General features: G+C 52.7%; 92 protein-coding genes, 1 tRNA gene, 3 pseudogenes and 1 other annotated feature (2 of these 97 cut by a window edge). Of the genes and pseudogenes, 57 read left to right on the top strand and 39 right to left on the bottom strand.

All coding sequences use genetic code 11. From position 1 onward, the window contains the following. The 3 genes and pseudogenes from RHJ02_RS01040 to RHJ02_RS13120 all read left to right on the top strand — a co-directional run. Positions 1-1865, top strand: partial view of a DUF559 domain-containing protein gene (locus tag RHJ02_RS01040; RefSeq protein WP_310822136.1) — the 3' portion only. The gene continues 676 nt to the left of window position 1, outside the view; only the last 1865 of its 2541 coding nucleotides appear in the window; its start codon lies off the left edge, out of view; its stop codon occupies positions 1863-1865. Next, positions 1862-3799: an AAA family ATPase gene (locus RHJ02_RS01035; RefSeq protein WP_310453136.1), complete on the top strand. Its 1938-nt coding sequence runs from the start codon at positions 1862-1864 to the stop codon at positions 3797-3799. The genes RHJ02_RS01040 and RHJ02_RS01035 overlap by 4 nt, the downstream gene beginning before the upstream one ends. After that, positions 3799-6639, top strand: a pseudogene (locus tag RHJ02_RS13120) (BPTD_3080 family restriction endonuclease). The gene RHJ02_RS01035 and the pseudogene RHJ02_RS13120 overlap by 1 nt, the downstream one beginning before the upstream one ends. Here RHJ02_RS13120 and RHJ02_RS13115 read toward each other — a convergent pair. Then, positions 6550-7169, bottom strand: a pseudogene (locus tag RHJ02_RS13115) (IS630 transposase-related protein); the annotation flags it as partial. The pseudogenes RHJ02_RS13120 and RHJ02_RS13115 overlap by 90 nt on opposite strands. A gap of 559 nt (positions 7170-7728) precedes the next feature. Here RHJ02_RS13115 and purD point away from each other — a divergent pair. After that, positions 7729-9033, top strand: coding sequence for a phosphoribosylamine--glycine ligase (gene purD, locus RHJ02_RS01000; RefSeq protein ID WP_310800360.1), 1305 nt, complete (start codon positions 7729-7731; stop codon positions 9031-9033). Next, positions 9030-9323, top strand: a complete 294-nt coding sequence (locus RHJ02_RS00995) for a DUF3082 domain-containing protein (RefSeq protein WP_206200680.1) — start codon at positions 9030-9032, stop codon at positions 9321-9323. The genes purD and RHJ02_RS00995 overlap by 4 nt, the downstream gene beginning before the upstream one ends. Here RHJ02_RS00995 and RHJ02_RS00990 read toward each other — a convergent pair. Next, the gene (locus tag RHJ02_RS00990; protein ID WP_315863705.1) at positions 9320-10021 is read right to left on the bottom strand and encodes an ABC transporter ATP-binding protein; all 702 of its coding nucleotides are present in this window, start codon (positions 10019-10021) and stop codon (positions 9320-9322) included. The two genes, RHJ02_RS00995 and RHJ02_RS00990, sit on opposite strands and share 4 nt — an antisense overlap. 19 nt (positions 10022-10040) lie before the next feature. Next, positions 10041-11228, bottom strand: coding sequence for a TRC40/GET3/ArsA family transport-energizing ATPase (locus tag RHJ02_RS00985; RefSeq protein ID WP_206200678.1), 1188 nt, complete (start codon positions 11226-11228; stop codon positions 10041-10043). A 264-nt stretch (positions 11229-11492) separates the two neighbouring features. On the opposite strand from RHJ02_RS00985, the gene psbA (RHJ02_RS00980) reads away from it, so the two are divergent. Beyond that, on the top strand, positions 11493-12575 hold the full coding sequence (psbA, locus tag RHJ02_RS00980; RefSeq protein ID WP_206200677.1) for a photosystem II q(b) protein: 1083 nt from the start codon (positions 11493-11495) through the stop codon (positions 12573-12575). A 312-nt stretch (positions 12576-12887) separates the two neighbouring features. Then, entirely contained in the window at positions 12888-13970 is a 1083-nt protein-coding gene (psbA, locus tag RHJ02_RS00975) for a photosystem II q(b) protein (RefSeq protein ID WP_206200676.1), read from the top strand. Positions 13971-14044: 74 nt separating this feature from the next. On the opposite strand, the gene RHJ02_RS00970 is transcribed toward psbA (RHJ02_RS00975), so the two are convergent. Further along, positions 14045-15235, bottom strand: a complete 1191-nt coding sequence (locus tag RHJ02_RS00970) for a Coenzyme F420 hydrogenase/dehydrogenase, beta subunit C-terminal domain (protein WP_206200675.1) — start codon at positions 15233-15235, stop codon at positions 14045-14047. 6 nt (positions 15236-15241) lie between these two features. Next, positions 15242-17440: a phosphoketolase gene (locus RHJ02_RS00965; protein ID WP_206200674.1), complete on the bottom strand. Its 2199-nt coding sequence runs from the start codon at positions 17438-17440 to the stop codon at positions 15242-15244. Positions 17441-17596: 156 nt separating this feature from the next. Here RHJ02_RS00965 and RHJ02_RS00960 point away from each other — a divergent pair, with 156 nt between their 5' ends. Together RHJ02_RS00960 and RHJ02_RS00955 are read left to right on the top strand one after the other, a co-directional pair. Beyond that, complete coding sequence (locus RHJ02_RS00960) at positions 17597-18922, top strand: cobyrinate a,c-diamide synthase (RefSeq protein ID WP_310800358.1); 1326 nt, start codon at positions 17597-17599, stop codon at positions 18920-18922. Positions 18923-18967: 45 nt separating this feature from the next. Beyond that, entirely contained in the window at positions 18968-20122 is a 1155-nt protein-coding gene (locus tag RHJ02_RS00955; RefSeq protein WP_206200672.1) for a M23 family metallopeptidase, read from the top strand. Here RHJ02_RS00955 and RHJ02_RS00950 read toward each other — a convergent pair. The 4 genes from RHJ02_RS00950 to RHJ02_RS00935 all read right to left on the bottom strand — a co-directional run bounded on the left by RHJ02_RS00950 (position 20119) and on the right by RHJ02_RS00935 (position 25034). After that, positions 20119-21852 carry a phosphodiester glycosidase family protein gene (locus RHJ02_RS00950; protein ID WP_310800357.1) on the bottom strand — a complete coding sequence of 578 codons (1734 nt, stop codon included), beginning with the start codon at positions 21850-21852 and terminating at the stop codon, positions 20119-20121. The genes RHJ02_RS00955 and RHJ02_RS00950 overlap by 4 nt on opposite strands. A gap of 102 nt (positions 21853-21954) precedes the next feature. After that, a complete protein-coding gene (secA, locus tag RHJ02_RS00945; protein ID WP_310743238.1) occupies positions 21955-24744 on the bottom strand; it encodes a preprotein translocase subunit SecA in 2790 nt (929 codons plus the stop codon). A 66-nt stretch (positions 24745-24810) separates the two neighbouring features. Then, positions 24811-24915 carry a Mo-dependent nitrogenase C-terminal domain-containing protein gene (locus RHJ02_RS00940; RefSeq protein WP_255521522.1) on the bottom strand — a complete coding sequence of 35 codons (105 nt, stop codon included), beginning with the start codon at positions 24913-24915 and terminating at the stop codon, positions 24811-24813. Beyond that, complete coding sequence (locus RHJ02_RS00935; protein WP_255521475.1) at positions 24879-25034, bottom strand: Mo-dependent nitrogenase C-terminal domain-containing protein; 156 nt, start codon at positions 25032-25034, stop codon at positions 24879-24881. The genes RHJ02_RS00940 and RHJ02_RS00935 overlap by 37 nt, the downstream gene beginning before the upstream one ends. Positions 25035-25378: 344 nt before the next feature. Here RHJ02_RS00935 and RHJ02_RS00930 point away from each other — a divergent pair, with 344 nt between their 5' ends. The 4 genes from RHJ02_RS00930 (at position 25379) to RHJ02_RS00915 (ending at position 30298) form a co-directional block, all read left to right on the top strand. Then, positions 25379-26386: a radical SAM protein gene (locus RHJ02_RS00930; RefSeq protein ID WP_206200669.1), complete on the top strand. Its 1008-nt coding sequence runs from the start codon at positions 25379-25381 to the stop codon at positions 26384-26386. Next, on the top strand, positions 26307-27671 hold the full coding sequence (locus RHJ02_RS00925; protein WP_310744702.1) for a glycosyltransferase family 2 protein: 1365 nt from the start codon (positions 26307-26309) through the stop codon (positions 27669-27671). Before RHJ02_RS00930 ends, RHJ02_RS00925 begins: the two co-directional genes overlap by 80 nt. Before the next feature lie 80 nt (positions 27672-27751). After that, positions 27752-28798, top strand: a complete 1047-nt coding sequence (locus tag RHJ02_RS00920; RefSeq protein ID WP_206200667.1) for a PstS family phosphate ABC transporter substrate-binding protein — start codon at positions 27752-27754, stop codon at positions 28796-28798. A 9-nt stretch (positions 28799-28807) separates the two neighbouring features. Then, a complete protein-coding gene (locus RHJ02_RS00915) occupies positions 28808-30298 on the top strand; it encodes a hypothetical protein (RefSeq protein WP_310744701.1) in 1491 nt (496 codons plus the stop codon). A gap of 1 nt (position 30299) precedes the next feature. On the opposite strand, the gene RHJ02_RS00910 is transcribed toward RHJ02_RS00915, so the two are convergent. The 5 genes from RHJ02_RS00910 to RHJ02_RS00890 form a co-directional block, all read right to left on the bottom strand. Next, entirely contained in the window at positions 30300-31130 is an 831-nt protein-coding gene (locus RHJ02_RS00910; protein WP_310800356.1) for a Tab2/Atab2 family RNA-binding protein, read from the bottom strand. A 176-nt stretch (positions 31131-31306) separates the two neighbouring features. After that, complete coding sequence (gene cydB, locus RHJ02_RS00905; RefSeq protein WP_206200665.1) at positions 31307-32320, bottom strand: cytochrome d ubiquinol oxidase subunit II; 1014 nt, start codon at positions 32318-32320, stop codon at positions 31307-31309. Between the two features lie 11 nt (positions 32321-32331). Then, on the bottom strand, positions 32332-33783 hold the full coding sequence (locus RHJ02_RS00900; RefSeq protein ID WP_310800355.1) for a cytochrome ubiquinol oxidase subunit I: 1452 nt from the start codon (positions 33781-33783) through the stop codon (positions 32332-32334). A gap of 96 nt (positions 33784-33879) precedes the next feature. Then, positions 33880-36750, bottom strand: a complete 2871-nt coding sequence (gene gcvP / locus RHJ02_RS00895; RefSeq protein WP_310800354.1) for an aminomethyl-transferring glycine dehydrogenase — start codon at positions 36748-36750, stop codon at positions 33880-33882. 36 nt (positions 36751-36786) lie between these two features. Then, positions 36787-37425 carry a class I SAM-dependent methyltransferase gene (locus RHJ02_RS00890; RefSeq protein ID WP_206200662.1) on the bottom strand — a complete coding sequence of 213 codons (639 nt, stop codon included), beginning with the start codon at positions 37423-37425 and terminating at the stop codon, positions 36787-36789. 147 nt (positions 37426-37572) lie between these two features. Between RHJ02_RS00890 and RHJ02_RS00885 the strand changes: the two genes are divergently transcribed. From RHJ02_RS00885 to ctpA, 3 genes are all read left to right on the top strand, one after another. Next, positions 37573-39012, top strand: a complete 1440-nt coding sequence (locus RHJ02_RS00885) for a TolC family protein (RefSeq protein WP_310743234.1) — start codon at positions 37573-37575, stop codon at positions 39010-39012. After that, positions 39012-39875, top strand: a complete 864-nt coding sequence (gene truB / locus RHJ02_RS00880; protein WP_302677018.1) for a tRNA pseudouridine(55) synthase TruB — start codon at positions 39012-39014, stop codon at positions 39873-39875. Before RHJ02_RS00885 ends, truB begins: the two co-directional genes overlap by 1 nt. 65 nt (positions 39876-39940) lie before the next feature. After that, entirely contained in the window at positions 39941-41179 is a 1239-nt protein-coding gene (ctpA, locus tag RHJ02_RS00875; protein WP_310800353.1) for a carboxyl-terminal processing protease CtpA, read from the top strand. On the opposite strand, the gene gor is transcribed toward ctpA, so the two are convergent. Both gor and pipX read right to left on the bottom strand, forming a co-directional pair. Further along, positions 41166-42551: a glutathione-disulfide reductase gene (gene gor / locus RHJ02_RS00870; protein WP_310743232.1), complete on the bottom strand. Its 1386-nt coding sequence runs from the start codon at positions 42549-42551 to the stop codon at positions 41166-41168. The two genes, ctpA and gor, sit on opposite strands and share 14 nt — an antisense overlap. Positions 42552-42598: 47 nt before the next feature. Continuing rightward, complete coding sequence (pipX, locus tag RHJ02_RS00865) at positions 42599-42880, bottom strand: transcriptional coactivator PipX (protein WP_225901608.1); 282 nt, start codon at positions 42878-42880, stop codon at positions 42599-42601. Between the two features lie 159 nt (positions 42881-43039). Between pipX and RHJ02_RS00860 the strand changes: the two genes are divergently transcribed. From RHJ02_RS00860 to RHJ02_RS00845, 4 genes are all read left to right on the top strand, one after another. Continuing rightward, entirely contained in the window at positions 43040-44149 is a 1110-nt protein-coding gene (locus tag RHJ02_RS00860) for a S49 family peptidase (protein ID WP_206200657.1), read from the top strand. Next, the gene (gene trmD, locus RHJ02_RS00855) at positions 44149-44871 is read left to right on the top strand and encodes a tRNA (guanosine(37)-N1)-methyltransferase TrmD (protein WP_206200656.1); all 723 of its coding nucleotides are present in this window, start codon (positions 44149-44151) and stop codon (positions 44869-44871) included. The genes RHJ02_RS00860 and trmD overlap by 1 nt, the downstream gene beginning before the upstream one ends. Positions 44872-45122: 251 nt before the next feature. Further along, on the top strand, positions 45123-48920 hold the full coding sequence (locus tag RHJ02_RS00850; protein ID WP_310800352.1) for an EAL domain-containing protein: 3798 nt from the start codon (positions 45123-45125) through the stop codon (positions 48918-48920). 9 nt (positions 48921-48929) lie between these two features. Next, positions 48930-51929 (top strand): DEAD/DEAH box helicase, encoded by a 3000-nt coding sequence (locus RHJ02_RS00845; protein WP_310800351.1) that lies wholly within the window; start codon positions 48930-48932, stop codon positions 51927-51929. Here RHJ02_RS00845 and RHJ02_RS00840 read toward each other — a convergent pair. Next, positions 51926-52708 carry a YaaW family protein gene (locus RHJ02_RS00840; protein WP_190278036.1) on the bottom strand — a complete coding sequence of 261 codons (783 nt, stop codon included), beginning with the start codon at positions 52706-52708 and terminating at the stop codon, positions 51926-51928. The two genes, RHJ02_RS00845 and RHJ02_RS00840, sit on opposite strands and share 4 nt — an antisense overlap. A 183-nt stretch (positions 52709-52891) precedes the next feature. On the opposite strand from RHJ02_RS00840, the gene ccsB reads away from it, so the two are divergent. Further along, positions 52892-53851, top strand: coding sequence for a c-type cytochrome biogenesis protein CcsB (gene ccsB, locus RHJ02_RS00835; protein WP_206200653.1), 960 nt, complete (start codon positions 52892-52894; stop codon positions 53849-53851). Positions 53852-53864: 13 nt separating this feature from the next. Beyond that, entirely contained in the window at positions 53865-54899 is a 1035-nt protein-coding gene (gene tilS, locus RHJ02_RS00830) for a tRNA lysidine(34) synthetase TilS (protein ID WP_206200652.1), read from the top strand. Here the strand turns inward: tilS and RHJ02_RS00825 are convergent. From RHJ02_RS00825 to RHJ02_RS00815, 3 genes are all read right to left on the bottom strand, one after another. Beyond that, complete coding sequence (locus RHJ02_RS00825; protein ID WP_310800350.1) at positions 54820-57255, bottom strand: DNA topoisomerase (ATP-hydrolyzing); 2436 nt, start codon at positions 57253-57255, stop codon at positions 54820-54822. The two genes, tilS and RHJ02_RS00825, sit on opposite strands and share 80 nt — an antisense overlap. A 63-nt stretch (positions 57256-57318) precedes the next feature. Beyond that, a complete protein-coding gene (locus tag RHJ02_RS00820) occupies positions 57319-60453 on the bottom strand; it encodes an efflux RND transporter permease subunit (protein ID WP_310744694.1) in 3135 nt (1044 codons plus the stop codon). Positions 60454-60459: 6 nt separating this feature from the next. After that, entirely contained in the window at positions 60460-61668 is a 1209-nt protein-coding gene (locus RHJ02_RS00815) for an efflux RND transporter periplasmic adaptor subunit (RefSeq protein ID WP_206200649.1), read from the bottom strand. A 277-nt stretch (positions 61669-61945) separates the two neighbouring features. Between RHJ02_RS00815 and infC the strand changes: the two genes are divergently transcribed. Beyond that, positions 61946-62440 carry a translation initiation factor IF-3 gene (gene infC, locus RHJ02_RS00810; RefSeq protein ID WP_225901679.1) on the top strand — a complete coding sequence of 165 codons (495 nt, stop codon included), beginning with the start codon at positions 61946-61948 and terminating at the stop codon, positions 62438-62440. Between the two features lie 17 nt (positions 62441-62457). Continuing rightward, positions 62458-63201, top strand: coding sequence for a M50 family metallopeptidase (locus RHJ02_RS00805; protein ID WP_206200648.1), 744 nt, complete (start codon positions 62458-62460; stop codon positions 63199-63201). Here RHJ02_RS00805 and RHJ02_RS00800 read toward each other — a convergent pair. From RHJ02_RS00800 to RHJ02_RS00780, 5 genes are all read right to left on the bottom strand, one after another. Then, a complete protein-coding gene (locus RHJ02_RS00800) occupies positions 63194-64096 on the bottom strand; it encodes a tRNA (5-methylaminomethyl-2-thiouridine)(34)-methyltransferase MnmD (RefSeq protein ID WP_206200647.1) in 903 nt (300 codons plus the stop codon). The two genes, RHJ02_RS00805 and RHJ02_RS00800, sit on opposite strands and share 8 nt — an antisense overlap. Next, positions 64096-64749: an FHA domain-containing protein gene (locus tag RHJ02_RS00795; protein WP_206200646.1), complete on the bottom strand. Its 654-nt coding sequence runs from the start codon at positions 64747-64749 to the stop codon at positions 64096-64098. Before RHJ02_RS00795 ends, RHJ02_RS00800 begins: the two co-directional genes overlap by 1 nt. A gap of 276 nt (positions 64750-65025) precedes the next feature. Next, positions 65026-67362, bottom strand: coding sequence for an NAD-binding protein (locus RHJ02_RS00790; protein ID WP_310800349.1), 2337 nt, complete (start codon positions 67360-67362; stop codon positions 65026-65028). Between the two features lie 6 nt (positions 67363-67368). Then, positions 67369-68385: a cobalamin biosynthesis protein CobW gene (cobW, locus tag RHJ02_RS00785; RefSeq protein ID WP_206200644.1), complete on the bottom strand. Its 1017-nt coding sequence runs from the start codon at positions 68383-68385 to the stop codon at positions 67369-67371. 4 nt (positions 68386-68389) lie between these two features. Continuing rightward, a complete protein-coding gene (locus RHJ02_RS00780; RefSeq protein WP_206200643.1) occupies positions 68390-69853 on the bottom strand; it encodes an FAD-linked oxidase C-terminal domain-containing protein in 1464 nt (487 codons plus the stop codon). A 187-nt stretch (positions 69854-70040) separates the two neighbouring features. On the opposite strand from RHJ02_RS00780, the gene RHJ02_RS00775 reads away from it, so the two are divergent. The 3 genes from RHJ02_RS00775 to RHJ02_RS00765 all read left to right on the top strand — a co-directional run bounded on the left by RHJ02_RS00775 (position 70041) and on the right by RHJ02_RS00765 (position 72336). Next, the gene (locus tag RHJ02_RS00775; RefSeq protein WP_024124642.1) at positions 70041-70739 is read left to right on the top strand and encodes an MBL fold metallo-hydrolase; all 699 of its coding nucleotides are present in this window, start codon (positions 70041-70043) and stop codon (positions 70737-70739) included. A gap of 63 nt (positions 70740-70802) precedes the next feature. After that, positions 70803-71345, top strand: coding sequence for a rhodanese-like domain-containing protein (locus tag RHJ02_RS00770; RefSeq protein WP_310800348.1), 543 nt, complete (start codon positions 70803-70805; stop codon positions 71343-71345). A gap of 103 nt (positions 71346-71448) precedes the next feature. Beyond that, complete coding sequence (locus RHJ02_RS00765; RefSeq protein ID WP_302678593.1) at positions 71449-72336, top strand: sulfite exporter TauE/SafE family protein; 888 nt, start codon at positions 71449-71451, stop codon at positions 72334-72336. Here RHJ02_RS00765 and rbfA read toward each other — a convergent pair. Further along, positions 72333-72719: a 30S ribosome-binding factor RbfA gene (gene rbfA / locus RHJ02_RS00760; RefSeq protein WP_149820016.1), complete on the bottom strand. Its 387-nt coding sequence runs from the start codon at positions 72717-72719 to the stop codon at positions 72333-72335. The two genes, RHJ02_RS00765 and rbfA, sit on opposite strands and share 4 nt — an antisense overlap. Here rbfA and RHJ02_RS00755 point away from each other — a divergent pair. The 3 genes from RHJ02_RS00755 to psbC all read left to right on the top strand — a co-directional run bounded on the left by RHJ02_RS00755 (position 72718) and on the right by psbC (position 75680). Beyond that, the gene (locus RHJ02_RS00755) at positions 72718-72867 is read left to right on the top strand and encodes a hypothetical protein (protein ID WP_310800347.1); all 150 of its coding nucleotides are present in this window, start codon (positions 72718-72720) and stop codon (positions 72865-72867) included. The two genes, rbfA and RHJ02_RS00755, sit on opposite strands and share 2 nt — an antisense overlap. 385 nt (positions 72868-73252) lie before the next feature. Then, positions 73253-74311, top strand: coding sequence for a photosystem II D2 protein (photosystem q(a) protein) (gene psbD / locus RHJ02_RS00750; protein ID WP_206199695.1), 1059 nt, complete (start codon positions 73253-73255; stop codon positions 74309-74311). After that, positions 74295-75680 (top strand): photosystem II reaction center protein CP43, encoded by a 1386-nt coding sequence (gene psbC / locus RHJ02_RS00745; protein WP_190278038.1) that lies wholly within the window; start codon positions 74295-74297, stop codon positions 75678-75680. The genes psbD and psbC overlap by 17 nt, the downstream gene beginning before the upstream one ends. Positions 75681-75747: 67 nt before the next feature. Here the strand turns inward: psbC and RHJ02_RS00740 are convergent, their stop codons facing one another. From RHJ02_RS00740 to pseB, 5 genes are all read right to left on the bottom strand, one after another. Beyond that, the gene (locus RHJ02_RS00740; RefSeq protein WP_310800346.1) at positions 75748-76950 is read right to left on the bottom strand and encodes a lipid-A-disaccharide synthase-related protein; all 1203 of its coding nucleotides are present in this window, start codon (positions 76948-76950) and stop codon (positions 75748-75750) included. Then, entirely contained in the window at positions 76947-78374 is a 1428-nt protein-coding gene (locus RHJ02_RS00735; protein ID WP_310800345.1) for a protein adenylyltransferase SelO family protein, read from the bottom strand. The genes RHJ02_RS00740 and RHJ02_RS00735 overlap by 4 nt, the downstream gene beginning before the upstream one ends. Before the next feature lie 24 nt (positions 78375-78398). Beyond that, complete coding sequence (locus tag RHJ02_RS00730; protein WP_310453104.1) at positions 78399-80141, bottom strand: M48 family metalloprotease; 1743 nt, start codon at positions 80139-80141, stop codon at positions 78399-78401. Positions 80142-80511: 370 nt separating this feature from the next. Next, positions 80512-81675, bottom strand: a complete 1164-nt coding sequence (gene pseC, locus RHJ02_RS00720; RefSeq protein ID WP_206200636.1) for a UDP-4-amino-4,6-dideoxy-N-acetyl-beta-L-altrosamine transaminase — start codon at positions 81673-81675, stop codon at positions 80512-80514. After that, positions 81676-82668 (bottom strand): UDP-N-acetylglucosamine 4,6-dehydratase (inverting), encoded by a 993-nt coding sequence (gene pseB, locus RHJ02_RS00715; protein WP_310822134.1) that lies wholly within the window; start codon positions 82666-82668, stop codon positions 81676-81678. 279 nt (positions 82669-82947) lie between these two features. Between pseB and RHJ02_RS00710 the strand changes: the two genes are divergently transcribed. Genes RHJ02_RS00710 through RHJ02_RS00690 form a run of 5 tightly spaced genes read left to right on the top strand, consistent with a single transcriptional unit; the run spans position 82948 to position 87951 of the window. Next, complete coding sequence (locus RHJ02_RS00710) at positions 82948-84438, top strand: hypothetical protein (RefSeq protein ID WP_310800343.1); 1491 nt, start codon at positions 82948-82950, stop codon at positions 84436-84438. Between the two features lies 1 nt (position 84439). After that, a complete protein-coding gene (locus RHJ02_RS00705) occupies positions 84440-85219 on the top strand; it encodes a class I SAM-dependent methyltransferase (protein WP_310800342.1) in 780 nt (259 codons plus the stop codon). A 4-nt stretch (positions 85220-85223) separates the two neighbouring features. Beyond that, positions 85224-86237 (top strand): hypothetical protein, encoded by a 1014-nt coding sequence (locus tag RHJ02_RS00700; protein WP_310800341.1) that lies wholly within the window; start codon positions 85224-85226, stop codon positions 86235-86237. Positions 86238-86245: 8 nt separating this feature from the next. After that, a complete protein-coding gene (locus RHJ02_RS00695; protein ID WP_310800340.1) occupies positions 86246-87229 on the top strand; it encodes a glycosyltransferase family 2 protein in 984 nt (327 codons plus the stop codon). After that, positions 87217-87951, top strand: a complete 735-nt coding sequence (locus RHJ02_RS00690) for an FkbM family methyltransferase (RefSeq protein WP_310800339.1) — start codon at positions 87217-87219, stop codon at positions 87949-87951. Before RHJ02_RS00695 ends, RHJ02_RS00690 begins: the two co-directional genes overlap by 13 nt. On the opposite strand, the gene RHJ02_RS00685 is transcribed toward RHJ02_RS00690, so the two are convergent. After that, positions 87929-88861, bottom strand: a complete 933-nt coding sequence (locus tag RHJ02_RS00685; protein WP_310800338.1) for a histone deacetylase — start codon at positions 88859-88861, stop codon at positions 87929-87931. The genes RHJ02_RS00690 and RHJ02_RS00685 overlap by 23 nt on opposite strands. Before the next feature lie 48 nt (positions 88862-88909). On the opposite strand from RHJ02_RS00685, the gene RHJ02_RS00680 reads away from it, so the two are divergent. The 10 genes and pseudogenes from RHJ02_RS00680 to RHJ02_RS00635 form a co-directional block, all read left to right on the top strand. Then, positions 88910-89599 carry a class I SAM-dependent methyltransferase gene (locus RHJ02_RS00680; protein WP_310800337.1) on the top strand — a complete coding sequence of 230 codons (690 nt, stop codon included), beginning with the start codon at positions 88910-88912 and terminating at the stop codon, positions 89597-89599. Continuing rightward, a complete protein-coding gene (locus tag RHJ02_RS00675) occupies positions 89539-90471 on the top strand; it encodes an aldo/keto reductase (protein ID WP_310800336.1) in 933 nt (310 codons plus the stop codon). The genes RHJ02_RS00680 and RHJ02_RS00675 overlap by 61 nt, the downstream gene beginning before the upstream one ends. Continuing rightward, positions 90468-92489: an aminotransferase class III-fold pyridoxal phosphate-dependent enzyme gene (locus RHJ02_RS00670; RefSeq protein WP_310800335.1), complete on the top strand. Its 2022-nt coding sequence runs from the start codon at positions 90468-90470 to the stop codon at positions 92487-92489. Before RHJ02_RS00675 ends, RHJ02_RS00670 begins: the two co-directional genes overlap by 4 nt. 16 nt (positions 92490-92505) lie before the next feature. Further along, on the top strand, positions 92506-93594 hold the full coding sequence (gene pseG / locus RHJ02_RS00665) for a UDP-2,4-diacetamido-2,4,6-trideoxy-beta-L-altropyranose hydrolase (protein WP_310800334.1): 1089 nt from the start codon (positions 92506-92508) through the stop codon (positions 93592-93594). Positions 93595-93603: 9 nt separating this feature from the next. Then, entirely contained in the window at positions 93604-94164 is a 561-nt protein-coding gene (locus RHJ02_RS00660) for a GNAT family N-acetyltransferase (protein WP_310800333.1), read from the top strand. 11 nt (positions 94165-94175) lie between these two features. Then, the gene (locus RHJ02_RS00655) at positions 94176-94856 is read left to right on the top strand and encodes a WbqC family protein (RefSeq protein ID WP_310453862.1); all 681 of its coding nucleotides are present in this window, start codon (positions 94176-94178) and stop codon (positions 94854-94856) included. Next, a complete protein-coding gene (locus tag RHJ02_RS00650; RefSeq protein ID WP_310800332.1) occupies positions 94853-95734 on the top strand; it encodes a class I SAM-dependent methyltransferase in 882 nt (293 codons plus the stop codon). The genes RHJ02_RS00655 and RHJ02_RS00650 overlap by 4 nt, the downstream gene beginning before the upstream one ends. 15 nt (positions 95735-95749) lie before the next feature. Continuing rightward, complete coding sequence (locus RHJ02_RS00645) at positions 95750-97045, top strand: MBL fold metallo-hydrolase (RefSeq protein WP_310800331.1); 1296 nt, start codon at positions 95750-95752, stop codon at positions 97043-97045. 6 nt (positions 97046-97051) lie between these two features. Next, complete coding sequence (gene pseI / locus RHJ02_RS00640; protein WP_315863704.1) at positions 97052-98104, top strand: pseudaminic acid synthase; 1053 nt, start codon at positions 97052-97054, stop codon at positions 98102-98104. Positions 98105-98172: 68 nt separating this feature from the next. After that, positions 98173-98511 (top strand): annotated as a pseudogene (locus RHJ02_RS00635) (transposase); the annotation flags it as partial. A 157-nt stretch (positions 98512-98668) separates the two neighbouring features. Here RHJ02_RS00635 and RHJ02_RS00630 read toward each other — a convergent pair. After that, positions 98669-101725: a glycoside hydrolase family 38 C-terminal domain-containing protein gene (locus tag RHJ02_RS00630; RefSeq protein WP_310800329.1), complete on the bottom strand. Its 3057-nt coding sequence runs from the start codon at positions 101723-101725 to the stop codon at positions 98669-98671. A gap of 128 nt (positions 101726-101853) precedes the next feature. Here RHJ02_RS00630 and RHJ02_RS00625 point away from each other — a divergent pair, with 128 nt between their 5' ends. Beyond that, positions 101854-102648, top strand: coding sequence for a hypothetical protein (locus tag RHJ02_RS00625; protein ID WP_310800328.1), 795 nt, complete (start codon positions 101854-101856; stop codon positions 102646-102648). Positions 102649-102654: 6 nt separating this feature from the next. On the opposite strand, the gene RHJ02_RS00620 is transcribed toward RHJ02_RS00625, so the two are convergent. Next, on the bottom strand, positions 102655-103536 hold the full coding sequence (locus RHJ02_RS00620) for an alpha/beta fold hydrolase (protein WP_206200620.1): 882 nt from the start codon (positions 103534-103536) through the stop codon (positions 102655-102657). A 95-nt stretch (positions 103537-103631) separates the two neighbouring features. Between RHJ02_RS00620 and secE the strand changes: the two genes are divergently transcribed. The 7 genes from secE (at position 103632) to rnhA (ending at position 107541) form a co-directional block, all read left to right on the top strand. After that, positions 103632-103847: a preprotein translocase subunit SecE gene (secE, locus tag RHJ02_RS00615; RefSeq protein ID WP_149817217.1), complete on the top strand. Its 216-nt coding sequence runs from the start codon at positions 103632-103634 to the stop codon at positions 103845-103847. Between the two features lie 30 nt (positions 103848-103877). Beyond that, the gene (nusG, locus tag RHJ02_RS00610) at positions 103878-104561 is read left to right on the top strand and encodes a transcription termination/antitermination protein NusG (RefSeq protein ID WP_149817215.1); all 684 of its coding nucleotides are present in this window, start codon (positions 103878-103880) and stop codon (positions 104559-104561) included. A gap of 14 nt (positions 104562-104575) precedes the next feature. Further along, a complete protein-coding gene (gene rplK, locus RHJ02_RS00605; protein ID WP_206200619.1) occupies positions 104576-105001 on the top strand; it encodes a 50S ribosomal protein L11 in 426 nt (141 codons plus the stop codon). Between the two features lie 84 nt (positions 105002-105085). Next, positions 105086-105802 carry a 50S ribosomal protein L1 gene (gene rplA / locus RHJ02_RS00600; RefSeq protein ID WP_190278287.1) on the top strand — a complete coding sequence of 239 codons (717 nt, stop codon included), beginning with the start codon at positions 105086-105088 and terminating at the stop codon, positions 105800-105802. 27 nt (positions 105803-105829) lie between these two features. Then, positions 105830-105962, top strand: a sequence feature (ribosomal protein L10 leader region). An 18-nt stretch (positions 105963-105980) separates the two neighbouring features. Beyond that, positions 105981-106508, top strand: coding sequence for a 50S ribosomal protein L10 (gene rplJ / locus RHJ02_RS00595; protein ID WP_149817208.1), 528 nt, complete (start codon positions 105981-105983; stop codon positions 106506-106508). Between the two features lie 75 nt (positions 106509-106583). Continuing rightward, positions 106584-106982, top strand: a complete 399-nt coding sequence (rplL, locus tag RHJ02_RS00590; RefSeq protein ID WP_149817205.1) for a 50S ribosomal protein L7/L12 — start codon at positions 106584-106586, stop codon at positions 106980-106982. 79 nt (positions 106983-107061) lie between these two features. Next, complete coding sequence (gene rnhA, locus RHJ02_RS00585) at positions 107062-107541, top strand: ribonuclease HI (RefSeq protein WP_206200617.1); 480 nt, start codon at positions 107062-107064, stop codon at positions 107539-107541. On the opposite strand, the gene RHJ02_RS00580 is transcribed toward rnhA, so the two are convergent. After that, positions 107474-108271, bottom strand: a complete 798-nt coding sequence (locus RHJ02_RS00580) for a TIGR01548 family HAD-type hydrolase (protein WP_310743199.1) — start codon at positions 108269-108271, stop codon at positions 107474-107476. The genes rnhA and RHJ02_RS00580 overlap by 68 nt on opposite strands. A 91-nt stretch (positions 108272-108362) precedes the next feature. Between RHJ02_RS00580 and RHJ02_RS00575 the strand changes: the two genes are divergently transcribed. Both RHJ02_RS00575 and RHJ02_RS00570 read left to right on the top strand, forming a co-directional pair. Then, positions 108363-108662 (top strand): 30S ribosomal protein PSRP-3, encoded by a 300-nt coding sequence (locus tag RHJ02_RS00575; protein WP_149817201.1) that lies wholly within the window; start codon positions 108363-108365, stop codon positions 108660-108662. A 199-nt stretch (positions 108663-108861) separates the two neighbouring features. Then, complete coding sequence (locus RHJ02_RS00570; RefSeq protein ID WP_149817199.1) at positions 108862-109938, top strand: isocitrate/isopropylmalate dehydrogenase family protein; 1077 nt, start codon at positions 108862-108864, stop codon at positions 109936-109938. On the opposite strand, the gene RHJ02_RS00565 is transcribed toward RHJ02_RS00570, so the two are convergent. Next, on the bottom strand, positions 109935-111296 hold the full coding sequence (locus RHJ02_RS00565; protein ID WP_315863709.1) for a TrkH family potassium uptake protein: 1362 nt from the start codon (positions 111294-111296) through the stop codon (positions 109935-109937). The two genes, RHJ02_RS00570 and RHJ02_RS00565, sit on opposite strands and share 4 nt — an antisense overlap. An 87-nt stretch (positions 111297-111383) precedes the next feature. Beyond that, positions 111384-111457: transfer RNA gene (locus tag RHJ02_RS00560), tRNA-Pro, on the bottom strand. Between the two features lie 103 nt (positions 111458-111560). On the opposite strand from RHJ02_RS00560, the gene lepA reads away from it, so the two are divergent. Both lepA and RHJ02_RS00550 read left to right on the top strand, forming a co-directional pair. Next, positions 111561-113372, top strand: coding sequence for a translation elongation factor 4 (gene lepA / locus RHJ02_RS00555; RefSeq protein WP_206200614.1), 1812 nt, complete (start codon positions 111561-111563; stop codon positions 113370-113372). A gap of 10 nt (positions 113373-113382) precedes the next feature. After that, positions 113383-113538, top strand: a complete 156-nt coding sequence (locus RHJ02_RS00550) for a hypothetical protein (RefSeq protein WP_206201713.1) — start codon at positions 113383-113385, stop codon at positions 113536-113538. Between the two features lie 6 nt (positions 113539-113544). Here the strand turns inward: RHJ02_RS00550 and RHJ02_RS00545 are convergent, their stop codons facing one another. Both RHJ02_RS00545 and RHJ02_RS00540 read right to left on the bottom strand, forming a co-directional pair. Beyond that, on the bottom strand, positions 113545-115266 hold the full coding sequence (locus RHJ02_RS00545; protein WP_310800326.1) for a transglutaminase domain-containing protein: 1722 nt from the start codon (positions 115264-115266) through the stop codon (positions 113545-113547). Between the two features lie 14 nt (positions 115267-115280). Next, positions 115281-115343, bottom strand: the 3' end of a protein-coding gene (locus tag RHJ02_RS00540) for an ATP-dependent Clp protease ATP-binding subunit (RefSeq protein ID WP_149817189.1). Its footprint extends 2412 nt past the window's final position; only the last 63 of its 2475 coding nucleotides appear in the window; its start codon lies off the right edge, out of view; its stop codon occupies positions 115281-115283.

The raw sequence follows: 115343 nt of genomic DNA, 5'->3' as shown, positions 1-115343 counted from the left end.
TAAAAGTGCTGCGTGTTCCCGCCGCAGAAGTAGAGCATAATCTCGAAGGGGTTTGCACTGCTATTGGACAGGCGTGTAAAGAGCAACTTTCGCCAGAGTATGCCCAGTGGATGGAGGCAGAGCAGATACAAGAGGGAGACATCCTGTTCCACGGTTCCGACCGCGTTCCCGTGCGCCTTGTGGAGGTGGTTAGAGACTTGTCCGAGGAAGAGGTTTACGATTTAGAAGTAGAGGACGCTCACTCGTTTATAACGGAAGTCTGCGCCGTACACAACTGCGGCAGCGGCACGACGGCCTATGTGGCCGAGCAGTGGGGCCGGCGCTGGATCACCTGCGACACCTCGCGCGTGGCGCTCACCCTCGCCCGCCAGCGCCTGATGACCGCGGTCTTCGACTACTACGAGCTGGCGCATCCCGAAGAGGGGGTGGGCAGCGGCTTCAAGTACAAGACCGTGCCGCATGTGACACTCAAGTCCATCGCCAACAACCCAGAGATCGACGGCATCTACGCCCGCATGCACCCGGCCATCGAACAGGCGCTGGCAGACCTCAACGCCGCGCTCCGTCTCCCCTCTCCCGCTGGGAGACCCCCTGACGGGGGCAGGTGGGCCGGGGGTGAGGGCTATCCCCGTTTCAAGGTCACGCAAGGCGGCCGCGCCGGGCAATTCGTGGATTTTGCCGCGCCGGACAGCGCCACCTTCACTATGCCCGCCGGCCAGGCGGTCAAGGTCAATGAGCTGGTGGAGTGGGAGGTGCCCTTTGAGTTCCCTGCCGACTGGCCCGAAGCGGCCCGCAAGCCTTTTGACGCCTTCTATGCCGCCCGCCGCGCGATGCAAAAGGCCATGAATGAGGCGATCGCCCGCCATGCGCCGCAGGAAACCCTTTACGACCAGCCCTTGGTGGACCGCAAGAAGGTGCGCGTCACTGGCCCGTTCACCGTGGAGGCGGTGCCCGCGCCGGCAGTCAAATCGGTAGATGAAATCCTAGAACCCAAGCCGGAACCCGCCGACACATCCATCGCCCGCTCGGGCGAGACGCTGCGCCAGGCCGAATGGCGCGACGAACTGCTGCGCGCCGGCATCCGCGGCAAGGCGGGGCAGTACATCCGCTTCGCGCGCCTAGAGCCGCTGCCCGGCTGCCGCTTTTTGCACGCCGACGGCGAGACGCGCCCCAGCGACGAAGGTGCCGATTCGGTGCGCGAGACCGGCCCGGCCGACAGCCCGATGCGCGTGGTGGTCTCCTTTGGTTCCGAGCACGCACCGCTGGAGCAGCGGCAGGTGGCCCAGGCCATCGAAGAAGCGCATACGCTGGTGCCCAGGCCGAAGCTCATCGTCTTCGCCGCCTTCCAGTTCGACCCCGAGGCGGCCAAAGACATTGACGAGACCCACTGGCCAGGGGTGACGCTGCTCAAGGTGCAGATGAACGCCGATCTGCTCACCGACGATCTCAAGAAGAAGCGCGCCAGCAACGACTCCTTCTGGCTCATCGGCCAGCCGGATGTGGAGGTGCGCAAGGAGAAAGACGGCAAGTACGTCGTAGCCGTGCATGGCTTCGACTACTACAACACGAAAACGGGCGGGGTCGAATGGGGCGGGGCGGACAAGATTGCCGTCTGGATGCTGGATACCGACTATGATGGGCGCAGCCTCTACCCGCGTCAAGTCTTCTTCCCGATGGCGGGCGAGGGCGAAGGCTGGGCGAAACTGGCGCGCAATCTCAAGGCCGAGATTGATGAGGAACTGATCGAAGCCTACCGCGGCACGGTTTCTCTGCCATTTGAGCCGGGCGAGCACAAGCGCATCGCGGTCAAGATCGTGGACGACCGGGGGATCGAGAGTTTGAAGATTATGGAGATTGACACATGAAGATCAAATCCGTCCGCATTCGAAACTTCCGCTCGATAAAGGAACAGACTATCGAACTTGATGACTACACGTGCTTCGTCGGAGCCAACGGCTCAGGGAAGTCAAGTGTCCTGCATGCCCTCAACGTCTTCTTTGGTGAATCAGGGATACCCGGTCTCAACACGCGTTCGCTCAGTGAGGAGGATTTCCATGCCAAAAACACAACGGATCCTATCGAGATAACGATCACTTTTACAGACTTCTCAGAGGAAGCTAAGAATGAACTCCAGCATTATGTGCGCCATGATCAATTGGTTGTCTCAGTTGAGGCACAATTTGATCCTGTTGCAAACACAGCCGAAGTAAAGCAGTACGGTCGCCGGATGGTTATCAAGGATTTCGCGCTGTTTTTTGAAGCCGAAAAAGCTGGGAAAAAGGTTGCTGAGCTGAAGGATATATACACCAGGGTGCGAGAGAAGTACCCTGATCTTCCGCATCCTGGCACAAAGGATGCAATGGTCCAAGCACTTCGTGAGTATGAAGAAAAGCACCCGGAATTGTGCGAAGAACTCCCTAGTGCGGACGAGTTCTATGGTGTATCAAAGGGTAAAAACCTTCTCGAGAAATACATCCAGTGGGTGTACGTGCCCGCAGTGAAGGAAGCGGCTAGCGAGCAGAAAGAGTCTAAGGACACAGCCCTAGGGAAGCTTTTGAGCCGCACGGTTCGGTCCAAAGTCAACCTCAGGGAGTCATTTGATCCCATCCGCAAGGAAATGCAGGAGAAGTACAGACAACTCCTTGCCGATAGTCAGGCACAGCTAACCGAAATATCTACAGCTCTGCGAAATCGGCTTGTGCAGTGGGCGCATCAAGACGCAACGCTTCGAGTGCAATGGTACCAAGACCCCGAAAAGGCGGTACGTGTTGATGAGCCTTTTGCTCAGGCCATTCTCGGTGAGGCAGGGTTTGAAGGGGAGCTTACACGTTTCGGGCACGGGCTTCAACGTTCGTTTATTCTCGCACTGCTCCAAGAACTCTCTGACAGAGACGACGCAGATCCACGGCTGATTCTCGCCTGTGAGGAGCCGGAGCTCTATCAGCATCCCCCACAAGCAAGGCATCTTTATAACGTGCTCGTGAAGCTGAGCGAACAGAACTCTCAAATCTTGGTTACAACCCACAGTCCATACTTCATATCAGGTGAGAGATTCGAGAGTGTCCGGATGGTCCGCAAGGTCAATGGTGCTTCGTCTATTACTAGGACCACCCATCAAGAGGTGGCAAATCAAATTGCGGCTGTGAAAGGCCAGCAACCTGTCGAACCGAGCGAGCAGTTGGCAAAGATCCATCAAGCACTCCAGCCTGAGCTCAGCGAAATATTCTTCGCGTCTAGGATCGTATTCGTCGAGGGGCTAGAGGATACTGCATATTTGACCACCTACCTTCACTTGCTCAACCGGTGGGATGAGTTCAGACGACTCGGCTGTCACATTGTCCCCACCGGTGGAAAAAGTCGGATGCTTCAACCTCTCGCGGTAGCCAGGTGCCTGCAGATCCCGACTCTCGCGGTACTGGATTCGGACGGCGACAAGCCGGACAAAAACGGAAGCAGGGAGCAACACCGCAGAGACAACAGCGCAATCCTCAAGTTATGCGGTGTATCTGATCCTGAGCCGTTCCCGACCAGTACGTTCTGGGGGGCCGCTGTAGTCATGTGGTCCTCAGACATCGGGCAGGTGGTTGAGCAAGAGATTGGAAAAGAGAACTGGGATGAGTTTCGATCTGAGGCAGATGCTAAATACGGGTCTGCCGGGAATCTACAGAAGAACGCGTTGCACATTGCATCGAGACTCCAGATAGCTTGGGATGCTGGCAAGAAATCGGATTCTCTCGAGAAGCTTTGCAATAAGATCATGGAGTTTGCTAATAAGAATGAAAATAGAGAGGAAAATTGATGCCCAGCACCACCATTGACCGCCTGATCATCAACTCGCCCTACGAGGAGCCGCAGCGGCACTGGCGTTACGACCGCGAGACGCGTATTTTCGAATTGGTGGAGGGCCGCCGCCCGGCGGGGTACGTGGTGGCGACGCCCGGCTCAAAAGCCTTCGATGACCCGGGCATCTTCGTCGAGATTCCGCTGGTCAACCAGATCCGCCCGCGCGTCAAGGCCTGGCGCGAGGCGGGCTATCCGGGCGTCACCAGCATCACCAAGCGGCTGCTGGAACATTGGACCGACCCCGAAAACTTTGACCGGCGGCGCTTCTTCTTCTGCCAGCTGGAGGCGGTGGAGACGCTCATCTAGCTGACCGAGGCCGCCCCCGCTGAGCGCACCGGCATCGAAATCCCCGGCGATGGCGGCGAGTACATCCGCCAATGCTGCAAGATGGCCACCGGTTCGGGCAAGACCATCGTCATGGCCTTGGTCATCGCTTGGCAGGTCCTGAACAAGGTGGCCAACCCGCAGGATGCCCGTTTCTCCAAAAACGTGCTGGTCATCGCCCCGGGGCTGACGGTCAAAAAGCGTCTGGAAGTGCTTTACCCCGCCGCGGACGGCAATTACTACGAAGCCCTCGTCCTTGCTCGAGAAATTGCGCCAAGGCAAAGTGCTGGTGCGCAACTGGCACGCCCTCGCCTGGGAGAGCGAAGAACAGATCAAGAAACGCAAGTCTGTGGACAAACGCGGGGTCAAAAGCGACGAGGCCTATACCCGCGAGGTGCTGGGCGAGATGGCCAATGCGCGCAACCTTCTGGTCATCAACGACGAGGCTCACCACGCCTGGCGTGTGAACTGGGAGGCGGAAGGAAAGTATTTGCGGCAGCGGGATCTCAAGGATAGCGCCGCGGAGGCCACGGTGTGGATCGGTGGGCTGGATCGCCTGCACCGCTCGCGGGGCATCCTCAGGTGCTATGATTTTTCCGCTACTCCCTTCACGCCTTCGGGCAAAAAGAGCAGCGAAGAGGCGCTCTTCGACTGGATCGTTAGCGACTTCGGCTTGAATGACGCCATCGAGTCTGGCCTAGTCAAGACCCCGCGCGTGGTGGTGCGCGACGATGCTGTCCCCGATGCCAAAACTTACAAGTCGCGCCTCTATCACATTTACAACGACCCGGACGTGAAAGACGACCTGAACCGCCGCGCCGAACCACACGAACCGCTGCCCGACCTAGTGCTGAACGCCTACTACCTTTTAGGCTACGATTGGTGCGAGACGTGGAAGGCATGGAAGACAGCCGGAGTGCCCGTTCCGCCGGTGATGATCACCGTCTGCAACCGCACCGAGACCGCGGCGCGCGTGAAGCACGCCTTCGATTCGCGGCGCATCCACATCGATGAACTGTGCGACCCAGAGCGCATCCTGCATATCGACTCGAAGGTGCTCGATGAGGCGGAAGCGAAAGAAGAGTTTTTCGTTTCGAGTGGTCAGTTTGTCGAAGATGAAGAAGGGGTCGAGGCAACGGCAGAAAACGCAAAACCAGCAACTCAAAACGCAAAACTCACCAAGGCCCAGCAGGCCAGCGCTTGCGCCAGATGGTGGACACGGTGGGCAAGGTGGGACAGCCGGGCGAGAGAATCCAAAACGTCATCTCCGTCGGCATGCTCTCCGAGGGCTGGGATGCCAAGACGGTGACGCACATCATGGGACTGCGGGCGTTCACGTCGCAGCTGCTGTGCGAGCAGGTGGTCGGTCGCGGCTTGCGGCGCACTTCGTACGAAGTCAACCCGGAAACGGGGCTGTTCGAGCCGGAATACGTCAACATCTTCGGCGTGCCCTTCACCTTCTTGCCCCACGAAGGCGGCGAGAACGACCCGCCACCGCCGCCCACGCCCAAGACCGCCGTTGAGCCAGACCCGGCCAAGGCACAGCTCGAGATCCGCTGGCCGAATGTGGTGCGCATCGAGCGCGTCTTTCAACCGACGCTGACCTTGGACTGGTCGAAGGTGCGACCATTGGAACTGGACGCGGCGCAGACAGCGAAGGTCGCCGAGCTGGCGCCGATCCTCGAAGGCAAGCCAGACATCACCCGGATCAACCGCATCAAGTTGGAGCGGCTGGCGGGGAAATTCCGCACCCAACGCATCATTTTCGAGACGGTGCGCGATGTCTTTGACCAAATGCAGACCGCTTGGAAAGGCAGCCGCGAAGTATTATTGGCGCAATTGATTCGCATCGTCGAGCAATTCATCCGCTCCGACCGTATTCATATTACGCCACCGCTTTTTTATCAGGACGAATTGCGCCGACGGCTGATCATCACGCTGAACCTGTCGCGGGTGGTGCAGCATATATGGGAGGCGGTTCGGCAGGAGAACACCGATCGCATCGAGCCGGTCTTCGACCGCGATCATCCTATCCGCTCCACAGGCGAGATGCGCACTTGGTACACGGGCAAGCCCTGCGAGCGCACGGAGAAATCCCATATCAACGTCTGCGTCTACGACAGCACATGGGAAGCGTCCGACGCCTTCGCGCTCGACAGCAGTGACGCGGTGGCTGCCTGGGTCAAGAATGACCACCTAGGCTTCGAAGTGCTCTACGTTTATCGTGGTGTGGTGCGCAAGTATCGGCCTGATTTCCTGGTGCGGCTGAAGAACGGTGATCATCTGATTCTAGAAACAAAGGGTCAGGATACGGAGCAGGACAAGGTGAAGCGTCAGTATCTTGCAGAGTGGTGCGAAGCTGTGAACGCGCACGGCGGCTTCGGGCGATGGCGCGCGGAAGTAGCGAAGACGCCCGGTGAGATTACTGAAGTCGTGCTCAATCACATTCAAATCAGGAGAGTATTTCGGTAAAAATAACACCGCGTGACCCGCCGCTTTCACCACTGCCTGCATCCCCCCTTGGGGATGAATCGGTGCATTATCCATCATCAACAACGACGGTCTCTTTAACGCCGGCAAACAGTACTGACTCAACCAACTCACATAACGCATTCAAATATCCTGAAAACAGCATTGGGGCGATGAAGTCTTTCTGGTGTCTATACCGTCCTGCGACTAAACTCTCTCTTTTCTGACGCTTCCCCGCTCGCTCTCCATAAATTCGTTGGCCTCGCGCTGACCACCCATACTCAGACTCCACTCGATCGCTGGGCACGGTCGATTAAACGGTCATCGGGATGGGTAGCAACATCCGCTGCTAAGGCCGCCCAATCCAGTTTCCAAGGACGACGGGGGACAACCGTGGGCGCTAAGTCCTCTCGCTTCAGCCAGCGATGGATGGTGGCGCGACTGACCTGAAAAATTTGAGTCGCTTCACTGATTTTGCCACCTTGCTTGATATAGGAGACAACCCGCTCTCGTAAGTCCAAGCTATAGCTCATATTCTTGAGTAACATTCATGACGCTTTGAGTATAGCCTATCCCTCTTGAAAATATCTCACTCCCTTTCGAAATAGCTATATCTACCTGAACAGCCGTTTCCTATTCGGGTCAATATCTTGATAGGACGTAACTTTACGCCATAGCCAGACTACTGTTTCTCGTCATCCTTGTGAAAACGGCTGTTATTCCTGACTGATTGAGCCGATAAAACAAGGCTCTCATACTGTTTAAGCTGGCGTCCAAAATGTACGTCAGCCAGATTTTGAAGAGCAGTTGTGAGTTCAGGACGGGATAGTCGCAAGGGCTGAGGCGCCTGAGAATAGACTTGACAATAGCTCCAAAAGATGCCATAGTAAATTGACTGTTTTTTAATCTTTTAAGGGAAGAATACAATATTTCTTCTCTTTTTCCTACCTCTTCAAACTGTTGTTCAATACTTCTGCAAAGGAATAAGCCAATCATTTTACCTTTGGAGAGAACGTTGCCTATTGACTGATAAACTTGATAGTCTCCTGAAGATTGATTTCAAAATATGGCTTATCTTTTTGGAGTGCATCTGTGAAGGTCGTTGTCGTTGGCAGTGGTGGTCGAGAGCACGCGATCACTTGGAAATTACTCGATTCTCCTCGCGTGACACAGGTCTATTGTCTGCCGGGGAATGGGGGCACAGCCTGCTTGGAGCGGTGTGAGAATGTGGCCATTGCAGCCACCGACCTCACGGGTATTGGTGAATTTGCCAAAGAGAATAACGTTGATTTAGTGGTTGTCGGGCCAGAGGTTCCCTTGGCAGTGGGTTTGGCCGATCACCTACAGGCGTTGAACATCCCTGTGTTTGGGCCGGTCAAGGCCGGCGCACAAATTGAAGCCAGTAAAGCTTGGGCAAAGGCGCTCATGCAGGCGGCTCAGATTCCTACGGCCAAAGCAGCAGTGTTTGACAATTATGAGGCGGCCTCTCGTTATGTTCAAGCCCAAGGGGCACCCATTGTCATTAAGGCCGATGGTTTAGCGGCAGGTAAAGGAGTGACGGTAGCGGCCACCGAAGGGGAGGCGATCGCTGCCCTCGAGCGGATTTTTGGGGGTGAATTTGGTGCCGCTGGTCAACAGGTGGTCATTGAATCAGTACTAGAAGGGCAAGAGGTCTCCGTACTCGCCGTTACGGATGGCAAAACCATTCTGCCGCTGCTGCCCGCCCAAGACCACAAGCGCATTGGCGAAGGGGACACAGGTTCAAATACTGGAGGAATGGGGGTCTATGCCCCTGTCCCTTGGGTGACACCAGAGTTAATGCAACGAATTCAACAGACGATTCTTGAACCTGCCCTTGGGGCGTTGCAGGATCGGGGAATCCACTACTGTGGGGTGCTCTATGCCGGTCTGATGGTGACGTCCGCAGGGGATCCCTACGTGGTGGAATTTAACTGTCGCTTTGGTGATCCTGAAACCCAAGTCGTCCTCCCCCTCTTGGAAACCCCTCTGATTGAGGTGCTCTTGGCCTGTGTCGAGAGACGCTTAGCCAGTTTGGGAGCGTTGCAATGGCGCAATGAGGTAGCTCTATCCGTCGTGATGGCGGCGGGGGGCTATCCGGGGAGTTACCGCAAGGGGGATGTGATTCAGGGTATTCCCGCAGCGATCGCCCAAGGGGTTCTCGTTTTCCATGCTGGAACGCGCTGGCAAGAGGGGCAATGGTACACCAATGGCGGTCGGGTATTGAACATTACCGCTTTGGCTCCTGATTTTGCCACGGCTCAAGCCAAGGCCTATGCGGGCGTCAGCGCCATTGAATTTGCCGACTGCTACTATCGTCGTGACATTGGCTACCGTATTCTGGAATCATCGGCTCACAAAGGTGAATACCATCCATGACCCTCCTCCCCCCAAAAACTAACCCATTACGCTGTTTAACTGGTGCGCTGATTGCTGGCACGCTTGGGATTCTCCTTTATCGGCTAACAGGGGCGATCGCCTACGTCTTTGCCACTCACGCAGTGAGCTACCACAATCAACTGGTTTATAGCTTGGCCGTGGCCGTACGCACCCTTGTGGTGGGCTTGTGTACCCTCGCAACGGGGGTCTTTAGCATTATTGCCGTGGGTCTGGTGGCGCTGACGCTGCAACTGCTTTGGGAACGCTGGGTACAACGGGAGCAGGCTTAACCGTCGCTAATTTTGCCATCTTCGATTTTGGTGATGCGATCGGCAATGGCTGTAATCCGTGGATCATGGGTAACAATCAACACTGTGCAGCCTTTTTGCTTTGCTAGCTTGTAGAGAATTTTGATCACCTGTTGGCCATTTTGGGAATCCAGGGAAGCCGTCGGTTCATCAGCAAAAATAATCTGCGGCTCACCCGCTAGGGCACGGGCAATGGCCACTCGCTGTTTCTGACCCCCAGAAAGATTTGCGGGCACAAAGTCGAGGCGATCGCCCAAGCCAACGGCCTTGAGAAGCGCTGCTGCCTGTTCCTTCGCTTTTTTACCTTTAATGCCCTTAAGATTGAGGGCAATTTCAACATTTTCCAGTGCGGTCAAGGCGGGGAAAAGATTAAAACTCTGAAAGACAAAGCCAATATTTTGCAGCCGAAATTTTGCCAGTGCAGCCTTGGACAGTTGCGTAATCTCTTGGCCTAAGACAGCCACTTGGCCACTGGTGGGGGCAAGAATGCCAGCCAAAATCGAGAGCAGGGTGGTTTTCCCTGACCCCGAAGGTCCCATTAGCAGATGGATATGACCGCGCTGGATTTGCAGGTTAATGCCCTGAAGAACAGGGGTCTCGTGATGGCCAGAACGATAAACTTTAGTCAGATTGGTGGTGGCGATCGCCAGCCCAGTTGTTGTCACAGTGGCAAGTCTCATCAGTCATTGATTAGCCGAATTAGCTACTGGTGGCACTAGCAAAGCGGATTTTCAGGTAGTCCGCCTCCATTTTCGCGCCCACCGGTTGCAGTGCTGCTAATCCTTGGGGGAGCACCATATTACGACGATGGTTACCAATGCGGATATTCAACTCATCTGCCGTCTTGTTCAGTTCAATTTTTTCCTTGGGTACCCCCGGTAGATAGAGTTCAAGGCTGTACTGGCCATCACTGGGCACCACCCGAATCGTTTGCTCTTGGTAATAAACCTGAGCTGGATCTTCATCAGCGTAGAGGGTCTCCTTCAGGCGGTGCAGTGCCGCTAAACCACAGAGTTCCTCAGCAAACAGGGGCACTTCCTTCACCGGTAGCGGGCGGAAATTGTCGTGAATTTCTTGACGGTATTGCTGCTGCATTTCTTTCCAGCGGGCAAAGAAGGGATCCTGTACCGTGTTCGGCAGAATACGGTTTGCAATGACTAAGTCGGTGGCCACGTTATAGAGGCTGAGATAGGCATGGGCGCGCAGCGACTCCTTAATGACCATCTTTTCTGGATTGGTGACCAAGCGCACTGAGGTTTGGGTGTTGTCGGTGAGGACTTTTTCAAGGGCTTCAATCTGCTCATAGAATTCATAGGGCGCATCCATCACCTCTTGATCGGGCAAAGAGAACCCCACCAAGGGCTTGAAAATTGGCTCCACAATCGGTCGCAAGGCCACGGACATCCGCTGTAGGGGTTTATAGAAGCGGCGCATGTACCAGCCGCTCACCTCGGGTAGACTCAACAGCCGCAGTGCCGTACCTGTGGGGGCAGAGTCAATAATTAAGACATCGTATTGGCCTTCGTCATAGTGGCGTTTCATGCGCACAAGGGCAAAAATTTCATCCATCCCCGGCAAAATCGCCAATTCTTCAGCTTGAACGCCCTCTAGCCCGCGCGCCTGCAAGACTTGGGTAATGTAGCGCTTCACCGCACCCCAGTTGTCCTCCAGTTCCATGAGAGCATCGAGTTCCGCTCCCCAGAGATTTTCGGCGACGGGCACAGGGACATGCCCCAATTCAAGGTCAAAACTATCAGCAAGGGAGTGGGCGGGATCGGTGCTCAGCACCAGCGTTTTGTACCCCAACTCAGCACAGCGTAACCCCGTTGCTGCCGCCACTGAGGTTTTACCAACGCCACCTTTGCCAGTCATTAAAATTACGCGCATGGGAAGGCCCTGCCCTAAACACGGTTGCTTAAAATATCTTAACCCTTGAGCTTGTCCTCAGGGGGGGGCGATCGCTCGCAATCAATGAAAATAAAATCATTAAGAAAAATAAATAAATACAACTGCTTATTTAGCTTTATTAACAATAATTTAGGCCTCTCCCCGATCCCTTGGGGCAAATATTAAGTTAATGCTTAAGCCCTTGCAGTTTATAACTGTTTTCAAGGGTTTGTAACGGGAAATATATTTGGACTTATCACGACTATGACCACAACTCTCCAACGTCGCGAAAGCGCGAATTTGTGGGAGCGGTTTTGTAACTGGGTGACCAGCACCGATAACCGCCTCTATGTGGGCTGGTTCGGTGTGATTATGATCCCCACCCTGCTGGCCGCAACCATTTGCTTTGTGATTGCTTTCATCGCTGCTCCCCCTGTGGACATCGATGGCATCCGTGAGCCTGTTTCTGGCTCCTTGCTCTATGGCAACAACATCATCACTGGTGCAGTGGTGCCCACCAGCAACGCCATTGGCTTGCACTTCTACCCCATTTGGGAAGCTGCTTCCCTCGATGAGTGGCTCTACAACGGTGGCCCCTACCAGTTGATTGTCTTCCACTTCCTGTTGGGTGCCTCCTGCTACATGGGGCGCCAGTGGGAACTCAGCTACCGCCTCGGTATGCGGCCTTGGATTTGCGTGGCCTACTCCGCTCCCTTGGCCTCTGCCTTTGCGGTCTTCTTGATCTACCCCATTGGTCAAGGCAGCTTCTCTGACGGGATGCCCCTCGGTATCTCCGGTACCTTCAACTTCATGATTGTGTTCCAAGCTGAGCACAACATCCTAATGCACCCCTTCCACCAATTGGGTGTGGCCGGTGTCTTTGGTGGCGCACTGTTCTCCGCCATGCACGGTTCTCTGGTGACCTCCAGCCTGATCCGTGAAACCACCGAAACGGAATCCACCAACTACGGCTACAAATTCGGTCAAGAGGAAGAAACCTACAACATCGTGGCTGCCCACGGTTACTTTGGTCGCTTGATCTTCCAATACGCCAGCTTCAACAACAGCCGTGCGCTGCACTTCTTCCTCGCCGCTTGGCCGGTGGTCGGGGTTTGGTTCACCGCTCTGGGTATCAGCACGATGGCCTTCAACCTCAACGGGTTTAACTTCAACCACTCGGTCATTGATGCCAAGGGCAACGTGATCAACACTTGGGCAGACATCATCAACCGTGCCAACTTGGGTATGGAAGTGATGCACGAGCGCAATGCTCACAACTTCCCCCTCGACTTGGCTAGCGCTGAATCTGCTCCTGTGGCCATGATTGCTCCCAGCATCAACAGCTAAGCAACACTCATCTGCTGAACTTTGACACAGCCGCTCCTGCCCTAGGGGCGGTTTTTTATTGCGTTATAGCCCACAGGCATTAACACGCTCAACACGGTAAGAAACCACGTCTCAGAGACGCTGCTACCCGCCCAACGTCAATCTAAAAGATTGATAAAAGTCAATGGATAGACAAAGGTCTTTTGATTCTATAAAAGCCGACCTCAAACCCCTTGCCGCTCAGAAATATAACCATATAATCAATAAATAGGAGCTTGCAGCGTTCGTTGCTGCTGCTTAAGTTCTGTTGTTATTCATAGATTCATAACGACTATGACTACAGTTCTGCAACGTCGTCAGACAGCGAATCTGTGGGAGCGTTTTTGCGATTGGATTACCAGCACAGAAAACCGCCTTTATATTGGCTGGTTTGGGGTGATCATGATCCCGACGCTCCTTGCCGCAACGATTTGCTTTGTCATTGCTTTTATTGCGGCACCCCCCGTGGATATTGATGGTATCCGTGAGCCTGTCTCTGGCTCCTTGCTCTATGGCAACAACCTCATTACAGCGGCAGTGGTGCCCTCCTCTAATGCCATTGGGCTACACCTCTACCCGATCTGGGATGCTGCTTCCCTCGATGAGTGGCTCTACAACGGTGGTCCTTATCAACTGATTGTTTTCCACTTCCTGATCGGCATTTTCTGCTACATGGGTCGGGAATGGGAACTCAGCTACCGTCTGGGGATGCGGCCTTGGATTCCCGTGGCCTTCTCAGCTCCCGTGGCAGCGGCAACGGCTGTGCTGTTGATCTACCCCATTGGTCAAGGCAGCTTTTCCGATGGCCTGATGCTGGGCATTTCCGGTACGTTTAACTTCATGATTGTGTTCCAAGCGGAGCACAACATCCTCATGCACCCCTTCCACATGCTGGGTGTGGCGGGTGTCTTTGGTGGTGCCCTGTTTGCCGCTATGCACGGTTCTCTGGTGACCTCCAGCCTGATCCGTGAAACCACCGAAACCGAATCCACCAACTATGGCTACAAGTTTGGTCAAGAGGAAGAAACCTACAACATCGTGGCAGCTCACGGTTACTTTGGTCGGCTGATCTTCCAATACGCCAGTTTCAACAATAGCCGCTCGCTGCACTTCTTCCTCGCTGCTTGGCCAGTGGTGGGCATCTGGTTTGCTGCCCTTGGCATTAGCACGATGGCCTTTAACCTCAATGGCTTCAACTTCAACCACTCCGTTGTGGATGCGCAAGGGAATGTCATCAATACTTGGGCCGACATCATCAACCGCGCCAACATTGGTATTGAGGTGATGCACGAACGCAATGCCCACAACTTCCCCCTCGACTTGGCAAGCGGTGAATCGGCTCCTGTGGCGATGATTGCCCCAAGCATTGAAGCCTAAACAGGTCGCTCCTAAACCGCTCTAGTGATAAGTCCAAATATCGCTCCCCACAGGGGGGGCTTTTTTTGTCGGGATTATTGGGCAGGGAGTTGATACTGATCAACAATTTTTTTGGCAAAGGCGGGCACGTGAGCGGCCAGTTTTTGGGGATAGTTGCGCCGCACATAGAGATAGTTGCGGGTGAAGTGGGAGTCAATGGAAAAGCGGGCATATTCAAGCCCTTTGGGACCAATGCGCTCAATTACTAGGCCGACCAGTTTCGCCGCCCACATGGGGAGCGTGACGCCTTTATCGTAGGCAGGAATGCTTTGTTGCACGGCAGCGTGGCGATCGCCGGCACTCGTAACAGGCTGAATGTCTAACTGATCGCGCACGAGGTCAAGCATTTCTTGGCCAAGCTCGTTGCGCACCACCAGCCACTGCCAACCAAAGGGGGCGCCCATGTAGCCCACGACCAGATCGGCAAGGCCATTCACGTAGTCAAAGCAACTCATGCAGGAGGGGGCAAAGACATCCTTGAGTTGATTGGTCTTGAGGCCAAAGAAGGGCACGGTTTCCGTGGAGCCGTCGCTGTGCTTGAAATGCACCCGAAAGTCTTGCATGAACTCGTAGTAAATGACGGTTGCGGGCGATCGGCTGGTGGTTTCTAGGAATTTTTGCAGACCGGCACGGGTGACATTGTCCACGCAGGGAGTGCCTAGGACGTAGAGCTTTTCAAGACCCAGTTTGTCCTGTACCGCTCGCAGCGCCTGAATTTGACAGCCAACCCCAATCACCAACAGCCGCCTGAGTCCAGATTGTTCCACCTGCTCGAGAACCGATAGATTGGGAGACAGGGTCGGTTTATTGACGCGAGCAGCGAGAATCTCTTCACGGCTGCGGGCAATCACGGGCTTGGGGGTAAAGCGATCGCTCTCGCTATTTTGAACGCAGACCACCCCTTCAACCCGCCCCGACTCCAGCATGGCAATGGCAATACTGCTGACGATGCCCGTCCACTGCGCCCCCGCAATGGGTTCGGTTTTGCGAGCCGCCATCATCTGCTGGTGAACGCCAAAGTAGCACTCATCCCAATTGTCAAGATCACGGGCACGGCCATGACTTTGCTGCTCGAGAGTCTCAAACTGCTGATTGAGGAAGGCACAGGCCTCTTTGACGTAGTGGATATAGTAGGTGTCGCAAAGACCACACTCGCTACAGAGGGCTTTGGCGGGGCGAGGGCTGCCGGGCTTGAGGGCACGGGCTTTTTGATGGGCAGCAGTCATGGGCACTTACTTCAGCAGTGAACGGGCGCGATCGCAAATCGCTTCGGGAGTGAGGCCATTGTAGGCCATGAGTTCGGCGGGGCTAGCCGTCGTTTCTCCCCGTTGCCAAGCCAAGACATCGCGGGGACAGGTGGCACGCAAAAGAATTGGCTCCAACAGTGCCGCAGGCCCGCCCGTGACTCCCAAAAGGGCATCACCACCAAAAAGTCGTTGGAAGGTGGCCTCATCGGCAAAGCCACCATCGGGTTCGGCACAGGTTTGCCAAGCCACATCCGTAGGCCGATATAGGCGGCGGGGGTTAATGACCGAGACAATGCGCACCCGATAGCCGAGCTGTTCCAACTGGGGTAGGGCACTATACACGGGCTGCAAAATCATATCCCCTAGCACCGCTAGCACCAATGTGGCACGACCACTAGCAGACTCGTAGAGGGTTACCGCGCCCTCATCAAGGGCCTGTTCGGTTTGGGCAAACGTGGTGCGCACCGGCAGCGGTGTTTTACTGGCAAAGATGGCAATCCCCTTGTTTTGTGCTGTGAGTGCCCAGCGGTAGCACACTTGAATGCTGTTGGCATCCGGCGGAAAGAGGACAAAGACATTGCCATTGCGCAATAGGGCAGCGTAGTAGGCTTCGATTTCTGGGCGTTGGTGCGTCCAGCCATTGCGCCCCTGCTCAAGGGCACCGGCGGTAAAGAGGGTTACTGTGGCTGGCGTCGGACGGCGCAGCTCTGCCATGGCTTGGGTGACGGTTTGCCAAATGGGGAGACCATTAATGGCAAAGGACTCATAGGAGCACCAAAGACTGCGGCTGCCCATCAAGCAAAGCCCTGCCGCTAGACCGGCACAGGCATCTTCGCTGAGGGGTTCATAGACTTGGCCATTGGGCACTTGATTGTAGAGGGGATCCGTGGTCGGGTGAATGATCTTCAGGGCTTGGTTGATGTTGCCAATGCCAGAGGCCTCATTGCCATCGGCATTCGTGACCAGATAGCGGCGATCGCGCTGTCCCACTTCTGCCACCATGCGCCCCATCGCCGTTGTGGCTACTTTGTTTTCCCCCAAGGCATAGGCCTCAAGGGAAATCTCCCCAAGGGGCGGTAAATCTAAGACCTGCTCAGTGACCACCACCTCTGCCGCAGGCCCACCGGCCGCAGCAACACAGTTTTGGCGCACCAGTTCCCAAGCAGCGGGAGACAGGGCACGGGCTTTCAGGGCATTGACAATATCGGGGTTGTCGAGGGTGTGCTGGGCATAGAGGTTATGGGATTTTGCCCCCTTGGCATGCACGCCGGCGCCTTTCAGTTGCTTGAGGATAAAGACCGTTAACTTGCCGGAGAGAGCCGATCGCGCCGCCTCCTGTACCCCCTTGAGCACCGCCTGCATGAAGGCCAATCGCTGACCAAAGGAAAAGAGCGTGCTATCAACGTAATCCCCCTCTTGGTCGCTATCATCAAAGTCCTTGGCATCCACCAGCACCACCTCTTGGAAGCCATTGCCGTGCCAGTAGGCCATCATTTCGGGATTGGTTTTGCGGGAGACCATGCTGTGGTGCTCTTGGCTAAAGCCATTCCACACGAGGACAGGCAGGAAGTTGGTGACCTCTGGGAAAGCCGTGTGGAAGTGGGCCATACTGCTCATGACGTAGGGTTCCCCCAGACCGCCATCGCCTAAGGTGAAGGGAAAGAGGGTCTGGCGGTGCAACCAAGCAGCGGCCATGGCAAAGTGCTGCCCCTGTCCGAGGGGGCCGGCGGGCGCTAGAATCCCCGGAATATAACCAGAGAGATGACCCAGAAGGCCATGTTTTTCGCGGAAGCGATCGCGCAGGTCTTGAACCGTATAAATGCCCATCTTTTCGAGGGAGCGATCCAAGAACATGGCGGCATAGAAGCCGGGGGCATGGTGCCCCACTTCCGTGATGATATTCTTGTGCCCCAACATCACTAGGGCGGCATAGGCTTCCGCTTGGCTGGCAAACCCGCCGGGGTGACCTGAGGCTTTACTGCCGGTCATCTGTAAGATCAGATAGCGGAGGGCATCGGCATAGAGCAGCGTTTGATAGGCGGCCTCGGTGGCGTCTAAGTCGGTAAGGGCAGGCTGTTGGGCATTCAGAAGCGGTGTTTGACCATAGCGATCCCAGTCTGGCCAATCGTCGCCAAAATACTGGATTCCTTCACAGAAACTGGGCACCGAAGTTACCGCTGTCATAGACCTTGACCCAACTGTTGACTGCACGCTTAGTCTCCTATCTTACAGGGGTGGGGGGCGCTCTCACGGCGGCTGGGGCAGGGAATCTCCTTGGAATGCAGGCATTGCGATGGATTGTGGCCATAGATTGATTTTTCTTGGGGAACGGGATTAACGATGGCATTGGTGATAGCGGGCGATCGCAGTGGTGTCGGCAAAACAACGGTTGCTTTGGCCTTGAATGCAGCCTTAACGGCACGGGGGCAGCGCGTCCAAACATTTAAGGTGGGGCCTGACTACATTGATCCCCTGTTTCACAGTGCTATCAGTGGCCGGCCTTGCCGTAACCTTGACGTGGTCTTGACCAGTGCTGACTATGTCCGCGCCTGTGTGGGCTATTACAGTCAGGGGATGGATGCAGTGCTCATTGAGGGAGTGATGGGGCTATTTGATGGCCGAGGGGGCAGCCATGAGGGCAGTACGGCACACATTGCCCAACTCTTGCAGGCTCCCATCCTACTGGTTTTGGATGTGCAAAAACAGGCAGCTTCCGTGGCGGCCTTGGTCTATGGCTTTTGCCACTATGATCCCTCCCTCCAGATTGCTGGCGTGGTCTTGAATCGGGTGGCCAGCGATCGCCATCGGCAAATGTTAGAAGCTGCCCTTGCCCCCCTTGGGGTGCCCATTCTCGGCATCATCTATCGCGATCAGGCCTTGGCACTCCCCAGTCGCCACCTCGGCTTAGTGCCGCCCCACGAATCAGGGGAATTTCAGCACCTCGGCGATCGCCTTGCCCATTTAGGAAACACCTGTTTTGACTGGGAGCGCCTCACGCCACTCCTTGCCCCAGCCCCCACCCCCGCAGCCCCCCCTTTTAGCGTTTCCCCCCTGACCCCAGTCACCCTTGGCGTTGCCCAAGATGCCGCCTTTCAGTTTTACTACACTGACACTCTTGATCTGCTCCACGCTTTAGGGGCAACGTTAATTCCGGTCTCACCCCTGCGGGATGCCCCCTTGCCCACCGGTCTACAGGGGTTGATCTTGGGGGGTGGCTTTCCAGAGGTGTTTGCCCCAGAGCTAGCGGCGAATCACTCGTTTCTTGAATCACTGCGGCAGGCCATTGAAGGGGGCTTAGCTCTCTATGCCGAGTGTGGTGGCCTCATGTACCTCAGCCAAGGCATCCAAACCTGCGAGGGACACTACTATCCTTTGGTGGGATACTTGCCGACGGTTGCCCGCATGGGTAAAAAACTCACCCTCGGCTATCGCCAAGCCACGGCTTTACAAACAACGGTGTGTCTGCGGGCAGGAGAGACGGTTCAAGGCCATGAATTTCACTATTCCTGTTTGAGTGTGCCGCCGCCAACGCCGCTGTGGCAATTGGACGGTCAAGCCGAGGGCTGGGGCAGTTCTCAACTCCACGCCAGTTATCTCCATCTCCATTGGGGCGGCCATCCACAGTGGGCGATTCGCTTTCTGCAGCAGGCAGCAAAGGTTGGATAATGCCACTCACGGCAACGTAATGTTTGCAGTATTTGAGGGCGCTCAATGCCGATGCGATACCGCTATAGCCTCTACGTTTGCCTTGGGGTACTTGTGACCCTCAGCGCCACTTTAGTGGCTTGGGCAACGGCGCCCTCCCAAAACTTGGCGTATTGGCAGCGGGTGATCCAACAACATCAGCAGCACCAGCAGGCGGTGGGTCAGCAGCGTCAACAACTCGAACGCCTTGAGGCAGCGGCGAGCGATCGCCTTGAGAGTTTGGAAACCAATGTGGACACAACAACGCAGCAATTAATGGCGGCCAGCGATCGCCTGCAAGCAGCGGAAAAACTGCTCAAAGACCTCAAGGAACAGCAACAAACCCTCAGCCAGCGCTACGAAGCCAGTGTGGCCGTGATTAGCGATCGCCTGCGGCGGCTCCAACGCTACCGCGAGATTCCCCAGTGGGCAATGGTCTTTGAGGCGGAAACCCTTAACGATTGGTTTGAGCAGCAGGGGCGTCTGCGTCAGGTCTATGAGCGCGATCGCCAGCACTTGGCCGCCTTGGTTCGCGATCGCCAGCGACTTCAGCAGCAGGAGCGACAAATTCAAGTGCAACAGCGCTTCATTCAAGCCCTACGCCAACAACTGCAACAGCAACAGGCCATCTATGAGCGCGAAGCTGCAAACCAACGGCAACTCATTGCTCGCCTACGGAGCGATCGCCAAGCCCTTGCCTCCATTGAAGCCCAACTCGCCCGTGATAGTGCCGCCATTCAGCAGCTCATTAACCAACGCCTCGGTTATGTCCCTAGGGGCGCCCCACCCCTTCCCCGCAGTGGTCGTCTTGCCTACCCCATTCAAGCACCGCTGACCAGTCCCTTTGGTTGGCGGATTCACCCAATTTTAGGCACACGGCGATTTCATGCTGGGGTGGATTTTGGGGCAGATTTTGGCACCCTCATCTTTGCTGCTGAAGCGGGCACCGTGATCTTTGCCGGTTGGTCAGGGGGCTACGGCCAAACCGTGATTTTGGATCATGGCGGCGGCATGACGACCCTCTATGCCCATGCCCAGCGATTGCTCGTACGAGAAGGTGAATTCGTGCAACAGGGGCAGCCCATTGCTGAAGTTGGCTCGACGGGACTCTCAACAGGCCCCCACCTCCACTTTGAAGTGCGCCTCAATGGCGAACCCAGCGATCCCTTGGCCTATCTTTAGGGGGTTGGCTGCCAAAAGACCCCAATGGCATTATTGACCCGCGTTGTTGTCACCGAATGGCGATCCACCAAGACCCCACCAATGTAGAGAGCCGTGGAACTGCCACCATCCAGATTGACGGCATTGATCAAGCCCAACTGCCGCACAATTTGTGCCCATTCGGCGAGGGTTGGCCCCATACCCCCAATACGGTTGTGGGTGGTGACCCAGACAATGCTGCCATCACTGCGGTTGCCCATGGCACTGCGGGGGGCTGCCTGCGCATCTAAACCTGCTCCAAATTGCTCCAGTGCCGCATTCAAGACCACTCGCCCCTGATCCACCAGTAGGGGACCTGCACCAACAATATTGGGAATGCTATTAAACACAGCGGGCACAGCCGTGGTTTCCAGTTGCACGGAAGCTCCCGGTGGGAAGTTGGCCAAGGCGGAATTAAAGTTACGCGCCACCAGTAGAAAGCCATCTGCGGGAATAGGAATCGCTTGATTGTTATGGATCGGTTGCTGCCCCACCACCTGCTGATTGCGCACCGTAATCACCACTTCGCTGCCCGTTTTCCCTTGGTAGCTCGCGCCCCAACTGGGGGTATAAAGGGCAAGACCGGCTTGGACATAGCCAGAATTGAACGTGACAATGGGCACCGTACCGGCCGGCGTCCTCACCCGCTGCTGCAAACTCAGGCGACCGACAACCATCTGGCCGCGATCGTCCCAGCCAATGGCACCGCGATTGAGAATCGGGCCTGAGAGCCAGTTGCCCTCACTGCGAATGGCCCCCAAGGGAGCTTGGCGATCGCGATTAAAGAATCCAGCATTAATGGCGGCGGCGGCTTGCCAGCGTTGAGCCAGTTCGGGCACCGTTGCTAAGCCCACCAAGGTTGTGGGGGTCATGCCGAGGGGACGCAGACGCAGCCCCGGCTGCTGAGGGTTAATGATCAGCAGATCCACAGGAAACTGACGACTGCCGAGGGTCACGGTTTGCTGTTGCCAACGTAGCCCCGGTGCCCATTGAATCGTACGCGGGGGGGGCGCATCCCTGCGAAAATCAATCACCAGACGCGGTGGATTGAGCAGCATTGAGGCCACTGGGCGAGCCGTGCCGGGAATTTGTGTTTCCAGTACTGTGCGATTGGGGGTAGCGGTAATTTTGACATTGGGAATCGTGGCCAATTGTCCCGTCGCCTCAATCGTCAGGCTGAGATCGCGAGGGGTAAGACCTGTGCGGCTAAAGGTGAGCCGATTCACTTGCCAAGGGGTGGGGCGGTCTAATTCAAAGACCCAGCGATCGCCCCACGGTTGTCGTCCCTGCCGCCAACTGAGAATCCGTGCCGGGGGGGTACTGATCTGGAGCGTATTCCCTTGGGGTTGCACCTGCCACTGATATTGCTCAATCCACGGTGTAATGTCCAAGTAGCGATACATGCCGTTGGGGCTAAAGCGCACCGCCAAGGGGCTAAATTGCGGCTGAAACCAAGCCACTGGTTGCTGAAACGGGTCTGTAGTATCCCCAAGGAGCACCCCCAAGCGATTGGCAAGGCCACCATCGCTAATCCCTGTGCGCAGTTGATTTTGGTTATCGCGCCACTGCTGCCAAGCCACGGGGTAGTCGCGGCCATTTAAGTTCAGGCGATCGCCTTGAATTTCCTGAGGTAATGCGATATTGGCGCTGGAGCTAGCGATCGCAAGTGCAATCCCACTGCCAACAACCCGAGAAGCCGATCTTGCCAACACGCTTAACGCCACACCCTGCCCACTGAAACTCTGCCAGTATAGTTGACCCCGTAGCGCTACAGATTGCTCCAGAGCAACAAGGATCAATTTTGGGCAACTCGGCTAGGCCTGATCTGAGGACGAGGACACCTCCTCTGGGGGCGGTGCCACTTGGGGCTGGAACTGGAAGAGAGAATACACGACATTGCGGCGAATCATCACCATCATGTCCAAGAACAATTCATAGCCCTCCCGTTTGTACTCCACCAAGGGATCCTCTTGACCATAGCCCCGTAGGCCGACCGACTCCCGCAGGGCATCCATTTGTTGTAGGTGCTCCCGCCACAGCAGGTCAATCTGTTGTAGGATAAAGAACCGCTCCGCTTGTCGCATCAGACCCGTTTGAATGCGCTCAATTTCTGCTTCTTTTTGCTCGTAGGCGGTGCGCACTTGCTCATGCAAAAACGCCTGCATCTCCGGTACGCTGAGATGAGCCAGATGCTCAGGGCGCAGATCCGACAGCAAATAGACAAATTCCTGTACTTTGGCCACCAAGCCCTCTAAATCCCATTCCTCTGGCGGCAGATCGGGATTGACATAGGCGGCAATGATGTCGTCCATGGTTTTTTCGGCGTACTCCAGCACCCGATCCTTGAGGTCTTCCCCTTCCAGCACCCGCCGCCGCTCAGCATAGATGGCACGCCGCTGGTTATTCATCACCTCGTCGTATTCAAAGACCTGCTTACGGATGTCATAGTAGTAGGTTTCCACTTTGCGCTGGGCATTTTCCAAGCTGCGGGTAAGGAGTCCCGACTCAATGGGCATATCCTCGTCAACGCGCAGGGCATTCATGATACTGGCGACGCGATCGCCCCCAAAGATGCGCAGTAGGTTATCCTCCAAGCTCAGGAAAAAGCGTGTGGATCCGGGGTCACCTTGGCGTCCTGCCCGTCCCCGCAACTGGTTGTCAATCCGCCGCGATTCATGGCGTTCTGTCCCAATCACGTGCAAACCACCGAGGGCGACCACTTCTTCATGTTCTTTCTTGGTGACCACCTCATATTCTTCGCGGATACGGTTAAAGGCATCCCGCAGGGCTTGAATCACAGGGTCTTGGGTCGGTGCTTTCTCCGAGGCGATCGCCAGCATATCCTCCGCCTGCAACTCCGGCAGACTGCGCTCACCATAGGTCTTGACCGCCACATCCACCGCATGGCGCAGCAGCTTTTCCGCCTCCTTACTAATTTCGCAGGGGAAGAGTCCCGGTGAGGCTTTCCAGTTTTTCTGCGCCGCCTGACTAAAGCCTTGGCCACCGCCGCGATCCATTTTCAGCCCCAATAGCATCATCGGGTCGTCACTGGGGGGCATGACAATGCGAGGCATAAAGTATTCCCGCACCTTGAGGCGTGCCATATAGTCGGCATTCCCCCCTAGGATAATGTCGGTGCCTCGGCCTGCCATGTTGGTTGAGATCGTCACTGCGCCCTTGCGGCCGGCTTGGGCAATGATCTCCGACTCTCGCTCCACATTTTCAGGTTTGGCATTCAGCAGGTTATGGGGAATGTCCAACTCCCGCAGCAGTTGCGACAGTAGCTCCGACTTTTCAACACTGGTGGTACCCACGAGCACTGGGCGACCCGTAGCATGAACCTCGGCACATTCAGAGGCCACGGCCAGCCATTTGCCCCGCTCCGTTTTATAGACCACATCGGGAAAGTCCCGCCGCTGGCTGGGGCGATTGGTCGGCACCACCGTCACTTCCAGCTTGTAAATTTTCTCAAATTCCGCCTCTTCCGTCTTGGCTGTCCCCGTCATCCCCGCCAACTTGGGATAGAGCAAAAAGAGATTTTGGTAGGTAATTGTGGCGAGGGTTTGGGACTCATTTTGAATCTCTAGGCCTTCCTTGGCTTCGATCGCCTGATGCAGGCCATCACTCCAGCGGCGACCCACCATGACTCGTCCCGTGAATTCATCGACAATCACCACTTCACCATTGCGGACGATGTAGTTCACATCCCGCTGGAAGAGTTCCTTGGCCTTGATGGCATTAAAGATATAGTGTGCCCAAGGGTCTTGGGGGTCATAGAGATCGCTCACCCCCAATAGTTTTTCAGCTTCGATAAACCCCTCATCGGTCATGAGGACATTACGAGCCTTTTCATCCACCTCGTAGTGCTCGTCCTTTTTCAGGAGGCGGGCAACTTCAGCCGCCTTGAGGTACTTCTCGGTGGGACGCTCCACTTGACCTGAAATAATCAGGGGCGTGCGGGCTTCGTCAATCAGTACCGAATCCACCTCGTCAATGATGCAGTAGTTGAAGGGACGCTGCACCACCTCAGCCATGGACGTAGCCATATTGTCCCGCAGGTAGTCAAAGCCAATTTCGCTGTTGGTGGCATAGGTGATATCGCAGGCATAGCTTTTCTGCCGCTCTTGGGGAGCCATGTGCTGCTGAATCAGCCCGACCGTCAGACCCAGAAAGCGATGCACCTGCCCCATCCATTCCGCATCCCGCCGTGCCAGATAGTCGTTGACTGTAACAATGTGCACCCCTTTCCCCGTCAGGGCATTCAGGTAGGCCGGCAGCGTGGCCACGAGGGTTTTCCCTTCCCCCGTTTTCATTTCGGCAATCTGGCCATCGTGGAGAATCATGCCACCGATGAGCTGGACATCAAAGTGGCGCATCCCCAGTACCCGTCGTGAGGCTTCGCGCACCACGGCAAAGGCCTCGGGCAGTAAATCATCGAGGGTCTCGCCATTGTCGAGTCGCTGCCGAAACTCAGCCGTTTTTGCCTGTAGCTCACTATCGCTGAGAGCCTGAACTTGTTCCTCCAGCAGGTTAATTTCGACCACAAGGGGCTGATACTTTTTAATCTTGCGCTGATTGGGATCGCCAAAGAGGGCTTTCAGCATGGGACGGGCACCATGGATACAAAGCTATACATTTTAATCGTATAGCAACTGCAAGTTCCTCGCTGCCTAGACGTATTGGCTGATGTCCTCTTGCCAGACATTGCTGAGGTCGGTGAGGGCACGAAACCGCAGCATCACGACTTCTTCATAAAAGGGATTGAGTTTACACAGAGGGGAATGGTGATGACTGGCCGACCCAAGAAGCAGAGGGTGCGGGCAAAGGGAGATTGGGCTGGAATAAGGCGGCAAATGCGGTGGGCGATCGCTGGCGTTGTGATCGGATAAGTCATTAGCCACTGACGGATTTTGGTCGTTAAATGAAGTAGACGTGCGTTGGGCAAGGCGTTGATTCATGGGGCTATCCTCACAATTGCGCATACCCTCACGGTAAAAGATAATCTAGGCAAATAGCAATACGCTTTTAATATAAAAAATATTTATCAATAATAAGCATTGCTAAACTTGCAGCCGCTTCAGGGATAGATCTCCATTCCTCAGCTCAGCAGAGTGCTAAACTGTTCAGCAACTCAAACTCTGATGAAGTTTTGTCTAGAAATTTTTCAATTGCTTGCATAAACTCATTGACTGCTTTATTCATTTTGGCCTTGCTTGAATTCGTTAAGGAAGAGACTCAATGCGTCCACTGGTTGCTAACTACTACCTGACCTACCGCTGTAACGCCCGCTGCCACTTTTGCGACATTTGGGCACTGGAACCGGGCAAAGAAGCTGATTTTAGCGCCATCCAAACCAATCTCCGCGATTTGAAACGTTTGGGGGTCAAATATGTGGACTTTACGGGGGGTGAACCGCTGCTGCGTGCCGATGCCCCAGCCATCTACCGTGAAGCCAAGCGTCTGGGTTTCATCACCAGCATGACGACCAACACGATTCTCTATCCCCGCCGTGCTAGGGAAATTCAGGGCTTGGTGGATTTCTTGAACTTCTCCCTCGATGGGCCTGATGCGGCCACCCATGATCAGTCGCGGGGCGTGAAAATTTTTGACACGTTGGTGGAGTCCGTCAAAATTGCCCTTGAGCTTGGTGAATATCCAGTGCTGAATCACACCGTCACTGCCCAAAATTATGAACGGATTGGTGAGGTGGCCGAATTTGCCCAAAGTCTAGGGGTACGGGTTTGGTTGAATCCCGCTTTTACCGCCCATGAACACTACAACGACAAGAAGAACCCCACCCCTGAAATTGCCGACCACATTGAACAAAATGCGAAGAAGTATAACAATGTTGGTTACAATAAGGCAGCATTAGCCCTCATCCGTGCGGGGGGAAACAATACCCAAAATCCCCGTTGCAAGGCGGTGGATGCAGTCATTGCCATTTCCCCCAATGATGAGTTGCTGCTACCGTGCTACCACTTTGCGCAGAAGGGAGTCCCCATCAACGGTCGCCTGTACGAGCTGTACAAGTCCTCCGAGGTGGTAGAGGAGTATCGCCGCTCCCAAGGCCGACTCTCCGTCTGCGAAGGCTGCACAGTGTGGTGTTATCTCATTCCCAGCTTCTTTAAGGGAGTGGATAAGTACTGGTTTCTCAATCAGGTGACCTATGCCGGAGAATTCCTGGCCCGAAAACAGTTTCTACAACGAAGCCGATCCCCTCGACGAACTCCTGTCGGAGTGGGTTGATGCCCCAGAGAGTCCTCCATTACAACCGCGTTCTGAGGGTCGCCGTCGCAAGGCTTTCCTAGCGCTTTCTCTGATTTGGGGGAGCACGATCGCCCTGCATCTGATTGTGGGTAGCATTTGGCTGATCTATGCCCTAACGCTGCTAATGAGCTTGCAAACACTGCGCTACTGGCGAGCCAAGCCACAAACGCTACCTGCATTAGAGGCCACAGAAAGTGTGCAGCCAATGGTGTCTTTGTTGGTAGCGGCGAAAAATGAAGAGGCGGTGATTGGTCGCCTCGTCAAAAACCTTTGCCGCTTGGATTATCCCCACTACGAGGTGTGGATTATTGATGACAACAGTAGCGATCGCACCCCCGATATTTTGAGTGAACTACAAAAGCAATATCCTCACCTCAAAGTGCTGCGGCGGCTGCCGGGGGCGGGCGGGGGTAAGTCCGGTGCCCTCAATCAAGTCCTGCCCCTGACGCGGGGGGAGATTATTGGTGTCTTTGATGCCGATGCCACCGTCCCTCAAGATTTATTGCAACAGGTGGTCAACCGCTTTCAGGTGGCCAGTGTCGGCGCGGTGCAAGTGCGCAAAGCCATCAGTAATGCCAATATCAATTTGCTGACCCAAGGCCAAGCGGCAGAAATGATCCTCGATGCCTACTATCAACAGCAGCGGGTCGCCTGCGGGGGTATGGGGGAATTGCGGGGCAATGGCCAATTTGTGCGGCGGCAAGCTCTAGAGCGCTGTGGCGGCTGGAATGAAGAAACCATTACTGACGATCTGGATCTCAGTCTGAAGCTGCATCTCCATGGCTGGCAGATTGACGTGCTGATGAATCCAGCGGTACAGGAGGAGGGGGTGACCACACTCGTGGCGCTGTGGCACCAACGCAACCGCTGGGCTGAAGGGGGCTATCAAAGCTACTTGGACTACTGGCAACCGCTGCTGCGCAATCGCCTTGGCTGGCAAAAAAGTTGGGATGTGCTCTGCTGGTTTTTGATCAAATACGCCATTCCCACGGCCACAATTCCCGACCTGCTGATGGCTCTACTGCGTCACCGCAGCCCGATGCTAGTACCCCTGACGACACTGAGCTTTACGATTTCGATGGTGGGGATGTTGCGGGGCATTCCGCAGGCACAATCGGTGAGCATCTGGCAACTCTTTTGGCAAAGTTTGCGGGGAACCCTCTATATGCTCCATTGGTTACCAGTGGTGAGTACGACGACGCTGCGTATGGCCGTACGGGCGAAGCGTCTCAAGTGGGTAAAAACCCTGCACCACGGCGTCTAAACCTAAACATTGGCTAAAAAAAGATCAGTGTGGGGACAACCTTGAGCTAGGCTAGGGTCAGAGTTTTGACTGGTTTTGCCATGTCTCGCAATAGCAACCTGCTGCCTTTGCTGGTGTCTCTTGTCCTCACCTGTGGTCTATTGGGGGTGGGGGCGGTGCTCGTGATTCGGTTACTGGGCAATCAAAATCCCCTTGAACAGGTGACTGAAAACTTGGGGGTGCCCCAGAGTACGCCAGAGATGGCGGCTGCGAATTTCAGCGATGTCAGCAATGTTCCCAGTGGTACGTTTCAATACGGGGGCAGTACGACGTGGGCACCGATTCGCCGCGATGTCGATCCCCTGATTCAGTTAGCTTGGCCCAATTTTCGCCTGCGCTACACCAACCCCCCCACCGGCACGCCAGGCTCGGGCAGTGGCATTCGCATGGTTCTCAATAATCAACTTGCCTTTGCCCAGTCCTCGCGCTCCCTCAATCCACAGGAGCGGCAGCAGGCGCAGAGCCAAGGGATAAAATTGCTGGAACTACCGGTGGCGATCGATGGCATCGCGATCGCTGTCAATCCCAACCTCCAGATTCCTGGCCTCACGGTACAGCAAGTGGTTGATATTTATACCGGAAAACTCACGAACTGGAGCCAAGTGGGCGGTTCGAATCTAGCCATTACTCCCTTTTCACGGCGGCTGGAAGATGGCGGAACGGTAGAGTTTTTCGTCCAAGATGTCTTGGGGAACCAGCCATTCAGTCCCAAGGTGGTGATGGTGCGGGATACCACAGATGCCCTACGGCGGGTGGGGGCGACCCCCGGCGGCATTTACTATGCCTCGGCACCGGAAATTGTTGGTCAGTGTAGTGTGCGACCCTTGCCCTTGGGGCGGCAGCCCAATCAGTATGTTCCCCCCTATCAGGAGCCCTATGTGGATCCGTCTCAATGTCCACAGCGACGGAATACGCTGAACTATCGCGCCTTTCAGGAGGGCAGTTACCCCCTCACCCGTCGTCTGTTTGTCATTACTAAGGATGACAATAGCCCGGATGCCCAAGCCGGTCGTGCCTATGCAGCCCTGTTATTAACGGATCAGGGTCAAGCGGCAATTGAAAAAGCTGGCTATGTCCGCTTGCGCTAGGGGAGCCAGATGTTTGATAAACCATTGAATCGAACCTATGAGCGGATCATGGTGGCCATTGCCAGCGCCAATTTTCTGTTGGTGCTCTTTGATCTCACCTATATTCCCCTACGGGACTTCTGGCTTTTGGGAAAGATCCGCATTCCCCTGATTCAGCGGGTGATTTATCTGCCCCAGCCCTTGCCGATGACTGCCCTTTATGACCCCATTAAGGGAATCGAACCCCACCGGACGACGGAGCGGTACATCAACACGGTCAACCAACTCCGGCAAACGATTACCACTGAAGGGGTGGATGCCGCGGCGACGCAAGCACTTCTAGCTCAGTTGCGCGAGCAGAGTAAAACTATGGTGGACACCGACCCCTTTGCCCTTGCCAATAAAACCGGCACCCTTGAGCGAATCAAGAACCTGATGCGGTTGCGGGTCTTTGGCGATCGCAATGCCTCCTCTAAACAGTCCTTTGAGCGCTTTTGGAGTCCGGAGTACATCAATGAACGGGACTGGCAGACCAGCCTTGCTTGGTTTGAGGCGCAGATCATTCCCCTGATGGCTACCAACTATTGGCGCCGCTACGGTGAGGATGGAAATTTTATTGACCGCTTTGATGCCATTGATCTTCCCTTCACTCTCCTGTTCTTTGTTGAATTTTTGGGGCGGACGTTTTGGCTGAGTCGCCAGTATCGCGCTTATCACTGGCGAGATGCCATGTTTTGGCGCTGGTATGATGTGCTCCTCTTTTTTCCCTTCTGGTGGTTGGCACCGACGTGGGCATGGCTGCGGATTATCCCAGTGACCATTCGCTTGGATCAAGCGGAGATTATCTGCCTTGATACCCTTGAGCGGCAGGCGTCGCAGGGGGTTGTGGCAGCGATCGCCACCGATATTTCGGAAGTGGTTGTCCTGCAAGTCCTCACCCAACTGCAAAAAGCAATCCGTCGCGGCCAATTGAGTCGCTGGCTACCGCGTGTCTCTGGCGGCCAAGGGAGCAAGACGCTCAATGACATTGATGAACTGGGGGAACTGGCAGCCTTAGTTGTGCAGGTAGTCATTTACCGCGTGATCCCCCAACTGCGACCAGAAGTGGAAGGCTTAGTGGCTTACAGTGTCGATCAAGTCCTGCGGCAAGCGCCCCCCTATCGGCGGCTATTGGAAATTCCATCCCTTGAGGCCTTACCGCGCCACTGGCACCAATCCCTTGCCAAGGAGATTAGCGATCGCCTCTTTCTGCTATTGGAGCAAGCGAGCAAACACCAAGGCAATCCACCCCGCGAAGGCGCATTACTGGTGAGTCAACTGGCGCAAAAATTTGGCCAAACCCTGACTGCCGAACTCCAAGAGGAACAGGTGGGCAAGGTGATTCAAGATCTGTTGGTGATGTGGCTAGAGGAAATCAAAATTAATTTTGTGCGGCAGACCCACATTGAAGGCATTGAAACGGTTTTGGATGAAACCCGTGCCCTGCAGGAAAGCTTAGAACAGGGACGGCTCAAACCTTAGGCTATTCAAGAGGTTGGAGCAGCCAGAGAGCCGTGTAGGTGGTGTCATTGGGAGTCGGTTGAATGAGGAGAAAGTGCAGACCCTGAGTGGAGCGCAGGCGATCGCGAAACACTTCCCCTGCCCGAGCAATGTCAGTATCTTCAAACGTCAAAAAGACCCAGCGATCGCGCAAGCCACTGTGCAACACCACCCCACAGGGTTGCCCCGGCACAAACTCTAAGCGATAGGGCAGTTGCTCTTGGAACCACCGCGCCAGCTTCAGGGACTTGCGGCCGCCATAGAGAATAATTCCCGGAATCAACGTATCGGGAGCCAGCCCCAAAGACTCTGGCAACATTGCCATCTCAAAGGCCAGAATCCGCAGCGGATATTGCATCAGTTGTGCCAAGTCGGGGGGAGTAATTGCTGCAAACTGCCAAGAATCTCCCCAAATATCATCGGGCAGGAGCAATGGCGGCGGCTGCTCAATGGCCAAGGGATCGTAGGCTTCACCGGTGTAGGTTTTCAGGCTTTGGTATTCCTGAGTGCGTTGGCACAGGTAGTGCTTCAGAGCCGGGGTGCGGCGGGTGGCTTCGAGGGGAAGGTTGAGTTCTTGGCAAGCCACTTCCACGAGGCCTAAACTCTGGGGACGAAAAACCTGCACTCGCTGCGGCAGGGGCTGCCCGCAACTTTTAAACTCTGTGGCCAGCCATGAACTGCTCACGAGGGGTTCTGGGCAAAAAGCCGTGTAGTAAAAATTTTCCTCAGGGTCACAAATCACAAGTTCCCACAGATCAAGACCACTGGGGGTACGCAACGGCCGACGGTAAAGGTCAACTTGCCAACAGGACATGGACGGAAATGAGCAGCAAAGGAAGTTAACAGCCTTTTCACAACCATTGAAAGCCGCTAAGCTTGCCGCTAATTCTGCTGATGCGTCCTCAAGCGAGAGAAAAAGGCTATCTGTTGCTATTGTGCCTTGTTTTGCCTCCTCTGCTAGGGTGTTTTAGGCCTGAATTTTTTCAATACCTAGGCCACAACTTTGCCACGAAACACTAAGTAATTGTAGAGATTGTAGGCCAGCATAATTGGAATTAAGAAAGCGACGAAAATCAGCATAAAGACTTGAGCGCTAGGAGAGGCAGCGGCTTCGTAAATGGTGACGCTGGGGGGAATGATGTTTGGAAAAATGACAAAGCCCAAGCCAATAAATGACAGGAGAAACAGTAAAAACGTCCACACTAAGGGCATGACTTCTTCCCGTTTTTGTAAACTACGCAGCAATAGAAAAATCAGCAAGATACCCAAAATGGGAATGGCGGCAAAAATGTAGAACAGCGGTGGCTGAAACAGTTGGGCACGCAGGTGCTCATGGAAAATGGGGGCGCTAATGGTAATCAACACAGCACCGATAAACGTTGTCCAAGCTGCAATCGTGGCCGTGCGGTAGTGGGTTTGCTGCAACTCACCCGTGGTTTTGTAAATCAGATAGGTTGACCCAATCAGCACATAGCCCTGAATCAGCGTCAGTGCTACCAACACCGAGTGCCACGTCAACCAATCCCACATGCCTCCAGCAAAGTGACCCGCAGCATCTACTTTGATGCCCTCAAAAACAGTGCCCACCGCAAAGCCCTGCCCCAAGGCAGCCAAAAAACTGCCAATGCCAAAGGCAAGGTTCCACACCCGTTTATTATTGGCATTCTCGCGAAACTCAAAGGACACTGCCCGCAAAATTAGCCCCACCACCATAATCACTGCGGGTAGGTAAAGGGCATTGAGGATGGTGGCATAGGCCAAGGGAAAAGCACCAAACAGCGACCCCCCCATCAGCACCAGCCATGTTTCATTGGCATCCCAAACATTGCCAAGGCTGGTCATGAGGATATTGCGGCGCCGTTCGTTACTGCTGGTGAGAGAAAGAATGCCAATGCCCAGGTCAAACCCATCTAGGAGAATGTAGAGAAAGAGAAACAACCCTAGGATAAAAAACCATACCTGCGGCAAAAAGTGCTCCAAGGGTGCAAGGGGATTCGGTTCCATGGTGTACTCCCTTATTGTTGAGTTTCTAGGGGACGGCGATCCGGTTGGTGCTCTGCTAGTTTGATGCGGATTTCCAGTTGTTCAGCATTGTGCAGCCCCGGCACCGGCAAGGCAACATTGGGGCCTTTTTGGATGATGCGACTGCCAAAGAAGAGGGCAGCAAAGAAGAAAATGGTGTACAGGGCAACCAAGCCACTAAGGGAAAAGAGCACCACTTGGGGCGGTAAATTGGAGGCCGCTTCTGCCGTCCGCAACTGGCCATAGACAATCCACGGTTGACGGCCGACACAGCGGACAATCCAACCGGCTTCGACGGCAAGGTATCCCAAGGGTCCTGCAAAGATCCAGCCCCACCAGAGCCACTGGTAATTGCGTAGGCGATCGCCCTCGAGGCCTGTGCGCCACCAGACAAAAACGGTGACGATCGCGAGAGCCGCGAGGTACAGACCAATGGCCACCATCAGGCGAAAAGAATAGTAAATCAGGCCAATCAAATGGGGGCGATCGCTAGCGTTCCACTCCTTCAAGCCCAAGATCGGTGTGTCTAACTGCGGTTTCAACTCCAGTAGGTAGCTCAGCAGGCCGGGAATTTTCACTTCCAAGGTATTTGCTTGGGCGGCCTCATTGGGTAAGGCAATCACACTCCAATTGGCAGGGGTGCCTGCGGGTATTGTTTCCCACAGGGCTTCCATGGCGGCTAATTTGGCGGGTTGGTAATGATAGACCTGCTCAGCACTGAGGTGGCCAACAAACACCTGTAGCGGTGCAATCACCAAGGCCATCACCAACACCACCTTCAGGGATTTCGTGAAGAAATTGGGCAGGCGATTTTGCAGTAGATACCAAGCACTAATGCCGCCAATAACAAACAGCGAGGTTTCTAGGGTGGCAAAGAACATGTGGAAAAAACTCTTGACCATGAAGGGGTTGGCAATGGCTTGGAAGTAGTCTTGAACGCGGAACTTACCCTCGACAAAGACGCCCCCCGCTGGTGTCTGGAGCCATGAGTTGGCCGAGAGAATCCAGAAGGTGGAGAGATTGGCACCAAAGGCGACACAGATGGTCGAAATCCAGTGCATCACTGGCGGTACCCGTTGCCAGCCAAAAATCATAATGCCCAAGAAGCTGGCTTCCAGCATGAAGGCCATGGTGCCCTCAAACCCCAAGACAGTGCCGAAGAAATCCCCCACTGCTTCCGAGAAGGGTGCCCAGTTGAGGCCAAATTGAAAGGCCATGGGCAACCCCGAAGCCACGCCAATACCAAAGTTGAGGATGTACAGCTTTGACCAAAAGCGAGCATGGTGATAGTAGGTCAGGTTCTTGGTTTTCAGCCATAGCCCCTCAATGACCACGAGGTAAATACTCATGCCCGTCGTCAAGACCGGCCAGAGCATATGGAAAATGGCCGTGAGGGCAAATTGCCAACGGGAGAGAACAATGGTATCGAGACTAGCCAAGGTCATAACACCACCCTAGGGGTTGATCTGCCTTACTTTTAGCAACCCCCTTTGAGCGGTGACAAGGAGAATGGCGAACCGCTGCAAAAATTTCAGCTTTGCTTAAGCGTCTGGCGGGGTCATGGGCACTGAGCAACTACACACGAGGTGGCGATCGCCATAGGCATTGTCAATGCGGGCAACCGCTGGCCAAAATTTGTACTCCCGCAGCCAAGGGGCGGGGTAGGCGGCCACTTGCCGTGAATAGGGGTAAGGCCATGGCTCTGTGGCCAGCATCAGGGCGGGATGGGGGGCATTTTTCAGGGGGTTTTGCTGGCGATCGCTGACGCCGGCCTCAATTTCAGCAATTTCGGCGCGAATGGCAATCATCGCCTCACAAAAGCGATCCAATTCCGCCTTGGTTTCACTTTCTGTCGGTTCAATCATCAGCGTGCCCGGCACCGGCCAAGAAATGGTGGGGGCATGGAAGCCATAGTCCATCAGCCGCTTGGCAATATCTTCTACCTCAATTCCCGCGGATTTTTTCAGCGGACGCAGATCGAGAATACACTCGTGAGCCACCAAACCGTGGGCGCCTTTGTAAAGAACCGGGTAGTAGGGTTCAAGGCGTTTGGCAATGTAGTTAGCATTGAGGATGGCAATTGCGGTGGCGCGTGTCAACCCCACCCCCCCCATCAGGGTAATGTACATCCACGAAATCGGCAAAATACTGGCACTGCCCCAAGGGGCGGCAGTCACCGGGCCAATTTCCGATCCTTGGGGAATCAGCTGCGTGGTTGGCAAGAAGGGGGCTAAATGCGCCTTGACCCCGATGGGTCCCACCCCCGGCCCACCGCCGCCGTGGGGAATACAAAAGGTTTTGTGGAGGTTGAGATGGCAGACATCGGCACCAAAGTCCGCCGGACGGCACAGCCCCACTTGGGCATTCATATTGGCACCATCCATATAGACTTGACCGCCGTAGCGATGGATGATCTCACAAATTTGGCGAATTCCCGTTTCAAAGACGCCGTGGGTCGAGGGATAGGTGATCATCAAGGCCGCTAGGCGATCGCCATAGGTTTCGGCCTTGGCCGCCAGATCCGCCACATCAATATTGCCCTGGGCATCGCAATTGACTGCCACCACCTGCATGCCAGCCATGACCGCACTGGCAGGGTTGGTGCCATGGGCAGAGGTGGGAATCAAACACACATTGCGCTGGCTTTCGCCGCAGCTGTGGTGGTACTGGCGAATTACTAGGAGTCCCGCATATTCCCCTTGGGAACCGGCATTGGGTTGTAGGGAAATGGCATCAAAGCCGGTAATTTCTGCCAGCATTGCCTCTAGCTCACGGAACAGCTGCTGATAGCCTTGGGCTTGCTCAGCCGGGGCAAAGGGATGCAGTTGATTGAATTCTGGCCAACTGATGGGCAGCATTTCCGCCGTGGCATTGAGCTTCATGGTGCAGGAGCCAAGGGGAATCATCGAGGTGGTGAGGGAGAGATCCTTGGCCTGAAGGCGGTGAATGTAGCGCAGCAGGGCGTGTTCGCTGTGGTAGTCCTGAAAGACGGGGTGCTGCAGGTAAGCAGATTGGCGTTTTAGGGTTGGCGGTAGGCGATCGCCCGCGGCAACTGCCGCAGGACTTGTGCCAAAGAGCGCCAGTAAATCCGCCACATCTTGCTCGGTGGTGGTCTCATCGAGGCTGATGCCGACACTGCCATCCTCAAAGTAACGCAGGTTGATTTGCGCCGCTGCTGCTCGCTCCTTGAGCACCTGTACTGGCAGGTTCCCCAAGCCAATGCGTAGGGTGTCAAAAAACTCAGAATGGTAGAGTGGATAGCCCGCTGCTGCTAAGCCTGCTGCTAGGGTCACTGCCCGTTGATGGATGCGCTCAGCGATTTGCCGCAGCCCCGCGGCTCCATGATAGACGGCGTACATACTGGCAACAACTGCGAGGAGAACTTGGGCAGTGCAGATGTTACTGGTGGCCTTTTCGCGGCGGATGTGCTGCTCACGGGTTTGCAGGGCAAGGCGCAATGCTTTTTGACCAAGAGCATCGTGGGAAACCCCCACTAGTCGGCCGGGTAATTGCCGCTTAAAGTCTTCCCGGGTGGCAAAGAAGGCGGCGTGAGGCCCCCCATAACCGAAGGGCACACCAAAACGCTGGGAGCTGCCGACGGCAATATCCGCCCCCAATTCTCCCGGCGGTGTCAGCAATGTCAAGGCCAGCAAATCAGTGGCCACCGTCACCAAGAGTCCCTGTTCATGGGCAGCGGCAATCAGGGCTTCGGGCGATCGCACCGCACCATCGCTGGCGGGATATTGCAAGAGCAGGCCAAAGGCATTCTCCCAAGGCAATTCACTGGCGATCGAGTCAATGGGTACAATCTCAATGCCAAGGGGCAGGGCACGGGTGCGCAGCACTGCTAGGGTTTGGGGATGGCTATCCTGCGCCACCAAGAAGCGGTTGGCTCCCTTTTGACGGCAGGCATTCAAGCTCAGCGTCATGGCTTCAGCGGCAGCCGTCGCCTCATCAAGGAGAGAGGCATTGGCAATGGGCAAGCCCGTTAGATCGCTGACAAGGGTTTGAAAGTTGAGGAGGGCTTCGAGGCGTCCTTGGGCAATTTCCGCTTGGTAAGGGGTGTACTGGGTGTACCAGCCGGGGTTTTCCAGAATGTTGCGCTGAATCACCGCTGGCGTAATGCAGTTGTAATAGCCCATGCCGATGTAGCTGCGCCAAACTTGGTTTTGCTGGGCAAGGGTGCGTAATTTTTGCAGGGCTGCTGTTTCACTGAGACCTTCACCCAGAGCGAGAGGGCGTTGCAAGCGAATTTCCGGGGGAATGACGGCAGTGATCAGCTCCTTGAGGCTGCCATACCCCAACAGGCTCAACATTTTGGGTAGATCGGTGGGCGTAATGCCAATGTGCCGCGCGACAAATTCGGCATCGGTCTCTAAGTTGATCTCCAGTTGGGGCAGTGAACTTACCATCGCTATCGCACTCGTGTTGCAAATCGTTCATATATCTTAATTCTTTGGGCAGGGTTTGCGGGCATGGAGAACCTGCAAGCTGCGCCCGAGGTGGTAGGTCTGCCGCTCGACAGTGAAGCCCTGTAACCGTAGCTGCTCAGCTAAGTCCGTTTGCAGCAGTTGCCAAGCGGTTTCCGTTTCAAAGAGCCAGAAAAAAAGAGCCATCCCCGGCCAAAAGAGAGGCACTTGGGGACGATGAAAATCAATCAGGGCAAACCAGCCACCGGGCTTGAGAACCCGCCACACTTCCGCCACAATGGCACGCAGTTGTTCCGCAGTCATTTCGTGCAGCGCCATGCTGGTGTGTACCAGATCAAAGGTGGCATCGGCAAAGGGCATCTTCTCCGCAAAGGCTTCCACATAGGTGGCTTGGGGCACGCGCTGCCGAGCACGGGCGATCGCCTTCGGGGAAGCATCTAGTCCCGTGACCTGATCAAAGGCTTGAGTTAAGGCTTGAGTCACCACGCCATGGGCACAGCAAAGGTCTAAAACCACGGCACTGCGGGGTAAGTCCAAATCTTGCCAAGCCAACCGATGCAGGCGATCGCTCCCCCCCACCGTTATTGCTGCGAGGGCACTAATGGTGTCGTAGAGCCACGGATATTGATAGCTCCAAGTGCGTAAAATGGTTGCCACAGCGCTGGATCAAGCCTTGAATTTTGCAGAATTGGAACCAGTTCAGTGTCAGTGTACCGCCTTTTTGGCAACGATTCCTTGAGAAAGGACTGTTATAGTCTTATGTGGTAGCAAGAATCCGTAGTTGTAACGGTGTCGGGAGTGAGCATGGGTCAACCATCCATCTGCCAACAAAGCAGTCTGCTGCTGGGGAGCCTTGTGGCGGTCTTGATCACCATGAGCGGGGGGGCGATCGCCCAACCCAACCCTACGGCCACCGATCTCCTGCCCTTCAATCCCAATCCCGATCCCCTCTATCTCCCGAGTCGTCCCGATCAAGTAAAAATTGATTTGGATCGCCCCATTACCCTCAACGAAGCGATTGAACTGGCGCGGCGGAATAATCGCCAACTGCAAATCCTTGAGGCGCAACTGCAACAAAGTCGGGCGGTTCTGCGCCAAGCGGAGGCGGCTCTCTATCCCAGCATCTCCTTGCAATTGGGGATTAGTCGCACGGATTCAGCGGCGATTCGCCTGCAAAATGCCCAACTACCACCCCCCTTGCAGGCCAATCCCACCAGCAATACTTGGACCAGCACGGTGCAACTGGGCTACAACATTTTCACCTCTGGCCAACGGGATGGCAGTATCAAAGCAGCACAGGAACAGGTGCGCAATGCCGAACTGGATCTGCAGCGAGAATTTGAACAACTGCGGCAGGATGTCACCAATGCCTACTACAACATTCAACAGGCGGAGGCGCTGGTGCGCATTGGTGAAGCAGCGGTACAAAACTCGCAAATTAGTCTACGGGATGCGATCGCCCGCGAACGGGCTGGCTTAGGCACGCAATTCGATGTCCTCACAGCACAGGTACAACTGGCCAATAACCAACAGCAACTCGTGCAAGCCCAAAGCCAACTGCAAACGGCTCAACGCCAACTGGCACAGCTGCTCAGTCTCAATGACAAAACCAATGTGCGGGCGGCTGACCCCATTCGGGTAGTTGGGGAATGGAAACTCTCCCTTGAGGAGAGCATTGCCTTGGCGTTTCGGAATCGTGTGGAATTGGAACAGCAACTGACACAACGAAATGCAGCACTGCAGCAGCGCCGGGTGGCCTTGGGGAATCTAGGGCCGCAGTTGGTGGCCGGCGGAAGTTTTAACACCCTTGATAGCCTCACAGATGGGAGGGCACCCCGTTGGGGATATACGGTTGGGGGTCAAATGAACCTGACCCTCTTTGATGGCGGGGTCTCCCGTGCCAGTGCCGCCCAGCAGGAAAGCGCTGCCGCGATCGCTGAAGCCCAGTATGCCGCCTTTCGCAACTTAATTCGCTTTCAAGTGGAGCAGGCCTACTACACGCTCAAATCCAGTCAGGAAAATATCCGCACCAATGAAGTGGCAGTGCGCCAAGCCACCGAGGGACTGCGCCTTGCCCGTCTGCGCTTCCAAGCAGGGATTGGCACCCAAGCGGAGGTGAGCAATGCAGAAACGGCTCTGATTCAAGCCCAGAGCAACCTGTTGAGTTCTACCATTGACTACAACCGAGCGATCGCTGCCCTGCAACGCTTTGTGAGTGGCTTACCCTTGACGGCAACGCCTTGATGTTTGGTTTTTTGAATCTCAATAAACCGCCCGGCTGCACTTCCCACGACTGCATTAACGAACTGCGAAAGCGGCTGCGGCTCAAGCGCATTGGTCATGGGGGCACATTAGATCCAATGGCCACAGGGGTGCTGCCGATCGCCCTTGGTGCAGCGACGCGACTCCTCCCCTATTTGAGCGATCGCAAGGCCTATATTGGCACGGTGCGCTTTGGCATCACCACAACCACGGATGACATTACGGGTGACATTTGCCAAGAACAATCTGCCAGTCACCTCACCCTTGAGGCCATTGAGGAACAGCTTCCCCAATTCATTGGCCAGATTGAGCAATATCCCCCCGCCTATAGTGCGATTCAAGTGGATGGCCAGCGGCTCTATGCCCGTGCCCGTGCGGGTGAAGTCGTGAGCGTGCCGCCGCGGATCGTTGAGGTGTACAGCATTGATGTCTTAGATTGGCAAGCAGGATGCTACCCAGTATTGACCCTGCGCATTACCTGTGGCGGTGGCACCTATATTCGCGCCCTTGCCCGCGATTTGGGGGCGGCACTGGGGGTAGGGGGAACGCTGGCAGCCCTGCAACGGATTGAAAGTGGTGGCCTGAGGATTGAGGAGAGCCATTCCCTAGAAAGCATTTCGCCAGAGCATTTACCACTGCGCCCGCCCCAAGCGGTTCTCTCACATCTACCGTGGCTTGAACTCAATGAAGTACAACTCAACGACTGGTATCATGGCCGCGCCGTGATTGGTGAGGGGCTACCGCCGGCGGAGAGGTTCGTGGGCGTCACCTTTGCCGCTACCTGTGTGGGGATCGGAGTGAGTGGGGGCGATCGCCTGCATCCCAAGGTGGTTCTCAAGGCATAACGGTGTCTTCCGAAACATTTTTCTAGTGCTAGCTTAGGAAAAAGAAGCAATCAGCAGGTGAAGGAATGGGGGTTCGTTGGCTGCAACGTCTCATTTGTTGTTTGGTGGTCTTGGTGGGAGTCTGGGGCATTTTCCCCACTGACTCGGCGATCGCCCTAACGGAGGAACAAAAACTCTTTAATGAGGCATGGCGCATTGTCAACCAAGCCTACGTGGATCCCTCTTTTAATGGCCAAAACTGGTGGCTGGTGCGCGAAAAGGCGCTGAAACGTCCCCTACCCAATCGCGAGGCGACCTATGAGGCCATTCAAACCATGTTGGCGAGCCTAGAGGATCCCTTTACACGGCTACTGCGCCCCGCCCAATTTCGTAGCCTGCAAACCACCACGGCTGGGGAACTCACTGGTGTCGGCTTGCAAATTAGCACTGACCCTGAAACCGGTGTCCTCGAAGTGATTGCTCCCATTGATGGCTCCCCTGCTGCCCAAGCGGGGATTCAACCCCGCGATCGCATTCTTGCCATTGATGGCGTCTCCACCACCCAGCTCAGCCTTGATGAAGCCGCCGAAAGAATGCGGGGAGCCGCCGGTTCTGCTGTGCATTTGTTGTTACAACGGGGCAGTGAAGCTCCTCAAGAAATCACTCTGAAACGGGGACACATTGAGATTAATCCGGTTATGGCTGAGGTTCGCCAAGTGCAGGGACACACCATTGGCTATATTCGCCTTGGTCAATTTAGCGCTATGGCGGCCACAGAAATGCGCAAAGCCATTCAAATGCTAGAGCAGCAGGGAGCAGAGGAGTACATTCTTGATCTGCGCAATAATCCGGGGGGACTGTTGCAGGCGGGGGTGGAAATTGCTCAACTGTGGTTGGATTCGGGGGTCATTGTCTATACCGTCGATCGCCAAGGGATTGTGGATAGCCTCAATGCCAGTGGCGGTGCCCTCACCCATGATCCGATCGTCGTCCTCGTGAATGGCGGAACCGCCAGTGCCAGTGAGATTTTAGCCGGTGCCCTGCAAGATCATGGCCGTGCTCGACTGGTGGGCGATCGCACCTTTGGTAAAGGCTCGATTCAGTCCCTCTTTAACCTCAGTGATGGCTCTGGCCTTGCGGTTACCATTGCCCACTACGAAACCCCTAATCACCACAACATCAACAAAGTGGGGATTGAGCCAGATCGGCGGGTTCTCGATGCTCCCGAGAGTCTCATGGCTATGGGTACAGCAGCAGATCCCCAATATCTGGCGGCCCTAGAGCTGCTCCACAGTCCGGTGCAAGTGGCCACTAACGCAGGGTGACAAACTCCTCCGCCGTCGAGGGATGAATGCCCATCGTGGCATCAAAGTCCTTCTTGGTGGCGCCCATTTTGAGGGCGATCGCGATCCCTTGAATAATCTCAGCCGCATGATCCCCCACCATGTGGGCACCGAGCACCCACTCCGTATTTTTCTCCACCACCAATTTGACGATCACCTTTTCATCTCGACCCGTGAGACTGTGGTACATCGGGCGAAAGGCCGCACGGTAGATTGTCACATTCTCTTCCCCCAATTTCGCCTTGGCCTGCGCCTCAGACAGCCCCACCGAAGCCGCCTCCGGCTGGGAAAACACCGCCGAGGGAATATTCTCATAGCTGAGGGTGCGCGGTAGATTACCAAATTGCGTATCAGCAAAGGCGCGTCCTTCGGCAATGGCTACGGGAGTGAGGTTGACGCGGTTAGTGCAGTCCCCGACAGCAAAAATGTGTTCTTGATTGGTGCGGTAGTATTCATCCACAGCAATGGCGACAATCCCTTGACTATTGGCCGTAAGATGCACCCCCGCCTGATCAAGACCTAGCCCCTGCAAGTTGGGCGCACGCCCCACGGCACACAGCACCATATCAACTTTAGTTTCACAGGCTTGCCCCTGCTGTTCGTAGCGAATGCGGATATTGCCCTTCTTGGTGAGCTTCAAGCCCGTAATGTGGCACTGGGGACGGACATCAATGCCGTGGCGAATCATCCCCTCATAGACACCATCTTGAATGTCTTGATCAAAGCCGCGCAGGGGGCGATCGCCCCGCAGAAAGTGAATGACTTCCGTGCCGAGTCCCTGCATAATGCCGGCAAACTCAACACTGATGTAGCCGCCCCCAAGGATAGCCATGCGCTTTGGCTGCTTGGGCAACAAAAACATCTCCCGCGAGGTAATGCTGTGTTCAATGCCCGGCACATTGGGCTTAATCGCTTCGCCCCCGACAGCAATTAAGATTTTCGCCGCTGTCACTCGCCGTTGCACCTGTCCTTGGCGATCCACGAGTTCTAGGGTGTGGGGGTCAGCAAAGCGGGCAAAAAAGGGCAGCAGTTCGACCCCGGCTTTGGCAAGGTAGCTAATGTGCAGTTGGCTGAGACGATTTACCTCTTGGTTCACTGCTTGAATCAGTCGCTCCCAGTTCAACTTGGCTGCAACGGGGCGCCAGCCATAGCCGACAGCGTCTTCAAAGAGGTGGCTAAACTTGGAGCCATAGACCATGAGCTTTTTAGGGACACACCCCCGAATCACACAGGTACCGCCGACTTTATCCCCTTCGGCAATGGCCACCCTAGCGCCGTAGGAAGCTGCCCGCTTTGAGGCCGCCAAGCCACCGGAGCCGGCACCAATCACAAATAGGTCATAGTCGTAGCTCATCCTTGCTCCCCAAAACCTAGCCTCAGTCTAGCGAAATCTGGATCGGGTTACATGAAGGCTTGGCGATGAATCGCTTGTAGGGCTTGGTATTCAGCAGTTTTGCCAAGACGGCGCAGCGATCGCAACCGCTGTTCAATGAGCATCCGCGCATCGGTGCGACTAATAGACTCAAACGCCATCCCTGCCGGCCGTTGGCTGACAATGAAGAACAGCCGCTGTGCATACAACGTGGTAAAAAGTTGCCGATGCTCATCAATAGGGCACACCCCATAAAGCAAGCCAAAGGTGGGGTGATTGAGATACTGCTCAGCGGTCATCGAGGGTTTCATTCGTAGAGAGAACCTACCTCGCAAAAGGATCGTGACAGGTCAACACGGCAAGGGTGGCTTGTGAGGGGCAAAAACAGGAGAAAACCGCAGGGGGCGGCTAAAATAAGTAAAACATTTGACTAAAAACTTTTCAGATTATACTCAACCCTTTCCTCCTCTATGACGCGCTCCCTTCCCCCCTTTTGGCCCAGTGTGTTTCACCGCTGCGGTGTGATCTTTTTTGGCACGCTAACCTTTTTTTTCACATTGGGGGTGGTGGGCTTCAGTGCCACGATCTTCTTTGCCCTCCTCGGGGTCTTGTTGGCGCCCGCCAGTGAAACCAGTCCCTACGAGCACGTTAGCGGCAAGGAGGGCAGTCGCGATCGCATTCTCAGAATTGACATTACTGGGCCAATTCTCGGCAGCCCGCAAAACGAAGAAGATAGCTTCTTTGCGCCCCTTGTCGGTGTCACCTACGGCTATGAAGTGCAGCGGCAGTTAGCAGAAGCGGCTAAGGACGAAACGATTAAGGCTGTCTTTGTCAATATCAGCACTCCCGGCGGCACGATCTTTGGCTCGCAGGCGATCGCCGAAGGCATTAGGAGCTACCGCGCAGCCACCCAAAAACCGGTCTATGCCTTTATTGAGGGCATTTCTGCCTCCGGTGGCGTTTGGGCTATGGTGACAGCGGATCGGATCTACGCTGATCACGGCAGCATGATTGGCAGTATTGGCATTCTCGGCCCTAGTGTTTTCTACTACGATCGCCCCACCAGTCTCGATAATGGCCTATTGATGGGAGGCGTTACTGCCAACCGTATTGAAGAACGGACACTGAGCGCCGGTCGTAGCAAAGATATTGGCAATCCCTTCCGTCGCCTCACCCCCCAAGAAATTGAGGTCTTCCAAGCCGGCCTTGAACAGGAGTACAGCAAGTTTATTAATCATGTGGCGCAGGCACGGGGCATTGATCCCAGTGTTATTCGCAACAAAATGGGAGCAATGATTTTCAGTAACGAGCAGGCGCAGCGCTATCGCCTCATTGATGGCACCCGCAGCCGTCCAGACACCCTCAGTGCCCTTGCTAGTGCTGCCAAGCTCAAGGAAGGAGAATATGCCCTTGTCCGTTTTCGGCGCGATCGCTCCCCTTTGATCAATCAACTCTTTGGTGTCCAGTCACCTCCCCCAGCACCAGAAACCCAGCAGGTGTGGAAACAAGAGCAACTGTGTGCCCTCAGCCAATTGCGCGCCCTTGCCTACTATGGTTCCCTCTCTTGCCACCGCCAGTAATGCGTTTCGATATTATTACCCTCTTTCCAGAGTTCTTTGCCTCCCCCCTCGGCAGTGGCTTAATGGCCAAAGCCTTGGCACGCGGGATTGCCGAGGTCGTCCTGACGAATCCGCGTGACTTTAGTACTGATAAGCACCAGCGGGTGGATGATGAACCCTACGGGGGGGGTGTGGGCATGGTGATGAAGCCTGAACCCCTCTTTGCGGCGGTGGAATCGCTGCCCTCCTTGCCCCGCCGTGAAGTGATCTATGTCACCCCCCAAGGGCAACCCCTGACCCAACAGCACCTCTGGCATTGGTCGCAGGAGCGAGATCAACTAGTGATTCTCTGTGGTCACTATGAGGGCGTGGATGAGCGGGTCGTCCAGCATTTGGTGACCCAAGAGATCTCCATTGGCGACTTTGTTCTCACTTGTGGGGAAATTCCAGCTCTGGTGATTCTCAATGGTGTGCTGCGACTGCTGCCCGGCACGGTGGGCAAAGCGGCTTCCCTGCATCAAGACAGTTTTGAGGACGGTTTATTGGACTATCCCCACTACACTCGACCCGCAGAGTTTCGAGGGTGGACGGTACCGCCGGTCTTACTTTCTGGTCACCATGGGGAAATTGCTGCTTGGCGGCGGGCACAGCAAATTGAACGCACTCGCCAACGCCGCCCAGATCTGTATGCGCGCTGGCTGGCTCAGCGGGAAGCCACACTCAAAACCAAGGAAGGAGAATAGGAAATTACTTTATACTTCTTAAGAAAATCAGTTATAAATCAGTTATATGTCAAAAAAAAAAAAAATAATAGCAAGTACCATCGTAATTATTACGAATATGTAATCAGAAAGCTGCTGCGCTTAGCTTTAGTCAGGAGCCCCAGTAACTTCCTACGATTAATCCTATGGATAGTTTGTTCCCCACTTTCCTAAGGCCTGCCACCCCCAATGCCAGTGGCGGTGCAGATTCAGTGATCGACCGGTCAGATGGAATGGGGAAAAGTGATGGGGGGCACTACCTAACAGCAATCCTAGGGGCGTTACCAATTGCTGTGGCTCTTGCTGATCCCGCGGGGGAAATTAGCTACATTAACCCCTTTGGCCAAAGACTCTTGACGGTGACGGATCCCCAAGCGGCGGCAGCCGACATTTGGGCAAATCTGCAGGTTTACTACTGCGGTAGCGATCGCCCCTATCCCAAGGAAGAGTTGCCCAATAGGCAAGTCCACCAGCGTTTAGAACCCTGTTCTGTGGACGTAGATCTGCTGTTGAGCGATCGGCGATTAACCCTAGCAATCCAAGGCTGCCCCATTGTTGATCCCAGCGGCAATCTGCAGTGCATTGTGCTCACGTTTCAGGACATTACTGGGCGCCAACCTCAGAAAATACAGCCCCAAGGGCTTGCCTGTTCTCGTCAGCAGCAGCCTGATTCTAGGCAGTGTGACTCCGGCATCTTCCAAGACCAAGGTGACTTTCTTTTATCCCTGCACCCAGATACCACCATCCTATTTGCCAATGAGGCCTTTTGCCGCTTCTTTAACTGTTCTGCTGCTGAAGTCACTGGTCGCCCCTTAGGGGAGTTCGTCTGCTGTGAAGATGCCGTTTGTTTCCAAGCGCAGGTGATGCAGCTTACACCCGCTGCGCCCCTATTTACCTGCGAAAGTTGCCTACCTCATCCCCAAAAAGGGAGTCGCTGGATCCAGTGGCTGAATTCAGGGGTTTTTACGGCTGATGGTTCCCTCAGTGGGATTCAATCCGTTGGCCGAGATGTGACCACGCTCAAAAATCAACTACTGCGCGAGCAGGCTCTCAATCGTGTCATTCAAGCCATCCGCAATTCCCTTGACCTTGAAACCATCTTTGACACCGCTGTGCGGGAAATTGTGGAAATAGGGCTGGGATGGGATGCCTGTGTGGTTCGCTACCTTCCGGAAAGGCAGGTGTGGCAGCCGGTTGCTGAATATCACAGCGATGCCAATGCGCCGCGGTTTCTTGGCTTTGAAATCCCAGATCAGGACAATCCCTTGGCCACACGGCTGAAGGCAGGAGAAGTGGTTGCCATCGCCGACACCTGCCAACTGACCGATGCAGTGAATCGAGCCTTTGCGGAACAATTGCCGGGGGCATGGTTACTGGTGCCTTTGATTGTTAAAGAGCGCCCTTGGGGCAGCCTGAGTTTGTTTGTGCCGCACCAAACCCATGCGTGGTCAGAAGTGGAAATCAATTTTATGCGTACCATTGCCACCCAACTGGAGGTGGCGGTTTACCAAGCCAATCTATACGCCCAAGCCCGCAAAGAACTGGCTAAACGTTCCCGTCTTGCCGCAGCATTGCGCAAGAGTGAAGAACGGTTTCGTTTGACAGCTCTTCACCTACCTGGTGCCCTGTTTCGCTATGAACAGTACCCCGATGGTCGCAATCGGGTATTTTATCTGAATCCAATGTGCGAACGTCTTTGGGGCATCCCGGCGGCGGTGGCTGCTGAGGATGGTGAAAGTTTGTGGCAGCTGGTACATCCAGAGGATCGGGAAGCCACATGGCAATCGGTTCTCTATTCTGCGGCAAATTTGACGCCATGGCTTTGGCAATGGCGCATTATTCATCCCACCAGCGGCGAAGTGCGCTGGCTAGAGGGCGCCGGACAGCCCACACTGGCGGCTAATGGGGTCGTGGTCTGGTACACCGTGATGTTGGATGTCACTGAGCGCCATTTGGCCGAAGAGCGCCTCAAGGAGCAGCAGGCCCAGCTAGAGGTGGCTATCCGTGCTTCCAAGATTGGCTTTTATTTTCATGACCTCTCTACGGGAACCATGCTTGTTTCGCCAACCCACAGAGCCCAGCTGGGCGACCTGCCTAGGACTGAAGCGTTCAGTTGCGCAGATTGGCAGGAGCAACTCCATCCCGAGGATCGCGATCGCGCCCTTGCGGCCTACGAGCAATTTCTGCGCGGTGAAGCGGACTATGACATTGATTTTCGCCTGCGCCACCACGATGGAACCTACCGCTGGTTCCACAGCAATGCCGTGTTAATTCGGGATGCCCAAGGTCGCCCCTCTAAGGTGGTGGGTACCCATATTGATATTACAGACCGCAAAGCTGCTGAACTGGCGCTGCGCGAAAGCGAAGAACGCTATCGACTGCTGGCGGAAAACATGACCGATATTGTGTGCCTTTTAGATCGGGAAGGCCGGTGTTTGTATGTTAGTCCCTCCTATGAAACCCTATTGGGTTGGTCTTCTGGGAGGCTCATTGGTCAGCATTTTACGCAGTTGTGCCATCCCGATGAGCGATCGCGGGTCAAGCAGGAACTGCAACAGATGATTCAGCAGCAGCGGTTTTGGCCCATCACCCATCGAGCCTGTACAGCGAATCAGGAGTTGCTCTGGCTAGAAACCCTCTTCAAGCCCCGCTACGACAGTCAGGGACAATTGCAACAGTTGCAGACCAGTTCCCGCGATGTCACCAGTCGGGTACAGGTGCAATTGCAGCTAGAGCATGAGGCCTATCACGATCCCCTGACAGGGTTGCCCAACCGCCTCTACTTCATGGAGCAGTTGGCAGCCACAATTGCCGCAGCTCAAAGGAATCCTGAGCTTCACTATGCCGTGCTGTTTTTGGATGTGGATCGCTTTAAGGTGATCAATGACAGCCTCGGCCATGCAGTGGGCGATCGCCTGCTCATTGCCTTTGCCACTTTGCTGCGGCGTCTCATCGAAAATAGGCATATTGTGGCTCGCCTCGGCGGAGATGAGTTTGTGATTTTGGCAACCGCTTTACCCAACTTGGAGAGTGCCATTGCTCTTTGCGAGCAAATTACCCGTTGCCTCCAAGAACCCTTGGTCGTAGAGGAGCGGCAAATTTTCCTCAGCAGTAGTATTGGTGTCGTCTTTGCCCAAAATGAGTATAAAACGGCTTTTGCTGTCCTTAGGGATGCCGATATTGCCCTGTATCAAGCGAAAGCCCACTCCACAAGACGCTACGCCATCTTTAACGCCCAGATGTACGAACAGGTGCTAGAGCGCCTCCACCTTGAACACGATCTGCGCCATGCCCTCAGCCATGGAGAACTGCAGCTGTTTTATCAGCCCTTTTTTAATTTGGCAGATCAACAACTGGTGGGCATGGAGAGCCTAGTGCGTTGGCAACATCCTGAACGCGGACTGATTCTGCCGGGTGCTTTCATCTCAATTGCTGAGGATACAGGGCTGATTGTTGACCTTGACAAGTGGGTTTTGGAGCAGGCTTGTCGACAGTTTTGGTTGTGGCAACAGCAGTTCCAAGGGGCAGCCAACTTGATCCTGAGTGTGAATGTCTCGGCCAAGACACTGAAGCACCCCAGTTTCCTCCACCACCTTAGCCGCATTCAGCAACAGTATCCCTTGGGCAGAGGACAGTTGGTTCTAGAACTCACCGAAAGCATCGCCCTTGAATTGGGCAGTGAAATGCTGAGTCTCCTAGAGTCACTGCGGGAGCGCCACATTGAAATTAGTATTGACGATTTTGGAACGGGCTATTCCTGCCTGAGTTATCTCCACAGCCTACCGATTCACCACCTCAAGGTGGATCGCGCCTTTGTCCAGCAATTGGAAGACAACCAGCGCAACCTCAAAATTACCAAGATGATTTTAGTCCTTGCTCAGGAGTTGGGCTACCGCGTTATTGCCGAAGGGATTGAAACCCGCGACCAACTGCACATCCTGCAGCGACTGGGGTGTGATTATGGGCAAGGGTATCTCTTTGCCCGACCCATGCCTGCTGAAGCACTCGCATCCCTCTTGAAAGCCCACTAAAATATTGGCATGGCTGTTTTCCATGGGACGTGGCTGGCAACGCCGACGCCGCGCTTTTTTGCATGGGCAGAAGAATGGCGATCGCTCACTCAGGCAATCACGCCTTGGGTTCCGACTGCTGTGCCTGTTTATCCCTATGCCACCCAACTGAAGACACCTCCGCTTGTCAATGCCGATCCGAGTGTTGCCTATGCTGCTTTGCCCGCACAGATTCAGGAGCATCACCTATTACCGCCTCCCCTAGCGGAAGTCAACGGCGAACCGCTGTTTCTCTGGCAGGTGCCGGGTTGGGCGATTCCTGCCTCAGGGGTTTTAGAGCAACTACATCAACTGGGTCTTCAGGGTCGCGAAAGCGCTGCTATTGGCGATGATCTGCGCTATTGGCTGCACGTTAGTCGCTGGTTACTGGATTTAATTGTGCGCGGCCAATACTTGCCTACGGCTGAAGGGTGGCGGATTCTGCTCACCCATGGGGGCGATCGCGATCGCTTTCGCCAATTTAGCCAACGGATGCCGGATTTATGTCGCTGTTATCAAACTGATGCCACGGCGCTGCGGTTTCCGCCCCATGCCACCGATCTATTGGCAGATTTTCTGCACCACACCTTGCAGGGCTATCTCCACACTGCCCTTGCCGCCCTAGAGTTACCCAAAGTGGGCTTGGCTAAGGAGCATAGTCACTGGCTGACTTTCCTCAAAACAGGGCAAGCAACGGAACTGCCGCCTTCTTTTGTGGAACGGCTCCAACGTTGGCAAGAACCCTACCGCGAGCAGTTGGATCTGCGCCCCCAATGGCGCTTGGCACTGCAACTGGTGCCCCCAGATACTGCCGAGGGTGATTGGCGCTTGGCCTTTGGCCTACAAACGGAGGGCGAAACGGAAACGATGCTGGCGGCGGCCGAGATTTGGCAATGTACGCAAGAGTCCCTCCTCTATCACGGACAAGTGCTCTGGCAGCCCCAAGAAACCCTGCTGCGGGGACTGGGTTTGGCCTCACGCATTTATCGTCCCCTCGATCGCAGTCTCCAAGAACCCTCCCCTGTGGGTCTGACGCTGCAAACCACGGAAGTTTATGCCTTCTTGCAAAGTGCCATTCCGCTCCTTGAGCAGCAGGGGGTTGCAATTATTGTGCCACCGAGTTTGCGCCGCAATAGCGCCCAGCATCGCTTGGGTCTGAGGATGATTGCTTCATTGCCGCCCACCGCCACCAGCGGCTTGAGTATTGAGAGCTTGATGCAGTTTCAGTGGCAATTACAGTTGGGGCAGCATCCCCTCTCGGAAGCAGATTTTGATCAACTGCGCCGCCAAGAGAGTCCCCTTGTTTATCTCAATGGTGAGTGGGTGCTGCTGCGTCCCCAAGAGGTCAAGGCCGCTCAAGAGTTTCTCCAGTCTCCCCAAAAGACCCAGCTCTCCCTTGCCGATACGCTGCGCATTGCCACCGGGGATACGGTAACGGTGGCCAAGTTACCCATTCTTGGTTTAGACGCCAATGATGCCCTTCAGGCACTACTCGATGGCCTCACGGGTAAACAAACCCTTGATCCAGTGCCGACACCGCAGGAATTTTGTGGTGAACTGCGTCCCTACCAAGCGCGAGGGGTGGCGTGGTTGAGTTTCTTGGAACGCTGGCGGTTGGGGGCTTGCTTGGCCGATGATATGGGCTTAGGGAAAACGATTCAACTGTTGGCCTTTTTGCTCCACCTCAAGGAAGCAGGACGTGCCTACCGACCGACACTGTTGATCTGTCCCACCTCGGTACTGGGCAACTGGCTACGGGAGTGCCAAAAATTTGCACCGACATTGCGTGCCTATGTCCACCACGGCAGCGATCGCCCCAAGGGCAAGGCATTTCTGAAAAACGTCGAAACTCACGATCTGATTCTCACCAGTTATGCCCTCCTGCAGCGCGATCGCGCCACCTTGCAACAGGTGTCATGGCAGCATCTGGTCCTCGATGAAGCCCAAAACATTAAAAATGCCAACACCCAGCAGTCCCAAGCGGCACGGGAACTCTCCGCCCAGTTTCGCATTGCCCTGACGGGAACCCCCCTAGAAAATCGTCTCCTTGAACTCTGGTCGATTATGGACTTTCTGCATCCGGGGTACTTGGGCAATCGCACCTACTTTCAGCACCGCTATGTGCGACCCATTGAACGCTATGGTGACACTACCTCCCTCAACGCCCTGCGCACCTATGTTCAGCCCTTCATTCTACGGCGCCTGAAAACTGACCGCAGCATTATCCAAGACCTGCCCGAAAAACAGGAGATGCTGGTCTATTGCGGTCTCACCCTAGAGCAGATGCAGCTTTACACTGCGGTGGTGGAAGACTCCCTTGCTGCCATTGAAAATAGTGAAGGTATCCAGCGGCGCGGCCATATCTTGGCTACGCTGACCAAACTCAAGCAAATCTGTAACCATCCCGCCCAGTATCTCAAGCAGGAAGACTATGCCCCCGATCGCTCGGGTAAATTGCAACGCCTCATAGAAATGTTGCAAGAGCTTCAGGAAGTGGGCGATCGCGCTCTTATCTTTACCCAATTTGCCGAATTTGGCACCCACCTGAAAACCTATCTCGAAAAGGCGCTACAGCAGGAGATCTTTTTCCTGTCGGGACGCACCCCCAAAGCGCAGCGAGAACTCATGGTGGAACGCTTTCAGCACGATCCTGAGGCACCCACGGTCTTTATTCTTTCCCTAAAAGCGGGGGGCGTGGGCTTAAATCTCACCCGTGCCAATCATGTCTTTCACTACGATCGCTGGTGGAACCCCGCGGTTGAAAATCAGGCCAGCGATCGCGCCTTCCGCATTGGCCAAGCCCGCACTGTCCAAATCCACAAATTTGTCTGCACGGGTACCCTTGAAGAAAAGATCCACGAGCAAATTGAGCAGAAAAAAGCGCTTGCGGACATGATTGTGGGCAGTGGCGAACAGTGGTTAACCGAACTCAACCTCGATCAACTGCGGCAACTGCTCACCCTGGACAAAGAGCGGATGATCACACTCTAGGCCATTGCCCACTGGGATGCCTGCTCACCGCGTAGGAGGCGAATTTGGGCGATCGCGAAAATGGTGGGAATAATGCGCGCATAGTTGGTGGAAATGGCACGCCAACCCAAGTCGGCAATAAACCACACCCACAAAGCTGTACTGGCAAAGGCTAAGACGCTGCGACCGAGGGCAAATTTAGCGGCTCCCACGGCAGCGCCCCGAGACACCAAGGGAGTGATGGAGAGCTTGTACCCAGCAAAGTGAATGGCAAATTGACGAGCCACCTGCTGCACCACCATGGAGCGGACAACAGAACTGATGGCGATCGCCGCGCCTCCCTCTAGGATCAGGCGTACAGTTTCCATAGAAATCGGGTGGCCGTTGCGCAGTTCGGGCAAGCTATCTTGGATTTGGGCAGCCAAGACCTTGCGATCCTCATCCCCCAGCTTTTTCCACATCCGCTGCAACACATTCAAGAAGATTTCCATTTCCAGTTCGGGGACTGTCCAACTGGGGGAAAACTTAATTTTCAGATAGCGACAGACCCGCATCAACGTTTGCCGATAGCTGATTTGCTGTGCTTTGCCCTTGAGTACTGTCAGACCATCTGCCGCCAAAAAGCGAAACCGCTCCTCAATATCATCGAGCCATGCTTGGCGATCCTGAGCTTGGACGGCAATGGGATCCGGCGTTGTGAGATAGTCCAAGGGATTGAGCCGACGACGAAACAGAATTTCTGTTAGGTCTTGCAACTCCTCCTCCGTCGCCAATTCCAGCGCAGCCCGTAGCTCGTTCATGGGGTTCTCGCTCCAGCAGCAGCACAATAGAACATGATGATTCTTCACCCCTGATTATAGAGATTCAGGCTGAAATTGTGGTACAACCCTTTTCACAAGAATGGGAGATGCGCCACTATCCCAGAAAAGCACGGTTCGGACAGTACAATACAAAAGAGTAGCAGGCTGGCAAAATAAAAAGCTATGGATTTATTAACCCTAGAAGGTTGGCTCGATAACAGTGCCTTTGCGGTGCTTTTGATCACGATGTTGCTCTACTGGTGTGGGGCAGCGTTTCCCCAATGGCCTGTTCTCACGGCTGCGGGTCGCACGGGGATGGCGATCGCCAATCTCTGTATTACGGGCCTGCTGGCGGCGCGTTGGATTGAGGGGGGCTACTTTCCCATCAGCAATCTCTATGAATCCCTCTTTTTCCTGTGCTGGGGTTTGACAGCCATGCACTTTGTCGCCGAGTCCATCAGTGGCCAGCGCCTTGTGGGGGTTGTTACTGCACCCGTTGCCATGGGAATTACGGCTTTTGCGGCTCTCTCGCTCCCCCCGGAAATGCAGCAGTCAGCGCCTCTGGTGCCTGCCCTGAAGTCCAACTGGTTAATGATGCACGTCAGTGTGATGATGCTCAGCTATGCCACCTTGATGGTGGGGTCACTGCTGGCGATCGCCTTCCTAGTGGTCACATGGGGCAAACCCGTCAGCCTTAAGGGCAGCTCTGTGGGCACAGGCAGCTTCCGCAGTCGCGCGCCAGAACCTTCCTTAGAACCCTCGACTGGGGGCGGCGGCACCACGGTACTGACCCAACCCACCCTGCAATTGAGTTTGCAACGCCTCACCTTGGCTGAGACCCTCGATAACTTGAGCTACCGCATGATTGGTCTTGGCTTCCCACTGCTAACCATCGGCATTATCTCTGGTGCGGTCTGGGCAAATGAGGCTTGGGGGGCGCCTTGGAGTTGGGATCCCAAAGAAACTTGGGCACTGATTGTCTGGCTGGTGTATGCTGCTTATCTCCATGCCCGCATGACCCGTGATTGGCAGGGGCGCAAGCCGGCGATTCTCGCCACCGTTGGCTTTGGGGTGGTCTGGGTGTGCTACTTGGGGGTGAACCTGCTGGGGAAAGGTCTGCACTCCTACGGTTGGTTTTTCTAGCGGTTTTTTGCCCGTGTGGGGCATCTACCACGCCCGCCTGCATACCACCTTAAAAACCCAACAATGGCTCCCTAGGGGGGCACGAATTCTGATTGCTCTATCGGGGGGGCAAGATTCCGTTTGTTTAACGCGCCTGCTATTGGATCTACAGCCCTACTGGCGGTGGTTTTTGGCGGCTGTCCACTGTGATCACCGCTGGCGGGCAGATAGCGCTGCCAATGCAAATTTTGTCCAAGCGCTAGCGCAGCAATGGCACCTGCCCTGTGAGGTGGTGAGTGCCCCTGAGATGTCCAAAACGGAGGCGGCAGCCCGTTCATGGCGTTACCAAGTCTTTGAGACCGTGGCCAAGGCGTTGGATTGCACCCATGTGGTGACCGCCCACACCCAGAGCGATCGCGCCGAAAGTCTCCTACTACATCTACTGCGCGGCACCAGCCCCGATGGCCTAGCCACCCTCTTACCTAGCCGTGCTTTGGGTGCGATTCAGTTAGTACGTCCACTCCTAGGGATGACGCGAGCGGAAACGGCTACCTTTTGCCAAACCTACGGGTTACCCGTCTGGCAGGATGCAACGAACCACCATCTCAACTATCGCCGCAATCGGCTGCGTTTGGAGTTAATTCCCTATCTGCAAGCGCACTTTAATCCGAATGTGGAAGAGGTGCTTGCCCAAACCGCTGAACTGCTGGCTAGCGATCGCGCCTATTTCGAGGCTGAGGTGGAGCGTCTTGCCCCCACCGTGATCCGCGAGCATCCCCCTGCCTTGGAGCGGCTGCGCCTACGGGAATTGCCCCTTGCGCTGCAACGCCGCTTGATCCAGCGATTTTTGCGTCAGCACCTGAAACGGGGCATTGATTTCAGCCTAATTGAAGCGGTGCGTCCTCTGATCACGGCAGGTAATGGCAGCCAAACCTCAACGCTGCCGGGGGGGTACCACCTGCGGGTCTGTGGTCAGTGGCTTGAACTGATCAGGCCAACGGCACCACCGCCTGAATCTGTTCCTGCGGATCAAGGGGAGCGATCGCCACCCCTACCGCCTCTTTATTGAGGATGGGGATCTCTTCGCCGTTGGTGATCCAAGCTCGCTCTTGGTTCGTCACCAGTGCCAGGGGGCTACCGCCGCGGCCAATGCCCGCCAAGCGATCCGCTTTTTGCCGCAGAGGCATCGCCAACTGGCCTAAATGACCAAGGGGCACAACTTCCATTAGGGGCAGCGGCACTTGTTTACCAAGGCCTGAAGTGGTAACGAGGATCACATTCTCCAGTTCCGACAGGGCGATCGCCCCCACCAAGGTTTCTCGCACACTGAGGCGCACCGCCGCTTGACCTTGATTCAGCCGCCCTAAAGCGGGAATGTTGGAGATGAAAAAGTGAAAGACCCGCCCCCGCGAGGTGGCCAACACTAAGTGATCCGTATCTGCAGGCAGTACCCAACCGAGGGCATCCCCCGCCTTGAGTTTCGTGAGTTGCAGACCCCGCCCGCTCAGGTCTTGCAGATCTGAGATTGGAATGACCTTAATGCGGCCTTGGCGCGTCAGCAAAATCAGCTTCTCTGCTGGGGCTTGACTGGGCAAGACCGTCAGGAGGGTTTCCCCTTGCGCCGACTCCGGCAAGAGAGTCAGTAGGGGTTGACCGCGATCGCTCTCACGGCGGCTGGTAACGGGTAATCGCTCTACGGGCAGCGGATAGACCTTGCCACTTTCCGTAAACACCCACAGGCGATCCCTAGCCTGTACCGAGAAGGCCAAGGGCAATGGCTCTGACCACGGTAGCCACGTTTGCCACTGGAGACTCCCCCGACTGCGCTGGGACAGACAGCGCCCGTAACCGCGATGATTCACTTCGACCCAGAGGGACGTATCGTCACGATCATTGGTCTCCACGGGGGTGGGGGGCGGCGGCGCTGCCGTGAGGATTTGAGTGCGGCGGCGATCGGCAAAGGCTTTCTTTAACTGCCGCAATTCTTTCTTCAGTGCCTTGAGGCGCTCAGGACGCTGGTTAATCAGGGTTGCCAACTGGGCAATCCGCGCTTGTAGCTCCGCCTGTTCCCGTTCTAGGTCTTGGCGCTCCTGTTGGGTGAGGCGGCGTAGGGGCATGGCAATCAGGGCACTGGCTTGGCGATCGCTCAAACCCAAGCGGGTCATCAATTCCCGCTGAGCAGTACTGCCATCCGCTGCCGATCGCAAAATCTCAATCACCTGATCCATGGCATTGAGGCCGATTAAGAGTCCCGTCACCACATGCTGGCGGGCTTGAGCCGTTTCGAGATCATGGCGATATTGCCGTAGCAGGGTCTGCTCGCGAAATTGCAAAAACTCACTGAGAATCTCCTTGAGGGAGAGTTGGCGGGGTTGATTGCCCACCAGTGCCATCAAGTTGATGCCATAGGTTACTTGTAGGGCCGTCAGGCGGTAGAGTTGCTCCAAGAGTTGTGCCGCTGAGGCATCCCGCTTCAGTTCAATGACCACCCGCAGCCCCTCGCGATCGCTTTCGTCCCGCAGATCGGCAATGCCCTCAAGGCGACCTTGATTCACCAAATCCGCCACCTTCTCAATCCATGCCGCCTTATTCACCTGATAGGGTAGCTCTGTCACCACAATGGCTTGGCGACGGTGGCGGCCGCGTCCGGGCTGAATATCCTCAAGGGTGGCCACCCCCCGCAGGGTGATCGTCCCTCGACCCGTGGCGTAGGCGCGCAGCAATGCTGCCCCATCCACAATCACACCCCCCGTGGGAAAGTCCGGTCCCGGCAGGTGGGTGAGCAGTTCCTCTAGGGAGAGATGGGGACGGTCAATAAGCGCAATCAGAGCATCCACCACTTCCCCCAGATTGTGGGGTGGAATGTTTGTGGCCATGCCCACAGCAATTCCCGTTGCGCCATTCAACAGCAAAATCGGCAGTTGCGCCGGCAGCACCAATGGCTCCTCTTGGGAACTGTCAAAGTTGGGGACAAAATCCACAATCGCGTCGCTGATATTCTCCAGTAGCGTGCGGTGGGCGATCGCTGCCAAGCGCGTTTCCGTGTAGCGCATTGCCGCCGCAGGATCATCATCAATGGAGCCAAAATTGCCATGCCCTGCCAAGAGGGGATAGCGACTGCTAAAGGGCTGCACCAAGCGCACCAGTGCCTCATAGACCGCTTGATCCCCATGGGGGTGATATTTCCCCAGCACATCCCCCACCACCCGTGCACACTTGCGAAAGGGGCGATCGGGCGTCAACCCCAACTCATACATGGCATAGAGAATCCGCCGATGCACTGGTTTTAGCCCATCCCGCACATCTGGTAGTGCCCGCCCCACAATCACACTCATGGCGTACTCCAGATAGGAGCGTTGCATTTCACTGTGCAGTGGTGTTGGGATCACCTGTCCAGAGGTCAGCAAATCCAGTTGTTTGGGCATGATCACGAGCGAGCCAAAGGATCATTCCCCACGATACAAGAGTTTTGCGAATTGTAAAGTAAGTTAAGACTCCGTTGGGGTTGCTTCCTCAAGCTTCTCCTTGGTCAGCCGCGCCACTAGTTCCTTAATGAGGATGTAAATGATCGGCACCACAAAGAAACTGAGAAATGTGGCCGCAAGCATGCCACCTGTGACACTTGTTCCCAAGGAGTGACGGGATTTTGCCCCAGCACCCGTAGCAATGACCAGCGGGAAGATGCCCAGAATAAAGGAGATGGCCGTCATCAAAATGGGGCGCAGCCGTTCCTCGGCGGCATAGATCACCGACTTGACAATGGACGTGCCCTTGCTTTCGCGAATTTGGTTGGCAAACTCCACAATCAGAATTGCATTCTTACTGGCGAGGCCAATCAGCATCACCAAACCAATTTGGCAAAATACATCATTACTCAGCCCCCGCAACCACTGTGCCAACAAAGCGCCCATGATCGCCAAAGGCACCGAAAGGATAATGATCAAGGGGTCAATATAGCTTTCGTACTGCGCCGAGAGCACGAGGAACACAAACACGAGACCAAGGCCAAAAATCAACGGTGCTTGGCCTGCGGAGCGGGTGGACTCTAGGGATAACCCCGTCCAGCTATAGCCGATGCCATTGGGGAGAACCTCCTGAGCCAAGGATGCCATTGTCATCATCGCTTGACTATCACTGAGGGGTGGCACATTTTGACCAGTCACCTCCGCCGAACGGAACAAGTTATGGTGATAAATAATCGGCGGTGCCGAGACCTGTTCAATCGTGACGAGATTACTGAGGGGAATGAGCGCATTTTGCTCCGAGCGTACATAGATGCGGTTGATGTCATCGGGATTCGCGCGAAACTGCTTATCCGCCTGCACAATCACTTGGTAACTGCGGGCAAAAATCGTGAATTGGTTAACGTATAACGACCCCAAGTAAATCTGCATGGCATTAAAAATGTCCTTGAGGGGAATCCCCAAGGCAAGGGCGCGGGTGCGATCGACCGTTACATTTAACTGGGGAGCGTTGATGGCAAAGGGGGTATTCACTGACACAAGGCCGGGGGTTGCATTGGCTTTGAGGATTAGCTCGTTCACTGAACTCGCAAGCGCTTCAAGGCCGAGACCCTGCTGATCCATCACCTGCATATCAAAGCCGCCAAGGCCGCTGCCACCAAGGTTAATGGTCGGCACATTGGATGAAAACACCACTGCTCCGAGTTCACCCACGACGGCCTTCTGAAACTGGGGCAGCAACTGATCAAGGGTTGGCCGCTGTGACCAGGGCTTGAGACTCGTAAAGATAATCCCCTTGTCTGAACCTATGCCGAAGAAGCTAAAGCCGCCAATGGCAAAGGTATGTTCGACCACTGGATTTTGGGCGATCGCGTCCGCTGCTTTGAAGACAATATTGCTCGTGTATTCGAGGGACACCCCCTGAGGCGATTGCACAAGGGTAACAAAATAACCTTGATCCTCTTGGGGGACAAAGCCACCGGGAACAATCTGAAATAGCCAGTAGGTAAACCCGAGCAGCGCTACGAACCCCGCCAGCACCCAGTATTTTAATCGCACAATCCCATTGAGGTTGCGTTCATAGCCCCGTCGCATTGTATCGAGAAAGCGGTTAATCCAGCGAAACAAAATAAAGTTCGCCATCGGGGGGCGTTCCCGCCGCAGGAGCAGGGCGCACAAAGGGGGAGAGAGGGTTAAAGCATTAAACGTAGAAAGGGCGATCGCAAAAACAATCGTCAAAGCAAACTGCTGATAGAGCCGCCCAGTGACCCCCGGAAAAAAGGCCACAGGGATAAAGACCGCCATCATTACCAACGAGGTGGCAATCAATGCCCCTGTCACTTCCTCCATCGAGCGACTGGCAGCTTCTTGGGGGGTCATGCCCTCGTCTTCCATGAGACGGGTGACATTTTCCACGACCACAATGGCATCATCCACCACCAGCCCCGTGGCCAGCACCAGACCAAACATGGTCAAGCTATTGATTGAGAAGTCAAAAGCCTTCATAAAGGCAAAGGTGCCCACCAAGGAGACAGGGATCGTTACCGACGGAATAATCGTGGCACGCCAATCCTGCAGGAATAAAAAGATCACGGCAATCACAAGGATGATGGCCACAATCAGCGTAATGACCACCTCTTTGATCGACTCCTGCACTGCGTCGGTGGTGCTAAAGCCCACACTCCATTTCAGACCGGGGGGAAATTTCTCAGCTAAAACAGCCATCTCCGCTTCGACAGCGCGGGCAATGTCGAGGGCATTGGCACCACTGAGTTGATAGATACCAATCCCAACGGCGTCACGGCCATCAAACTGAAAGTTCGTGTTGTAGTTTTGTGCCCCTAGCTCGGTGCGACCGACATCGCGAATGCGAATCACGGAACCATCGTCGCCGCGCTGAATAATAATGTCGGCAAACTCTTCCTCTGAGGCCAAGCGACTTTGGGCTTGAATAGAAATTTGAAACTCCTGTCCCTCTGGTGCTGGGGGGGCACCAATAATCCCGGCTCCCACCTGGACATTTTGATCGGAGAGGGCACGCACCACATCCTGAGCCGTCAGACCGCGACTGGCTAAGCGATTGGGATCAAGCCAAATCCGCATGGCATAGGTGCGTTGACCAAAGACCTGAACCTGCCCTACCCCGTTCAGACGTTGCAGGGGTTGCACCACGTAGAGGGTCGCGTAGTTACTAATGAATGTGGCGTCGTAGTTGTATCCCTCCCTTGGGTATAGGGCTAAGGCCAAAACAATCTGATTTGTGGATTTCCTGACATTTACCCCAGTGTTGATGACCTCTGGTGGCAGTTGGGAGGTGACTGATGCCACTAAGTTATTCACATCCACCGCTGCAATGTTTTCGTCGTAGCCCTCAGTGAAGGTGATCGTGATATTGCTGTTGCCAAAGCTGTTACTGCTGGAGTCAATGTAATCCATCCCCTCCACGCCATTAATTTGCGTTTCTAAGATCGTGGTGACATTCGTTTCAACGGTTTCAGCGTTGGCACCTGCATAGTTGGCAGACACCTGAATTGTTGGCGGTGTAACGTTAGGGTAATACTCAATGGGCAGCGTTGGCAGCGCGATCGTCCCCACCAAAATAATCAGCAGAGAACAAACCGTGGCAAAAACCGGGCGCTTAATAAAAAAATCGCTAATCATGCTCTTTTAGGACTCAGGAGTAATGGGCACACCATCGCGCAAGCGCTGAATTCCCGAGACAACAATTTGCTCTCCCGGTTTGAGGCCTTCAAAAACTTGATATCTATTTCCTTGGATTGCCCCCACTTGAATGGGCTTTTGTTTGGCAATCATTTTGCCCTCGGCGTCTTTTTCGGCCACAAAGACAAAGTTTTGCCCGGCAAGATTGGATACCGCCGTGGTCGGCACCAAAATCCCCGGTTGCTGATCGAGAATAATGCGGGCTTGAATTTGTTGATCGGCACGGAGATTATTCCGCGTATTGTCGTAGAGCGCTTTCACTAAAATGGTTTGGGTATTGTTTGTGGTATTGGGGGCAATGAAAAAGACAGAACTCGTACCGACGGCATTGCCATTCATGTCTATTAATTCCACCGGCGTCCCCATCCGAATGCGGGGGATTTGCTCAATGGGCACTTGGATATAGACTTCTAGGGGTTGATTTGAGGTCAGGGTAAGGAGGTCGGTTTGGGGCGTTACAAAATCGCCCACTTTGGGGGGAATATTGCCGACAACACCACTAAAGGGAGCACGCACCTGAAACCAATTCAGGACAACGGCCTGCTGCTGGGCATTGGCTTGGGCAGCCAAGAGAGCTTTTTCTAACTGGGCAATGGTAGCCTGTTGGGCACGAATATCCGCCTCGGTTTGTTGGAGTGCTGCTTGGGCAGTGCGAAAGCTGGTGATGAAGGATTGCGCTTGTTCTTTGGAAACAGCCCCTTCTTCAAAGAGTGCTGTATAGCGTTGCGCTTGAATCCGATTGAACTCTACGGTGGCCAGATTGGAGCGGCGCTGGGCTTCAAGGGCGCGGAGGATCGAGCGGGCATTCTCTACATTGGCTTGGGCAGATTGAATTGCGGCTAAATTGCTGGCCACAACGGCTTGCTGTTCTGAGGGGTCAATAAGAATGAGGGGCTGACCTTGAGTAACAAACTGGCCGTTTTGAACATTGATTTGGGCGATTCGACCCGAAACTTGGGGTTGTAGCGTGATCGACTCACGGGATTGCAAAGAGGCATTGTAAACAGCGGTTTGCGAAAGGGTTTCCGTTTGAACCGCCGCAAGTTTCACCCGTGCCGCTGGTGGGGGAGCCGTTGCCTTTGGTTGGCCACAGGCGGTAGCAAGGAAGCAAAGACTGCCTAGGAGAGCTGACGTGAACAGTTGCCGTTGCACCATACCTCAGACCTTACAATGTCACCCAGAGTGGGCAATAAATATCCTCAGTCTAGCCTAGAGGCCCCTATGGCGAGTGCTGCTTTAATAATTAGTTTCTGTGTATCTAGGCGAAATCGAGAATAGCTCCTATTGGCAATCCTCCGCTAAGATGTAGAGCAAGGGGCAGGGGGTCATTGCTGGCTCACCTTAGAGCCTAGGACAGTCCTTGCACCAACCTTTATCAACGACAGTACAGGTACCAGTGGCTCTTACCAAGAAAACACAGCAAGAACAACCCATGATTAATGAGCGCATCCGTTTTCCTCGGGTGCGGGTGGTGGATAGTGATGGTTCCCAATTGGGGATTATGTCGTCTCAAGAGGCGATCGCGATCGCCCGTGAAAAGGAACTTGACCTTGTTCTCGTCAGTGACAAGGCAGATCCACCCGTTTGCAAAATTATTGACTACGGCAAGTTTCGCTTTGAGCAGGAGAAGAAGGCGCGGGAAGCCCGCAAAAAGCAGCACACCTCCGATGTCAAAGAGGTGAAGATGCGCTACAAAATCGAAGAACACGATTACAACGTTTGCATCAACCGCGCCGAGCGTTTCCTTAAGGCTGGAGACAAGGTGAAGGCCACTGTGACCTTTCGCGGGCGGGAAATTCAACACGCCCACCTAGCCGAAGAACTCCTCAACCGTATGGCCAATGACCTGCAAGCGGTGGCCGAAGTGCAGCAGGCACCCAAGCAAGAGGGGCGCAATATGATCATGTTTTTGGCACCGAAGCGGTAATCCATGCTGGGGAGCGTATGTTTGGCTATCGTCCAGACCCCAAATCTACCCCGCTGGATATTTCAGACCCTGAGAAACCTCGTTCGGCACTGCTGCTAGCGATCGCCGCCCTTGTCACGATTCTTCTTTGGCAGATTCCCTTGGGGAACTATCTGCTGTATCCCTTTACAATCTTGGCCACATGGTTCCACGAGATGGGGCATGGCCTCACGGCGATTCTGTTGGGGGGCTACTTTCGCGAATTAGTCATCTATCCCAGTGGTTCAGGATTTGCGCGCTATGGGGGCGAGGTGCTGCTGGGCAATTTGGGACATGGCTTAGTCGCCATTGGCGGACCTCTAGGACCCGCGATCGCTGGCAGTGTCTTTATTTTGTCGAGCCGCTCTCATCGCGCCACAGATATTTGCCTCAAAGCCCTAGGAATCATTATTCTCGCCTCAGTGCTGCTGTGGGTGCGATCGCTCTTTGGCATTGTCTTCATGACATTGGTGGGGATTGCCATTCTGCTGGTGGCCTATCGCGGCAATCGCTGGCTCAAGGGGATTTCGATTCAATTCCTTGGGGTGCAGGCCTGTATTAGCACATTTCAGCAGATGGACTACCTCTTTACCTATGCCATGCCGGGGGGGCAGCTTTCCGATACAGGGCTTCTCCAACGGTACCTCTGGCTCCCCTATTGGCTGTGGGGGGCGCTGATTTCTGTGATGACCTTGGGGTTGCTGCTGTGGAGTCTCAAGGTGGCCTATACTCGCCCTAAGTAATGCCCCAGCGGTGTCGCCAACGACTGGTGGATTCACGGTTAGCGGTTTGTTGCTCCGCTTGGCGGCGCGATCGAATCATCTCCGCACTATCCCGCAGGTGCGGATCGCGGTAGGGAATACCCGCGCGGGTTTGCAAATGTTCCTGCTCCATCAGCGACAGCGGAATAAGCTGATCGGCTTGCCAGCGAGCCACGGTGCCCTGTGCCCACTCATGACTCTGCTGGGGGGCAACAAGTGGTAGCGTTCCAAGGTGTAAACCCGCCGCCTGCAAAGCGGCACGAACGGCAGCAGCACGACAATAGGTGGCCAAATGCCCCGTTGGTGCCAGACACTGAGCCACCAGACGCAGAAATTCCACTGTCCAGAGTTGCGGACAGCGCTGGGGTGAAAAGGGATCAAGAAAAATGGCATCTGCTTGGAATCCTTGGCGAACAAGCTCTTGAATGGTTTGGCGAGCATCCCCAATTAAAAGCTGTGCCTCACAGTGGGGGGTGCTCACCTGCTGTTGCTGAGCGAGTCCTTCAAGAATCGTTTGAACCGATGCTGGCCAAGGGGGCATGACTGCTAAGGCTGCTTGGGGAACGCCCAGATCCAGTTCTAAGCCAATAACTGTAACTTGACAGGTGGGATTGTGCTGCCAAATCACCTCTAACGCAGCGGCGGTGTTGTAGCCCAAACCATAGCAGATGTCCAAAAGGCGCAGATGAGACGCTTGGGCTTTGCGGGGCAAATCGGTGGCGATCGCGAACTTTTCAAAGGCTTCTTGACGCGCTCCCCCAAGGCTATGGAACGTTTCCTGAAATTCTGGCGAAAAAAACGTAAAAGAGCCATCCGCCGTTGGTTGCGGCTGCCAGATTGAGTTTAGGGCAGGAGCTAAGTTTTGGGAATAGGCCATCACTGCATTTGCGTGGGAGTTTCCGGTTGGTGAGCAGGTGGTCGATTCATGATCACAACGCCAATTCCCGCGATCAAAAGAACAACGACGATGCCGCCAACAATCAGTAACCAAGGGGGAGAGGATTTAGGGGCGGGTGCTGACGCTGGGGTAGCATTGGCTGGCAGCGATGGGGGCGTGGCATTAAATTCTGTTTCTTCTTCTGATTTTTTATCGTCTGCACCTTCCTCAGCTTGGGTAATCGTTGAGGTCATGGGCACGGCCTTAATGCTGTGATAGTTAACGCTCTTCAAATACTTAATAAACTCCGCCTCCCCCATGGACACAGTAGCATAGTGCGCCTTAACGGAACCGCCAAAGTTAATCTCATCTCCATCTTTTAGCTCATGACTTTGCACCCGCTGGCCATTCACTAGGATACCGTTGGCACTGGGCTTACCATCAGCATTGCCATCCACGACGCGGTAGCGATAGCCATTTGGTGAGGGAATCCGCAGCAGCAGCGCGTGTTGCCGTGAGACACCGTGACCATGAATCACGATCGCATTGGTGACATCGCGGCCAATGGAGTAGGTTGCCGCCTCCAAAGGGATCGTGCGCTTACCCGTTTCGTCCTCAATGTTGAGTAGATGGTGCTGACGGTTACCACTCATGGGAACAACTTAGATTAATTGACGATTGTTAATCAATATCTTAGCCTGAGGGCTAGAATTCCCAAAGATACTACAAAAGCTAAGGGCAACGATCATCCCGTATCAATAAGAGGCTCAGAAACTAGAACCTACGGTGTGGCATTAACGCCGCTGTGCCAATGGTTGTGCCTTCAAGATAGAGGGGCTGACGGCGCATAGTGTCCTAACCAACACAACAAACGCATGAGCCCTCCCCCATGGCATCGGTTGGGGTGAAAAGGTGAAGCCGATTTTCACCTACGCAGTTTCCTGATCCACTAAGGGAAAGAGGCGCACGGGGGCGAGGGCTTGCAGTTGTTGACCGAGGCGAAAGGCTTGGGGTTCATAAAGTCCAAGAGTCAGTGTCGCAGGCAGTTGCTGGATAAAGGTGCGCGATCGCGGCAGGGGCAGACCCGTAATCTTGGTGATCAGATTGCCAATTTCTAGGGCAGCTTCCGCGTTGCGAGGATGACCGACCCAAAGCCGCCAGAGACGGCGGGGCGCCATTTTGCCCTGTTCAATGCGCCGTAGGCCATCAATGGTTGCTAAAACAATCAGGCGATCGCCCACCGTGAGTTGCAGCGTATCACTGGGCAAAAACTGATGACTGATCTCACCGCCGAGAAACTGCTCATGGCGATTGTAGAAAATGGGGATGACTGCATAACCATAGGCCACCTCACCAATCAACTTGCCCTCAAGGGTGTCGCCGGCAGTAACGGTGTAATCGGCAATCAGTACCGTCTGCTGGTCAATTTGAAACAGACCCAACATTGTTTCGCCAAAGGCGGCACCGGCAAAGGCCTCAGCAGCAAGGGCATAGGCACAGAGGGGGCGGGCACGCGGTAGGAGATCCCGCAGATCATTAGTGAGGCTGGGATCATAGATGCCAATGACCAACCCAATGGGGGATTCCCGCTGCTCCGTGGCTTGACGAGCAATGAGGGCTGCCTCTAGGTTCAACATTTCATCGGCAGTGGTGAGAACCACACTTTTGGCGGTCTCCAAATGGGCTTGGGGGAGCTTTTCTGGAATGTTGCCAAGGAGCATGGGCAGGTCTTCAAAAAGCTGAGTTTGCTCTGGGTTGTCCACCAGTAGCACAAGGGGTTGACGGAAGGCACGTAGGATTTGCACCACCTGTTGACCAATGCGATCTAAGCCAACAACAATCACGTGATCCGCCGTGGGCAGGGGGGGACGTTTCTTGAGAAAGTCAAACCGCGCTTGCAGCAGCTTTTCCGCCAAAAGTCCCAAGACACCGACAATAAAGAGGAGGCTGACGATCGCCACCAAAATACAGACCACCAGCAGCCAAGGGGGAATCGGATCGTTTTCTAGCCCGCCAAAAACATCGCCAAAGCCCCCCAAAAGGAGAATAAACCCGGCAGCAAAGGCTTTTTGCCATGTGAGTTCGGGGACGTTGTAGCGCAGCAAGATCGCGGTCACAAGCCACAGACCACTGCCCATCCAAAGGCCATTGAAGATCAACTCACGAGAGCGATCGCCATGGAGCCACTGCCAGAATTGTTCTACCTGCTCAGGCAGTTGGCGCACCTGCTGAATGCGGCGCTGGATGGGATTGGGGTCAGGGATGGGCAAGGATTTCACCACTTCTACCCGTTCAATCCAAATCGGGCGATCGCCCACCGCAAAGCACAAATCCGGCGGCCAATGGTTAAAGAGGCGGTGGGGGCGCGTTGGCTGGAAGATTGAGGATTGGGCATGGCACGAGCGCACACTAATGAGGCGTTGGTGACGGCGCTGCCAGCGGTGGGCAGGCGTACCCACGAGGGGACTCTCAGCGGTAATCGTTTGTTGCAACACCCGAAACTGCTGACCCTCAATCGTAAACGCAGCAAGGATATTTTCCTCAAGGGCTGCAAGGGCGAAGGCAGGAGCTGGTAGTTCCGTGGGATTGAGCGCCACAAAGCTCCCCAGTTTTTTCTCTAGAAGGGCGTTGAGATTATCGCGACTAGAGCGCACCACAAGATGGACATCGGGATTTAAGCGCCGAGCCACAATCGCCGTCGCAATATTGGTGGCCTCATCACTGGTCACCGCCAGTAAGGTACGACAGCGATCAATCCCAGCCGCTTTCAGAACCGCCTCCTGCCGGCAATCACCGATGATCACAGGTTCACTGAGCAACTCCGTCAACTGCGGAATTTCCCACTCAATGTTGGCGTGGCGTTCAATGGCACGAATCTCTAGGGCCAAATGCTCACCGGCAAAGCGGCGCAGACTTTGGATACAAAATTGCCCCAAACTCCCAAGGCCGCAGATAATAAAGCGATCGCCCGCAGTCGTTTCACCTATTTGAGTGGCCTGCGGTGTGGCTGAGGCAACAGACCAAGATTTCCACCAATAGGGAAAGGGCTGATGGGGTTCTGCCGCAAAGAGTTGGAGACTGCCCCGCTGCCACTGCTGCCAAAGGGTCTTGCCCCACCTAGATAGGCGATCTAAATCTGTTGGCTCTAAAGTGGTCGATTCAACCCAGATGCTGAGGTGGCGATCGCCGATATCAATGAACCACGTTGCCCTGCTACCCAACAGTTGGCGCAGTTGGCGGTCAATGATGTCCTGAAGGCTGGCCATAGCTTCCTAGGCAAAATGGGACAGCAGCTCCTGTTGATCCAACTGACGACCAATCACCACCACACGGGTTTGGCGTGGCTCTGCCACTTGCCACAGGCGATCGTAAAACAAGTCTAACCGTTGACCCACCCCTTGCACCACCAGACGCATGGGTTTGCCCTCAATGGCCGCAAATCCCTTAATGCGGTAAATGTCAGGTACTTGCAGCAAGCGCTCGAGGGATTGCCGCAGGCGCTGAAGATCGCAACTGCCCATCTCTAAACAAATGGCTTGAATCTCTGCATCGTGCTCGTGATCCTCCTCAAAATCATGGTGACTGGGTCGCTGCCCCAAGTCTTCCTCCACCGCTGCATTAAATCCCAGCAGCAGATCCGCCGGCACCTGTCCTTGGTGAGCCGCCAGCAGCTTAATCCGTGGGGGCAATTGAGTGCGCAGTTCAGCGATGAGCAGCTCTACCTGATCGGGAGTCAGTTGATCCGCCTTGCTGAGGATGACCAAGTCGGCACAGGCCAGTTGATCGTTAAAGAGTTCCTCAAGGGGGGTGTCCTCATGCTCCAAGCTAGGATCGGCTGCCTTTTGGGCAAAGAGCGCCTCCAGATCAGCACTCACTTGACCGGCTGCCAAGGCAACGCCATCTACCACTGTCACCACCCCATCGACGGTTGCGGCATGGCGCACCTGCGGCCAACGAAAAGCCATCACGAGCGGCTTGGGTAAGGCGAGTCCAGAGGTTTCAATGACAATGTGATCAATCTCCTGCTGTTGTGCCAAGAGGGTTTGCATGGTGGGCAAAAATTCCTCCTGCACTGTGCAACAGAGGCACCCATTGGTGAGTTCCCAGATGCCCGCTGTGCGATCGCAACAGGACTGCAAAAGTTCGCCATCAATACCGACATCACCAAATTCATTCACAATCACGGCAATGCGCCTGCCCGCTGCCTTCTGGAGCAACTGCCGAATTAGGGTCGTTTTACCGCTCCCAAGAAAACCCGTGATAATCGTGACTGGAATTTTTGCACTCATTCTGCTAAAAGGCCTCAATACTGGGAAAATCTTGAAGTTGATGGGCGGCTTCGCCACAGGTGCGGGGTGTGGGAAACACCTTTTCGGGGTTGGCAAGGCGTTTGGGATCAAAGGCGCAGCGCACCTGCTGCATCGTTTCTAAATCTGCTGGGCTAAACATCTCACCCATGAAACAGGCCTTATCGCTACCAATCCCGTGTTCACCGGAAATGCTGCCCCCCAAGCGCACACAGAGCTTGAGGATTTCACCGCCTAGAGCCTCCACCTCGGCAAGGGCGCCCGGCACTGCCTGATCGTAGAGAATCAAGGGATGCAGATTGCCATCCCCAGCGTGGAAAACATTGGCAATGCGATAGCCACTGCGCTGACTCAGTTGTTCAATTTCCTTGAGGACGGTGGCCAGTTGACTGCGAGGAATCACCCCATCTTGGACAAAATAATTAGGACTGAGGCGACCCGCAGCCGCAAAAGCCGCTTTGCGACCCTTCCAAAGGCGGAGGCGATCTTCAGCTTCTGTAGCAACCGTTACATGGCGTGCTCCCTGTTCATAGCAAATGCGTGTGACGCGCTCCTGCAAAATGGGCACTTCGGCATCTAGGCCATCCACTTCCACTAGGAGTACGGCGCCAGCATCGCGGGGGTAGCAATTGGTGGCCACCACATCCTCAACGGCATTGATACTGAGGTTGTCCATGATTTCCATGCCAGCGGGAATAATGCCCGCCCGAATAATCGCGGAAACCGTTTCTCCCGCTGCTTCAATCGTGGTGAAGTCCGCCAATAGCACGGCGATCGCCTCCGCCTGTTTGAGAATCCGCAGCCGAATTTCTGTGGCAATTCCCAGCGTCCCTTCGGAGCCAACAAAGACACCCATGAGATCGTAGCCGGGCATTTCTGGGGCCGCACCCCCCAGTTCAACAATCTCACCATTGGGCAACACCACCGTCAGTCCCAGCACATGATTCGTGGTCACGCCATACTTCAGGCAGTGGACGCCCCCAGAGTTTTCAGCGACATTGCCGCCAATGGAACAAATAATTTGACTGGAGGGATCCGGGGCATAGTAAAAGCCCTGATCGGCAACGGCTTGCGTTACCCAAGCATTGATTACCCCTGGCTGCACAACCACCTGCTGGTTGGCCAGATCAATCTCTAGAATCTGGTTCATGCGGGAGGTGACGACGAGAATCCCCTCGGTGTGGGGTAAGGCTCCCCCCGATAGCCCCGTCCCTGAACCGCGGGCAACAAAGGGAATACGGTAGCGATCGCACACTTTGAGGATGGCAGAGACTTGGGCAGTGGTTTGCGGTAGCACGACCAGTTTGGGTCGTTGCCGATACATGGATAGCCCATCGCACTCATACACAAGGGCTTCTGCTGCATCACTGATGACGCTCCCCTTGCCGACAATGGCTGTTAGCTCCTCTGTAACCCGCTGCCAAGGGGTAATTTGCTGTAGTGTGGACATCCCCAGTGCTCTAAACCGCCTTCTCCTATCGTAAATGGGTCTGTTGCCTCAGGAATGGGACTAGGGGGCATTTGACATTTATTTACTAGATAGTTATAAAATTATATTTAGATTGACTAGGCTAAAGTCGTCACCGTTTTAAGTCTGCACGATTCCCCTCACGCGATACCCCATAAAGGAGTCCGTTATGCTGTTTCGCCAACTTTTTGACTACGACACTTGGACCTATTCTTACCTGATTGCCGATGAAGCCACGGGTGAGGCCGCCTTGGTGGATAGCGTCCTTGAACAGGTGGATCGGGATGTGCAGTTAATTGAGCAATTGGGGTTGAAACTGCGCTACTGCCTCGAAACCCATGTCCACGCCGACCACATTACCGGGGCGGGCAAAGTCCGCGAACGCACAGGCTGCAAAACCCTTGTGCCCGAAAATGCCCATGTGGACTGCGCCGATGGCTATATTAAAGACGGTGAAGTGATTCACGTCGGTAGCATTCCGATTCAGGCGATCGCCACCTTGGGGCACACCGATAGCCACATGGCCTTCCTCGTGAATGGTACCCACCTGCTGACGGGGGATTCCCTGTTTATCCGTGGCTGTGGGCGCACTGATTTCCAAAGTGGCGATGCAGGCGCAATGTACGATGCGGTAACACAGCGGCTCTTTACGCTCCCAGACACCACATTGGTCTATCCCGGCCATGACTATCGCGGTCACACCGTTTCCACCATTGGTGAAGAAAAACGCTTTAATCCCCGCTTTGTCGGTCGCGATCGCCAGCAGTTCATTGAGTTCATGGCCAACCTGAACCTGCCGGATCCCAAGAAAATTATGGAAGCGGTGCCCGCTAACCAACAGTGTGGCATGGTTGCCGCCGCCGTCTAGTCCTTTGACCCCTGATCGCCCCTGTCTAGCCAACCCTGAGTAACCACTGGAGAACCAACGACGATGACCACAGCAACGACTGAGTCTCCCCTCATTTCTGCGGCTGAACTGCACGATGCCCTGCAACGCCAGCAGGTACTGCTCATTGATGTGCGGGAGCCAAGCGAATACAACAATGCCCACATTCCGGGAGCGCTGCTCTGTCCTTTGGCCAATGTGAAGGAACTTGAACCCGCCTGTAATTCTGACACCCCGGTGGTGCTCTACTGTGAATCTGGCCGGCGATCGCGCATGGCCTGCGAAATCCTTGCCAGTCGGGGGTTCGCAAATCTGAAAAACCTTGAAGGGGGCATTCAACGCTGGAAACAGGGGGGCTATCCGATCACGGGTGCGGTTAGTGCGCCCATCAGCCTGATGCGGCAGGTGCAAATTGTGGCCGGCAGTCTGATTCTCAGCGGGGTGCTTCTCGGCTTTGCCGTTCATCCGGGGTTCTTCTTCCTAGCAGGTTTTGTCGGTGCTGGCTTGGTCTTTGCCGGTGTCACAGGAGTCTGTACCCTGGCGCGGCTGTTGGCGCTGCTGCCCTTCAATCGCCCACAGGTGAAATAACAGCCCTTTTCTGAAACATGAAAAACAGAGAGATGAGATCCTCTCCTACGCTAGCTTGCAAAGTGGTGAGCGTGATGAATCTTAGTGAAAAGGGCTGTAACCCATGCTGAGCTACTGGATAGGGCATGGGCTGGCGATCGCCATCGGCTTGAGTCTGGGTCTATTGGGGGGCGGCGGTTCTGTCCTTGCCCTGCCAGTGCTGGTCTATGTCATGGGCATTGAAACCAAGGTCGCGATCCCGATGACGCTTGTGATTGTCGGCAGCGTCAGTTTACTGGCAGTCATTCCCCAGTGGCGGCGCGGCTACGTTAATTTGCGTCTGGCACTGATTTTTGGTTCGGCAACCATGATGGGTGCCTATCTTGGGGCACGACTGGCAGCCTTGCCTTGGATTACCGATACGGTGCAACTCTTACTTTTTGCCGTTGCCATGATGGTGGCGGCTATTTTAATGATTCGGCGGCAACAGCGTCCCCCTGCCCCTGAACTCACCCCGCCGGAACGTTCCCTTGAGAGCCAGCTCTATGCTCCTCCAGTCTGTAAGTACTGTTGGCTGTGGCTACCCACCGAAGGCATTGGTGTGGGTATTCTGACGGGGTTGGTGGGGGTTGGTGGGGGCTTTGCCATTGTGCCTGCCCTTGTTTTATTGGGCAAAATTCCAATGCGGCAGGCGATCGGCACCTCACTGCTGATTATCACCGCCAATTCCGTGGCTGCGGTTTGGGGCTATCTGGGCACGGTTAGCTTGGATCCCCACTTAACCCTGACCCTCACCTTAGCCGCCGCTAGCGGTTCTGTTATCGGTAGCTATCTCAGTCACGGCATTTCTGCCAAGCGACTTCAGCAGGGCTTTGGTTACTTCTTAATTGGCATTGCGGCCTTTGTGATCCTGAAAACCCTACTGGCACCTCCCCAGCGCAGCAAAAGCTCCTCCCTACCGCCGAGGCACTACCTTACTGCATCGGTTCCCGCAAGACCAAGCCGCACCTAAGACGCTGTTTCAGGAGTCTCTGCAGCACTCTGCTGTTGCCCAATTTGATTCAGTAGCGAAAGAACGCGACTGCCCCGTTCCAGCGATCGATCCTCAATAAAGACGACCTCCGGTGTCCGCCGCAGGCGAATGCGCTGCCCCAATTCCCGTCGCACAAAGCCTGAAGCCGCTTTCAAGCCGGCCATGGTTGAGCGCCGTACCTCATCGGTGCTGTAGATACTGACGAAGATCTTGGCGTGCTGCAAATCACCGGAAACTTCCACATCGGTGACACTGACCATGCCCGCCCCCACGCGCTCATCGCGGATTTCATACATTAACAACTGGCTCACTTCCCGTTTGATTAATTCTGCTACCCGTGCCACCCGTCGTTCGGTCGCCATGGCGAGCCTCCTTTTCTCGGTTGTTGGCAAAGACTATCCTGCACGTCTCCTATCTTATCAAGACAGCTATCCCTCTGTTTCTGGCGGGTGGGCGATCGCTCAAGACTTTTATGGCAGCAACCGCTGGCAGCAGTGTTACAAAAGTTAACATTTCTTGCTGACGTTCTCTGCAAGTTGAGGCCTGAATTTCTTGCTCTCTTGCCAGATTGCGACCCCTGCTCAAAAATGAGAAAGCTGAGAAGCTAGGCAACAATCACCTTGATATTTCGTAAGAATTCCGCTATCACGTTAATATAGTTCTCCCGCAGCAAATGCTGATGGGAAGCTTAACCTACCCTTGGTGAACGCCAACAGCAACTAGGTAAAACCACCTACTAGCTCAAGCGTTAGCGAGGGATGGGTTTCTTATTTATGAAGCCAAATTAACAGGATGCTGGAGCGATCGCTCCTAAGTTTTAGAGAGCCGATCACACCCTACCAGCAACTGTAAGGTTCTAAATCTGGCATCTATATCTGCAAGAGGATTTAATTCCATGACGATCGCAATTGGACGAGCGCCAGCAGAACGGGGATGGTTTGACATCCTCGACGACTGGCTCAAGCGTGACAGATTTGTCTTTGTCGGCTGGTCAGGCATCCTGCTGTTTCCCTGCGCCTACCTTGCCCTCGGGGGCTGGCTGACCGGTACCACCTTTGTGACCTCTTGGTACACCCACGGCCTCGCCTCCAGCTACCTCGAAGGCTGCAACTTCCTCACCGTTGCCGTTTCCACCCCCGCCAACAGCATGGGGCACTCCCTCCTGCTCCTCTGGGGTCCCGAAGCCCAAGGGGACTTCACCCGCTGGTGCCAACTGGGCGGTCTGTGGACCTTTATCGCCCTCCACGGCGCCTTTGGCCTCATTGGCTTCATGCTGCGGCAATTTGAAATTGCTCGCTTGGTGGGCATCCGTCCCTACAACGCCATTGCCTTCAGTGCCCCCATTGCCGTTTTTGTCAGCGTCTTCTTGATGTATCCTTTGGGGCAATCCAGTTGGTTCTTTGCCCCCAGCTTTGGCGTGGCTGCCATCTTCCGCTTCCTGCTGTTCTTCCAAGGGTTTCACAACTGGACTTTGAACCCCTTCCACATGATGGGGGTGGCCGGTGTGCTCGGCGGTGCCCTGTTGTGTGCCATCCACGGTGCCACAGTGGAGAACACCCTCTTCCAAGATGGCGAAGGCGCCAGCACCTTCCGTGCCTTTAGCCCCACCCAATCGGAAGAGACCTACTCGATGGTGACGGCCAACCGGTTCTGGAGCCAAATTTTTGGCATTGCCTTCTCGAACAAGCGCTGGTTGCACTTTTTCATGTTGTTTGTGCCCGTGACGGGGCTGTGGATGAGTGCGATTGGCGTGGTGGGTCTGGCGTTGAACCTGCGGTCTTACGACTTTATTTCGCAGGAGATTCGGGCAGCGGAAGACCCTGAGTTTGAGACGTTCTACACGAAGAACCTGCTCTTGAACGAGGGCATTCGCGCTTGGATGGCGCCCCAAGACCAACCCCATGAAAACTTTGTCTTCCCAGAAGAGGTACTCCCCCGTGGTAACGCTCTCTAGTAACTCGATTTTTGCCACCAATCGCGACCAAGAATCCTCCGGTTTCGCGTGGTGGGCCGGTAATGCTCGTCTGATTAATCTCTCCGGCAAACTCTTGGGTGCTCACGTCGCCCACGCTGGCCTGATCGTTTTCTGGGCCGGTGCCATGACCCTGTTCGAGTTGGCTCACTTCATTCCTGAGAAGCCAATGTACGAGCAAGGGCTGATCCTCATTCCCCACATTGCCACCCTTGGTTGGGGCGTTGGCCCTGGGGGTGAAGTCGTGGACACCTTCCCCTTCTTTGTGGTCGGGGTGGTGCACCTGATTTCCTCTGCTGTTCTCGGCTTTGGTGGGGTTTACCATGCCATTCGTGGCCCTGAAACCCTTGAGGAATACTCCTCCTTCTTTGGCTACGACTGGAAAGATAAAAACAAAATGACGACGATCCTCGGTTTCCACCTGATCGTCCTCGGTATTGGTGCCCTGCTGTTGGTGGCCAAAGCCATGTTCTTTGGTGGCCTCTATGACACTTGGGCACCCGGCGGTGGCGATGTCCGCGTCATTACCAACCCCACCCTTGACCCCACGGTGATCTTTGGCTACCTGCTGAAGTCTCCCTTTGGCGGTGAGGGCTGGATCGTCAGCGTCAACAACCTTGAGGACGTTGTCGGTGGTCACATTTGGATCGGTTTGATCTGCATTGCTGGTGGTATCTGGCACATTCTGACGACGCCCTTTGGTTGGGCACGCCGTGCCTTTATCTGGTCTGGGGAAGCCTATCTGTCCTATAGCTTGGGCGCCCTGTCCATGATGGGCTTCATTGCCACCTGCTTTGTCTGGTTCAACAACACGGTCTATCCCAGTGAATTCTATGGTCCTACGGGTCCAGAGGCCTCTCAGGCTCAGGCAATGACCTTCTTGATCCGTGACCAAAAATTGGGTGCGAACGTCGGTTCGGCTCAAGGCCCCACCGGTCTTGGTAAATACCTGATGCGCTCTCCTACGGGTGAAATCATCTTCGGTGGTGAAACAATGCGCTTCTGGGATTTCCGTGGTCCTTGGTTGGAGCCGTTGCGCGGTCCCAATGGTCTTGACCTCAACAAGATCAAAAATGACATTCAGCCTTGGCAAGAGCGTCGTGCCGCTGAGTACATGACCCATGCCCCTCTGGGTTCTTTGAACTCCGTGGGTGGTGTGGCCACCGAAATCAACTCGGTGAACTTCGTGTCACCCCGCTCTTGGCTGGCTACGTCCCACTTTGTCTTGGCCTTCTTCTTCCTAGTGGGTCACCTGTGGCATGCTGGTCGTGCCCGTGCGGCGGCGGCTGGTTTCGAGAAGGGGATTGACCGTGAGTCTGAACCCGTACTCTCGATGCCGAGCCTTGATTAGAGTCACTGACTTCATCTAACCAAACTCAATCGTCCTTGGCTCCCATCTACGGATGGGGGTCTTTTTTTTAGCAGGACTCAATGCCGAGTATTTTTAACAGTTGCTCAGCAATGCGATCGCTCGCTCCGGGGTCGCCCATGCGTTCTTTGCCATTGGCGGCAATTCGCGCAAGTAAAGTCGCATCTTCCCAAATCTGCCAAAGGGTCGGGATGGCCTCTTGAGGATCATTGAGTAGGAAAATCGAGTCTCCGAGAAGGCGTTTTTGGCGACTAGCAAACTCACGGGTAAACTGGGGGCCTGCACCCGCAAAGGTGATCACGGGTTTCCCTAAGCCCACACACTGCTCTGTGGCTGTGCCGGCGAGGGCAATGCCCCCTTCTGCCCAATGCAGAAATTCACGAAAGTGATGTGAACTTAAAATCAGTTGTTGCTGACCCAACTGCCATGCGCTGGTCTGGGGTAATGCACTGGCGATGGGTTGCCAGCCCTCAAGGCTTTGCTCAAGCATCCGTAAATCAAGGCTGGGACTGACAGCGGCAAGACAGGTCAGCGGCTGATCGGGATAGGGCGCCAGTACCCGTAGGATCTGTTGCCAATTGCGGTAGGCCTCAGGGGCACGAGACCCCGGCAGTAGCACAATGGTTCTAGTCGTAAAAGGCGATCGCTCAGGGGGTGGCATCACTAAGTCCATCATGGGATTGCCACAGTAGTGAACCGTGTAACCGAATTGCCGCAACCCTTTAGCGGTTAACTCATCACGGACAAAAATGCCTCGACAGCGGGGCGATCGCCACAACCATCGCTCCCAAGGCAGGTAGTCACTCCCCGCCCAGCCCATGCCCCAACGATAGGGACGCCCCGTCGCGTCATATAGGTAGTAGTCAGACTTAGCAGTGCCGATAAAACTATAGGTTCCCCCTGTGCCATAGGCCAGCAATAGGGGCACAATATCCCCCACCGCTAAGAGATGCCCTGCTGAGAATCGCTGCCAACGCTGAATAGCACGAACCTGCGCCCCCAACAGTCCCAGCAGCCCTGCTCTAAGATCCCGCCATAGCTGTCGCAGATCCATGTAGATAAAGCCCCCAGAGGGGAGTATTTTTCCAGGCTGCAATACAGGAATTCCCAGCCGCGTATAGGCAGACCCTAAGCCCACCAAGGGCAACGCCATTAGGTCTAAGTGTGGACACCGCTGCCGCAAGGCCTGCAAAATCGAGCTGGCGATCGCATCCTCACCGTGGCCATTACTCAGGCAAAGGAGTCGCTTCATGCCTGCATCAACTCAAGAGCTGTAGTAAATCGTGACCAATCATCCGCCTGATCAATGGCCTGCCAAATGTGTTCGATCTGGGAACGAGTGAGGATGACAAGGGGATTGGCTGCCTGTAGGGTTTGGGGAATTGCCGCCCGCTGCCGTGGGCTGGCTTGCTGAAGTAGCTCAAAATAGGTTCTTTTCCAAACCTCTAGCAATTTCTGATCTGCTGGCGTGAGGGTTGAGCTGTTACGAAAGATATGACTGGGATCTACAGCCCACTCAGGGGAGAATTCCTGCCGTAGGCTGACAAAGAATTGGGGATAACTGATGGTGCTGCGGCTGAGAAAAGCTTGGGTTTCTGCCACCAAGGGATGGCCAATTTCTAGAGGAAGGTCTGCCCAACCGAGGCGTTTGAGCATGAGTTTCAAGTAGGTGGTTTGGCAGCGATCGCCAAAGGTCTTTAGGGCAGCTTGCATTTCCTCAAGGGGCATTACTGAAGACAGAGGGATTTGCAGCTTCTCCAAATTCCAAGCACAAATTGCTGGTTGATTGCCGTAGGCGTAGCGGCCATAGTAGTCAAAGTAGGCGGCTGTAAACCCCAAATCATAGTGCTCCAAAAAGACATAGGGACCATAGTCGAAGCTCTCGCCCGTAATGGCCATATTATCGGTGTTCAAAACCCCATGACAAAACCCCGCCACCAACCACTGCGCCGCCAGATCCGCTGTGCGTGCCACTAGCTCCCGATAAAAGGTACAATCCCGTTCCTTGGGGTCTGGGATCTCTAGCAAGTGGGGGTAGTAGTAGTAAATGACGTGGTCGAGTAACCGTCGAATCAAGTCCGGTCGCCGCAGATAGTGGAGCCGCTCAAAGGTACCAAAGCGAATATGGGAACGGCCAAGGCGCACTAAGATACTCGATCGCGTCGGCGATGGCTCATCCCCCCGCCAGAGGGATTCTCCCGTTTCCACCAAACTGAGACTGCGAAAGGTGCTCACCCCCAAGCGATGCAGCAGTTCACTGGCCAAAACCTCACGGACACCGCCTTTGAGCGTCAGCCGACCATCTCCCCCCCGCGAATAGGGTGTGATGCCGGATCCTTTCGTGCCAAGGTCATACAGTTGACCATCCACACCGCGAAACTGACCATAGAGAAACCCTCGGCCATCCCCCAAGCGAGCATTGTATTCCCCAAATTGGTAGCCGTGGTAACGCATCGCTAAAAAAGGTTCACGCCCCTGAAACTGGCCAAAGGCCGCAATAAAGTCAGCATCGGTTACCTTGGCGGGATTCAGACCCATCAGGGGTAAGAGGGCATCATTGCGAAAACGCAGAATATGCTGCGGAAAGGTTGCCGCCTGTACCTCGTCCCAGTACTCTTCCCCTAGGGAGAGAAATGCGGGTTCGTACTCAAGGGTTTGAAAGCAATGTCGAGACATTCAGAACATTCAAAGCGGACTCAGCTATTGCGGCGTCTTGGCAGTTTCCCGTTTGGACTTTTTGGGATTGGGGGGATCCACAAGGGTACGCAAGCGCGCTTGAATTTGTTGATGGCGTTCGACCCCCTCAAAGGCAAAGGGGGTGTACCCGCGATCGCGCATCAAACCACGGATATAGCGAATGCGCTCATTGGTCGGCGGGTGGGTAGAAAACCATGGTAACGGTGGCTCCTGATGACGGTATTCCTTCTTGAGGGTGTGCATGAGGTTAAGTAGGCCATCAGCGGCATAGCCTGCCCTCGCCAGAATCCGTGTGCCCAAAATATCCGCCTCTCGCTCCATTTCTCGACTATAGCTAGTCACGAGAATCCCTGTCACATAGCCACCAGCAGGTAATAACCGCGTCAAGTTGGCAGTGGCCGTGCCTTGGGTGACCAAGCGAAAACCGTGGGAGAGCACCGCGTGGGCAATTTCGTGAGCCAGTAAGCCAGCAAGTTCTGCCTCGGTATTGGCTTTGAGAATTGCACCGGAATTGATAAAAATCTTGCCTCCTGGCAGGGCAAAGGCATTGAGATCATTATCTTTTATCACAAAAAACTCATACTCAAACTCATTGCGACCGGCCACTTTGGCGAGGCGTTGCCCCACTTCATTGACATAGGCTTGAACCTCAGGATCCTCAAGGAGCTTGACTTGGCGGCTAATTTGCTGTGCTGCTGAACGGCCTAGGGCAGATTCTCCCTGCATCATCAAGGCCATCATTTGAATCGAGTCCAAGGATAGTAAGGGATTGCCCGTGAGTGCCACACCCACCAGTCCAGTGAGGGCGCCGACAATCATGCCTTCGCGCAGTTGTCCCTGCAGGCGACGACGGAACCGTTGCATTCGCTCTGCGGCTAGTTGCTGAAATTCGGGTGTGGCGGGGTGGTCAGGATTCAGTAGGGCAAAACGTTGGGCGGCAAGAGCCGCTTCTAGCCACTGTTGCTGGCGATCGTAGAGGGTGACGAGGCTACGTTGAATATCGGGTTGATCAGGATAGAGGCTGGCGGCTTTTTCGAGATGGGCATAGGCCTCTTTGAGGGAACCCTGCTGCGCTAGAAACTCAGCGAAGCGCACTTGGCCGGGGATAAACTCTGGGAATTGCTCCACCAACAGCCGCAGGGGCACGGCTTGGGCACTGTAGAGTTGGGAACCCCCTTGAACTTCTCGCCAATAGACTTGGGCAGCGGGGGGCAGTTGACTAATTTCCAGTACAGCGGGGGGGGTGACACGGGGGGGTGGCAAATCTAGGTCAGCCTTGGCCTTTTGGTAATAGGTTTGGGCTGTGACGGTGTCTCCTAATTGCCAGTGGCGATCGCCCTCCCGTAGAAGTGCTAACCGCGCCTCCTGTGCGGCTTGCTCTGCGGTCAGTTCCACTGTTGTTGGAGCTTCTGAAGAATTGTCAGTCGTTCTTGGTGCAGGTTCCACAGAGGGGGCTGCTGAATCATCCTTGATCTCAGTGCTCGTGGGTAGGGGAGCAGGGGATTCTACAGGCGGAACGACTGCTGGGGGGGGCTGGGGTGGCAGCGGCAATAGATCAACAGCAGAGCCTTCAGATTGCGGCAGGCGAGCTTGGGCAAAGGGGTCTTCTTTAATGAGAGCAATCAACTCCTCCTCTGCTACACCCGTTTGGGGTAGGGACATCTCTGCTGCTCTAACCGGTTCAAGAGCCACCCCTAAAAGAAGAACAATACCCAGCGGCCAGTAGCGTAACCCATCTTGCACCATGAAACTGTCCTCAAGCCACCTGATGCTTTATAGTCTAATCACTAGGCATGGGTGAATTGGGTCTTCGTTAGAATTATAGCTATTCAAATAAAGAATGAGACGCTATTCGGCACAATAATTGCGAATCACTTCATCAATAGAATTGTTTGACCCTGCATACATCCATGCTCGCTTCAACGCACTGAACTCGTGCTCAATCACATTCAAAGGAGTGACCTCCTACAATTCTTGAAGGCAAGAGGCCTCAAACCTTAAAAGCCCCTAGGGCGAGATGATCGCCAGCAGAGTCAAAACGGGACTTGGGCGATCGCTTTGAGCGGTTGATGCAGGCTTACTTTCGCATAGGGGAGGGGCTGTTGGCGTTGCGGTCTTAAGCCAAGACTTGCTTGAGCGCCTGAATGACTTGATCCTGTTGGGCAAGGGTCAGGCCATAGTACAGAGGCAAGCTAATCGCTTCTTGGTAGTAGGCCTCGGCGTTGGGAAAGTCTCCCCATTGAAAGCCCAATTGCTGATAGTAGGGTTGGGTATGCACAGGAATGTAGTGGAGATTCACCCCAATTCCAAGGGAACGAAGGGCTTCAAAGACTTCGCGATGGGAAGCTTGAATTTGGTCTCGCTTCAGGCGAATGATGTAGAGATGCCAACTGGAGCGGGTATCAGGATGCTGAAAGGGGAGCGTGAGGGGCAAATCCGCAAGAGATTGATGGTAGCGTTGGGCTAAAAAACGCCGCCGCTCGACAAACTGATCGAGGCGTTGCAGTTGCTGTAGGCCGAGGGCCGCTTGCAGGTCACTCATGCGGTAGTTAAAGCCCAGTTCCAGTTGTTGGTAATACCAAGGGCCGTGGGAGTCGCTCACCATGTGTTGGGGATCGCGGGTAATCCCGTGGCTGCGCAGACGGATAAGGCGCTGGTAGAGGTCTGGATCATTGGTGAGAATGGCACCGCCCTCACCCGTGGTGATAATCTTGACGGGATGAAAGCTAAAAACCGCCATCGTCGAGAATTCACAGCAGCCAATGGGTCGGCCACGGTAGTGACCCCCAAGGGCATGGGAGGCATCTTCGATGAGGGTAAAGCCATAGGTCTGTGCAAGTTCAGCAAGGGCAGCCATCTCACAGGATTGTCCGGCGAGGTGAACAGGAATGACAACCTTGGGAAGCGTCCCTTGCTTTTTGGCAATTGCTAGCTTGTCGGCAAGGGCAGAAACACTCAGGTTATAGGTGTGGGGGTCAATATCAACAAAATCCACCGTGGCACCACAGTAGCGGCCACAATTCGCCGAGGCAACAAAGGTAATCGGCGAGGTCCACAGGCGATCGCCCCCTTGTAGCCCCGCTGCAATACAGGCGAGGTGAAGCGCTGCTGTGGCACTACTAACCACAACGGCATACCGTGCACCACAACAACTGGCCAGTGCTGCTTCAAACTCGGGAACCTTGGGGCCTTGGGTCAGCCAGTCCGATTGCAGGACGTCAACGACAGCCGCAATATCCTCTGGCGTAATGTCTTGGCGACCGTAGGGAATTGTGCCCATTTAGCCCCTGCCTGGGATAAAGTTCGGGTCAACGTGTTGGCGAATCAGAGTGCGCAGCTCCTCGACACTAAGGAAGCGATCGTTGGTGCCAGAATTATAGCTGAAGCCCGGTTTAACCCGTGTTGCCCCTGTTTGGGCACAGTACTCTTCTAGCGTGAACCGCCCTTGAATGGGCAAAATGGCATAGTACTGGCCTAAATCAACCGTGGTGTAAGAATCGGAAGTGGTAATCATCTCTTCGTGGATCTTTTCCCCTGGACGGATACCCACAAACTGTTGCTCACATTCCGGGCAAATCGCCTCTGCAACATCGAGAATGCGGTAGGAGGGAATTTTCGGCACAAAGATTTCGCCTCCCCAACTGTGCTGCAGTGCCCACAGTACCATTTCTACCCCCTCTTGGAGGGAGATATTAAAGCGAGTCATGGCTGGATCCGTAATTGGTAGGCAGCCCTCACAGCGCTTTTTCAAGAAAAGAGGAATCACTGACCCCCGTGACCCCATAACGTTGCCGTAGCGAACCACACTGAACCGCAGATCACGACCCGCAAAGTTATTGGCAGCAATGAAGAGTTTGTCACTACAGAGCTTTGTTGCCCCATAGAGGTTGATGGGTGCAGCCGCCTTGTCGGTGGAGAGGGCAATGACTTGCTTGACACCGGTGTCGAGGCAGGCTTGAATGACGTTTTCGGCCCCCATGACATTGGTGCGAATAAACTCAATGGGGTTATATTCAGCCGCCGGCACTTGCTTCAGGGCAGCCGCATGAACCACAATATCGACCTTGTTCAGAGCCCGGCGTAGGCGATCGCGATCCCTAACATCGCCAATGAAGTAGCGGATACCTGGATACTTTTGGTAGGGGAACTCCTGAGCCATCTCGAACTGCTTTAGCTCGTCACGGCTGAAAATGACGAGACGTCGAATATCAGGGAACTGCCGCAACACCTCCTTGACAAACGCACGGCCAAACGACCCTGTGCCCCCCGTCACAAGTACGCTGCTCTCTTTCGTTAATCCTTGGTTCACTCTAGTCAGTCCTCACCGCTGTAGTACCTACAAATTAAACATAAGTATTTAAATTTTAACTCTCAGTGCCATAGTGAAGAACTGTAGCTAGCACTTGACATAAATACTAGCTTTAGTGTATTTTCTTGAAAGGGTAGCAGAGATGTATAAATAAAAACACAGCTTGTAAGTAACCAACTACAGAAATTATGCAATTTACCAGTTTCTGAAGTTATATAGAAGGCCTGCTACTAGTAGGAAAACATGAAAGACAAAAGCGATAATCATAAGGAAACTAGATTTAATTTCCAAAAGGCTGATGTTTTAATAATTGAAACATTTGCCTACTGTCCTCACTTAGAAACTGCTGGAGAGATTGCAATTAAATACAGAAAAGAAGGCGTTAGAGCTGGAATTGTGTTTATTGATGTAGATAATCCTGATGACTATATTCCAAAAAGGGTCTTTGTGATATCTAGAAGTCGCCGAAATCGTGTTGAGGCTCTTTTTAGAATTCTTTCTAAGTTTGGCATTAACTGCTTAGTAAAAACTCCTGATCAATCATTAGTCGATCTATTGTTTGAAAAAATCAAAGATCAAATAAGGTCTTGTAATAATGTCGATTGCTTGAGAAAAATAGAACTAAATAATATAAAAATTGGTATGGGAGTTGCAAGTTCATATGTGTCGTATATGAAGGATATTGAGCCAGATATAGATAAAGCCTTAATTGAGCGCTATTTCAAATCAGCGATCGCCACCTATGTAGAAGTAGAAAAATTAATTCAATATTTTAAGCCTTCTCAAGTTGTAACTTACAATGGTAGATTTGCTTGTTCAAAGCCAATTATCTATTTATGCAAGAAATACTCAATACCTGTTTTTTATCATGAACGAGGTGCAACAAAAGAGCGATACTATCTATCGGATAAGCCTCCCCATGACTTTAAGGCTATTAGGGCATCAATAAAGAAAATGTGGGAGCTTTCTCAAGATCAAAATAAAGAAGAAATAGCAGAATCTTATTTTTTAAGAAAAATAAAAGGTGAAGGAATCGGCTGGGTTTCTTTCACAGAAAAACAGATAAAAGGGATGGTTCCTGAAAAAAGTAAAAAGTATAGATGGACGTATTATAGTTCCAGTGATGATGAATATATCTATGTTGAAGACTCAATAGAACATCCTATTTTTAAGTCACAAATTGAAGCAATTCGTTGGCTTATAAATTATGCAGCACAACTAGATGACGTAGAGCTAGTTATACGTGTTCATCCTCATAAAGAACAAAAGAGTCAAAGACTCCGAAATTTTTGGAATAATCTTGGTGGTAAGAATGTATCAGTAATTCCTAGCCACTCTCCTATTGATTCCTATGCCCTAGCTAAAAACTCTGATCTGATTATTGTTTATAGCTCAACTATGGGAGTAGAAGCAGCCTATCTTGGTAAACCTGTGATTACTATTGGTGATGCTACTTACAAAGGATTAGACTGTACTTACGAGCCATCATCGTTGCAAGAGCTAAAGGACTACTTATCTTTGAAGAAACTTGAACCTAAAGAGGCTAAAAATTCACTTCCATTTGGATATTACTATATGCTTTATGGAAACTTATTTTCGTACTACAAGCCTTATAGCTTATTTCAGGGTAAATTTGTGAACGATTATTTGTTCTATGAGAATCAAATCTTTTCGAGATTACATGAAATAAAGCTAAAATTGACTCGATTATTTCAATTTATGAAAAGGAGTTAAAATGCGATATTTTCTGAAAAAGATTAAATCTAAAGTTAGTAGCTTAGTGTGTCAGTTTTTAAGAGTTGACCATATCAGACTTTTTATTGGCTCCCTTCGTTTGAAATATTTTGCTTTAACTCGCGGAATTAAGTCGTTAGAATCAGATAATGCATTTGAGTTGACTATATTTCATAACATGAAGTCAGTTAAAAATCATAAATTAGACTTTTTAATGCCTCGAATGAATAAACTGATTCTACCATTATTGGGTATAGAAACGGTGTTTCCTGAGTCTTCAATTCTAGTGATTGGCCCAAGAACCGAAAATGACTTACTTCGATTATTCAGTTGGGGCTTCAAAAATGTTAAAGGCCTAGACTTAATAAGCTACTCACCTCTGATTGATCTTGGAGATATGCACTCTATGCCCTATGAAGATAGTTCCTTTGATGTAATAATATGCGGCTGGACTATCTCATACAGCAAAAATCCTGAAAAGGCAGCTTCTGAAATGATTAGGGTAATTAAGAGCGGTGGAATTATTGGTATAGCAGTGGATTTTTCAAATATGTCGCCCATAGAAGCTGAGAAGAAATTCGGGTATTCAATAGAACCAACAGATGGTGGCTTTGTAAGATTAAATAGTGCTGAACAACTTTATGAACTCTTTGGGGATGTAATTTCACATATTTACTTCTGTAATAATGCTCCACTAAGAGATAATGTTGAAATTTTGCAACAAAACAGTTTGTATCCTAATTCAACTGTGGTAACGATTTTCTCCATAAGTAAGGAGTAATTGAATGAGCTTATTTTCAAAGATATACTTACTTAAATTACCAATTGACTTCCTTATTTTAGGAATTTCTTTCATTTACTTCTTAACCTGCGGTCAAACACCTCAAAGAGGTTACTTATTGATGAGAAATTTATACGTTAAAACAAATGGATGGCTTACACCAATACTGGCAAAAATTTATAAAATTTATTTTCGTTACTCCAATGTAAATAAGTCTTTATCTAAAATTAATCATGATATAGAGATTAAGTTTACTAAAAGTTTAGATGAATTACGAAGAGACGGATTTTCCATATTAGAAAAAACAATAGAACTGTCTAAGATTGAAAAAATCTATCATTTTTCACTTAATACTCTCTCTGAAAATGACAAGCAACTGTTGAGAGATGCTGATCATCTTGGTAAAAAGGCTAGGATATTTTACTCGGTTGATACTATATTTGAGTCAGAAGACATACAATCCATTATTTTTGATAATGATCTCTTGAACTTAGCTTATTTGTACTTAGAAGCACCCCCTGTATTAGACCTAGTTGCTATGTGGTGGTCTATTCCATCTGATAATTCATGTCTATCAGAAGAAGCACAACTATTTCACTTTGATTATGATAGATTTAAGTTTCTGAAGTTTTTCTTTTATTTAACTGATGTTAGTCCAGTGAGTGGCCCACACTGCTATGTCAAGGGTTCCCACATTCACAAGCCAAGAGAAATTTTCAGAGATGGAAGAGTTACTGATGACTTGATAAGAAAATACTATTCTGAAGATAAAATAGTAGAAATTTGCGGAGCAAAAGGAACAATTATAGCTGCTGACACAATTGGCTTTCATAAGGGAAAACCTTTAGAAAAAGGATTTCGTCTTTTGTTGCAAATTCAGTTTTCTTTAAGTAAATTTGGACAAAATTATAAAGGTATTGATGAAAGCAAAATTTTGCCCCAATTCTATAACTATTATCAAGCTAATTTAATACATTATGAACCATTTTTTAAGGCAAGATCGAAATATTTAAGGTAGTATTCGTTATGAAATATCAGCTAGGTAAAGGAGTTCTTTTTCTCATTTTCAATCGTCCTCATACGACACAACGAGTTTTTGAGGCGATTCGTCAGGTTCGGCCACCAAGGCTCTATGTGGCTGCTGATGGACCTAGGGCAGATCGAGAAGGGGAAGCAGAAAAAGTTGCTGAGGTGAGAAGAATTGCAACCCAAGTAGATTGGCCTTGTGAAGTTAAAACTCTTTTTAGAGAGAAGAACCTAGGATGCAAGGTAGCGGTCAGTAGTGCTATTACTTGGTTTTTTGAGCACGAAGAAAAGGGGATTATTCTAGAAGATGACTGTTTGCCCCATCCTGACTTTTTTAGGTTTTGTGATGAATTGCTTGACTATTATGTAAATGACTCAAACGTCTGGGCGATTACAGGAAATAATTTTCAGAAGCGGATGATACAAAGTCAGAGTAGCTACTACTTTTCAAAATATTGCCATATATGGGGATGGGCAACTTGGAGACGCTCATGGGAGAAATATCAAGTTGATATCCCTTTTTGGCCTTTATGGAAAAGCTCTGTAGAGTGGCAAATGATGTTTGATGATTCTGTTGAACGTAGATATTGGCAAAAAATATTTGACCTTACCTATCAAGGCAAGATTGATACTTGGGATTATCAATGGCTAGCTTGCCAATGGTACTATGCACCACAATCTTTTACTGCAACTCCAATTGTTAACTTGGTCAGTAATATAGGTTATGGGAGCGATGCCACACACACACACAGCCCCAATCACCCTTTGGCCAATTTGCCAGTATTTTCTCTTGAGGAGATTTTACATCCAGTTGATATTAGTGTGAATAAAGAAGCAGATCAACACGATTTTAAAGAACGTTATGGAGGTAAGTATCTGTATGTTCCAAGAAATTTAACTTATCTAATAAGAAGAATTTATTTCAAATTTAGTAATGTAATAAATACTTATCTTAAATATCAATTCAAAAAATGGCTAACTTAAAATATTTTATCAAAACAATATTTCGTAAATTTGGCTATGATCTTGTTCGTTACCGTTCTGGTTCACACCCAGTTGCTCTGCTTGCACGGTTACTCGAATTTTATCAAATTGATAACATAATTGATGTAGGCGCAAACACTGGTCAGTTTGTATCGTTTTTACGTGATCAAGTTGGTTATTCAGGTAAAGTTAACTCTTTTGAGCCTTTAAGTTCAGCATTCAAAATACTGGAAATAAAGGCTAGAAATGATCAGTTGTGGACTGTTTATAATTATGGCCTAGGTGACTTTACCGGTGAAGCTGAAATTAATATTTCTGAAAATAGTTATAGTAGCTCTCTCTTAAACATGATGCAAGCCCATTTGGATGCTGCACCAAATTCAAAATATATCTCTAAAGAAAATATCACCATTAAAACACTAGATTCCATTTTTAGTAATATAGCTAGTTCACAAGATAAAATTTTTATGAAAATAGATACTCAAGGATTTGAAAGTAAAGTGTTGAAAGGTGCAGAAAACTCTTTGAAAAAAATTCTTCTAATTCAGCTGGAAATGTCACTAGTTAGCTTATATGAAGGTGAAATTTTATTTGAGGATATGCTTGGGTTGATGAAGGGTTATGGTTATAGGCTAGTCGGTTTAGTCCCTGGATTTGCAGACTTAAGTACTGGTCACTTGCTTCAAGTAGATGGCATTTTCAGTCGTGAGCCATCACCTTAACTGTAGCAACCAGCGATCGCCCCAAGGCATTAAGGTTGTACCCTCCCTCCAAGCCAATGACAATACAGTGAGTGATCTGCAAGCACTGGTGCATCATCCAGCCATAGTCTGCCTCCTGTAATTCAATGCTAGAAAGGGGATCATCGCGGTGGGCATCGTAGCCCGCACTGATGATGAGCACATCTGCGCCAAATTGCTGCAAAAAGGGCATGACTTGATCTTGAAAAGCAGTGCGATAGGCCGCTCCAGTGGAGCCTGTAGGCATGGGTAAGTTGAGGACGTTGTTGTGGTGCCTGCGATCGCCCCCATCCCCCGTATAGGGATAGGCAGGAAACTCATGAAGTGAACAATAGGCAATCTGAGGATGGTCTTGAACCAGTGCTTGGGTACCATTGCCGTGGTGGACATCCCAATCGAGAATTGCGACTCGTCTTATCCTTGGCAAACTGAGGGCATAGTGGGCAGCAATGGCTGCATTCGCTAGTAAGCAAAAGCCCATTCCCCGCTCCCGCAACGCATGGTGGCCGGGGGGGCGTGCCAAAACAAAAATCGGTTGCTGCCGCTGCACAGCTAAATCCACCCCATCGAGCCACGCCTGTACTGCTAACCGCGCCACGCGATCGCTCTGGTCATTGAGGTAGGTATCGGGATCTAGCCAGCCGCCCCCTGCTGCTGCAATCCGCGTTAATTGGTCTAAATACACCCGACTATGTACCTTTTCCAACCAAGGAGTTAATCCTTCTCCGACAGGTGTAGGTTCACGCCATTCTGCTGCTGGAAATGCTGCCTCTAAGTGCTGACGGATGGCCACTAACCGTTCGGGTCGCTCAAAGTGAAACTGGCGGCAGCGGTGTTCGAGGAAGCGATCGCTATAGATAAAGACAGGAGTTGGCACTGCTGTTGCATCCATGCATAAAATCGGTATCCTAGAGTGCAGGGTTATTCATCATCATTTCATATGACCTCTCTCAACCAACAAGATACTATTTTTGTCAATCAAGAAGCCGATGCATGGTATGAGCGCAATGCAGCAAGTGCCACCGAACCTGCACCGGCCAACGATAGAATTTTACGGGCTCTATCACACCTGACTTTGCCAGCGCAGGGAATACTCATTGATGTTGGTGGCAGTTCAGGCAGGGTTGCTGAAGGATTTAGAAGACAATACCCACAGTGGCACTGCCGAGTCGTGGAACCTTCAGGCAAAGCCATTGCCGCAGGTAAAAAAGCCTTTCCCCACTTAGAGTTTACTCAGGGGAGTATCACCCAAGCCCAAGGATTACCTTGGCAAGAAGCAACGATTGTAGTTATTTCAGGGGTATTTTGCTTGGTTGATCGCTCCCTTCTCAGCCGTGCGGTCGCCAATGTGGATTTAGCGCTTAAGGATGGCGGCTACTTAGTGATCTCAGATTTTGATTCTCCCTTCTTACGAGCAAATGCCTACAAACATCGGTCCGGCTTATACACCTACAAGCAGGACTATGCTGAAATTTTTCGTCAGCTTGGCATTTATCACTTGATTTATCGCTTTTCGGAAACACTTGTTGACCACAGCGGTAGTGATCTAGACGACCCTTATGATCGTCAGTGGGTAACAAGCATCCTAAGAAAAGATCTGCAGGGTCGCTATTTTCACAAGTCGGAATGAATACTCAGCGTTTGGCTCTTGGTACCGTTCAGTTTGGTCTTGCCTATGGAATTGCCAACCAGCAAGGTCAAGTCACCCTTGAAGAAGCAAAAGCCATTTTACAACAGGCTCAAGAGGTGGGCATAGATACCCTTGATACAGCAATAGCCTATGGTGACAGTGAAGCAAGGCTAGGGGACATTGGTGTTCAGAGCTGGAATGTTGTCACTAAACTTCCCAAATTACCTTCCAGCTTGTCTAATGTTCAGCAGTGGGTTCAAGACAACTGTAGAAGATCACTGCAGCGTCTTAAGCTAGACAAGCTCTACGGGCTATTATTGCATCATCCCTTGGATCTCCTTAGGTCAGAGGGAAAGGAGTTGTATGATGCACTCCTAGAATTGAAAAAAGATGGCTGGGTTGACAAGATTGGTTTTTCCATTTATTCACCGCAAGAACTAGAGCAACTGTATCCCAACTTTAGACCTGATCTTGTTCAAGCTCCCTTTAACGGTCTAGACCAGCGGTTAGCAAAATCGGGTTGGCTGGCTCGTCTAAAAAGCGATGGTGTTGAGGTGCATGCGCGCTCTGTTTTTCTACAGGGATTGCTCCTCATGCCCGCTGAAAAGCGTCCCCAAAAGTTCTCCCGTTGGTCTAAGCTGTGGCAGGCGATAGAAACATGGCAAGCTACCGTAAGGGTCACTCCCTTGCAAGCTTGCTTAGGTGCAGCCTTCCATCAACAGGGACTAGACCGGATCCTCGTTGGTGTTGAAAGTTGCGGCCAACTGCAAGCTATCTTAGAGGCAATGAACACCGATCTTCCTCCTTGGCCTAGTCATCTATGTAGTGATGATCTAGACTTAATCCATCCTAGTCGCTGGGAGCAACTATGAAAATCGCAATTGTGCAGGCACGCATGGGTTCAACCCGCTTACCCGGCAAAGTGATGCTGAAAGCGGACGGTAGGCCCTTGATTTATTTTTTGCTTCAGCGATTGCGAAATACCAAGTTAGTAGACCAAATAGTTGTGGCCACTGGTTCTCAACCAGAAAATCAGAAAATTGTAGATTATGTGCATGGGCTGGGGTTCTGTTGTGAGCAAGGCAGTGAAAAGGATGTTTTAGATAGATATTATCAAGTGGCTAAAAAGTATGGTGCTAAAACTGTTATACGCGTAACAGCTGACTGCCCATTGATTGATCCTGAAATTGTTGACCAAGTTATCGATCTATTTCAAAGCTCTAGTGCCGACTATTGTGCGACCAGCACTCGCTTTGCCGATGGTCTAGATGTAGAAGTATTTACCTTCCAAGCCCTAGAAACAGCATGGCAAGCCGCCTACTTACCCTTTGACCGTGAGCATGTCTCCCCTTACATTAGGAACAGTGGCAAATTTCGGCTCAGGTTTTTAGAACCACCTATTGACTTGTCCAGTTGTCGCTGGACGGTTGATGAACCGGAAGATTACCAAATTGTTCGGCAGGTGATTGAGCACTTTGCCCCGCGAATTGACTTCTCTTGGCGGGAAATTTGGCAAATGCAGCAGGAGTATCCTGCGGCTTTTAGTTTGAATGAGCATATTGGCAGAAACGAGGGAGCCATCTTAGGAACCGGCCAAAAGTTGTGGAAACGAGCTAAGCGCATCATCCCTGGGGGCAGCATGCTCCTTTCCAAGCGCGCTGAAATGTTTCTGCCAGAGTACTGGCCCAGCTATTTTAGCAAAGCTAAGGGGTGCCGCATCTGGGACTTAGATGACCGCGAATATATTGATATGTCAATGATGGGAATTGGCACCAATACCTTGGGCTACGCTCACCCAGAAGTGGATGAAGCGGTTCAACAAGTTATTGCCAAAGGCAATCTATCGACCCTCAACTGTCCAGAAGAAGTCTATCTGGCTGAAAAACTCATTGAACTACATCCATGGGCTGATATGGTGCGGTTTGCCCGAACGGGGGGTGAAGCGAACGCGATCGCCATTCGTATTGCTAGGGCAGCCACAGGCAAGGATTCGGTGGCCATCTGTGGGTACCATGGCTGGCACGACTGGTACTTAGCCGCCAACCTTGGTGATGAGCAAACCTTAGCTACGCATTTACTCCCAGGGCTAGAGCCAAAGGGTATTCCCTCAGGATTAAAGGGAACCGTCTTTCCCTTTCACTATAACCAGTTTGATGAACTCGAAGCCTTGGTGAATCAGCATGACATTGGCGTTATCAAAATGGAGGTACAGCGCAACGAGCCCCCAAAAGATGGTTTTTTGGCAAAAGTCAGAAAACTAGCAACCGATAGAGGAATCGTTTTAATCTTTGACGAATGTACCTCAGGTTTTCGGCAGGCACTTGGCGGTTTGCACAAAATCTATGGTGTTGAGCCAGATATGGCCGTTTTTGGCAAAGCCCTAGGCAACGGTTACGCAATTACCGCAGTTGTTGGCCGCAGGGAAGTCATGACTGCTGCTCAGTCCACATTTATTAGCAGCACCTTTTGGACGGAACGCATTGGGCCGACAGCTGGCCTAAAAACTCTTGAAGTGATGGACAAAACCCGTTCTTGGGAACGAATCACTCAGACCGGTCGGAATATTGCTGAGCTTTGGCAACAACTAGCTGTCAAGCATCAACTGGCTCTGAGAATCTCTGGAATTCCTGCTTTGATTCGCTTTCAGTTTGAGAACACAACCAACAACCTAGCGTATAAAACCCTCATTACTCAAGAGATGCTAGCACGAGGCTATTTGGCAACCAACGCCGTATATGTTTGCACAGAGCATACACCGGAGATCATTCAGGGCTATGGTCAAGCCCTAGATGAAGTCTTTGGTCTCATCAAAGAGTGTGAAGAGGGTCGGGATGTCAAGACCCTGCTAAAGGGATCAATCTGCCATGCAGAGATGCGAAGACTCAACTAGGGAGGAGGGCTAGGAAATGCTCATTGTTTTCCGTGCCGACTCGGCAACCCACATTGGCACTGGGCACATCATGCGGTGTATGACATTGGCAACAGCGCTGCGTGAGCAAGGGGCAACCTGTATTTTCATTTGTCGCAACCATCCAAACAATATCATCGCCCTTGTGCAGAAAAAGGGCTTTAGGGTCTATGAGCTGCCAAGGGGAGCTGAACCCACAACAGCGGCTGACCTAGGCGTCCCTCAACAAGTGGATGCAGCACAAACCAAGCAAATTATCGAAAGTCTAGAGGCAACCCCTGACTGGCTGGTTGTCGATCACTACGGCATTGACAAGGCGTGGGAGCAGCAGTTGCGCCCAGTGGTCAAGCAAATTTTTGTCATTGATGACCTTGCCAACCGCTTCCATGATTGTGATGTCTTGCTGGATCAAAACTATACACATCGCTGGGATCGCTACGTCGGCTTAGTTCCTCCGCACTGTTGCCAGTTGCTAGGGCCTGAGTACGCTCTCCTCAGATCAGAGTTCATCGCTGCCCGCGAAAAATTGGAGCGACAAGGACGCCCACCGTTTGATCCACGTAAGGTACTGGTCTTTTTTGGCGGGATGGATCCCCAGAACTACACAACCCGAGCCCTACAAATCCTGCGGGAAATTGGGGATTTTGCCCCTGAAGTGGTGATTGGTGGAGCCAACCCTCACCGTGCGGAAGTGGAATCGCAAATGCAGTATTTCCCTGAAGGACAGTTGCATATTCAAACCGATGAAATAGCTGAGATTATGCTACACTGCTCATGGTATTTAGGTGGAGGTGGCTCTGTTACTTGGGAACGGATATATTTGCAATTAGTTGGTCTTGTAGTTCCAACCAACAAAAATCAAATTCCCTTTTTGGAACTACTGCATCAAAGAGATCATGACATATTACTTGATAGTCTATCATTTAATTCTCTAGAAAATGGTTATGCAAAGTTATTGAAGCTGTATGCTAGTAACATTGGGTATGATAGAGTTAAGTACGACAGTGAAATTATCAAAAATCACACAATCCCAGACTTAACAAGGATAAAAGTAGAAAGTGCTTACTCAAAACTCAATTTTTTCTAGGTGTAGAAAATGCTTGAGTCTGGTTCTGTTTGCCTTAAGCCTTTATCTGTTCAAGATGTAGAAATAATACATCAATGGAAAAATGATATATCATTAGTTCATTTATTGATGGCAAAACCGATGCCAGTTACCTTAGACGAAACCAAAGAATGGCTTAACAAAGTATTAAAAGACAAAAATCAAATAATTCTAGGAATAAAAGTAAATCACATTGTACCCGATCAAGAACTGTTAATTGGTATTACTAGATTAATGTTCATAGACTGGATAAATAGGAAATCAGAGCTCGGTATCTATATTGCAAATGAAAAGTATAGAGGAATTGGTGTGGGTAAAACAGCAATTAATTTAATTTTAGATTATGCTTTCTGTTTTCTTAATTTACACAAAATATACTTACAGGTTTCAGAATCTAATAGAGCTGCTATTAATCTCTACAAATCACTTGGATTTCAGGTAGAAGGAATCAAAAGAGAAGAATTTTGGAACAAAATAAGTTATGAGAATGTAGTAAGCATGGGCATACTAGAGCATGAGTATAGAGTTCGGAAGACTAAGGCTGACCTATGAAGTGCGCAATTATGCAACCAACATACTTACCATGGGCTGGATACTTTAATTTAATATCACTAGTAGACATTTTTATATTCTTAGATGACGTTCAATATGAAAAAAGTAGCTGGCAAAACAGAAATAGAATACTCATCAATCATCAACCTCATTTTTTAACAGTACCTATTTTACACAAAAGCCTGAGTCAAAAGATAAATGAAATTGAGATAGACGATAAAAAGAATTGGCGCAAAAAACACTCTATTTCTATTCAAAATAACTATGCAAAATGCAGATATATTGAACACATATTGCCAATAATAGATATCATTTACGACAAAAAAATAACTAATCTATGTGAACTCAATATCAAAATAATTACTCTTATTAGCAAATTGTTGGGTCTATCACCAGTTTTTTTGGTTTCTAGTCAATTAGGAATAGAAGGAAAAAGAAGCGAAAAAATCATAAAAATATGCCAGTATCTTGGATGCGAAGAATACATTAGCCCGATTGGTGCAAAAGAATATATAGATAAGGATGGATTATTCAATAACTCAATGATTAAATTAACTTTTCAAGAGTTTATACCTACTGCTTATCCTCAAAAAGACAGTAATAACTTTATTAGTCACTTGTCTATTATTGATTTAGTTGCTAATATTGGATGGAGTAGTGCATCAGATTACGTCAGGAGTAAATACCTATGAGAGAGTATAAGCTTGTACCTCATCCAGTTTATGGTTTCTTACAAATACAGCCAACTCCAACATCTGAAGAGATACAGAGCTACTATCTTAATGAGTTTTACTCTAGTAATCTAAATTTTAATGATTCTTCCTTAGAGGTTCAAAAAAAAGATAAGGATTGGTATGACTTTTGTAGAGATAGAGTTCTATCTAATCTTGAAAATATAAGCCAAGAGACAGTTAGTGGTAAGACTCTTTTAGATATAGGCTGCGGGTGGGGGGAAGCTTTACTCTTTTTTAAGAGCAAGGGACTTGACTGTTATGGGTTCGACCCAGCATCAGATGCTATTGAATATGGAAAACGAAGAGGGCTGAACGTTGTAGAGGCTGGCTTGGATACAATGCGTGTATTTCCCAATTCTTTTGATATTGTTACTTTATTCAATGTTTTGGAGCACCTACCAGATCCTGTTCGTGTACTACAAGAGATTTATGAATCAGTTTTGAAGCCCGGAGGTATCTTGATTATTGATGTTCCAAATGAATTCAACACATTTCAAGTAGCTGGGCGTGACATACATAACCTTCATGATTGGTGGATTGCGCCTCCTGCACACTTAAACTACTTTAATTCAACAACATTACGTAATTTAGCTGAAGGTATTGGGTACGATGTAAAATTAATAGAATCTTCTTTTCCTATTGAGATATTTCTTTTGTTTGGTGATAATTATGTTGGAAATCAAGAGCTAGGAAGAAGATGTCATGAAAAAAGAATGAGCTTTGAGATGAACTTAGCTAAAGTAGGAAAAAAGGATTTTCTTAGTCGTTTTTATAGAGCATTAGCTGACCTAGGCATAGGCCGACAAATTACACTTTATGCAGTTAAACCGATATAGGGAGTTGAAAGCAAGATGAGGTTAAAATTTTTTGGTGGTGCAACTGCGATCCTAGAGCACAAAAATAAAAGAATCTTATTTGATCCATGGCTAGATGATGGTATCTTTCATGGAGCATGGTACCACTATCCCCCCCTAAGAGTGGGCATAGAGGATATCGGTCATGTAGATTATGTTTATATTTCTCATATTCATGAAGATCATTGTTCCGCTGGTACTATTCAACACATTAACAAAGATGCAGAAGTGATATTAATGGATAGAAATCCAAATTTTGTGTTGAATTTCTTAAAATCAAATGGTTTTACATTTAGAGATGTGCATTGTATACCAGCCAGATCACCAAAGAAACTTTTTGAAGACTTAATTGTAGATATTGTAGAGCCTGACCCAGGGTATCATCAACTAAATACTTTAGTAGATTCAGCATTAGTCATAAAGTGGGATGGGTTTGTGATTTTTAATGCAAATGATTGCACACCTTACAAAGATGCTTGGGAATACATAAAAACCACCTATGGAAAAGTTGATCTAGCTCTACTGCCATATACTGGTGGTTCAGGATATCCAGCTTGCTATCATAATCTGTCTCACGCTGAGAAGCTCAAAGAGAAACAGCGAATTGCCAACCAAGGCATTCAAGGCTTTGTAGATGCTGTTCTTTATCTTAAGCCAACTTATGCCATGCCTTTTGCAGACCAGTACGTTATTGCTGGATCGCGCTCTAATCTTAATGAATATTTACCCCATCCACCTGAAGGTAGCGCTGTTTTAGAAGCTCTTAAAGAGTATAGTCTCGATAGTAGAGTTTTGTTACTTAACTCAGGCCAGTCCTTTGATCTTTCTACTGCTCAGAAAATTCCTGATGAACCATATGTACTTTATTCTGAATCTGATCGTCAGAAATATATCGAGGAATATTTAAAAGATAAAGTTTATGATCACGAAAAAATAAAGTTAAACCCAAGTGTTAACTTTAGAAAATTATTGAACTATGCACGAATGAATCTTTGGAATGCTCAAAAGAAAGAGAATTTTTTTCCAGACTTTAGGTACGTCATAGAAATTTCAGATCGAAATCTATTGTTTTTTATTAATATGAAGAATGAGGATTTACAAGAACTAACTGATGTAAATTCTGCTATAGAGCCTTATCTTAAAATCAAGGTTTCAAGTACTTTACTAGGCTTTCTACTCATTGGTCATATTTCTTGGAATATAGCTGATGCTGCACTATTTATAGACTATGATCGTAGACCAAATATTTATAATCCCTTGATACATGCTATGTTAAATTTTCTGCGGTTATGAAGTCATATGAATGTAGAGATTATAAACAAATACTTCAGAATCAACTTTCCTAGACCTTTTATCATTGCTGAAATGTCAGGGAATCATAATCAGTCCCTTGATAGAGCCTTAGAGATCGTTGAAGTAGTCGCCAAGTCTGGTGCCCATGCCCTAAAGCTTCAGACCTACACGGCGGATACAATCACGCTCCGCTGTGAGAAGCCTGATTTTTTCATTAGTGACAAGACCAGTCTTTGGCAAGGGGAATATCTCTACAATCTCTACCAAAAAGCCTATACCCCTTGGGAGTGGCACGAACCCATCTTCAAGCGTGCCCAAGAACTGGGTTTAATTGCCTTTAGCACCCCTTTTGATCTAACAGCAGTTGATTTTCTTGAAGAGTTGGATTGCCCAATCTATAAGATTGCTTCCTTTGAAAATGTGGACTTAGGACTGATCCGTCGGGTCGCCCAAACGGGTAAGCCCATCATTATGTCTACAGGGATGGCAACTCTTGCGGAACTGGATGAAGCGGTGCGAACAATTCGGGCAACCGGCAATGATCAGATTGTCTTGCTCAAATGTACTAGCACTTATCCTGCGAGTCCAACGGATTCTAACTTACGGACAATTCCGCACCTAAGGGAACTCTTTGGCTGTGAAGTGGGGCTATCGGATCACACACTGGGCATCGGTGTCGCAGTAGCGGCGGTGGCTCTAGGGGCAACGGTCATTGAAAAGCACTTTACGCTGAGTCGTGCTGAGGGCGGGGTAGATGCCGCCTTTAGTTTGGAACCCCACGAAATGAAACTGCTGGTGGAGGAAACGCAGCGGGCTTATCAAGCGCTGGGGCGGGTGCACTATGGGCCTACGGAGGCGGAGAAAAAGTCGCTGGTGTATCGCCGCTCACTGTACTTTGTCAAAGATATGGTGGCAGGGGAAGTGATTACGCCAGAGTGTATTCGTTCGATTCGCCCTGGGTATGGTTTGCCTCCTAAATACTATGAGGTACTGCTGGGCAAGCGAGTGAATCAGGCCATTGAGCGGGGTACGGCTGTTTCATGGGAGCATATTGGCTGAGTTTGTACTATCTGTTGTAGTATTGGCCATAATAAGCAAATAATATGGTTCTTTAGATGATATTAGTATTAGTAGCAGGAGGGTATAGACACCAGAAAGACTTCATCGCCCCAATGCTGTTTTGCGGATATTTGAATGCGGTAGGGTTTGTGAACTGGCTGAGTCAGTACTGTTTGCCGGCGTTAGAGAAACGTTCGCTGTTGATGATGGATAATGTACCGATTCATCCAAAAGGGGTGATTCAGGAAGCGGTCAAAGCGGCGGGTCACGAGGTGTTATTTTTACCGAAATACTCTCCTGATTTGAATGTGATTGAGCACGACTTTAGTGCGCTGAAGCGAGCGCGGATGTATGCAGGGTCAAACAGTTCGATTGATGAGGTGATTCGCAAGTATTGTGCTGGATGATATCTCATTCTTTATTGGAATAGCTATAGTTTAGACTTGAGTCATATTTCAACAGCTTTCCCGACGATTGATGTGCTGTAATGTCAACAAGCTGCCCTGCTTGAGTGAGGGAGATTTGTCTCAGAATCGCCAAGAATCCTCAAGGCGCAATTGTAGGTCAAGGGTGTAGTCGGAAGGTTTGAATTTGCCATGGGCTGAGGGTCACTGTGTTGGTATTCTCTGTGGGCGTCTCCAAGAGTGTTTGCGGTGCCTTGATCTGCCATGGGATTAGCGTTGAGTTCAGTTCCAAGGTGCCCCCTTCCCCAGCCACTTCTGCTACTCGCAATTGCCAACCCTGTCCATCCTCTGCTTGTTTGAGGGCAAGGCATTGAATGCGGGCATCCGACCAATGGAGAAGCTGAGCGTGGGGCGGTAATGATCCTGATGGGTTGGCGGGGGCAATTTCTCCCCTCAGAGGTTGATTAAACTGAGCCGCCTGCTGCGGGACACCGGCCACTTGCCACGAGTCACTGTGGGGAAACACACCATAGCTAAAGCGGTGCTGACAGCGATCGCTCGTCGGATCCGGCCAAGTGGGCGATCGCAACAGGGTCAATCGCAGTTGATTCGCTTGGGCATCAAGGCCATGCTTGCAGTCGCTGAAAAGACTCACCCCATACTCTGGGGTACTCAGATCCACCCACGTTAAAAAGGGCACCTCCCATTTTGTTTGCTCATGGGCGCTGAGGTGGGGATTGGGAAGGGTCGGGCGCAGCGTAACGCCGCCGGGAGTTTCACAGGTGATCTGCTCAGCACTGATTGCCAAGGGAAAAGCCGCCTTGAGGAGAATATGTTCCTCCTGCCAGTCAATCACCGTATCAATGCGCAGCCACGGGGTTTGATACTGCAACACATACTCCTGCTGAATCTGCGAGGACTGAAAGCGCCATCTGACCCGTAGTCGCTGCTCCAGTTGATGCCACGTCACCCATTCAATAGCCTCTAGGGTCGCCCCCGGCAGTCGATGCTGCCCATAGTTGGGGTCAATGTTCCAAGCATCCCAGTATTGCCCCTGATCACGGAAAAATTGCAGTTGATTACCGCGATCGCCCAAGCAGGGACGATGATTCAACTTGTCATACAGGTTAGTGATTTCCCCTGTTGCCGGATCAATTTCAACGTGGAGATAGTTATTTTCTAAGACATAGCCCAAGGGTGGGGTTGGTAACGTATCAGGGCGCGATCGCGGGCAGAGCCACAGCAGCGTGTAGCCAATTCCCGTCACCTCAGGGGTACGAAACGTCAAGCAACCTTGGGGAGCATTCAACTGCGCTGGTAAATCGTAGTCGCCCCGTGGACAATAAACCCGCCAAGAGGGAACCTCCTGCGGTAGCTGCGCCAAGTCAATGTGGACAACCCCGGCGCGATCGCCCACCAATCCATTGAAAATCACAACGGGAATTGCCTCTGTCACCGGCGGTTCACCGCCGTCAATGGACTGGCACAGCGCTGTTTGTGCTTCCCTTAGGACTGTCTCTGTCGTGGTCAGGAGTTGCTGCCACGTTGGCGCCACCTCAGCATAGACCTCTGGAATCGAGGAGCCAGGGAGAATATCATGAAACTGGTTAAAGAGAAGTTGTTGCCAACAGGCTTTGAGTTCTTCTTTGGGGTAGGAAAAAGAAGTTGTGATTGCCGCGAGGGCACACCAGCGTTCCGCCTCTTGCAGTTGGCGTTGGGCGCGATCGTGGGCAGCCTTTTGATCGCCATGGCTGGTGTAGCAGCCGCGATGGAATTCCAAGTAGAGTTCCCCTTGCCAAGCGGTTGTAGGGGGTGTTTCCTGGGTTAATTGTTCCAGATACTGCTGCACGGTTGTCCACCGCCACTGCGGCCCAATACCACCGAGGTGTTGCCAGCGTCGCACCCGTTCTAACATGTCTGCCGTTGGTCCACCGCCATGATCGCCGACACCGGGGAGCCAGAGACTGCGCCGCGATCCCGTTTGTTGCCACCACTCTTGGGCATAGGTAGCCATTTTCACGGGAGCAATCCCCTCGCCAATGGGTGCTGACATCAGGGCATTCACCTCCGCCCTCGCCACATCCCGCCAGACAAACCAACCGTGGGGAAAGCGCGTGGTGTCATTCCAGCACAATTTTTGAGTGACAAAGTAGCGAATGCCCCCCTGAGCCAAGAAACTGGGGAGCCGTTCCGGAAAACCAAAGGTATCGGGCAACCAAGCAATGGGGCTAATGCCACCAAAGGCCTCCTGCACGTACTGCTGACCATAGAGAATCTGACGGGCAATGGACTCAGCATGAATGAGATTGAGTTCCGGTTCGACCCAAAGGCCTGCCGCTACATCCCACCAACCCGCTGCCACGGCTTCCTGAATCCGCCCAAAAAGTTCTGGGGCATGGATCTGCAAATAGGCATAGAGGGCGGGAGTGGAGTGGGTAAAGGTGAGTTCGGGATAGCGTTCCTTCAGCTGTAATACAGATCGAAAAGTGGACTGTGCCACTTGCCACGTTTCAGCGATCGGCCAGAGCCACGCCAAGTCCAGATGGGCATGGCCACACAGGTGCATGGTGAAGTCCCGCAAGGGGGTGGCGATCGCCTGCATTTTCTCGTGGATCTCCGCCAGTAACGGATCTAAGATGGGGCGCTGTCCATGACTTTCTAAAACGTCCTTCAGCAGGGGTTCAAGGGGTTGCAGGTTGAGGGTTTCACCAAAGATCGCCAAAATGTCCAACTCAGTGGCAATAAAGTCGGGATCCACTCCCGTTGGCGATTCAAACCGCAGGCCTGATCTCACCAAAGCACCGTCATCGTGGCCGGGACTCACAAGATGCAACACCACCTCCCACGCTTGGCCGGGGGTCACCGCCTCCCCTAGGCACAGACTCACCGAATGATCAAATAAATCCCCCTGATGCACCACCTGACCATTGACATACACCGTTGCCCGATCCGCCCACCACGTGAGATCAAGGCGTAGAGTTAAACCCGCCACACTATAGCCTTGAACCGTCGCGGGTACCGTGATTCGCTGCCCCAACCAGAGGGAGTGCCGACCCTTGGGCCACGCCAAATGCCCTTTAGCATTCACTGCATAGGGGGTCGTCCCCGCATCTTTGAGCGAGGGGGAACTGAGGGGAAACCACTGGGAATGAATCTCAATGACTGCCAATGACTGCAAATAGTCACGAGATTTTTTGACTAATTCTGTCAGGAGCATAAAACTTCGTTAATTTTCCTGCGATCGGCCTAGGCCAATTGCTATGCTAGAGGTGTGAGGAGCCGTCGTCACTCGTTTAACCAAACTGTCAATAAAATAAGCAAACTTTATTTCAGAGGAGTGACCTCATGGTAACCCGATTTGCGCCGTGGCGGGGCTTTTTCATCTCCTCAATCTGTGGGGTACTGACAGCCCTTGCGATCGCCCCAGTAACGCCTGCCCAAGCCCAGCGACCCTCAGCCCCCGATCAACCCGTAGAAACAGTAGTCACAGATCCGCTTCAGAGTCCTTTCCCCCTCCCTTGGAAATGGATTGACGACGGCCACGCCGCTGCTCTAAAGGCTAAGAAATCTCTCCGCTTGACTCAGCAGACGCCCCAATATCTCTCTCCCGATGGCCGCTATGTGGCACAGGCCACCCTCTACTTCACGGCTGATCCCGAGGCGCAACGGCAACAACTGGTGAGCGTTCTTGAAATTCGCGATCGCCAGAGCGGCAGTCAGCAGCGCATTGAAAGCCTCAAGGAAATGCCGCCTGAGTTTTTGGCAGAGGTGCCCCAAGGCCAAGGTCTGATTGCAGTACTAGTTCCAGTTGGCTGGTCAGAAACGGGCAATCGTCTCTTGGTGCGCCAGCTTGGCGGCTTGTTTGCTACTGATTTAATTAGCGATGGCGCATGGATTTGGCAGGCGGGGGTGGGTCATGTGGCCACGGTTTATCCCACCGCTGATGAATACGACTTTGCCACCCTTTTGGGCTGGAGCACAACGGATCCGCAACGGGTACTCTTTCAAACCCAAACCATGGGGAACCCCAAAGCCACAATTTGGGCAGTGGATACTCAAGGCAGCACCCAATTGGCCCAGGGCGATCGCCCCCGTGTCTATGGCACAACCCTACCCGCCACTGCCAATGCCCAGCGTTAGATCACCTCAAGGGGAGGCCAGCAACTGGCCAAGGTAGCGATCAATCCAGCCAATCATCACCGCAGGGCACTCCAACTGCGGCGTTAGTCCCACCTCTGGCATCACATCAAAGGCACGAATCGCCTCGGGGTTTAACTGTGCCAAGCGTTGACCCACGGCCACAGGAGGGAGTTTTGCCTGCTCTCCCCAAACGATGTAGGTCGGCACCGTCAAATGGGGCAAGAAGCGACTGAGGTCGCAGCAGAGATCACCCCGCACAAAGGCCAACGCGGCAAATTCTGCCCCCGCCGACTGCGCTACTTGGGTATAGGTGGCAATCATTTCTGGGCTGATGCGGCTAGGTCGGGCAAACTGTTGATTGGCCATAAAGGACTGCACACTCAGGGAATTGGCCACGCCGAGGCGATAAAAGGCGATATCCACATAGGGCTGGCGGGCAATCTGGGCAAGGGGGGTCTGGCGGTAATCTTGACCAAAATCACTCAGCCCCGTTGGACAGGTGAGAATCAGGCCACGGAAGCGTTGGGGATGGGCGATCGCCCCTTGGATGGCAAAGGCTGCCGTCAGTGACGACGTGATCACCACCGCTGGTTCTGCCGTCAATTGACCAAGGCACTCTAGCAAATGATCCACATAAGCCGCCACCGTATAGGGTTGATCGCGATGCTCAGAGGCGCCCCAACCGGGCAAATCCAAAGCAAAAAGGGGATACTCGGCTGAAAAGGCCAGATAAACTGCCGACCATTCATAGCGGCTCGAGCCACCACCAAAGCCATGCCAAAAAAATAAAGGCGGCCGAGCAGGGTTAACATTGCCGAGATCATTGGTAACGTAGGCCACCTCACCCATAGCCGTCGTGAGGGTGCGCGATCGCAAGCAATCAAACATCGGGATTTCCTAAAAAGAAGAAACCTGCTATGATAATAAATCGCGCTGAATTAAACGGGTAGCAACGGGCTGCCCCCGCCCTAAGGAGTGCCGCCGTGACCAAGAGTACCGAAGGCGAAAAGCCCACTAGTGGCTTTAATCTAACCGAGTTTTTCCGCGAAACCAAGGAAGAACTCAGCAAAGTGGTGTGGCCTGATCGCCAGCGTCTGATTGGCGAATCTGCGGCAGTCATTCTCATCGTTTCCCTTTCGGCTGCGGTCATCTACCTAGTGGATGAACTCTTTCGTTGGCTGGCCACACTGATTTTCTAGACAGCCAAAGATTCCTACGAGTACGCGCCTATGGTGAGTGAATTTACTGATCATTCTGATCTGAACGATCCTCTTGACGACACCGTTGAAGTGGCCGAAGGGGATCAAGCGGGTAAGGTCAAACGGTTTTGGTATGCCGTGCAGGTGGCCTCTGGCTGCGAAAAAAAAGTGAAAAGCACCATCGAGCAGCGGCTCCATACGCTGGATGTGGCCGATCGCATCTTTCGCATTGAAATTCCCCAAACCCCCGTCATCAAAATCAAAAAAGATGGCTCGCGGCAAACCATTGAGGAAAAAGTTTTTCCCGGTTATGTTCTTGTCCAAGTGCGGGCACAGCAGTCCCCCGAAACGGGTGAATGGCAAATTGATGATGAAGCTTGGCAGGTGATTAAAAACACCCCCAATGTGATTAACTTTGTGGGTGCCGAGCAACGCCGCAGTACAGGCCGCGGCCGCGGTCACGTCAAGCCCATGCCCCTGAGTCCGGCCGAAGTGGATCGCATCTTCCGCAAAGCCCAAGAACAAGAACCGGTTCACCGCATTGATCTCAATAGTGGTGATAAGATCAAAGTTCTCAATGGTCCCTTTAAGGACTTTGAGGGAGAGGTGATTGAAGTCAGTGCTGAGCGCAGCAAACTGAAAGCATTACTCTCGATTTTTGGCCGCGAAACGCCGGTCGAACTCGAAGTGACTCAAGTGGAAAAAGTAGATTAGGACGCTAACTCACTATGGCGAAAAAGGTCGTCGCAGTTATTAAACTTGCCATTCAAGCGGGTAAAGCCAACCCTGCTCCCCCCATTGGTCCGGCCCTTGGTCAGCACGGTGTGAACATCATGATGTTCTGCAAAGAGTACAATGCTCGCACCGCCGATCAAGTGGGGATGGTGGTTCCCGTTGAAATTTCGGTCTATGAAGATCGCAGTTTCACCTTTGTTCTGAAAACGCCGCCCGCTTCCGTGCTGATTCAAAAAGCTGCGGGCATTGAAAAAGGCTCCGGCGAACCCAACAAGAAAAAAGTGGGCAGGATCACCCGTGCCCAACTGCGGGAAATTGCTGAGAAGAAAATGCCAGATCTCAACGCCAACGATATTGAAGCGGCCATGCGGATTATCGAAGGCACCGCTCGCAATATGGGCGTGACCATTGCCGACTAAAGCTTTCCTTCGTGTGTTCCTGTTGAGTCCGTTGTTGTGTTGGGGGAGAAACTGCGTTTCGTTAGTACCCCGTGGAGGTAAATTCTGATGCGTAAACTCTCGCGACGACTGCGCGAACTCTATGCCAAGGTGGAGGATCGTCCCTACGCTCCCCTCGAGGCCTTGCAACTGCTGAAGGAAACGGCCACAGCCAAATTTCCTGAATCGGCAGAAGCCCACATCCGCTTGGGCATTGATCCCAAATATACCGACCAACAATTGCGAACCACTGTGGCGCTCCCCAAAGGCACCGGTCAAACGATTCGCGTCGCGGTCATTGCCCGGGGTGAAAAAGTGACTGAAGCCAGTGCCGCCGGTGCCGATGTTGTGGGTTCAGAGGAACTCATTGACGAAATTCAAAAGGGGCGGATGGACTTTGATCTCCTCATTGCCACCCCCGATATGATGCCCCAAGTGGCCAAAGTGGGTCGGATTTTGGGTCCGCGGGGGCTCATGCCATCGCCCAAAGCCGGTACGGTGACCTTTGACTTGCCCCAAGCGATTCAAGAGTTCAAGGCGGGGAAAGTGGAATTCCGCGCCGATCGCACCGGGATTGTCCATGTGCTCTTTGGCAAAGCTAGCTTCAGCGCCGAAGACTTGCTCGTTAACCTCAAGGCACTACAAGAGAGTATTGACCGCAACCGCCCGAGTGGTGCCAAGGGTCGCTACTGGCGCAGTGTCTATGTGGCCGCCACCATGGGGCCGAGCATTCAAGTGGACATCAACGCCCTGCGGGAGCTAAAACTGGCCGAAGCCGCCTAAGGAGGACTTGTCTATTGCCCAATACTGGACAACTCAAGACTGAAACCGAAGACCGCAGGGGTCTGGCTCAGACATAATCTTCCTGCCGAGGTTTGCGAAGTCCATCCGTTGGGATTGGGCGATCGCCCCGGCACCACTGCTGGGGTTTTTCTTTCACTGACTACAGGAGGTGATGCGCGTGGGACGCACGCTAGCAAACAAAAAAGAAATTGTGGCGGAGCTAAAGGAACGCCTGAGCGAGTCACAAATGGCACTGGTGATTGACTACCAAGGTCTCACCGATGCTGAGATGAAGGATTTGCGGCAACGCTTGCGCAAGTGTAATGCCAGTTGCAAGGTCACTAAAAATACGCTGATGGAATTGGCGGTTAAAGAAAGTGACACTTGGCAACCCATGACCCAATTCCTTAAGGGACCTTCGGCGTTCCTCTTGGTCAAGGATGACATTGGCGGCACGATCAAGGCCTACCAAGAATTCCAAAAGGCCACGAAAAAAACCACCCTACGCGGTGGGGTCATGGAGGGACGGGCCCTTGATGAAGCGCAAGTGAAGGCCATTGGTGATCTGCCCTCAAAAGAACAACTCATGGCGCAGATTGCTGGTGCCCTCAATGCCGTCACAGCGAAGATTGCCATTGGCATCAAGGAGGTTCCTGCTTCCTTGGCGCGGGCAACCCAGGCGATCGCCGACAAAGGTGCGGCATAGATCGATCCTGTTTTCGGTTTCCCTTGGGAAGCCACCTGTTCTTGTTTTCCAACCTTGAAACGATAGGAGTTGACAATGTCTGCTGCAACCGATGAAATTCTCGAAAAGTTGAAATCCTTGACCCTGCTGGAAGCCGCTGAGCTGGTCAAGCAAATTGAAGAGGCCTTTGGTGTCAGTGCCGCTGCGCCGGTCGGTGGCATGATGGTCGCCGCTCCTGTGGGTGGTGGGGCTGCTGCTCCCGCAGAAGAAGTCGAAGAGAAAACCGCCTTCGATGTCATTCTCGAAGAAGTCCCCGCCGACAAGAAGATTGCCGTGCTCAAAGTGGTGCGCTCTTTGACCGGCTTGGGTCTCAAGGAAGCTAAGGAAGTGGTGGAATCCACGCCCAAACCCGTGAAAGAAGGTGCCACCAAAGAAGACGCCGAAGCCGCTAAGAAAGAACTCGAGGAAGCCGGCGCCAAAGTCAGCATCAAGTAGTCTTTGGTATCCATTTGTTTCGGGGGTGGTCTTGTGGCCACCCTTTTTTATTTGCAACCTTTGGAGGGCATAGAGACTCATGACCGAGATTCGTGCCATTTATACCGATGGTGCCTGCGAAGGCAATCCGGGACCGGGGGGCTGGGGCGTGGTCATTTACTTTGCCGACGGCTCTGTGCAGGAACGGGGGGGACATCACCCCGCGACCACAAATAATCGCATGGAATTGCAGGCGGCCATTGAAGCCCTCAAGGCATGGCGCCAACTGGCTCCGGGGAGCGCGATCGCCCTTTACACCGACAGCGAATATGTCCTCAAGGGAATTACGGAGTGGATCCACAACTGGAAACGGCGGGGCTGGAAAACAGCCGCCAAAAAGCCTGTTCTCAACCAAGACCTGTGGCAGGAGTTAGATGCCCTCAATGATCCCTTAGTCCAGTGGCACCATGTGCGTGGCCATAGTGGCGATGTCGGCAATGAACGCTGTGATCTTATTGCCCGCAGTTTGAGTCGTGGGCAGCCAATTGCCCTAAGAACGCTGCCACCATCGCTGGGGTAATGTCGCGCGTGTGTTCAAAAACTGCACTGGCTCCCGCTGAGCGCAAGCGATCGCCATAGCGTTGCCGATCTTCGGGCTTGACATGGGGAGGAATCACCCCTAAGGCAATCCACGGCGTTGTTGCTTGTTCTTTGCGGGCATTGACAACGGTCTGCATATCCGCCACTGTATCCCCCACATAAAAGGCAGGAATGGTTTCCTGAGCCGCGGCCTGACGGTAGGCCATGCGGAGTCCTGTGGGGTCGGGTTTGCCGGGGGCATCTTCCATGGCGATCAAAAGGGGCTGATCGAGACCCAAGCGGTGTTTCAGAACATATTCTGCCGAGTCCCGCGTCGCACCACTGACAAACCCCCAGCGGATTTGTGCCTGATCAAGAGCCTGAAAATAGGCAACATCCACCAGCAGTGGCTCATCTTGAATATAGCCGCACCAATTTTGGCCGCTATAGCGCTCCTCAAAAAAGATTACAAGGCGCTCGTAATCCAAGGGCACTTGGCAGCGGGGTTTCCCTTGGCGTTCAAAGTAGCGATAAATGAGTTCACGCGACCCTTCCCAGTCGTTATTCCAGCAGCCTTCCGCCTTGAGGTTGTCAATTTCCTTTTGACTGGGACGATAGGCACCCCCCGTAAAATGCTCGACGGTATCCGCTAGGGCACGGCGATAGGAACGACTGACATCGCGAATCACCCCATCAATATCAAAAAAGACACAGGCGTAGGGGGTACTCAACGGCAGCTCTCCAGAAACTTGTATGCAGTTGGCCTGATTGGTTATTATAAAGGATGGCTTTTTGTGAAAAACGAGTTTTAGGAGGTTAGAATTGTCCCGCTTTACCCTGAGAGTACTTTGGTTAGAAAAAGACGTGGCGATCGCTGTCGATCAAATTGTTGGCAAAGGGACAAGCCCCCTCACCTCCTACTTCTTTTGGCCGCGCACCGATGCTTGGGAACTCCTGAAGGCGGAGTTAGAGAAGAAATCTTGGATTACGGAAGCCGAGCGGATTGAACTCCTCAACCGTGCCACCGAAATCATTAACTACTGGCAAGAGGAAGGCAAAAATCGTCCCGTCAGCGAGGCACAAAAGCGCTTTAGTGATGTTAGTTTTGTAGGCACAGCCTAGGGTATTCTGAATTCCGAGGTAAATCACTACCTGTTGAGGAGAAACATGATGGGAATTGTTTTGTACTTTGTCATTGTTGCAGGCGCGATCGCCTTGGCGACAATTTTGTTTCACACGCTACGTACGGTGAAGCTCATTTAGCGGCATCATACCCTCCTAATACCTTTGTCTTTCAGTTCTGCATAGGGAGAGAGAACTCGTGTCCCACGCTGTTACCTTAATTCGCGGCGACGGTATTGGTCCTGAGGTTGCCGCTGCCACTCGCACGGCCATTGATGCTACGGGCGTCAAAATTGATTGGGTGGTGGTGGATGCCGGCGTGGACATGATGGAACGCTATGGTACCCCCTTGCCCGAACACGTTCTCGATGCCATCAAAAGCACGAAAACTGCCATCAAAGGGCCGATTACCACCCCCGTGGGTACCGGCTTTCGTTCTGTGAATGTCGAGATCCGCAAGCGGCTCAATCTCTATGCGAACCTACGGCCGGCTAAATCCATTGTTGGGGTGAAAAGCTATTTTCAAAACATTGACCTTGTCATTGTTCGCGAGAATACCGAAGACCTCTACGCCGGGATTGAGTTTGAATACACCAGTCCCGAGGCGGCCAAAGCCCGTGCCTTTTTGAGTGATCTAGCGGGTAAGCCGATCCGTGAGGATGCTGCCATTGGTGTCAAGCCGATTTCTGTGCTGGGGAGCGATCGCATCATTGAGTTTGCCTTCAAATATGCCAAGGCCAACCATCGCCAGAAAGTGACCGCCGTTCACAAAGCCAACATCATGAAATTTACCGATGGCCTCTTCCTTGAACGTGCCCGCGAAATTGCTACCCGTTACCCCGACATTGCCTTTGAAGATCGCATCGTCGATAACATGTGCATGCAGTTGATGCAGAAGCCCGAACTTTATGATGTGATGGTGATGCCCAACCTCTACGGTGATATTCTTTCCGACCTTTGTGCCGGGATGATTGGGGGTCTAGGAGTGGCACCGGGGGCAAACATTGGCGATGAATATGCCGTTTTTGAGGCGATTCATGGTTCAGCACCTAAATATGCCGGCCAAAATAAAGCCAATCCTACGGCATTGATTCTCTCTGGTGTGTTGATGTTGCAACACTTGGGTGAAATGGAAGCGGCACGGCGTCTTCAGGCAGCTGTGGAAAAAGTCATTGCTGAGGGGCGCTTTGTCACCTATGATTTGGCTGCGCCGGGCAAAGAACCCGTGGGTACCCAAGAGATGGCTGCCGCCATTGCCGAGTATGCCGCCCCCTAACCCACCAGCAGGTTCTCCTCAGGATATTGGACACTAGAAGGCTGGGGGTCACCGATAATTGCCGCCATCAGCAGCAGGATACCTACCCGTCCGGCATACATCGTTACAATCAAGATCAACTTGGAAAAGGCGGTTAGCCCACTGGTAATACCGGTGGAGAGACCAACGGTGGCAAAGGCGGAAACGGTTTCAAAGAGAATGTTAATGAAATTCTCTTCGGGGTCAGCGATCGCGATGAGGGTAGTGGAAACCAGCACCGTAAACATTGAGCCAAAGGCGACAGCGACCGCTTTCATGATCAGCGAGGGGGGCACCTGACGGCGGTAGAGCAGCACCACCTCTTTCCCTTGCAGAGCTGACTTGGTAATCCCTGCCAAAATCCGCAACGTGGTTGTTTTAATGCCCCCTGCCGTGCCACCGGGGCTACCACCAATAAACATCAGGGCAATCATAATAAATAGCCCGCCATTATTGAATTCACCAATGTTGACGGTATTAAAGCCCGCCGTCCGCGCTGTCACCGACTGAAACCAGGCCAAGAGGAGCTTCTGATCAAAGGAAAAAAGACCAAATCGTTCTGGCGATCGCATCTCCGTCGCAAACAGCATCGCCGTTCCCAAGATGAGGAGAATCGCCGTTGTACTCGTCACAATTTTGAAATTGAGGCTAAACGTCATCTGGCTCGCCTTGCGGATTAGATAGGCGGGTTTACCCCAGTGGCGCAGATGCTCCCGCAGCCAAAGATAAAATTCAAAGATCACCTCATAGCCAATGCCGCCAAAAATAATCAGCAGTGAAATCACGAAATTCAGGGGCACAGAGGTTTGATACCCCATCAAGCTGTCACTAAACAGACTAAACCCGGCATTATTCCAAGCACTGATACTGTGAAACACCGCCAGCCACAGTGCCCGTGGATCACTAACGTCTTGGCGAAAAATCAGCCACAGCAACAAGGCACCCGTCAGTTCAAAGAGAAACGTGAGACCCAAAATCGAGCGCACCAATTGCCGTGCCCCCTGCATGCCCCGCCGATCCAAGGCTTGCTGTACCGCTATCTTCTGCCGCAGGTTAAACTTGCGTCCCAGCAAAATAATCAAAAAGGTGGTCGCCGTCATGTACCCCAGACCACCCACCTGGATCAACAGCAGAATCACCAGTTGACCAAAGGGAGAAAAGTGGGTTCCCGTATCGACAATAATGTGGCCGGTCACACAAACGGCCGATGTTGCGGTAAATAGCGCAACGATAAAGGGGTTCCATTCCCCATTACTAGTGGACCAAGGCAGCCACAACAGCAGCGTCCCCAGCGTAATCACCGCCAAAAATCCAAGGCAAATTGTCCGTGGAACCGTCAGCATCAATGAATACGTATCCAAAAGGCCTGAGGCTAATCTACCGCAGGATTGTATGGGCAACAATCGTTCTAGGTTTACGGTTCCGAATCGGGATGACAGGATTTGAACCTGCGACCCTCTGCTCCCAAAGCAGATGCGCTACCAAGCTGCGCTACATCCCGGCAGTTAATTTCTATCCTACCACCGAATTCTCAGCACAATCGGACAGGGACGCTTAGAATCAAGAAAGGAGTTTTTCATTTTGTTAAGGTTGTCCTCGCTGGTATGACCGACGTCCCCGTTTCCCACATTCGCAATTTCTCGATCATTGCCCACATTGATCACGGCAAATCGACCCTTGCCGATCGCCTGCTGCAATTTACAGGCACGGTGGATCCCCGTGAAATGAAGGAACAGTTTCTTGACAATATGGAGCTGGAGCGGGAGCGGGGAATTACGATTAAGCTGCAAGCTGCCCGCATGACCTACACCAGTCGCGATGGCGAAACGTATATTTTGAATTTGATTGACACCCCCGGCCACGTGGATTTTTCCTATGAGGTGTCGCGATCGCTGGCTGCCTGTGAAGGGGCACTCCTCGTTGTGGATGCCTCCCAAGGGGTAGAAGCGCAAACACTGGCCAATGTCTATCTGGCATTGGAGCATAATTTAGAGATTATTCCGGTCCTCAACAAAATTGACCTACCCGGTGCTGAACCCGATCGCGTCAAGGCCGAAATCGAAGAGATTATTGGTCTCGATTGCTCCCAAGCGGTTCTAGCGTCCGCCAAGGAAGGGATTGGCATTGAGGAAATTCTGGAATCGATTGTGCATTTGGTGCCGCCGCCTCGGGATACGGTAGATCAACCCCTGCGGGCATTGATTTTTGATAGCTACTACGATGCCTACCGAGGGGTGATTGTCTATTTTCGGGTCATGGATGGTGTGGTTCGCAAGGGCGATCGCATTCGCTTGATGGCCTCTGGCAAAGAATACGAAATTGATGAACTCGGCGTCCTCGCCCCCAACCAAAAACCCGTGGACAGTCTCCATGCCGGGGAAGTGGGCTACCTCGCAGCCGCCATTAAAGCCGTTGGCGATGCCCGTGTCGGCGACACGATTACATTGGCACAAAACCCAGCCAAGGAACCTCTTCCGGGTTACACCGAGGCCAAACCGATGGTCTTTTGTGGTCTTTTTCCCACCGATGCCGATCAGTTTGAGGATCTGCGGGAAGCCCTTGAAAAATTGAAGCTCAACGATGCTTCGCTCCACTACGAGCCGGAAACCTCCAGTGCCATGGGCTTTGGGTTCCGCTGTGGCTTTTTGGGGCTGCTGCACATGGAAATTATCCAAGAGCGGCTAGAGCGGGAATACAATCTGGACTTAATCATTACTGCCCCTTCGGTGGTCTATCGCGTGACCACGGTGAAAGGGGAGGTGCTGACGATTGATAACCCCAGCCTGCTACCGGAACCCCAATACCGCGAAAAAATTGAGGAACCCTACGTTCAACTGGAAATGATTACCCCCGAAATCTATGTGGGAACGCTGATGGAATTGGCGCAGTCGCGGCGGGGCATCTTTAAGGATATGCGCTACCTCACCCAAGGGCGCACCACATTGGTCTATGAAATGCCCTTGGCGGAAATTGTGACGGACTTTTTCGATGAAATGAAGTCGCGATCGCGGGGCTATGCCAGTATGGAATACCACCTGATTGGCTACCGTCCTAATGATCTGGTGAAACTGGATATCCTGATCAATAACGACCCAGTGGATTCCTTGGCAGCGATTGTTCACCGCGATAAGGCCTACTATGTGGGACGTGCCCTTGTCAGCAAACTCAAGGATTTGATCCCACGCCACCAGTTCAAAATTCCCATTCAAGCGGCCATTGGCTCACGGGTGATTGCCAGTGAAAGTATTCCCGCCTTACGCAAAGATGTCTTGGCCAAGTGCTACGGCGGCGATGTGACCCGTAAACGCAAGCTCCTCGAAAAACAAAAAGCGGGTAAAAAACGGATGAAGGCGATCGGGCGGGTGGATGTCCCCCAAGAGGCCTTTATGGCGGTATTGCGACTCAAGAATGAATAGGAGGCTCAGGGTGTCTCAACGGTCATCGGGCAAATGGGTGGCGATCGTCACCGGTGTCATTTCCCTGTTATTGGGAATTGGCTACTTGGTGTTAGTACAGCTTTTGGATTGGCGCGGCGATTGGCAGCCGGCTCCTTTGGGATTACTGCGAGTGCTCCTGTCTTAGAACTGTTTAGGCAATTGGGGGCAGCTCACTATGAATGGTAAAGCGCACATGATTGAGGGCTAAATCTCCAAGGCGTAGCCCGCGATCGCGATAATTCATGCTCTCAAAGCGAATCCCTTTACCCGCTTCCACGTGGTACCAAGGCAGTGCCATAAAGAACCGCGTTGGATAAGGGCCGCGCTCTACGACATCATCGGGATTGGACTCCATGGGCAACCAGCCAACCCCCGGCACATAAAACTCCAACCAAACGTGGTTATAGGTGGGTTGGAGGGGAATACCCCGCTTTTGGGGATGGGGGGGACATTTGTAGCGACCCACCGTACGGCAGGCAATGCCATTTAATCGCGCCAAGGCAAGGAGCACCCCCACGTACTCACCACAGGACCCCGTTCCCCGTTTCAAAACCAAATCGGGGGTTTCAATCGTGGGTCGCATGGCATAGCTCAGGCGATCGTACACATAGTTACGAATCTTGAGCATCTTACGCAGGATATTGGTCTCTGTGCCCACAGCTTGCCGTGCCGCCTCCTGGACAATGGGTTGATCCATCGCCAACTCATCGTTATCCACTAGATACTGTGCTGCAAATTCTGGTGGCAGCGGTAGCGTCTCATCAATGTCGTCAAAGCTGAGATGGTACTTGATACCTCTCACTTCTAGCCAAGCACGCCAACCAAAAAGACGGGCTTCGTAGGGACGCACTTCAGGAAAATCAAACACCGCCACCTGCTGATCACCCACGGTTTCCAAGTGAAAGGGGGTACCGACGGGTTCAACCCGCAGCAATTTTTGGCGCAGGGAATTGGCGGGCAGAGCAATTCGCCACTCTAGGTTATCTAGGTGCAGCGCCTCAAGGGGAGACATTTCCTCCACGTAGGCCATCTCAATCAGATAGCCATTGGAGACCGTGTAATGCTGCTCTTTGTGGGTCTGATAGAGCAGAGGATGAATCAGGCAAATATCGCGATGATCAATTTCGAGGGGGGCTTCGCGGTTGTTGGGGTTATCCCGCAAATAGGGTTCTTCGCCGCCATAGGCCACCCACAGTCGCCCCGTCGCATCAAAGGTAAACGCCGTTGGCTGGGCAAAGGGCGTCAAGGCCACCCATTCAACACGGCCACTCTGGCGATCGAGACAATAGATGGATTGCTCTAAGCGATCGCTCACCCACAGATAGCCATCCTTAAGGGCTAAATTTTCACAGCCAATGCCCGGCGCACTGAGGCGATACTGCTCTCGACCCGTCTCGTCAAAACAGTGAATGTAACCCGATTTTTGACAGGCCACATAGATGCCTGTGTCATCCACCGCCACACCGTAAATGGGATAGCGGCACGCCAACACCTTTTCTACATGCCAGTCAGGCAGATGACAGCGATAGAGCCATGTGTCCCGGCAAAACCAGAGGGTTTCGCGATGGAGACAGAGGCCATCGGCATCGAGAAATGGCTCTAGATCGTAGGGATTGAGAATCTCACTGTGGTCATTTTCGCCATTGATGAGCAAAATAAAGCCCCGTACCCGGTCCAAGGCCAAAAAACTGGCGCCAAGGGTTGCTTGGCAAAAGGGCAAACGGGGCAATTGACGTAGCCACAGGGCTTGGGGATCGACCCATGCCAGACCGTGGATTTGGTAAGCACCCAAGGGATAAATGGTGCGCCAGTCGTGATCCAGCGCTCGGGAGCTGAGGGAGTCCCCATAAACCTCTTGCGGTGTGTCTGGCATAGGAAGTCAATACCCTACTCAACCGCTTGGGGCAGTAGCTCACGCCGAGGTTGAGCTTGGATCTTCACTTGACCTGA

This window comes from Thermosynechococcus sp. TG215, from assembly GCF_031583455.1.
In the GTDB taxonomy this organism is placed as follows: domain Bacteria; phylum Cyanobacteriota; class Cyanobacteriia; order Thermosynechococcales; family Thermosynechococcaceae; genus Thermosynechococcus.
This window is presented reverse-complemented; position numbering and strand designations above follow the sequence as displayed.

Coding starts and splice junctions, on each gene's coding strand:
- RHJ02_RS00730 (WP_310453104.1), bottom strand. CDS start 80,141: ATGGTGCAAGATGGGTTACGCTACTGGCCGCTGGGTATTGTTCTTCTT.
- RHJ02_RS00915 (WP_310744701.1), top strand. CDS start 28,808: ATGTTTGATAAACCATTGAATCGAACCTATGAGCGGATCATGGTGGCC.
- gor (WP_310743232.1), bottom strand. CDS start 42,551: ATGAGCTACGACTATGACCTATTTGTGATTGGTGCCGGCTCCGGTGGC.
- RHJ02_RS00900 (WP_310800355.1), bottom strand. CDS start 33,783: ATGACCTTGGCTAGTCTCGATACCATTGTTCTCTCCCGTTGGCAATTT.
- RHJ02_RS00545 (WP_310800326.1), bottom strand. CDS start 115,266: ATGCCAGACACACCGCAAGAGGTTTATGGGGACTCCCTCAGCTCCCGA.
- RHJ02_RS00710 (WP_310800343.1), top strand. CDS start 82,948: ATGAAAGACAAAAGCGATAATCATAAGGAAACTAGATTTAATTTCCAA.
- RHJ02_RS00860 (WP_206200657.1), top strand. CDS start 43,040: ATGACGCGCTCCCTTCCCCCCTTTTGGCCCAGTGTGTTTCACCGCTGC.
- pseC (WP_206200636.1), bottom strand. CDS start 81,675: ATGGGCACAATTCCCTACGGTCGCCAAGACATTACGCCAGAGGATATT.
- nusG (WP_149817215.1), top strand. CDS start 103,878: ATGGTGAGTGAATTTACTGATCATTCTGATCTGAACGATCCTCTTGAC.
- infC (WP_225901679.1), top strand. CDS start 61,946: ATGATTAATGAGCGCATCCGTTTTCCTCGGGTGCGGGTGGTGGATAGT.
- RHJ02_RS00670 (WP_310800335.1), top strand. CDS start 90,468: ATGAAAATCGCAATTGTGCAGGCACGCATGGGTTCAACCCGCTTACCC.
- RHJ02_RS00780 (WP_206200643.1), bottom strand. CDS start 69,853: ATGTCCACACTACAGCAAATTACCCCTTGGCAGCGGGTTACAGAGGAG.
- RHJ02_RS00630 (WP_310800329.1), bottom strand. CDS start 101,725: ATGCTCCTGACAGAATTAGTCAAAAAATCTCGTGACTATTTGCAGTCA.
- cydB (WP_206200665.1), bottom strand. CDS start 32,320: ATGGAACCGAATCCCCTTGCACCCTTGGAGCACTTTTTGCCGCAGGTA.
- rnhA (WP_206200617.1), top strand. CDS start 107,062: ATGACCGAGATTCGTGCCATTTATACCGATGGTGCCTGCGAAGGCAAT.
- RHJ02_RS00685 (WP_310800338.1), bottom strand. CDS start 88,861: ATGGATGCAACAGCAGTGCCAACTCCTGTCTTTATCTATAGCGATCGC.
- RHJ02_RS00700 (WP_310800341.1), top strand. CDS start 85,224: ATGAGCTTATTTTCAAAGATATACTTACTTAAATTACCAATTGACTTC.
- ctpA (WP_310800353.1), top strand. CDS start 39,941: ATGGGGGTTCGTTGGCTGCAACGTCTCATTTGTTGTTTGGTGGTCTTG.
- RHJ02_RS00800 (WP_206200647.1), bottom strand. CDS start 64,096: ATGGCCTATTCCCAAAACTTAGCTCCTGCCCTAAACTCAATCTGGCAG.
- psbD (WP_206199695.1), top strand. CDS start 73,253: ATGACGATCGCAATTGGACGAGCGCCAGCAGAACGGGGATGGTTTGAC.
- RHJ02_RS00650 (WP_310800332.1), top strand. CDS start 94,853: ATGAGAGAGTATAAGCTTGTACCTCATCCAGTTTATGGTTTCTTACAA.
- ccsB (WP_206200653.1), top strand. CDS start 52,892: ATGGATTTATTAACCCTAGAAGGTTGGCTCGATAACAGTGCCTTTGCG.
- RHJ02_RS00695 (WP_310800340.1), top strand. CDS start 86,246: ATGAAATATCAGCTAGGTAAAGGAGTTCTTTTTCTCATTTTCAATCGT.
- RHJ02_RS00625 (WP_310800328.1), top strand. CDS start 101,854: ATGGTAACCCGATTTGCGCCGTGGCGGGGCTTTTTCATCTCCTCAATC.
- RHJ02_RS00935 (WP_255521475.1), bottom strand. CDS start 25,034: ATGACTTATCCGATCACAACGCCAGCGATCGCCCACCGCATTTGCCGC.
- RHJ02_RS00620 (WP_206200620.1), bottom strand. CDS start 103,536: ATGTTTGATTGCTTGCGATCGCGCACCCTCACGACGGCTATGGGTGAG.
- RHJ02_RS00805 (WP_206200648.1), top strand. CDS start 62,458: ATGTTTGGCTATCGTCCAGACCCCAAATCTACCCCGCTGGATATTTCA.
- rplK (WP_206200619.1), top strand. CDS start 104,576: ATGGCGAAAAAGGTCGTCGCAGTTATTAAACTTGCCATTCAAGCGGGT.
- RHJ02_RS00960 (WP_310800358.1), top strand. CDS start 17,597: ATGGCATTGGTGATAGCGGGCGATCGCAGTGGTGTCGGCAAAACAACG.
- RHJ02_RS00965 (WP_206200674.1), bottom strand. CDS start 17,440: ATGACAGCGGTAACTTCGGTGCCCAGTTTCTGTGAAGGAATCCAGTAT.
- RHJ02_RS00735 (WP_310800345.1), bottom strand. CDS start 78,374: ATGTCTCGACATTGCTTTCAAACCCTTGAGTACGAACCCGCATTTCTC.
- RHJ02_RS01035 (WP_310453136.1), top strand. CDS start 1,862: ATGAAGATCAAATCCGTCCGCATTCGAAACTTCCGCTCGATAAAGGAA.
- RHJ02_RS00690 (WP_310800339.1), top strand. CDS start 87,217: ATGGCTAACTTAAAATATTTTATCAAAACAATATTTCGTAAATTTGGC.
- RHJ02_RS00885 (WP_310743234.1), top strand. CDS start 37,573: ATGGGTCAACCATCCATCTGCCAACAAAGCAGTCTGCTGCTGGGGAGC.
- RHJ02_RS00660 (WP_310800333.1), top strand. CDS start 93,604: ATGCTTGAGTCTGGTTCTGTTTGCCTTAAGCCTTTATCTGTTCAAGAT.
- RHJ02_RS00910 (WP_310800356.1), bottom strand. CDS start 31,130: ATGTCCTGTTGGCAAGTTGACCTTTACCGTCGGCCGTTGCGTACCCCC.
- RHJ02_RS00655 (WP_310453862.1), top strand. CDS start 94,176: ATGCAACCAACATACTTACCATGGGCTGGATACTTTAATTTAATATCA.
- lepA (WP_206200614.1), top strand. CDS start 111,561: ATGACCGACGTCCCCGTTTCCCACATTCGCAATTTCTCGATCATTGCC.
- RHJ02_RS00995 (WP_206200680.1), top strand. CDS start 9,030: ATGACCCTCCTCCCCCCAAAAACTAACCCATTACGCTGTTTAACTGGT.
- gcvP (WP_310800354.1), bottom strand. CDS start 36,750: ATGGTAAGTTCACTGCCCCAACTGGAGATCAACTTAGAGACCGATGCC.
- RHJ02_RS00925 (WP_310744702.1), top strand. CDS start 26,307: ATGCCGGAGAATTCCTGGCCCGAAAACAGTTTCTACAACGAAGCCGAT.
- RHJ02_RS00680 (WP_310800337.1), top strand. CDS start 88,910: ATGACCTCTCTCAACCAACAAGATACTATTTTTGTCAATCAAGAAGCC.
- truB (WP_302677018.1), top strand. CDS start 39,012: ATGTTTGGTTTTTTGAATCTCAATAAACCGCCCGGCTGCACTTCCCAC.
- RHJ02_RS00645 (WP_310800331.1), top strand. CDS start 95,750: ATGAGGTTAAAATTTTTTGGTGGTGCAACTGCGATCCTAGAGCACAAA.
- RHJ02_RS00775 (WP_024124642.1), top strand. CDS start 70,041: ATGCTGTTTCGCCAACTTTTTGACTACGACACTTGGACCTATTCTTAC.
- RHJ02_RS00930 (WP_206200669.1), top strand. CDS start 25,379: ATGCGTCCACTGGTTGCTAACTACTACCTGACCTACCGCTGTAACGCC.
- RHJ02_RS00815 (WP_206200649.1), bottom strand. CDS start 61,668: ATGGTGCAACGGCAACTGTTCACGTCAGCTCTCCTAGGCAGTCTTTGC.
- RHJ02_RS00825 (WP_310800350.1), bottom strand. CDS start 57,255: ATGCCCAAACAACTGGATTTGCTGACCTCTGGACAGGTGATCCCAACA.
- cobW (WP_206200644.1), bottom strand. CDS start 68,385: ATGAGTGCAAAAATTCCAGTCACGATTATCACGGGTTTTCTTGGGAGC.
- RHJ02_RS00970 (WP_206200675.1), bottom strand. CDS start 15,235: ATGACTGCTGCCCATCAAAAAGCCCGTGCCCTCAAGCCCGGCAGCCCT.
- RHJ02_RS00765 (WP_302678593.1), top strand. CDS start 71,449: ATGCTGAGCTACTGGATAGGGCATGGGCTGGCGATCGCCATCGGCTTG.
- RHJ02_RS00920 (WP_206200667.1), top strand. CDS start 27,752: ATGTCTCGCAATAGCAACCTGCTGCCTTTGCTGGTGTCTCTTGTCCTC.
- rplL (WP_149817205.1), top strand. CDS start 106,584: ATGTCTGCTGCAACCGATGAAATTCTCGAAAAGTTGAAATCCTTGACC.
- RHJ02_RS00990 (WP_315863705.1), bottom strand. CDS start 10,021: ATGAGACTTGCCACTGTGACAACAACTGGGCTGGCGATCGCCACCACC.
- rbfA (WP_149820016.1), bottom strand. CDS start 72,719: ATGGCGACCGAACGACGGGTGGCACGGGTAGCAGAATTAATCAAACGG.
- pseG (WP_310800334.1), top strand. CDS start 92,506: ATGCTCATTGTTTTCCGTGCCGACTCGGCAACCCACATTGGCACTGGG.
- RHJ02_RS00770 (WP_310800348.1), top strand. CDS start 70,803: ATGACCACAGCAACGACTGAGTCTCCCCTCATTTCTGCGGCTGAACTG.
- RHJ02_RS00850 (WP_310800352.1), top strand. CDS start 45,123: ATGGGGAAAAGTGATGGGGGGCACTACCTAACAGCAATCCTAGGGGCG.
- RHJ02_RS00820 (WP_310744694.1), bottom strand. CDS start 60,453: ATGATTAGCGATTTTTTTATTAAGCGCCCGGTTTTTGCCACGGTTTGT.
- pipX (WP_225901608.1), bottom strand. CDS start 42,880: ATGAAACCCTCGATGACCGCTGAGCAGTATCTCAATCACCCCACCTTT.
- RHJ02_RS00955 (WP_206200672.1), top strand. CDS start 18,968: ATGCCGATGCGATACCGCTATAGCCTCTACGTTTGCCTTGGGGTACTT.
- psbA (WP_206200677.1), top strand. CDS start 11,493: ATGACCACAACTCTCCAACGTCGCGAAAGCGCGAATTTGTGGGAGCGG.
- trmD (WP_206200656.1), top strand. CDS start 44,149: ATGCGTTTCGATATTATTACCCTCTTTCCAGAGTTCTTTGCCTCCCCC.
- RHJ02_RS00845 (WP_310800351.1), top strand. CDS start 48,930: ATGGCTGTTTTCCATGGGACGTGGCTGGCAACGCCGACGCCGCGCTTT.
- pseI (WP_315863704.1), top strand. CDS start 97,052: ATGAATGTAGAGATTATAAACAAATACTTCAGAATCAACTTTCCTAGA.
- RHJ02_RS00705 (WP_310800342.1), top strand. CDS start 84,440: ATGCGATATTTTCTGAAAAAGATTAAATCTAAAGTTAGTAGCTTAGTG.
- RHJ02_RS00795 (WP_206200646.1), bottom strand. CDS start 64,749: ATGAGTGGTAACCGTCAGCACCATCTACTCAACATTGAGGACGAAACG.
- RHJ02_RS00985 (WP_206200678.1), bottom strand. CDS start 11,228: ATGCGCGTAATTTTAATGACTGGCAAAGGTGGCGTTGGTAAAACCTCA.
- RHJ02_RS00755 (WP_310800347.1), top strand. CDS start 72,718: ATGGCGAGCCTCCTTTTCTCGGTTGTTGGCAAAGACTATCCTGCACGT.
- RHJ02_RS00840 (WP_190278036.1), bottom strand. CDS start 52,708: ATGAACGAGCTACGGGCTGCGCTGGAATTGGCGACGGAGGAGGAGTTG.
- RHJ02_RS00740 (WP_310800346.1), bottom strand. CDS start 76,950: ATGAAGCGACTCCTTTGCCTGAGTAATGGCCACGGTGAGGATGCGATC.
- psbA (WP_206200676.1), top strand. CDS start 12,888: ATGACTACAGTTCTGCAACGTCGTCAGACAGCGAATCTGTGGGAGCGT.
- secA (WP_310743238.1), bottom strand. CDS start 24,744: ATGCTGAAAGCCCTCTTTGGCGATCCCAATCAGCGCAAGATTAAAAAG.
- RHJ02_RS00790 (WP_310800349.1), bottom strand. CDS start 67,362: ATGGCCAGCCTTCAGGACATCATTGACCGCCAACTGCGCCAACTGTTG.